Genomic DNA, 115,343 nt, shown 5'->3' with positions numbered 1-115,343 from the left:
TGCCAAGGCACGTTTCCTGCATTAATCGCCTGCGCCCAGCGTTTTGGATGCAAAATATCCCAAGATCTAAGATTGTAAAACTTGCTTGAATCCGCCAAAACAGCACAATCATCCATGCTTTGCTTATTAAGACCACTCGCCGAATTGTAATGCGAATGCGCTCCAGGGCCAATTCCTGCCCAATCAATGTTCTTCCAATATCCAAGATTGTGGCGAGACTCAAAACCAGTGCGCGCCCAATTAGAAATCTCGTACCACTTTAAGCCAGCAGAACTAAAAAGACTATCTGCCAACTCGTATTTTGCTGCTTCATCATCGTCATCTGGCGCTTGAATTGTGCCAGCAGCAATTTGACGACCCATTTTTGTGCGCGGCTCTACTGTTAGCGCATATGCGGAAACGTGATTAACTCCCAGGCTCAAAGCCATTTCTACTGACTTTCGCCAATCGTCTATGCTCTCCCCTGGAGCGCCATAAATCAAATCAACACTAGATTGCAATCCGCAAGCATCCGCCGCTTTAACTCCGCGCTCTACGTTTTCTGGAGTATGTGTGCGGTCAAGCGTTTTTAGCACGTGTGGCACAGCAGATTGCATTCCAAAAGATATTCGCGTAAATCCGCCTTTTGCAAGCGTTTCAATATAAGACTCGTCTGCGGTATCTGGGTTTGCTTCCGTAGTGACTTCCGCACCAGGCATAATGCCCCACAATTCGCTGATTTCACGCAAAATTCGCACTAAATCTTGCGCTTTAAGAACAGTCGGAGTGCCTCCACCAAAGAAAACAGATTGCGCTTTAGGCTCGAAAATCCCGTGGAATTCCTGCCACTTTTTTACAAGACGCATCTCGCGAATTGCAACATCCGCGTATCCGCTTCGACTTGCGCCCTCCCCCAAATCGTGAGCTGTATACGTGTTAAAATCGCAGTAACCGCAGCGTCGCAAACAAAACGGCACATGCACGTACACTTCAAAAGGCATGATTGAACGCGAATCTTCACTAGACTTGTTCGATTCAAAATTCAATATAAGCCTCAGCCTTCGGATTTTTGCGCAGCGCGAATCTTATCTTTAGTATCTCTATCGTTCGCATTATCGTCTGTAGCCAAAGCTGCAACAAATGCTTCTTGAGGAACTTCAACGTGTCCGAGCATCTTCATGCGCTTCTTACCAGCCTTCTGCTTTTCAAGAAGCTTGCGCTTACGCGTAATATCGCCGCCGTAGCACTTAGCGAGCACATCTTTTCTAAGCGCGCTAATCGTTTCGCGCGCAATAATACGCGATCCAATCGCAGCTTGAATTGGAATCTCAAACTGCTGGCGAGGAATAAGGCCACGAAGCTTCTTCGTCATCATAACGCCGTAAGAATAAGCCTTATCGCGGTGAACAATCGCGCTAAAAGCATCAACCTTATCTCCCTGAATAAGAATATCTACCTTAACAAGATCTGCAGCTTGCTCGCCATCTTCGTGGTAATCCAGCGAAGCATAACCCTTTGTGCGGCTTTTAAGCTGATCGAAGAAGTCAAAAACAATTTCCGCAAGAGGAATCCTGTAGTGCATTTCCACTCTGTCGGCACTAATGTATTCCATTGTGCCCATTTCTCCGCGATGATCCTGGCACAAATCCATAATCGCGCCAATAAAATCTTTTGGAGCAATAATATCGGCAGCAACCATTGGCTCAATAATGCGCTTGATTTTGCCTTCTGGGAACTCACTAGGATTAGTCACATGATGCTCGGTACCGTCTTCGCTAGTAACGTCATAAGTTACATTTGGAGCAGTTGAAATAAGATCCAAGCCAAACTCGCGGCTTAAACGCTCAGAAACAATCTCCATATGCAAAAGACCTAAGAATCCGCAACGGAAACCAAAGCCCAATGCAACCGACGTTTCTGGCTCGTAAATAAGAGCAGCATCATTAAGTTTTAGCTTATCTAGCGCGTCTCTAAGCTCTGGGAATTGCGCGTTATCAATTGGGAAAAGACCTGCGTAAACCATAGGCTTAGGGTCTCTGTAGCCCTCCAACGGCTCAGATGCAGGATGCGCAGCACTAGTAATAGTGTCGCCAACTTTAGATTGGCTAACGTCTTTTGCACCCGTAATTACGTAGCCGACTTCGCCAGCGCCAAGCGCCTTAGTCGGAGTCATATCTGGGCTAATAACGCCGATTTCAATAGGATCGTGCGTCATGCCAATGCCCATCATGTGAAGCTTTTCACGCGATTTAAGCTCGCCATCAACCATACGAATATATGTAACAATTCCGCGATACGAATCGTAGACGGAGTCAAAAATAAGCGCGCGAGCAGCACCATTAGGATTTCCACTAGGAGCTGGCACTTCCAGCACGATTTGGTCGAGAAGATCTTTAACGCCTTCGCCAGTTTTTCCAGAAACGCGCAAAACTTCGTTAGGCTTGCATCCAATTAAGCCAGCTATTTCTTCCGCATGCTTATCTGGCTCCGCACTAGGCAAATCGATTTTGTTTAATACAGGAATAATTGTTAGATCGTGTTCGATTGCCATATAAAGATTAGAAAGCGTCTGCGCTTCAATGCCTTGAGTTGCATCCACAAGCAAAACCGCACCTTCGCATGCTGCAAGCGCACGCGAAACTTCGTAAGTAAAATCAACGTGACCAGGAGTATCAATCATTCCTAGTGAGTACTCTTTGCCGTCAAAAGTCCACGGAACTCGAACAGCTTGCGATTTAATAGTGATTCCGCGCTCTTGCTCAATATCCATGCGATCCAAGAATCGGTCTCGCATCTCGCGTTCTGGCACAATTCCCGAAAGCTGCAAAATGCGATCCGCTACAGTAGATTTGCCGTGATCTATATGCGCAATAATGCAGAAGTTGCGTATCAACGATTGATCCGTAAATCCTGGCTGGTTATGCGGTGTAATCAAAGCAAATATCTCCTTTTAAGTCTATACGAGCAAACTATACGAGCAATCAAATATGCGAAAAGTATTGCAACTAACTAATGTTAGCAACTTGACTACCCTAGAAACACTTGACTACCCTAGAAACACTTATCCATAAACCATGCTATGCTTGTTCACTGTATGTCCTTAGTATAGTAAACGTCGTTTGGAGTAATAGTGGCAAACATTAAGTCGCAGAAAAAGCGCGTGCTCACCAATGAAAAGGCACACAAGCGTAACGTGGCAGTAAAGTCTGCTTTGAAGACTGCTATCCGCGCTACTCGCGAAGCCATTTCCGCTGGTGACAAGGCTGCTGCACAGGCTGCTTTTGCAGTAGCTTCTCAGAAGCTCGATAAGGCTGCAGGCCGTGGCGTGATTCACAAGAATCAGGCTGCAAATCGCAAGTCTGGCCTTGCTGTAGCAATCAACGCTCTTTAATAATCGCATAATTGCGAATTAATTAGAGTTTGAAAAATCCCCGCTACCATCTGATTTCATTTGGCAACGGGGATTTTTGTATCGTACAAAACAGCGCAAAGCTTACGAATTAACGTGCATCTTAAATTGAATATCTCCATAATTAGGCGTATGAATACCAACTCCATAGGCGATTATAGAGCCAAAAGAATCTTTAACAATCGACTCAACAGTAAGCGCTGGAGTTTTTGGCTCAACATGTAAGAATTCAGACATATCGTCGCATAATTGTTCAACGCGAATTAATAAATCATTTTCGTAAAGCTTTACAGCATAATCACTTTCCAAGAAATTCACTATTGATTGCTTAGAAAAATCGATATTCAAAACCTTAGGGAATCTAGATGCCGAAAGATAAACAACAATATAACTTGATAAAACGTTATTAACGTATTTTAGTCGCTTTACACAAATCAAGTCTTCCGATTCATCTAAACCAAGCTTATTCGCAGCTGATTCGTCTTTAACAATGCTGTTTTGAATAACCTTAATCATCACGTTTGCATTATCTTCGGAATAATTTTGAAAGAATCCTTGAATCTGATCTGATATAACTTCTCGATCAGAGCTATGAACAATATTATTTGCTCTAAAAGTTCCTTTTCCTTGAATCCTAACAAGCAAACCTTCTAGAATCAAACTATCTACCGCATGCCTAAGTGTTATTCGACTAACATTGTATTGTTTGCATAATTCTAATTCTGGAGGGAGCTGCTCCTGCGGCTTCATTAAGTCAATGCGCTTTCTAAGATTATCGCGCACTGCTATATATTTAGGTACACCTTCAGTCACAATTCACTCTCCAAACAGGATGATTAGAAAAACAATTGTAAGAATTGCCTAAAATCCTACGATTCTTAAGCCTTATGATTCTACGACAATTCTTACAAAAATTCTTTTGAATACATATAGAACTAATAGTATCAGTTTATTAGTCCAATATGTAATTCGACGCGCTAGAAGCAGAATTGTTTGTTGCTAGCGATTTAACTTTTTCTTTTCTAAACGAGTCAATATTATTGACGACGCATAGAAAAGAACGTAGAAAATAGCGATTGCAACAATAATCAAAATTCTTCCGCCCGCAACGTTGGAATAGCCAAGTATTACGCCTGCTACACCGTAGTCGGCGTCGGAATAGGTTGAATTTGCAGAGCCAATATTGCCCAAAACAGGCAAAAGAAGCAAAGGCAAGAATGTAATAACAAGGCCATTAACAAAACCGCCTATAATGCATCCTCTTCTACCAGCCTGACCATTGCTAAACACGCCAGTAACACCGCCAGCCATAAAGTGCGCAACAATTCCTGGAATAACAACAGTTGTTCCAGCCAAGGCCATAATAACCATTCCAACAATTCCTCCAGCAAAGCTTGCAAGGAATCCAATAAGAACGGCGTTTGGAGCAAAGCCAAAGGTCATAGGAGCATCCAATGCTGGCTTAGCGTTTTTAACCAATTTTTCGGATATTCCCTTAAATGCTGGAACAATCTCATCTAAAACAACTTGAACGCCTGCAAGAATAACAAATACGCCTGCAGAGAACATTGCTGCTTTAAGAATAACGAACACAATAAAGTTCTGACCGCCCGAAAGCTTTGACTCAATAAACTCAGGGCCTGCAAAAAGAGCAACCACAATGTAAATAATGGCCATTGAAAGCGCAATTAAAACGGTTGTGTCTTTTAAGAATCCAAGAGCAGATGGGAACTTAATATCTTCGGTAGACTTAGACGGATGCTTTTTAGAGCGCGTGAGCTTTGCAACTAAAGTTCCAATAAGAACACCACTGCTAGCTGGGTGGCCAAGTGCTACGTCATCTTCGCCAGAAGCTTTACGCATAAACGACTGCACCAACGCTGGTGAAATCGTAATAAATAAGCCCTGTGCAAGAGAGCCGAAAATAATAACGGCTAAAGTGTTAAAACCTGCAACATTGAAGATTACTGCAATCATACTAGCCATGTAGAAAGCAACATGACCAGTTAGATAAATGAATTTGAAGCGAGATGTTAGAGAAAGAATAATGTTTACAATCATTCCAAAGAAGAAGATGAGAGCAGATTCCGAACCGTACTTTAAAAGAACGGTTCCAATAATTGCCTCATTGTTTGGAACTACACCTTGAACGTGGAAAGCATATTGGAACATACTTCCAAACGGATCAAGCGCTTGAGTTACAACGCCAGAGCCTGCAGCCAAAACCAAAAATCCAACCATTGTACGAATAGAACCTTGTACAATGTTAGAAATACTTTTGCCTTGAACTGCAAGTCCAATCAAAGAAATCATTGCAACTATTACAGCTGGTTGCCGGAAAACATCGAGCAGTATAGAAAGAATACCGTTCACAGTTCTCTCCTTATTTTGTATGTTAATATTTTTAGACACATTTTGGCATGAAAACGCAAATTACAAGAGAGATAGTGTAATTAGCTAAATCAAACCAGAATATGCCCGAATTTATTTAATTCAAAAGTCATAATAATGGATAAGCCAAGACATAAATTTGTTATAACGTTATATCCATTTATGGCAATTTTTAGGCATATCACAAATAAAATGAAAATTATTATGCACAATCGTGATTTAACAGAAAATAATATAACAAAATCGTATATAATCTGAAAATTAATAGTCTTTAATTCGTCAATAACTTAAAAATATGTGAAAATAATCACAATAATTCTTAAAAAGACACGCCGCATGGCGACAAAAATCGCGCAAAACCAAAAAACGCTACTCAATAATCCAAGATAAGCCAATCAAAACAGCCAAGAAAAGAAGATTCACAATTGTGTACATAAGCAAATAGCGACCCTTATTATGAGGGTACTTATGCGTAATGCTCTTGTACGAAATCAAAGACGCCATAGACGCAATAAGCGTTCCCATACCGCCAAGATTAGTGCCAATAATAAGCATCTTCCACTGGTCGCAGAAGCCAGAAAGCAAAATAGTTGTTGGAACGTTACTAATCATTTGACTAGAAACAACCGAAACTTCCATAGGGTGAGAACCAACCCACATTTGCGCAATCTCGGTAAATCCAGGAACTCTGCGCATATTCCCAATAAAAATGAAGAACATTATAAACGTAAGAGGCAAAGCCCAATCCAAAGCGCGGAACACATGCGAATCACAAATAATAAAGGCAATAACAACTGCCAAAACCATAATCCAGTCTGGAATCCAGCCAGCTACTCCACACAAACACAAAATAAACAAAAGGCTGTAAACAACAACTCGCCATTGAGTAAAGCCAACACCATAGCCCATAACGCGAATCTCGTCTGGCTTAGGCGATTTAGAATGCGGAGCCAAAACGCCTTGCTCAATATCGTCTCCATGCAAGCCTTCAAATTGATCGACTTTTCTAGAACTAAAGAACACAAACGCAAACGCAATCATAAGAATCGCAGCAGTAAGCGTATACGGAGCCATAATGGAAAGAAAATCGCTCGTAGACATTCCAGTAAGCGCTTTAAGATACAAATTATGCGCGTTGCCAATAGGAGTTAGCATACTTCCAACGTTTGCGCCAATCGTCATTAAAGTCACAATAAGAATTGCGTGCTTCTCGGCATTTGCCATCATCAAAACAGAAATCGCAAAAGGCACAAAAGTCACAAGAGCAACATCGTTTGTAATAAGCATTGCCGAGAAAAACGTTAAAGACATAAGAACCAGAACTAATCCGCGCTCAGTTCTAACTCTTCTAAGAAGATTCGCGCCAATACTTCTAAAAACGCCTATTCGCTGGAATCCGCAAACAACCATCATTAAGCAAACAAGCTGAGAAATAGTGTTTACGTGAATGTAGCTAAAATATTGCGCATCGGGTGGAACAAAAAAGCAAGAAATAACAGCTAAAACGGCGGCTACAATAAGGATGGTCTCACATTTGACCAAATTCAGAAGCCAACGCCTCATCATTCCTCCGCAACTAAAATACACAACTTATAAAATTGTATAAGAGACCCAATCCAAAGAGACAAAAATTCCCGACAAAATCGTTGAAATAACAAGGCAAAGGGTGCTAAAAGTGCTTTAGTTTTGCCACAAAGCGAATATGCAAAAATCCGCCCATTTTTGTGACACGCGCAAGCAACACATGTCTTAGATGCCTATATTATAAATGGAAAAGAAGTCGTAAGGCTAACAAGCATATTAAGCACAAAGCGAGAAACGCAATTATGACAAATCAAGAATCGCAAGCTCAAAAACCAGCAAGCCATAAAAGAAACACAGCCGACTTAATCGTAGAATGCCTTGTAAACGAAGGCGTTGAGGTTGTTTTTGGAATTCCAGGAGAAGAAAACATTCCGCTTTTAGAGGCAATTGAGCGAAACGGAAATATACGCTTTGTGCTTACTCGCCACGAGCAAGGCGCTGGATTTATGGCCGCAACTTATGCGCATATTACTGGAAAGCCAGGCGTGTGCTTGGCAACACTGGGGCCTGGAGCGCTAAATCTTACGCTTCCTGTAGCCCAAGCGAATGCAAGCACAACTCCACTTGTTGCAATATGCGCTCAAGGAAACGTTTCTAGACTTTACAAGGAATCTCATCAAATCATTGATTTAGTAGCATTATTCCAGCCAATTACGCAGTGGTCTTCTATGATGCTTGCTCCAAGCACAGCTCCAGAAATGGTTAGAAAAGCTTTCTCAATCGCTCAAAGAAAGCGACCAGGAGCAACATGCCTTGTTATTCCAGAAGACATTAGCGAAATGAGCGTTCCAGAAGACGCAAAGCCACTTCCGCTTCCAAAGCCGTTACATATTCTTCCAGCTCCAGACACAATTTACGAAGCTGCTAAAATAATTAGCCAAGCAAAAAGGCCGATTATTCTTGCAGGAAACGGCGTTGCAAGAAGCCATGCTCAAGATCAGCTTCTCGCTTTTGCAGAACAGCTTAATGTTCCAGTTGCAACAACGTTTGAAGGCAAAGGCGTGTTCCCAGACAACCACCCGAATGCTCTTGGCGTAGTTGGATTTATGCATAGAGATTATGAGAATTTTGCTTTCGACACAGCAGATTTGATTATTGCTGTAGGATTCTCAATTCAGCAATTTGACCCTAAGAAAATTAATCCAAATATTGACAAGACGATTATTCACATAAACACATTTGTTGAAGACACAGACGCTCACTACCCTACTGCACTAAACATTATGGCAGATATTGGCCAGACGCTTAAAGCGCTTACAAGTGTGCTTAAAGATAGAAACGTTACTTTTGACGTAACTCACCCAAAGATTCGTCAAATGATTACAGACGAGTTGCATTCGTTTGAAAACGATAACAGCATTCCTATGAAGCCTCAGCGCGTTGTTTACGATACTCGTCGTGCTGTTGCAGAAGGAACTAAGGTTCTTGTAGATACGGGCGCACTAAAAATGTGGATGGCAAGGCTTTACCCAACAATGCATCCAAATACGTGCATTATAGACAACAGTCTTTCTACAATGGCTTGGACTTTGCCTGGAGCTGTTGGAGCATCGTTTATTAAAGACAATAGCGGAAAAATCAACACAAAGCCTGTTCTTGCTGTTATGGGCGACGGCAGCTTTATGATGAACGTTCAAGAGATTGAAACCGCCGTTCGCGTAGGCTCTAGAATGGTGATTTTGGTTTGGGAAGACAACGCATACGGTTTGATTAAGTGGAAGATGGACTTGCACGCAGGAGAACACGAATACGTTGATTTTACTAATCCAAATGTTCCAAAATTAGCAGAAAGCTTTGGCGCAAGAGGCCATGTTGTACAAAAGCCAGAAGATTTATACAACATGCTTAAAGAGGCTTTGGCTCAAGAAAGCGGTGTTGACGTTATAGCTTGCCCAGTGGATTATAGCGAAAACATGAAGCTTATTGAAAAGCTTGGAGACATTGACTTCGGCAACTAAAGTATATTTATACTGAAAATATACGCATTAATTCATACGCATTAAATATAAATACGACCGAGTTTGTTTGTGAATATCCATAAACAAACTCGGTCGTATTTAAATATTATTTCAATATAGAAAGCATGTTGGTAAAAACAAATTTTGCTAATCTACAACATGCAAAGTACGATAAATGTAATTTTTATATTTTTCGGGATTAAGCCTACTACATATTTCAACATTCGGAGTTTTACCAGAGAAGAAATTAGCATCAACAAGAACTGAGCCATAACTTGGTCCAGGAGTTGCATCAACTTGACAATAATATTTTGTGCACTCGCTTATACATTCAGGATATAACGCAGCTGCAACAGCAGATGGATCAGCCATATCTAGATAAGCATCCCCAAAACGGCTAATATTCATTTCCATTAATTCCCTATTACAATCAATAACAAACTTACCGAGTTCTCCACTTTTGCGAATATTAGCAATTTCTTGTGGATTCAGCATACATTCTCCCAAGCATGCGTCCCATCCAACAAACATAATATTTTTAAGACCAGAATCAACTAATATCTTTGCAGCTTCTGCATCTTGCCAAATATTGAATTCTGCTACAGGAGAAACATTTCCACGACCTAAACCAGCAGATCCCATAACGACTATGCGACCAACTTTTTTCATCGCTTCATAATCAACCTTAATAGCTAGAGCAATGTTAGTTAATGGCCCTAATGCAATAATGTCTATTTCACCATCTTCACTGTTTCTCAAAGTTTCAATCATTTTCAAAACAGCATTACCATTACTTTCTTTCAAACGATGAGGCACTAGACCAATATCACCCATTCCATCTCTACCATGAGTTTCATGAGCATAAGCCAAATCGCGTAAGAGCATGCTTCTGCTTCCTTTATATACAGGTGGCTCATATGAACCAGCATGCTCGATAGTAGTAAGCGTATTAATAGTAGCTTGTTCCATGCACACGTTTCCTGATACAGTGCAAAACATTAATATCTCATATCTAGGATCATTTAAAGCCATGGCAATTGCCATAGCATCATCCGAACCACAATCTGTATCTATTATTATTTTCTTTTTAGAATAAATTCCGTTATTTTCCATAAACTCTCAACATCCTATCAATTAATAGAAACTGTAGTTTCAGATGCAACGTGAATACGCAATGAGCATAGCTGAAAAGGACGTAATTCTATATTTAACTCATCATTATTCTTGTGCAAAGCTATAGGCATACCGTGCAACAATGGCATTCCCATAAGATCTACTTCTTCAACCGAAGCCGAACGCAAGATTTTGTTGAGTTTTATTTGCCCACTTGCACAGCCACCACATGGCTCGTAAATACGCAAGATTATGTCTCCAGAACAATCGTCAGCTAGCTTAACCCAATCTAATGCGATTAGACCTGAGTTTCTATGAATTGTAAACAACGGATCTACATCTGGAAGCTTATCAATGATTGGCGAATTCAAAAGATTAGCCGCACTTAAAACTGAGTCCATATTTGCATCAGCAATAAATGACCAAGTAAATTCGTGCTTACCTTGATCGGTATTCGAATCTGGGTAAAGAGGCGCAGAAAGCAAAGATAATCTGAGCATAGTTCCATAAGATGAAGAATAATCGCCAATAGGAGAAGCATCAGCGCCATAAGTAGATGAATTCGCAACAGCAACAGCATAAGAGGAATCTTCTATGCGAACAAACCTATGCGTGCATGACTCGAATTTTGCATCATCACTACGAGTATTTTTTACTATTGGACGTTCAACTAAACCATATTGACACTCATATTGCGCATTATTTGAACATATAGATGTTGGCATATCTACTTTCAAAAATTGCTCTTTAGCTTTCCAATCAACTTGCGCATGGAAATCAAGTCGTTTAACACACGGCTCTAAAACTATATTTGTTTTAATCTTTATATCTTTTTTACATGCCAAGATTTCAACAGATACACCGCCAGATAGAAGTTCTTTAACACAAACAATTGAAGAATCATCAATCTTACGATTCCTCATAAATGCGTCTCGCTCAATATCCCACGCATCCCACTGAGATGGCTCATCTTTTAGTATCTCGTATTGCGCCATGCGATAACCGGATGGAATTAGCTCACGATTAAATTTAATATCTTTAACGGAAGATACTGTGCCATCGCGTTCAATAATCACGCTTAAAACACTATTATTAAGAATTATTCCACCATCATTTTTGTGTTTTACAGTTGTTTTATTATTTTTACTGCTTTCATTGCATTGATATAAATTCCAAGCAACATCATTTTTACCTGTATAAGTCAATAACTTTACATTTTTACGCATATTAATCGCGCTGCTAGTGCTGCTAGCTTTTACAATCGCATTAGCAAGATCTGAAATAATTTTACGTAAACAAGAAATATCTCTAGCATATTCTTCTCTAGCTTGCCTATGAACCCATGCAATAGCAGAGCCTGGAAGAATATCGTGGAACTGGTTCAATAATAAAGTCTTCCAAATTCTAGTAAGCTCATCATTATTAAAACGGTATTCTGGAGCATAAACTCGAGCTAAAACAACAAGATATTCAGCAACGCGCAACAATGATTCCTCCATGCGACAATAGCGCTTCATATCTTGCTGAGAAGTAAGAGTTTTTCTATGCAACTCTAGATAAAGCTCACCCTTAAACACTGGTGTATCACCATTTGAATCGTCAACAATATCTTTTCGTATTTTTTCAAACAACTCATCAGGAGTGCCGAAATCAACTCTAGGAACACCCTCTAAATTGCAATCGCGCCTAATGCGAGCAGTCATTTCGCGAGTAGGGCCGCCACCGCCGTCGCCAAAACCGTACAACAATATTGCATGATCAGATAAATCTTTATCCAAAAAATTGCGTTGAGAATAAACTAACTCATGCATGCTAACAGATGAAGCATAAGTATTAGATGGAGGGAAATGAGCCAAAATCCTAGAACCATCTATTCCCTCCCAAAGGAAAGAATGATGCGGGAATTTAGTGGTATCATTCCAAGAGAGCTTTTGAGTTAAGAACCAATCAAAACCAGCGCAGCGAGCGATTTGAGGCAATGCGCCTGTGTAGCCGAAACTATCTGGCAGCCAAATACCATGCGGATCGGTGCCAAGATGCTCCTTAAAATAGCGCTTACCAAAAGTCATTTGGCGAATTAAAGATTCACCACATGGCATCATTACATCAGACTCAACCCACATACCTCCAACAGGTATAAAACGTCCTTCCTTAATCCTATTTTTCATACGCTCAAACAAATCGGGATGCTCGTTTTCTAGCCACTCGTATTGTTGAGCAGAACTCATAGCATAAGTAAAATCAGGGTCCTCATCCATAAGAGCTAAAACATTAGATACAGTTCGCGCAACCTTTCTGTGCGTCTCTCGCACAGGCCATTGCCAAGCAGAATCAATATGAGCATGCCCAACAGCAATATGCTTTATAGAGCTTGCTGCAGCAGGCTGACTTAATACATCATGCAACGCTTTACGAGCATTTTGAACAGTAGAAGAATCATGCTCATCATACGCGTTTAAGGAGCGCTGTAAAGATTTAGCTAGTTTCCAATAACGCGGATTATCATCGCTTAACTCGCGCATCAAAGAACTTACAGTCTGAAGATCCATGTAATAATCAAAAATATTACGATTAAAAACAGTAACGTCAATATACTTCAACATATATTGGCATTCAGTTTTTCCAGTAGCACGCTCTCCTAAATCAGTAGGAGAAAACGGAGTAGCTCCTTCAACAAACGGATTGTCTGCAGCTTCCAAATATAAAGTAAAATTACCATTTTCATCAATACTAATCGAACGATTGTTATGTTCATCAATCAATGGAACCCAATGATTACAAGGGTTTACAGCTTTTATAACTCTTCCGTCAACGTTATACACTAATCCTTCGGCTTGAAAACCAGGAAAAAGATTGCTAATCCAACCTAAATCAACATTTAGCTCAACTTTGCGCCCTTTTACCTTTGAAAAATCAATCGACCCTGTAATTTCAAACCACGTTGTGCCCCAAGTTGTTCCCCAAACGCCTGGAACATTAAATGAGTGAAACACAATATTGTTTCTTTTTAACTTAGAGAAAAATTCGCTAGAAGAAATAGGTTCTCCAGCAATCTCATAGGCTCGAATTTTACAGTGCAATAGAACAGTATTTATATACGGGTATAAGCGTTGTTGCATAACTCTTGTACAGCGATTTAATTGCTGCTCAGGTAATAAAAACATTGTTCCTACACTTCTTTCTTACACAACTACGCATTTATACATAAATAACGTATCTCTGTATATAAAGACAAAACAAGTAATTGATAAATCTTATAGAATTTGTGATTGAAGATCTTTTCGAGCAGATTCTAATCTAGTAATCTGACCTAAAAGATTAAGCTTTTCACTCCCATCTTCTAACTTACTCATTCTAAGCTTAATAGCTCCGATTTTTCGCATAAAACCAACGTCTAAAAGCTTAATAAGCAACTCGTTTGCATACTTTTGTTCTTCTTCGCTAGGAATGCGCAAAAGATCGGATGGAGATTCATTTGTAGAAACACCACTCGAATCGTAAGCAGCCGACGAGTTAATAGAAGAAGCACCAATCAAGCCTTTATTAAAAGACAATGGAAGAGGCATTACGGAAAGCTCGTTAATAACACCTTCTAGCATAGGTCCTGCAGCCTTAGTAATAATATGCAACCAAAGACCTTTGCTAACGCTTGTATTAGGCAATCCACCAGAAGCCACAAAAGCCTGGAAAAGTGTTCTAAAAACTGGCGTAATAAAATTATTCAAAGTAAGATGCGCAAAAAGCTGATTGCTAAACGCTAAAGGAGATTGCATAAGAACAGCCATAAACTGCTGTTCGCACATAAACACAGAATCATCAACCTTGTAATAGCTTTGATTCTTGTACGCACTTCTAAGCATGGCTGTTTTTACAGCAGCTTCATTCATGCTTTGAGAACGCTGATCAAACACGCGAGAATCCGCATAAACGTTGGAAGAGTAGCCTTTAGAATAAGCGTCATCATCTACAACGTGTAATCGCCTTCTATTAGACTCCACCTCCTTACGCATAACGTCTAAATCAACACCAATATTTCTAACAGCTTTTCTAGTGTATAAGTCCAGCAAAGACCTGTCTCGAATTTGCGCAACAAGAGGAGCAACAGCCTTAACAGCACCCATCTGCCCTGTTGTAAAAGACGTATCAAAACGGCGAATAACAGTGTCAATTACAAAATCGTAAAGAGGATTAGCGCGCGCAATCAAAGAGCGAACAGCCTCGTCTCCCCTTTGAATACGCAAATCGCAAGGGTCTAAGTTATTATCTGCAACAGCAACAAAAGTCTGTGTTAAAAACGCTGAATCTAAGCCAAAAGCATGCAGAGCAGCTTTTTGACCTGCCGCATCTCCATCAAAAGTAAAAACAATACGCGAACTAACTTTTTGACCTTCTACTTTTACAGGGCCAACAAGCTGAATCGCTCCCAAAGAATCGTCTGCAATAAGACGACGAATAATCTTCGCATGCTCCGCGCCAAAAGCCGTTCCGCAAGTTGCAACAGCAGTATCTACACCAGCTAAATGGCAAGCCATAACATCCGTGTAGCCTTCCACAATCACAACTTGACGCTTTTTAACAATATTCGACTTAGCAATGTCAATTCCGTAAAGAACTTGCGTTTTTCTATACAATACAGTGTCTGGAGTGTTAATGTACTTTGCGCTAATAGAATCGTCGTCGTAAAGCCTTCTAGCGCCAAAGCCCAAAGTGCGGCCTGTAGAATCTCGAATAGGCCACGTTAATCGGCCGCGGAAGTAATCGTAAATTCCGCGCTGACCTTGGCGAGCTAAGCCTGCGTCTAATAATTCTTGACGAGTAAAACCCTTATTAGACAAATAGCGAACAAGATTATCCCACCCGTTTGGCGCGTATCCGCAACCAAAACGCTCGCATTGTGCTTGAGTAAAATTGCGCCCTGCAAGCAAGCTACGCGCTGGAGCCGCTTCTTTAGAGTTGATTTGAGACGAAAAGAAACGTTGAGCTTCCTCATTTGCTTCTATAAGACGAGCGCGCTTGGAGCCAGCATGCGAATTATCTTTAGCATCCTGCGATTTGTCATAATGAACTTCAATGTGGTAGCGGTCTGCTAACAGCTCTACTGCCTCACGAAAATCAATGTTTTCTTTTTGCTCAACATACTTAAAAACATCTCCGCCAGCACCGCAACCAAAGCAATGCCAGACACCCAAGCTTGGACGAACGCTAAAACTAGGCGTTTTTTCATCGTGAAACGGGCAAAGCCCCACAAAAGTACCCGTTCCAGAAGGCTTAAGCGTAACAGTTGCAGACACAATATCGTACAAATCTGCAGCAGCGCGCACACGCTCAACGTCTTCTTTTACAATCATTCCAGCCATAATCTCTAGCTTATCGCAAACCGAAGGCTACAGACACTCTATACTAGAAGTCGTAAAAGCGTTGATTTAGCACAAAGCGGCATGAAGAGCTGTAGCAGATCCATCTGTAAGACTTGCAACTTGATCAATCGCAACTCTTAAACGCTCGTCTTCGCTAGAGCAATTATTCCAATCGCTTATAAACACAGATTCCATAGCATCGTGCGCTCGCGGAGACTTGCTCATAAACACCTCCACCAAATCAGTTAGAATCTTTTGCTCACGCCTATAAAACTCGCGCTCTCTAGGCTGGATTATAAAATGCACAGCCAAACTTTTAAGAACGATTATCTCGTAAGATGTTTCTGGCGGAATCACAACGTTTGCGCGGTAGCGAATTAAAGCGCCGTTGCCGTATTTTTCTCGAGTTGCTCGCTCAACAGAGCTTGCAAACCTGCCAATTAAAGCACTAGTAATATTCTTTAGATGAGCTAGCGACCTTCTAGAGCCGTCATAAGAATCAGGGAACATGTTAAGAGAACGCAAACGCTTAAAAGCCGCCAAAAGACTATCCGCATCCCACTGGCTGCCGTACCAATTATGAGCTTCTTGAACAACTTGATCTGCAACGCTTGAATCCCAAACAAGCTCCGTGTTAAAAGCTCCAGTCACAATTGCATCTTCAATATCGTGAACACTGTATGCAATATCGTCGGAAAGATCCATAATTTGACACTCCATAGGCTTCGATTCACGCGGAGAGCCACTTTTTAGCCAATCAAAAACTTCCCTATCGTCTGGGTAAACGCAGAATTTTAAGTCACGCTCGCCTTTATCGTGCGCTTTTGCTTCATCAAAACCCCAAGGATATTTAACAGCAGCATCCAAGCTTGCACGCGTAAGATTTACGCCTGCGCTAGCGCCATTTTCTCTAAAAACTTTAGGCTCTAAGCGCGTTAAAAGTCTAAGAGTTTGAGCATTTCCTTCAAAGCCACCAATATTGCTTGCGATTTGAGCAAGCGCGCGCTCGCCATTGTGACCAAAAGGAGGATGACCTAAGTCGTGAGCTAAGCAAGCGCAATCTACAACATCTGGATCTGCTCCAAGCATTGCAGCAATCTGGCGACCAATTTGCGCAACTTCCAAAGTGTGAGTTAAACGCGTGCGAGCAAAATCGTCGGAGCCTGCTACAAGCACTTGACTTTTAGCGCCGAGTCTTCTAAGCGCTGAAGAGTGGATTATTCTAGCTCTGTCTCGCTCAAATGGTGTGCGAGCGCGCGTGTGGTGAGGCTCGCTAGCCCAGCGCTCAGTATCGTGCAAGCTGTATTCGCCAACAACTTCATTATCGGAAGCAATCACATCGTTACACATTAAAAACCTCCTCCACTAATCGCAAGTAGCAAATCGCAAATTAGCAAATCGCAATTCAGCTAATCGCAAAATCGCAAGATTGCTATATTAAGCTTTTTTCATCCAACATTTTTATGTCTTTTTCAGGCAAAACTTCGTAAGCATTCTTATACAATCGCGGAACTCTAGGGCCAATCCCAGTCATAATCTCGTAGCTTATTGTTCCTGCAGCTGCTGCCCAATCGTCTGCCGTTGGCTCCGCATATTCTAAGCCTCTGCCTGGTCCAAAAAGCCTTACTGTATCTCCTTCTTTAATTCCAAGCTCTTTAGCGCTGCCTTTTAAGTCAACAATAAATTGATCCATGCAAACGCGCCCCGAAACATACAAAATCCTAGCGCCGCTCTTGGTTTCCACGCGCACTGGTCCTCCAGGCTTATTAACATGACGAGAGCCTTGCATATCGAATCCGCTAGACGCACGCAAAATGCCATCCGCATAGCCAAGTGGAACGATTGCTGTGCTTGTATTGTCTGGCGTTAAATACGTGCGGCCGTACGAAATGCCGTGACCTGCTTCTACAGATTTAACTGTTCCTAATTGCGCTTGTAAAGTCATAGCTGGACGCAAGTCGTAAGCTTGAGGCGCTCCCATAACAGGGTCTGGCTCGTATCCGTACAATCCAATTCCTGGTCGAACAAGCTCAAATCGTATCTCTGGTCTGTTAAGAGTTGCAGCTGTATTAGCTAAATGTCGGATTTTAGGCTCCAACCCAGCTTCGCGCATTCTTTGAGTAAAATCGTGGAATTGCTCAATTTGCCTATCTGTAGATGCAACAAACTCTGGAACGTCTGGGCAATCAGCAACAGCCAAGTGACTCCATTGCCCAATAACTTCGATTAATCCCTGGCTAGAATATTCGCTAAGTTTCTCTAAAGCATCACTAAAGCCTGCAGGCGTAAAACCGTTTCTGCCAAATCCCGTATCTACCTTAACGTGCACGCGTGCAGCAGCGCCAAGCGATTTAGCAGCTAGCGCAACAGCGTCAATTGAATCCAGCGAGCCAACAGAAATATCAATATCTGCTTTTATTAAATCCGCAAAAAGAGACGTTGGAGCGCTAGTAAGCCACGTAAGAATACGGCATCTGCTTGAGTCAATTCCACATTTACGAAGCCGTAAAGCCTCATAAGGCTGAGCTGTACCAAGCCAAGTTGCTCCTCCTGCTAAAGCTGCGAGCGCACTAGGAATAAGCCCATGACCATAAGCGTCTGCTTTAACAACTCCCATAACTGCTGGCGACTTTTGACCAGGCTTCAAATCTTTAGAAACGCGCTCAACCAGCGTTCGCATATTATCTCTTAGCGCTTTTAGATCAACAATTACCTGCCCAGGGTATGTGCTTAAGGCGCGAGCATAGTTTTCTTGCAAAATCGCTTGGATACTCGAATTTTTACACATATCTCACGCCTTTACTTTTCGTTTTAGTTTTACGTTTACTTTTATATCTACTATATATGCCAGTATTTTTGACTTACATGCAAGTATTTTTTGACTTACATTTCAATACTGCAATACTTCTAATACCGTATTACATGATTATGCGAGCGCAACCATTGATACGCGATTCTAGTTGCGCTATGCGCGCGATCTGGAATTACAACAAGACCACACTTGCTAAAGCCTTCTCGCAAAATAACTTTTTGCATAATCAAGTTGTCGGGATGAGTGTCGATTCTAACATTAGAGTAGTTGCGCTTAGCCCATCTTAAACATTCGCTTGCCATTTTTGGCTTAACTCCCGAAGATGCAAGCCTATGGATTGTAACGTATGGCAAAACGTCATCTAGCCACGCTCCATCAATCTTTGCGTAGACTTCATCAAGTCCCTCGCACAGTGCAAATTGTGCCAAAATGCGCTCTTCTCCAAAGTCTGGGTCCGTGTCTACAAGAAGATTAAAACGGTTCAAACGAATATCTTCTATAACACTAGATGTTAGAGGAAAGCGATCTCCCCATTGATGAGGATTTCCATTATTTGCCATGAACACTCTTGCTCTCTCATAAATATTTTCAATATCTTTTAGATCGCTAAGAGTTGCTTTCCTCAATCTTATTTCACACATACACCCCCCTATGCTTAGAATATGGCGATTTTACAGTCTTACACAATCAAACGCAACAAATCACACAATCTTGCGCTCAAAAGGATCGGAGCTAATGCCCTTGTCTAAAATATCTTTGCACCATTGACGCGCTCCAAACAAGCTATGATCGCGGTAGTTTCCGCAAGACTCAATAGTTGTAGCTGGAACATCATCCCAAGTAGCTTTATACGCAATAAATTCAAGCGATTCCTTTAACGCGCGCGCAACATCTTCTGTGCTATGAGTGCCCCAAGTTAAAAGGTGGAATCCTGTACGGCAACCAAATGGAGAGCAATCAATGTAGCCTTCAATGCGCTGGCGCAAAAGAACAGCAATCGTGTGCTCGATCGTATGCAAAGCGCCCGTAGGAATAGCCTCTTGATTAGGCTGAGTTAAGCGAATATCGTAGTTAGAAATAACATCTCCATTCGAGCCTTTTTGAGTGTCAATATAGCGAACATACGGAGCTTTAACTTTAGTGTGGTCAAGCTCAAAGCTTTCTGGACGAGGTGTTGGCTGATTATTTTGATTTTCGCTCATTTTATCTTTCCTAACTTGTAATACATGCGCAAATAACGATTACTAAATAATATTAGACGCTATTCTTGCCAAACACACATTAACGCGAATCTAAAAATATTTTTTATTGACTTATTGACTTATAAGGCTTACAGATACAAACTTGCAAGACTTACAGATACAGACTTACAAAGTAGCAGCATCAATAAGTTCGCGCGTATAACTATGTTTTGGATTAGCCAAAATTTGACTTACACGCCCAGATTCAACAACAACGCCATCTTTTAGAACAACAACGCTAGAAGCTAAATGCTGAATCATACCAAGATCGTGGCTAACGAATATGCACGCCATATTAGGGCGATTTGCGCGAATCACATTAAAAGCATCTAAGATTCTTGTGCGCTCAGCAACATCGATTGCGCTCATTGGCTCATCTGCAACCAAAACTCTAGGATTATTGATTAGCGCGCGCGCAATCGCAACGCATTGAGCTTGCCCGCCAGAAAGCTGGCAAGGGTATCTTTTGCCAAAAACACTAGGATCTAATCCAACTAAATTCAAAACATCATCTACTTTAGAATCAATAACATGTGAATCAACAGTATTTGAATCAACAGTATTTGAATCAACAGTATTTGAATCAGAACTCATGTTTTTACGCCATATTTCAAGCGGCTCAGCAACGCTTTTTCTAACTGTCCAACGCGGGTCTAAAGCTGCAAAAGGATGCTGAAACACAAGCGAACATTGTCTTCTCATATTTACGTAAGCAGAATCTTTTAAACTTGATTTTCTAGCATTTTCAACGGTTTCGACTAGCTTTCCGCAATATTCTATACTCCCCTGGCGTATTTCTTGCAATCCAAGCAAAGAACGAATCAAAGTCGTTTTACCACTTCCAGATCCGCCAATTAGTGCTAAAGATTCGCCAACTTTAAGATTAAAGTCAACGCCTTTTAATGCTTCAACACGAGTCTTTGCACTTCCTAAAACAACATGAACGTTTTTAGCGTTAAAAATGCAATCATCTTTGGAAGAATCATTTTTATTACTAAGACTTAAATCATTCTTATCATCAAGACTTAGATCATTTTTATTACTAAGACTTAGATCATTTTTACTAAGACTTAAAGCGCGCGCCGCAAGAACAAGCTGCTTAGTAGAGCGAACCTTAGGATTTTCTAGCAATTCACCAACACGCGCACTATCGACTAATCGCCCAGAATCCAAAACATAACAACGAGTAGCAGCGCTAGAAAGAACCGAAAAATCGTGAGTAACAAAAAGCATTGAAGCGCCCATATTATCAACTAAAGAAGTGAGCATATTCACAACATCTTTTTGCGTAACAGAATCAAGAGCAGTAGTCGGCTCGTCTGCAAGAATCAACTTAGGGCAAGTTATAAGCGCTGTAGCAATCCCAACTCGCTGCATTTGCCCACCCGAAAGCTCAAAAGTGCGCTTATTCAAAATATTCGCGCCTAAACCAACTTTTTCAAGCATAACTTTAACGCGATTTTGAATATCGTCTTCGTCTAAATTGTAATGAAGCCTAAGAGGTAAGGCGATTTGCTCGCTAACACTCATAATAGGGTTAAGCGCGCGATCCGCTTGCTGAAAAACAACGCCAACATACTTACCGCGAATGTTTGCAAGCGCAGAATCGTTAGCGCCAACAGTTTGGGCATTGCCAACGCGGCAAGAGCCAGTGATTTTGCAATTAGAAGGAACTAGACCAATCGCAGCTCTTAAAAGCATTGATTTACCAGAGCCAGAAGATCCAACCAGTCCAACGCGCTCGCCATCTTTAACGTTAAGCGAAACATCACTTAAAATGCGCGAAGATCCAATGCTAAGCGATAATCCTTTTATATCAAGACTCATTCTTAGACTCCCTATTCGCTGGATTTGTAGCACTTCTTAAAACATCGCCAAAAAGATTAAGAGACAAAACTGTTAATGTAACAACAAGGCCAGGCCATAGAGCCGCAAGCGGATAAACGTGAATCAAAGTAACCGAAGTAGAAAGAACACGACCCCAGCTCGGCACTCCCGAAGGAACACCAACACCTAAATAAGTCAATCCGCTTTCCGCTAAAATAACAGTTCCTGCAGAAAGCGAAAGCTGAACGGAAGCGATAGGCAAAATATTAGGAAAAACATGCTTTAGCAAAACGTAACTTCTGCTAGCACCATTAGAAACAGCACAATCAACATAATTAGACTTAAGAACAAGAACAGCACTTGGTCGCAAAATACGAGCAAGATTTAAGCCATATCCAAATCCGCATGCAAGCATGATTACAAGAACGGATGCTCCAAGAGGTACAGCAAGCATAAGCGCAATCAAAACTGTTGGAATGGAAATTAAAGCGTCTACTGCCATAATGCTTACGGAACGAATTTTTTGAACGCGGCAAATCGTAAAGCTTAAAATCACAAATCCAACAACGCTTGCAATCGCAACTGTTGAAATAACAAGCAAAATCTCTACTCTAGAACCAGCCATAAGCCAGCTAAGCATATCTGCACCCGTTCCATCTGTGCCAAGCCAATGCTTAAGAGAAGGCTTTTGCCATACCTCGTACCCGTTTGTTTCTAGAAGAGAGTAGGGCGTCCAAACAAAAGAAAGCGCAGCTACAAAAATCCACAAGCACAAAATAATGCAAACGAATTTTCCAATAACTCCGCGCCAAATGCGTCTTAAAAACTTAATCATTGCTTGAATTGCCCCCACTTGAATCACTGCTCGAATTATTCACTGCTCGAATCTTGGCTAAGCCTTGAATCCAGCAAACGATGCAACACGTCAATCGCAAACCCAACAAGCAAGAACAATGCAGAGAGCATAAAAAGATTGCCTTGAACAGATATAAGATCTCGCAAACCAACATCGCGCACAAGACCCATGCCCATTCCAGGAAGCGAAAACAGATTTTCAATAACCATTACGCCCATAATCATATGCGCAAAAGTCAAGCCGATTACAGACACAAGTTGCGGCAACGCTAATCGCAAGCCGACTCGCCAAATCATTTGCTTTTTAGTCATTCCACAAGCCATAGCTTGCAAAGCAATGTCGCTATTAGAAATCTGCTCTAATGATGCTGAAGTGTAACGCATAAAACCAGATCCAACAATAACGCCAACTGTTAGAGCTGGAAGAATCAAAGACAAAAATGCGCTACCAAAATCGCGCCAACCGTCTGTTGTAAAACCTTGAGTAGGAAAAATCCCAACCAAACCAATGCCATTGCCAAAAATCATGATTAAAATCATTCCGCCCCAAAGAGCAGGAACAGATCCGCCTGCAATCGCACAAAACCTTAAAAAGCCTTGCAAAGACTTGCCAGAATGCAAAACTTGCAAGCATCCAAGAGGAATACCAATTGCGAGCGCAATTAAAAGTCCAAGAAAAATGAGCGGAAAAGTTATGCTAGCACGCATAGCAATAGTGGATGCAACGGAGCGACCTGTAAGCATTGAAACGCCAAAATCGCCTCTAAAAACGCCAAAAATCCACTCTAAATATTGAACAAAAAGGGGCTTGTTTAATCCTAAATCGCGTCTTAATTGCTCAACTTTTCCATCTGGCGCGTTTAAGCCAGCCATAACTTGAGCAACGTCTCCAGGTAAAACCCTAAGAGCAAGAAATACGATTGCAGAAATAAATAGCAGCGCTACAAAGAACAACGCGATGCGTCGAAGAATCATGCGCCTCATACAAACCCCTTACTTAATTTAATGTTCCCGATTTTGTAGCTTTACGAGCTAGTTTGAGCAACATTTTCGGTAAATCGCTCGCGCGGATAATCGCGCTAGAGCTATTTACGCTTTTTGTTGCTCGACACGCCGATTAAAGCTACAAAATCGGGAAATCTAAAGCAAATCACTTAAGTCGCAAATTGTATAGCGGCAAAAGAACTTGATTAATGTCAAAAGGCATGCCTTCAAGGTTCTTTACCTTAGCTGTAACAACTTTGTAATTAAGCAACCAATCAGCAGGAGCATCTTGGCTAACGATTCGCGCAGCTTTAGCAAGAAGCTTATTAGACTCCTTAGTATTCGCGCAAAGCATTGCCTTAGCATACAAATCCTGAACTTGCTTATTGTTATAACCGTAGTAATACTTAGGATCTGCCCACTGGCCAAAATCGTGGCTTTCGTTGTGATCTACCATAGACAAATCGTAGTTTTTATTGGTATAAACGTCGTGAAGCCAAGTAGTAAATTCAACAACGTTTACTTTTAGATCAATGCCAATTTGCTTTAATTGAGACATCAATTGCTCACCAAGTTGCGTTCCATAAATATTCGGGTAAGTAAGCGAAAGATGCAAAGGATTCGACTCGCTAAAACCAGCTTCCTTCATTAACGACTTAGCACGCTTAACATTATGCGCGTAAATCTTAGTTAAATCCTCATATCCTGGGTCCAAAGTAGGAATTGGTCCGCCAAGCAAAGCATCCGTACCTCCGCGCGAAGCAATAATTTGCTTATGGTCAATCGCATAGCGAATCGCTTGACGCACGCGCTTATCTTTAGTGCGCTCACCATTCATATTCATAGCAAGCACAAATTTATCGGTAGTGTTTCCAGCTTTAACAACATAGTGCTTTGAATCCGCCTTAAAAGTCTTAGCAAGCTGGCCAGAAATAGGCGCCAAAGCTTGAACAGATCCCGAAGAAAGCGCATTTACAGCAGCAACATCGTCTACAAAATAGCGAACAACAACTTTTTGAGTTTTTGCTTTATTAACGCCCTTATAGCGCGGATTTGCTTTTAACACAACTCGGTCGTTTGGCACAAACTTTTCTACCAAATACGGACCAGATCCAACTGCTTGAGTTTTAGCGTCATAATTCGCAAGCTTATCGAAAACTAAGCCAGCTCTAGAGCACAACGCCCACAAAAGCTTTGCATTTGGCTCTTTAAGCTTAATTTCAAACGTGTAATCATCTTTAGCTTTAGCGGATTCAACTTTTCCAACCATGTTTGATCCGCGATACTTCTTTGCAACAAGCTCGTTAAAAGACCACTCAGCATCTTTTGCAGTAAGCTTATGGCCATTAGAAAACACAACGCCTTTACGCATGTGGAAAGTGTACTTTAAGCCATCTTTGCTTATTTTCCAACTTTTTGCAAGGGATGGAACAACCTGATTTTTAGTATTTCTAGCTACAAGACCTTCATACACGTTTCCAATTAACAATTGCTCCAATGATGAGCCAGATTGATTACGAATATCGAGATTTGTAGGAGCAAGTTTTAATCCGATTGACACAGTTTTATTTGAAACTTGCGCAGAAGATGTTTGACTTGCAGGATTTTTTTGTGGACCTGTAAGCGTTGCAATAATAGCGCTAACTACTGCGATTACTACAATTGCTACAGAAACAAGCCAGAATTTTCCTAGACCACGCTTATTGGTTTTATACGCACTTTTAGACGCAGCGTTAAGCGAAGCATCTGTGCTAGAGCCAGCTTGCGATTCTTGGCGCTCTTGCGCGTTTTCTTGCCCATAGAATTTATCGGTCGCATCTTTAGAGTATGCGCCATCTTTGGGTTCTTTGTTATCCATTCAACAAACCTTTCTGGATTGAATTAGATACATTTATTTAATTGTTGTTTATGTTGTTATTTAATTGTTTAAGCTCGTCGCTTTATCTAATTGCAACACTTGCAACACAAAGTCAACGGCGTATATAATCGTAGCTTGCTAGCAAGTCAATCAAAACTAGGGCGAGTCTAAAAACTTCGCTATAAGTCATTGATATTTATGCGTTTTTACAAAAAATTTGACATCATTGTGTAAAAAATTTAACACGATTCTATAAAAATTTGACGTTATTCTAATCACATATCCTATGAATGTGGTTAAATGCCATCAGACGTAAACTTGCAAACCTGCGCAAAAAACAATACGATAGCTTGCATATTTGCAAAAATGTATAACAGACGCATAAAGATGTTACACACAGCATGCATGCAAAATGCGCCAATAAAACGCCAATAAAAAGCGAGGAATAATGGCAGAAAACTTGAATACTACAGTAACAGTAAACGAATCCTCAGATCCGCAAAATAACGGCAGCCAAGACCGCACTGCTCTAAATCGCCAGCTTGCACAAATGCTTAAGGGCGGCGTGATTATGGACGTTACCACTCCAGAGCAGGCGCGAATTGCTGAAGATTCTGGAGCTTGCGCTGTAATGGCGTTGGAGCGTATTCCTGCCGATATTCGCGCAGCTGGTGGCGTTTCTAGAATGAGCGACCCAGCTATGATTCACGGAATCCAAGAGGCTGTGTCTATTCCTGTTATGGCAAAATGCCGTATTGGTCACTTTGTAGAAGCGCAAGTACTTGAGGCTATTGAGATCGATTACATTGACGAAAGCGAGGTGCTTAGCCCAGCAGACGATGTTTACCACATTAACAAGCGCGATTTCGCAGTTCCATTTGTTTGCGGCGCTAAGGATTTGGGCGAGGCTTTGCGCAGGATTAACGAAGGCGCTTCCATGATTCGCACTAAGGGCGAGCCTGGAACTGGAGACGTGATTCAGGCAGTACGCCACATGCGCATGATGAATTCCGCAATTCGTAAGCTTACAAGCATGCGCGAGGATGAGCTTTTTGAAGAAGCTAAGACTTTGCGTGTGCCTTTCGATCTTGTAAAGTATGTTGCGCAAAACGGCAAGCTTCCTGTTGTAAACTTTGCAGCTGGCGGTGTTGCTACCCCTGCAGACGCTGCTTTAATGATGCAACTTGGCGCAGAAGGCGTGTTTGTTGGCTCTGGCATCTTTAAGTCTGGAGACCCAGCAAAGCGCGCTGCTGCAATCGTTAAGGCTGTTACTAATTACAAAGATGCCAAGATGATTGCTAAACTTTCCGAGAATTTGGGCGAAGCTATGGTTGGCATTAACGAGCAAGAAATCAAGCTTTTAATGGCTAACCGCGGCGAGTAATTGAGACGAGTGATTGAGGCGAATTATTTTGGCAAACTCACCTATCAACACAAATAATTGCGCGCACACTGTAGCCGTTCTAGCTGTTCAAGGAGCTTTTCTTGAGCATCGTTTAATGCTAGAAAAGCTTGGCGCGCGCGTTATTGAGCTTCGTCAAGCGCGAGATTTGGAGCAATCTTTTGACCGCCTTGTTTTGCCTGGCGGCGAAAGCACTGTGCAAACTAAGCTTCTTAAAGAGCAAAATATGCTTGAGCCTTTGCGCGAGAAAATTGCAAACGGAATGCCTGTTCTTGGCACTTGCGCAGGGCTGATTTTGCTTGCAAAAAACGTGGAAGGAAACGAAGTTAGCGGATTTGGCACGCTAGACGTTACTGTTAAGCGCAATGCTTACGGCCGCCAGCTTGGAAGCTTCCATTGCAATTCTGATTTTGGCAATCTTGGAGCTGTTCCAATGACGTTTATTCGCGCGCCTTATATTGCGCAAGTTGACTCAAATGCCGAGGCTCTTGCAACTGTAGATGGCAACGTTGTAGCTGCTCGCCAAGGAAATCAAATCGGAACAGCTTTCCACCCAGAGCTTGATGAAGACACAAGAATACACCAGCTTTTCTTGGATTTGTAAATATCTTAGACTTGTAAATAAATGTGGCACTTAAATCACTTGTTTAAGTGCCACTTTTATTATGAAACTCTATTAATGCTCCATTAAAAAACGCTATTAAACCGCTATTTTACCTCAAAAATCGCGTATCCAAAAGCTCCAAGAGAGTGATTTTGAGCATCATAATTGTAGCTAATAATCGGCTTACAATCTGGCAAGCCACTAAACGAATCGTTAGACTCATTAAACGCATTTAAAGCCACTACAACACGCTTAGAGTCGGTTTCTCGCGCAAACACAAATTTTCCGCGCTCATCATAGTCAAGAACTCTAAAATTGCCATGACTAAAGCAATCGTTGCTTCTACGCAAGTTTATAAGTTCGCGGAACAAGTCGCGATTATCCTTTACAGGATTTACCCAAGGCATAGCCGCGCGGTAATCACACTCTTCAAAACCAACTACGCCAAGCTCGTCCCCGTAGAACACGCTTGGAGTTCCAACAGACGTAAGCAAACAAAGCTCAGCCAAACGGAATCGCTTATCCACCGCGGAAGAATCGCCAGAATCCGCGGAATTTTGCGCACACAAGCTCCTAAAGCGACTAACGTCATGACTATCAAGCAAATTCAATTGACCTTGAACAATCGGGAATGGGTATCTTAAAAGCATATCCACAAATCGACTATTAAACTCGCTCGCATTAATCTTACCAAAAGCAAAGAAATCGCGGCAAACTTTGCGGAACTCGTAGTTCATAGTGGAATCAAACATATCTCCTTGGAGCCAACGCTCAGAATTCTCCCAAATCTCCGCAATTAGCACACTATCTTTTTTAGTCTTTTTAGCAACAGCGCGGAAGGCACGCCAAAAGTCTTTATCAACCTCATTAGCAACATCCAAACGCCAACCGTCAACATCAAAATCTTCAAGCCAATAGCGGCAAACGTCCATAAAATAGTCGCGAACTTTTGGATTAGAAGTATTAAGCTTTGGCATTTTACGCTCATACGCAAAACACGTATAGCTTGGACGCCCGCCATCTTCGGGGCGCTTAACAGGGAACTTTAATCCATAGAACCAATCCTTGTATTGCGAATTTTCGCCATTTTTAACAACATCGTCAAACGCAAAGAAATACCAACTAGAATGATTAAAAACGCCGTCAATAATTATGTGCATGCCGCGATTATGAACCTCGCTAACAAGCTCCCTAAAATCGTCGTCGGTTCCTAAATTAGGGCAAACATGGTAATAGTCAAGAAGATCGTAACGGTGGTATTCTGCAGCTTTAAAAATAGGATTTAAATACAGGCAATTAAAGCCCAAATCCTCAATATAATCAAGATTTTCTATTATGCCTCTAATTGTTCCACCCAAACGAGTGTGCAAAGTTTGACCAGTTTTCTCATCAAAATAATCTTTTGCTGTGCAACTTATGCCACGCTTAGAATCTGCAAAACTATCTGGGAAAATGTTGTAAACAACAGCCTCTTTAAGCCAATGCGGAACGTCGCTAATCTCTTCGCGGCGAATAAATGGGAATTGGTATACTTCTGTACGATCTTCTGGAAAATCAGTCGCAATAGTATCGGCGTACAAATACAAGCTCTCATCCGCATCTTGCATCTCAAAGTAATAACAAACTCTATCTAAATCGCTGCTTATATTTGCTTCGTAGTAGTCAAAGTAATCGTCGCTTGCAATCTTTTCCATTTTCAGTGTGCGGAACTGATCTAACGGAGTTAAATCAACGCGATTTCCGTAGCGCAAAATGCATGAACAAAGATTATTCTTTGCCGCGCGCAAGCGAATTGTTAAGCAATACTCTGCCGTAGAATACGCGTATTGAGAAAGTGGCTTATGCAATATTGCATGACGATTTATCATTTACATTTCCTTTCTAGCCTCGCTGCCATTGTTTTCGACTTTATCACCTACTCTTCTACACCGCCACACTTTGATTATGACTCGCCGAGATAGCAAGAAAAATCGAGAATCTCGGTGATTAAAGCTAAGAAAAAGTTCTAGATATTCAGAGGGCTTGATGTATTTCTCTACGAGCAATAAAAGAGGAGCGTAGCGACGGGATTTGCGAGGAGAGAAATACTCAAACCTCGCGCAATACCAAACAAGGAGCGCGCAAAACCAAATAAGGAAAGCTTGCAATTGCACGCAACGACTTAGCATTAATGTAGTATTGCCTAAAGATGCGCATACTTAAGTTTGGCAACACACAAACGCAACGGAGGCGAATATGCTTTTAGCAGTAGACATTGGCAACACAAATATTGTGCTTGGATTCTTAGATAACGGCAAGATTGTTGGCACATATAGAATGACTACAAAAGCAAATCACACTTCCGACGAATACGGCATTATGATTACGCAATTCCTTAATTTAAGCGGTTTTAGCGTAAACGATGTTGAAGATGTTATTGTTGCTTCGGTTGTTCCAAAAGTTATGCACTCGTTCCGCGCAAGCATTGTTAAGTTTTTGCAAATCGACCCTATGATTGTAGGTCCTGGAGTAAAAACTGGCGTAAATATTAGGATTGACGAGCCACGCTCCTTGGGCGCAGACTGCTTAGCAGATTGTGTTGGCGCGTTTTACGAATACGGCGGCCCAGCATTGGTAATTGATTTTGGCACAGCTACAACTTATAACTACGTTGATAAAAGCGGAGCAATTACTTGCGGACTTATTTGCACGGGAATCAGCTCGGCTGCGGCAGCTCTATGGGATAATACTGCTCAGCTTCCAGAAGTTGAGATTTCTCGCCCTAAATCCGTTCTTGCAAAATCAACTCGTCCTGCTATGCAAGCTGGCCTCTACTACAGCTTCCTCGGAGGCATTGAGCGCACAATTGAGCAATTCAAAATAGAGATAAATGAGCCTTTTAAGGTTGTTGCTACAGGAGGCTTGGGGCGACTTTTTGAAAAAGACGTTGATGCGATTGATTACTACGATCCAAATTTGATTTTTAAAGGAATGTACGAGATTTATAGAAGAACAATCGGTTGCTAGCGACTTTTCCTTTGGATTACAAACCTAAAGAGCATAGTCTTAGCGAATAGTCTTAGCGAATAATTATCGCACAACAAAACCTTGATTATACCCGTATTCTTTTAAGTCTTTTTTCCAAAGCGCGATTCCATCTTTAAGTCGAATCTTAGGGCCAGGGTCGTCTGGAAGAACAAAATCTTTTCCGTCATCTTGCTTAATTCCAGCATCAATCATAGCTTTAGTATTTAATCGCGCTTTTGACTTTCGATTCCAATCGTAAGCTAAGCCAACTGTGGAGCGAAAATCACTACGCGAATATACTTCAAATGGCAAATACTTGTACCCCGTATACACATGCTGTGCTGCATCCGCAAAGACGCGATTAAAGCGTTGACCACCAAAGTATGGCACTTTAATTCCTCTAGAATCCAAAACAGTAGTCTTATTCAAAAATGCGCTATCTCTAAGAGTTACAACGTCTGCTGGGAATGCTCCCGAACTAACGCGTTCTTTAATGCCTTGTTGATTGTGGCAAACAAAATCAACAAAACGCATTGCAGCTTCTGGCTTCCTGCTAGATTGCAATACACTTAGCGCAGATCCGCCCATTTGCGCATTATGATTTTTGCCATCCATTGTTGGAACTCTTGCAACACGCCACAGCCCTGCTCCGCCTGGAATATCGTGCATTAAAAGCGAAGTCATCCATGCTCCAGCAAAAACGGAAGCAACATTGCCAGAACCAACAGCGCTCTTCCAAGCTGGAGTCCACGTTGTAAGCCTTGTGTCCACTAAGTCTTCGTCAATCATTAATTGCCAAAAGTTTGTAAAGTCTTTTGTTCCTTTATCTTTACTTAAACGAACAGTAACAGTTTTTCCGTCGTGCGAAGTTATAAACGGATGTCCGCCAGAAAGCCAAATCATAGCGTTGTAAAAGCTAGCATCTCCAGAATCTGCAGCAATATAAACGCCAATATTTTTTAGCTTTCTTGCTGCATGAATGTAGTCTTTCCAAGTGTGAATTTGTGTAGCATCCACACCTGCTTGGCTAAACACATCTTGATTATAAAACCACGCTAAAGGCCCTGAATCCATTGGCAAACCGTATATTCGGCCTCCTAATTGCACAGAAGACCATGATCCTTGCGTGTAAAATGTTTGAGTTCCTTGTACCCTATCTGTAATGTCTAGAAGCTGACCGCTAACAGCGTATTGTGGCAATGCATAGTACTCAATTTGAGCAACGTCTGGCATGCCGTAACCATCTTGAATAGCGCTATTAAGATTGCTATACCCACTTGTGTCTTTAACACTAACGCGAATATCTGGATTTTGCTTCTCAAAATCTGCAGCAATCCGCTTCATGCTTGGCTCCCAAGACCACACCGTGATTTTAGTTCTAGAATCAACAGATCCGCATGACGCACAAAAAACAACAGCAAAAACGCATAAAACAGCAGTTATTATGCGCCTAACAAAATAGTCAGCAATCTGCTTGCGATTTTTGAGCGGTCTTCTTGCACTCATAACACTCATTGTATTGCTATTCCACAGTTACGGATTTTGCAAGATTCCTAGGCTTATCAACGTCGTAGCCTTTAAGCTTTGCCATATTCATAGCAAAAAGTTGCAATGCTACAACATCTACAAGAGGGCTTAGCAATGTTGGGCACTTAGGGCGCCAGAACACAATATCTGCGTAACGCTCAGCGTCTGGATCGCCATCTTCTGCAACCGCAATCGTAAACGCTCCACGAGCCTTAACTTCTTCGATTCCCGATATCACTTTAGCATGTAAAACGTCTCTTCCCCTAGAAGATGGCACTATAACAACAACTGGCTCTCCCTTATCTACAAGAGCAATCGGGCCGTGCTTTAATTCTCCTGCAGCAAAACCTTCTGTAAACGTGTACGCAATCTCTTTTAGCTTTAACGCACCTTCTAGCGCCACTGGGTAACCAACGTGCCTGCCAAGGAACAAGAACGATTTTGCGTCCATTGTTCGCTTTGCAGCTTGCATTATTGAATCCGTTTGAGTGTCTAAAACGTTTTGGATTTTAGATGGCATTTCTTTAAGCTGAGACACGATTTGCTGAATCTCATCCCTGTACATTGTTCCTTTGACTTGAGCCAAATAAAGGCCAAGCATGTATGCAGCTACGATTTGTGCAACAAATGCTTTTGTAGAAGCAACTGCGATTTCCGGTCCCGCATGCGTGTAAAGTACAGCATCCGATTCTCGCGGAATACTCGAACCTTGAGTGTTGCATATTGCCAGCACGCGACTACCCTGCTCACGCGCATGCCTTAACGCCATTAACGTGTCCATTGTTTCGCCAGACTGCGAAATTGCTACAACAAGCGTTCTATGCGTTAAAATCGGGTCTCTGTACCTAAATTCGTGAGCCAGCTCCACTTCTACTGGAATACGCACCCAATGTTCAATCGCATATTTTGCAACTAATCCTGCGTAGCTTGCTGTTCCACAAGCCACAACTATTATTTTGTCGATTGATCGCAAAGCATCTTGACTAATCCTAACTTCGTCAAGAATAATATTCCCTTTTGCGTCAAATCGCCCGCGCAAAGTATCGGCTACAGCATGCGGATCTTCGTGGATTTCCTTATCCATAAAGGAATCCCATCCGCCTTTTTCTACTGCCGAAGCATCCCAGTCTACTGTAAAATAGCTAGGATCTTTAATCTCGTTTCCGTCAAAATCTGTAAGACAAAGCTGCGCTTTTTTGTTTCCTTCTATATCTCCGATTAAAACAGCTTGATCTTGACCAACTTCAAGCACTTTATCTGTGTATTGAACAAAAGCAGCAACATCGGAGCCTAGAAAATACTCGTTATTTGAAACACCTACTACAAGTGGCGAATCATGGCGAACAGCAGCAACAATATTAGGCTGTCTAACGTCCACTGCAAGTAGAGTAAAAGCTCCTTTAAGAATTTTTGCAACTCGTCTTATTGCTTCAAAAAGATCTGGCTTACCAGTTTCTTCAATTATTTGATTCGCGATTTTTCCAAGCGCTTTTGCTGCAATTTCCGTATCTGTTTGAGACGAAAACTCTATGCCTTCTTTTTGCATTTGTTCTTTAAGACTAATAGCGTTTTCAATAATACCGTTGTGAATAAGGGCGATTTTTCCGTCTGCACTAACATGAGGATGCGCGTTTAAGTCGCATGGAGCGCCATTTGTAGCCCAACGCGTGTGGCCTATTGCAACGCTCGCATCTGGCATTGGATTTTCGGCTATATCTTTTCTTAAAACAGCTAAGCGACCAGCTTTTTTGCGAACACATATAGAATCCATTCCTGGAGCAGCAAGAGCCACACCAGACGAATCATAGCCTCTGTACTCTAAGCGTTCTAATCCGTTTAAGCAAACTTCTAAAGGCTTTGCGCAAACTGTGCCAAAACCTGCGTATCCAACAATTCCACACATAATCTTCTATTCTACGTTATAAAACGTGTGTGTTTCTACATGTTTTGCAATTATGTTTTGAATTATGTTTTGCAATTACTGCTATCTGTTGCTATGAATGCTATCTGCTTTTGCTTCAAATCCTTTGCCAAAATGCTTTTCTAACATAACCTGCAAAACCATCAAAACAGACGTAATCACCAAATACCAAACACTAGCAACAATAAGAATGCGAGCTAAAAGAGGATCTGGCCCAACAGCATCGCTGTTCCACAACCACTAGAAAATCCTAGTAAAGATAGCGACCGTAAACGCAGCAACAAATCTTAGCCAACGAGATACACGAACGCCGTTCTTACTATGCGAGTTTGATTCACATGAAGAACATGCATCACTAATACCAATCAAAATAAAAAGGCTGCAGCAAACACTACAGCCATAAATTATTCATAATTTTACACAAAATACTTTAATTTTTACGTATTTACATTTATATGTTAGGCTTACAAAACGTTGTGCAGAAAATCCTTGAACCTTTCAGTTTGAGGATTATCAATAATCCCAGACGTTCCACATTCAACAACTTTTCCACCGTCCATAAACACAACTTGATCTGCAACTTCTCGAGCAAAACCAATCTCGTGAGTTACAACAATCATTGTCATACCATCGTTTGCCAAGTCGCGCATAACATTAAGCACTTCTCCAACAAGCTCTGGGTCTAGCGCAGAAGTAGGCTCATCAAAAAGCATTATTTCTGGCTTCATAGCAAGCGCGCGAGCAATAGCCACTCGCTGCTGCTGACCGCCCGAAAGTTGCGAAGGATAATGATCTACGCGATCTGCCATTCCAACACGCTCAAGCTCTTTAACAGCTAAATCGCGAGCTGCAATTTTATCCATATGCAAAACGTGAACTGGAGCTTCCATAACGTTTTCAATAGCAGTCATATGCGGAAACAGGTTAAAACGCTGGAACACCATTCCAAGCTTTGCGCGCTGCGCTGCGATTTCTTTATCGTTTAACGCTTGCAAAGCTTCTTTTCCATTACGAACAACAGTTTTTACACCAATGCGCTCGCCGTAAATGGTGATTTTTCCAGATGTGATTGTTTCAAGCTGGTTCACTAATCGCAGCAAAGTTGACTTTCCACTTCCCGAAGGACCGAGTATAACTGTTACACTTCCTGGCTTTACAGTCATATCAATTCCCTTAAGAACTTGCAAATTGCCGAAGGACTTGTGTAAATCCTCTATGACTACTGCTGGAGTATCACTTTTAGTAACATTTTGGCTTTGTGTATCAACCGTTAAAATATCAGTCATTTTTCCTCAAATCTAATAAAACTAATGGAATTTTATCATTTATAATGCACTTATTTATGCATGCATTATGCAATCAATACAACTATGCGTTAAATCCAAGCATTGTTGCATTATTGCGACCATTTACTGCATCGCTAGCAGCTTTAATGGCCTTATCTCCACGCTTTGCAGCATTCGAGTTGATTTGCTTATTGTTTACAATGTCTTTTGCTTCAAATCCTTTGCCAAAATGCTTTTCTAACATAACCTGCAAAACCATCAAAACAGACGTAATCACCAAATACCAAACACTAGCAACAATAAGAAGAGGAATCGGCTTATAAATACGATTAGCAACAGCATTAGTAGCAAACTGAAGCTCCAAAGTAAAAGGAACAGCCAAAACCAAAGACGTAGTCTTAAGCATACCAATAGTCTCATTACCCAAAGGCGGAACAATAATACGCATAGCCTGAGGCAAAACAACCCTACGCATAGTCAAAGACCTACCCATACCCAAAGCCTGAGCAGCCTCAACCTGACCAGCATCCACAGCCTCCAAGCCAGCACGAACAATCTCCGACAAATACGCAGCCTCATTAAGAGACAAACCAATAACAGCAGCATTCAAAGAAGTCATAACAACATTAGAATCAATCGAGAAAAACTCAACAGACGTAAACGGAATACCCAAACTCAACTTAGGAACAAGAACCGCAAACATACCCCAAAAAACAAGCTGCGTATAAACAGGCGTACCACGGAAAAACCAAATAAAGAACCAGCTAACACCACGCAAAACAGGATTAACACTCTTACGCATCATAGCCAAACAAACAGCCAAAACAATCGCAATAACCATAGAAAGCAAAGTCAACAACAAAGTCCAACCAATACCAGCAAGAACGTTATTGCTTATAAGATAAATTCCAACAACATCCCACTCAAAGCGCGGATTGGTGACTATAGAATAAAGCAGTGAGCATGCGATTATTGCTACGATTACGCCAGCTACGATTGGTCCAGGATTTTTAACTGGCAGAATGCGCTCGCTTCCTTGCGAATTTTGCAAAGGCTTTTTAGTTAAACTGTTAAACATACTTTCTCCATAAAGACTTTAGGTTGCAACATATGCAAATTACTAACTAGCAATCACTATATATTAAATACAAAAATTGGCGTGCGATTTTACTTATGCAGTAACTGTAAACGCACGCCAACTTTAAGATCATACTTCTGGGTTTACTTGCGCTTCCTTAATGGCAACGTTTTCAACACCCCACTTCTTTAGAATGTCTTTGTAAACGCCATTCTTCATAAGCTTATCAATTGCGGCCTTAATAAGCTTTAGCATCTTAGCATCGCCCTTCTTAACGGCTGCACCCATTGGCTCCGCATCGTTGCTGCTTTCTAGAATCTCTAGCTTTCCACTGTTCTTTATTGCAGCGTATCCAGCAACAGGAGTATCGGCATACATAACGTCTGCACGGCCAGAAAGCAAAGCTGTAGTGGCATCTGTCTGATCCTTAAAGCTTAAGATTTCTAGCGGCTTATTGTTATTCGCCTTGCATTGCTTTTTGGCTTCTTCCATAATCGGCTCGCCAACAGTGCCAGTTTCTAATGTAACTTTTTTGCCGCAAAGATTCTTTGTATCTACTTTAGTTGGGTTTCCTTTACGAACTTCAAAAGATAAGCCAGCGTTTGCGTACGTTACAAAATCAACTGACTTCATACGCTCAGCGTTTACGGTAAAGCCCGAGATTCCAACGTTATACTTGCTTCCGATTGCTGGAATAATGGAATCGAATTGCGCGTGCATAATCTTTGCTTTTAAGCCCATCAACTTTGCTAGCGCTTTAGAAAAGTCGATTTCGTAGCCGACTGGAGTTTTTCCATCTGCAGCAAAGAATTCCGCTGGAGCATAGCTCACATTTACGCCAACAGTTAGCTCGCCAGTTTTTGCAACGCTTTCTGGAACAAGCTTTTCAATCTCTTCGTCTTTTTGAACTTTGCTTACATCGTAGCTGCGTGCCACATCTGGGTCTGCTGCTTTAGAATCAGCAGGGCCGCAAGCGCATGTGCATCCAATCAATGCAAGAGTTGCAATTGCAGCAATTGGCTTAACTAGCATAAAAATCTTATTTGACTTAAGCATTTTCTTCTCCTGTTCAATCCTTCAATCTTAAAGAATAAATAACTTATAATTTACAGTGATATGCATAACTATACACGATATTGCTACTAAATTGCGATTATTAAAATACAAAAACTGAATATTCATAAATTGCCATACACGCGTATGCTGAAAAATAGCGAAAAATAACGAATTACAAATCAAAAAGCCGTATATTATTCGTAAAAATGAATAATATACGGCGTGTCGTACTGCAAAACCCGTCAATCTTTTCCGCATGCTGTAGTGTGTTTGTATCAAAAAACACCGAAATTAGGTACAAACGCACTACGGTTTTGTTTGTTTGTGTAGTGTGTTTGTATCAAAAAACGCTGAAATTCGGTACAATCGCACTACAGTTCTGCGTGTTTATGTAGTGCGTTTGTACTGAATTTGCGTCGTGTTGTGTTGTTCGCGCGCTACGCTCTAAGCGAAAAGGCAGGTCGTCGCGCAATACAGAAAATCACCTAGATTGCATATTCTTGTATCGCATAGCGCGCAACGCCTCACGCTTATCTTGTTCTTCGCGCAAAGCTTGACGCTTATCGTACTCTTTTTTGCCTCGCGCCAAAGCAATCTCAACTTTAGCGTAGCTGCCCTTAAAATAAATCCTCAAAGGCACAATCGTATAACCTTTAGCTTCAATTTGCCTAGAAAGCTTAGCAATTTGAACAGCATGAAGAAGCAGCTTACGCTTGCTTTTTGGCGCATGATTATTCCACGTCCCATTTAAGTATTCGGGAATATTCGCGCCTTCTAGCCAAATCTCACCACGCCTATCAATATTTACAAACGCTTCAGCTAAAGAAGCTCGACCTTCTCGCAAAGACTTAACTTCGGTTCCAGTAAGCGCAATACCTGCTTCGTAGCAATCTTCAATCGCATAGTCGTGATTAGCTTTCTTATTCCTTGCAACAGTTAAAGTACCATCTGAACCAGGTTTCTTATCCAAACTACACCAACCTAAATCGAGTCATACCTAAATCAAATCATAAAAATTAAAAATTAATAGTGAACGTACTCATAGTTTCCAGCATTGCTGATAGTCCTATAAGACGGGAAAGTTGCAAACCCAACACCGCCTTCGGATATAAGCACGGAGCCATCGGAATTTACACGCTCAACAACAGCAACATGGCCGTACGTAGGGTCGGACCCAGCAGCACCTCTAGAAAACACCATAACGGCACCAACGTGTGGAGTGCGATTTACAAGATAACCGAGTCTGCGCCCAGAATTTGCCCACTCTGCGCCGTTTCCCATAAATGATCCAACAGGCAAACCAAGCTGCGACCTACGCAAATATGCCCAAAGCGTGCACTGGCGAGCAGGGTATGCAGAACCTCCAGCAGTATTACCAGTATTATGTCCGTAGCAATTACCAGAACCAGCAGGGCAATTGCCAGGAACTGAGTAATTCATACCACTTGCAGCACCATTAGAAAGAGGCAACGCAGGCAAATAAGGCGCACTCCAGCCACCACCACGCATTTGTTGGCGATTAGCATTTGGATTCATGCGAGCTGCAGCAGACGCAGCCAAAGCCCTAGCTTGAGCGTCGATTTGAGACTTTAACGCAACGATTTCTGCAGCCTCACGAGCAGTACGAGACGTAAGACTGTTCTTTTGACTTTCCAACTGCTTTCTAAGAACACTTCCCTGGTCTCGCAGATTTTGCAAAGAACGCTGCTTATCTACAGCAGCTTTTGCTGCAGCTTGCGCGCTTTGCGCTTGATCTTGAGCCTGTTGCTTTAATTTTTGAATCTCATCTTCTATAGCAGCCAAACGCTGACGCCTATTCATTGAGTTGTTCAAAGTAACAGCAGCATCGTTAGCAGCATTCGCCTCACTACGAACAACAGCAGCTTCCGATTGAAGTTTTCCAACAAATTGCTCGGTAGTTGTTGAATTGGTTACCATAGCCATTACATTAGAAGCGTTTGAACCGTGGAAACTTTTTCGCGCAAGCTGAGCCACAGCAGCCTTTGCGTCGTCAAAATCTTCGCCAGTTTTTTTAATCTTTTCTTCCAAATCGCGCTTATCTTTTTGAGCAGATTGCAAACGTTGATTTGTTGATTCAACAAGACTCATTGCTTGTTGCGCTTGATCTTGAGCCTGTTGAGCTGCTCGAATCTGGTTTGGAATTTGATGCTCGTTAATATCATTAAGCTCTAAAATCTTATCTGCAAGCTGCTTACTAACTCCAGCCAATTGCTTTCTAAGAGCCGCATTACTTTGCACTTTTCTGTTGTAATCTTGCATTGTTACAGCATTCGCACGCAAAGGAGTATACGCAAGTAGAATAGTAAATGCAGAAAGCATAAGAACGCCTAGCGCAATCACGCTAGTAACAACGCGTTTAGAATAGTAAAAATAGCATCCTTTGCTTTCAAACTTTCTACCCAACTTGCTTTCCTTTCAACCTTTACAAGCACTAATGCGAATTATACATTAAAAATCTTATTAACCGTAAGCGTTTCAAACCAATCTTAAGTTTTATATCATTTATATTTATATTTAAGACAATTTACGCTTGCAAATATCGCCTCAAAGCAAACGCAGAGGCGATTATTGAAAGCAAAACAGCTCCAATAACCAACGCTGGAACAGTCATCCAAACAGTTGCTTGATTAACAAACGGCATCCAACGAACGTTTTGTGCGAGCCAATCCGTAATAAACACTTTAACAACAACACTTAGCGCGCAACCCGATAGCAAAGAGCCTATAAGAGAGGCAAACGCTCCCTCTAAAATAAACGGCATGCGAATAGTCCAATTAGAAGCACCAACAAGTCGCATAATCTCCGTCTCTTGCTTTCTAGAAGCCGCAGACATGCGAATCGTAGTGCCTGTAAGCATAATCGCTACAACAACCATAACTGCAGCAAGCACAATAGTCACAGCTGTTGCGTGATTCAAAACACTAAACACGGGGTCAAAAATCTGCCTTTGATCCACAACTTCTTCTACGCCTTCACGCCCAGAAAGAACTTCGGAAACAACTTGATATTTTGTTGGATTTGTAAGCTTTAGTCGCAAGGAATCTTGCATATCTGCAGCTGTTAAAGTGCGGCCTTGATATAAGCCATTAGGATATTGCTTAAGAAAAGTGTTCTTGTAAAACTCACTTCTGCTAACGTAAGTTATGTTTGAAACATCTGAGCCAAGTTCTTGGTTAATAATGTTTTCTAACTTTACGATTTCGCTCTTTGTTGGAGCTTTTCCAGAAGCGCAAGATGCTGACTGACTTGTACCATCTGGGCAAAGCCACGCAACCACTTCTACTTTGTCATACCAATCGCCCTTAGCTTTTGTGATTTGTGCTTGCATAAGAACAGATGCGCCTATAAACAAGAACGATATGAAGGTAACGAGCATTACCGAAATAATCATAGAAACGTTTCTGCGTAAACTAATCCACGTTTCGGAGAATATGAATCGCAATCGCATTACTCGTCTCCTTCGTTCTTAAGATTTTCGCTATTATTCACTTCTGTTTTATTCGCTTCGCTTTTATTTACTTCTGTTTTATTTATTTCTGTTTTATTCGCTTCACTATCGCTAGCTTTGCTATTAGAGCTTGTTTCATTCGACTCGTCAACGCTACTGGCATCACCCTTATCTTCTAACTTTTTTGCAGGAGGAGCAGGCGGAATCGAAAGCCCACGCCCCCAAGTCATAGTTGTTTCTAAAGGCTGAAAAACTTCGCCATATCTACCCGTTCTACCAGAATGAACTGATTGCGCAAGTCGAGCAATGCCCTCATTAGAATCAGACCCATTTTGCAAAGTTTGAGCAACAGCATCCATTGCCTTTTTTGCTTGAACTGCACGCTTTGCACGTTTAGACATAAAACGATAATTTTCTTGCGACTCATCAAAACCATTTGCATTTATAGGCGATTGACTATTAGCATTTGAGCTAGATTCGCCATTTGAACCGCCATTTGATTCGCTCTTAGAATCGCCCTTAGAATCAGCAACAGCCGCACTAATGGAGTCTCCTTCTACAGCTTGTTGAGCTTTCGACTTTTGCTCAACATCTGCGTCTGGGAAGTAAAGCGCAGAATCGTAAGAACCCTCGCGCTCATCTCGCACAATATGACCAGAATGAAGCTCCACAACGCGCTTTCGCATAGAGTTAACAATTTCCTCATTGTGCGTAGCCATAACAATCGTAGTACCCGTGCGATTAATGGCGTCCAAAACTTCCATAATTCCAAGCGAAGTTGTAGGATCCAAGTTTCCAGTAGGCTCGTCTGCAAGAAGAATTTGCGGATGATTAACGTACGCGCGAGCAATCGCAACTCGCTGAGCCTCACCACCCGAAAGCTCGTGCGGATAATTATTCTCCTTGCCAGTTAAACCAACTGTTTCCAAAACTCGCGGAACAAGCGACTTAATCGTAGAGCGGCTCGTGCCAATAACCTCTAGTGCAAAAGCCACATTTTGATACACAGTTTTATTATTAAGCAGCTTATAATCCTGAAAAATAAAGCCGAGAGTGCGTCTATACTGCGGAACCTGGCGATTTACCAGTCGTCTCAAGTCGTTGCCAGCAACGTGAATCTCGCCTTTTGTGGCTTCTTCTTCTCGCAAAAGCAAACTCAAAAGCGTTGTCTTACCAGACCCAGAAGCACCCACAAGAAACACAAAGTCGCCGCGATCAACGTCTAAAGAAATATCGTCCAAAGCAGGACGCGTGCCCTTAGGATAAATCTTCGACACATGTTCTAGCGAAATCAGAGACATATCTGCATTTTCCTTTACGAACTATTGAACGATATTCTTTACTTTTTACTATCTTATAGATTGTTTTTGATTTTAGGCGCTTTACGCTAAGTCAAAACAACCTAGACGCAATTATCCGCGCTTTGCAGCAACTCGCTGCTCGTGCCTCCATCGAATGCCAGCTTCAATGAAACCGTCAATATCTCCGTCAAAAACAGCTTGAGTTTGCGAAGTTTCGTAGCCTGTGCGCAAATCCTTTACCATCTGGTATGGGTGAAGAACGTAGGAGCGCATCTGATCTCCCCAACTTGCCTTAATATCTCCAGCAAGCTCCTTCTTTTTAGCTGCTTCTTCAGCATGCTTTAACACAAGCAAACGCGATTGCAAAACTGCCATTGCAGCGGCACGGTTCTGAATCTGACTGCGCTCATCTTGCATAGAAACAACCAAACCAGTAGGCAAATGGGTAATACGAACAGCAGAATACGTAGTATTTACGCCTTGTCCGCCAGGACCAGACGCTTGGAAAGTATCTACGCGAATGTCTGAATCTGGAATATCAATATGATCCGTAGCTTCAACAAGTGGGATTACTTCCACGGCACTAAAGCCAGTTTGACGCCTGCCTTGATTATCGAATGGAGATATACGAACCATTCTGTGAGTGCCGCCTTCTACGGAAAGACGACCATACGCGTATGGAGCATCCACTTGGAAAGTCGCAGATTTAATACCAGCTTCTTCCGCATAAGACGTGTCCATCATCTTAGTTTTGTAGCCATTTCGCTCTGCCCAGCGCAAGTACATTCTAAGAAGCATTTGCGCAAAATCAGCAGCATCCACGCCACCAGCGCCAGATCTAATAGTAACTACAGCGCTACGCGCGTCGTATTCGCCATCAAGAAGAGTTTGTACTTCCATATCGTCCAACTCGTGAGCAATAGCGCCAAGCTCCTCTTGAGCCTCGCTCATAGAATCGGCATCGCCTTCTTCTTGCCCAAGCTCAATCAAAGTTTTAGCATCTTCAATGCGCTGATCTACAGCTTGCAAACGCTTTAATTGAGACTGAGCTGCCGAAAGCTTACTCGTAACTTGCTGAGCGTGCTCAGAATCGTCCCAAAGTCCAGGCTGTGCAGCTTGCTTTTCTAAATCTGCAATCGTAGACTTAAGCGAATCAATATCTATTGCTTTAGAAATCGAAGAATACTTTGCTTCAACATCATTTAACGCTTGAGCAAAATCAAATTCCGCCATTTACTTAAAGTACCTCTTTATGTTTTATTATGTTCGTTTTACGCAATTACTATTTAACGCTATTTAACGCTTTACACAATTACTATTAAAAGTTTAGCGAACAGTCAAAATCTCTGGACCATTCTCCGTAATTGCAATCGTATGCTCGCTATGAGCGCCACGAGAACCATCAGCAGATCGAAGAGTCCAGCCATCCTTTGGATCTTGATAAATCTCGTCAGTAGTCTTTAAGAACCACGGCTCAATAGCAATAACCAAGCCTGGGCGAAGCTTGTAGCCGTGGTGAGCAGTGCCATCGTTAGGAACGTGCGGATCGCCATGCATAATATGACCAACTCCGTGGCCGCCAAACTCAAGATTTACGCTGTAACCATACTCGTGAGCAACGCATCCAACAGCTGCAGAAATATCCCCAAGACGGTTGCCAGGCTGAGCCATGTTAATGCCAGCTTCCAGCGCTTCCTCCGTGCACTTAATCAAGCGCAAATCTTCTGAATCTGCATGCTTTCCAACAACAAAGCTAATAGCAGAATCTCCAACCCATCCGTCAACGTTAATCGCTAAGTCAAGCGTTAGCAAATCGCCGTCTTTAAGGTTGTAATCAAAAGGAACGCCATGAAGAACAGCATCGTTTACAGAAGTGCAAATGTAGTGCGCAAAAGGACCAGTTCCAAAATCAGGAGCGTAATCAACATAGCAAGAAGATGCACCTTTACGGCTCACAATGCGTTGGCGAACAAAGTCATCAATCTCAAGAAGATTTGTTCCAACTTTTGTCATTGCTTGTAAATCTTTAAGAATACTACCAACGAAGCGACCCGCAGGCTTCATAGCTTCAATCTCGGATGGAGTTTTAAGTTCAATCATGATTTAAGACTAACGCGCAGGCACGAAAATAGCACAAAATATGGCGAAAATACTAGCCAATGATGTCGCTTAATACTTGTAATCTAGGCACATGCCTAATAACAATGAAAATAATAATAAAGAATCGCAGAAGGAAATTTCTGCTGTAAATTTTGACCCAGCTTCCTTCTCTTCAGTTATTCGACCACAAGACGATTTATTCCGCTACGTAAACGGTCCTTGGATTGACACTTACACTCTTCCAGAAGATAAGCCAATGTTTGGTGCTTTCTACAAGCTTGCAGAAGATGCAGAAACGCAAATTCGAGATATTTTAGAAAGCGAAGATTGCCCAGCCAAAAAGTCGCGAATCTTATACCGTAACTATTTAGATACTGCATCTATTGAAAAAGCTGGAATTACGCCAATTAAGAGCGATTTAGACGCTGTTGATGCAGCCAGCAGCAAAGAAGACTTAGTTCGCACTATTGCTTCTCTTACTCCATACGGCGGTCCAAATGCAATGTTTGCTTTTGGCGTATGCGGAGACCCTAAAGACCCTAAGACGAATATTATGCACATTGAGCAGGCTGGATTGGGCTTGCCAGACGAAGCATACTATCGCGAAGATAATTACGCTCCGATTCGCGCTGAATACGTAAAAATGGTAGCAAAGTTGCTGCGATTAGCTGGTTACGGAGATGCCACTACTACAAGCGAGCAATCAGAACGTTTCTTGAAGGTGGAAACACAAATCGCAAGCAACCATTGGGATAATGTAGCAACACGCGATTCTCAAAAAACTTATAATCCTTACGATTATGCGGATTTTGCAAAAACGCTTGAAGCGTTAAATCTTGACGCCTTCTTAGATGCTGCTCAAAAATCTTACGATAACTCGGAAGAAGCAAAGAATCAGCCAATAGATTTTCGTAAAGCTTTTAGCAAAGTAGTAGTTCACGAGCCAAGCTTTATAGAAGGATTGAATAAGATTTGGCAAGAAGCCGACTTAGAAGATCTAAAGCTTTGGGCACGCGTTCATGTGATTTTGTGCTGGGCAAGCATGTTAAGCGAGGACTTTGCTGGAGCTAGATTCGACTTCTACGGCAAAGTGCTTTCTGGCGCCACCAAGCCACGCGACCGCTGGAAGCGCGCAATCGGAGTTGTTGACGATGCTTGCGGCGAAGAAGTTGGCCGCGAATATGTGCGCTTGCACTTCCCTGAGTCTTCTAAAAAGTACATGGAAGGCTTAGTTAGCAATCTTATTAATGCATACCGCGTATCGATTTCTAACAGCAGCTGGCTTGGCGAGGAAACTAAGGCAAAGGCTTTGGAAAAGCTTAGCAAGTTTGAGCCAAATATTGGTTACACAAATCATTGGATTGACTACTCTGCGCTAAATATTAAGGAAGACGCTGGCTTAATTGAGAATATGCGCGAAGTTTCTCGATTTGTGTTTGGTAGGTATACTGCAAAAGCTGGAGAACCTGTAGATCGCGAAGAGTGGCAGATGACTCCGCAAACTGTAAACGCTTACTACGATCCGCTGCTTAACGTAATTGTGTTCCCAGCTGCGATTTTGCAACCTCCATTCTTTAGCCCAAGCGCTCCAGACGCAGCAAATTACGGTGCTATTGGTGCAGTAATTGGCCACGAAATCGGCCATGGTTTTGACGATCAAGGTTGCGAATACGATGGCGACGGCGTGCTTAACAATTGGTGGACTGAAGAAGACAAAACCAACTTCACTGAGCGAACTAAAGCGCTTATTGAGCAATACAATGCTTTTACGCCAACGCAACTTATTGTTAAGTATTCTCACTTAAAGAGCAAAGAAGAGCGCAATGCAATGCCTCACGTAAATGGCGCTTTAACAATCGGCGAAAATATTGGCGATCTAAGCGGCGTAACTATTGCGCTTAAAGCGTACGCTTTTGCTTTGCAAAAGAGCAATGGACAAGAGATTGACGGAAGTGACGATGCAATTCGCGAAACTTTGCTTAACGCTCCTAAGGTAGATGGCTTCACTGCTTTGCAACGATTCTTCTTAAGCTACGCGCTTGTGTGGCGTTCAAAGTCTCGTAACGAGATTGCGGAGCAATACCTTCAAATCGACCCACACTCCCCTGCAGAGTGCCGAACTAACGGCATTGCGCGCAACGTTGACTTGTTCTACAATGCATTCGACGTTAAAGAAGGCGACGAGATGTGGCTCGACCCTGCTAAGCGCGTACACATTTGGTAAATCGCAACATTTTGTAAGTCGCAAATAATATAAACAAATAATATAAACAAAAAGCCTGCAAACGTTTAATGCGTAAGCAGGCTTTTTTGTATTAAGTTAACTATATGCGCTATTTAACATCTGTGCTACTCAACTATCTGGTTTTCCATACTAGCTTTCGCATATTTTGTCAAGACTTTTTAATCAATGTGAATAAAACATAGGCTTTAACCACATTTATAAAAATATATTGCACAACTATTTTCCATAATTCATAGTTGATTCTACTGCGGCGAATTTGCCAAAAGCCACGATAATCAACACGGTTTTGCGCGATGAACTTCGAGACTTAAATTAGTCGCAGTCCAAACTCTTGAAAGGTTGAAAAATATGGCACAGCAACAAGCAACATTAACAATCAGCGGATACGTTGGAAGCGACCCTGTAAACTTTAGTCGAAATGAAAACTCGCCCGCATGCTCACTAAGAATTGGAAGCACATCTTCTTACTATCATAACGAAGAAAAAGCATGGAAGGAGCGTCCAACAACATGGATGACTGTAAAAGCGTACAAGTCGCTAGCATCAAACGTGTTAAAAAGCGTGCATAAGGGAGATGCAATCGTAGTTTGCGGAAATTTAAATACGGAATCTTGGCACAAAGATGGAGAAGACCGATCGCGAGTGGTTCTAGAAGCAACATCAATCGGACACGACCTAAATCGCGGAATCAGTGAATTTACTAAGACTTCGTATGCTAGAAACAGAAACGTTGCAAACGTAGATTCTAAAAACACAGACTATAGCGAAAATGGAGATAGTCGAAATCAAAACTTTGCAATGAAAAATCCAATGTCTTCTAAATCAAATTCTTCTAATTCTCAAGAAAATTCTCAAGAAAATGAAGAGATAAATGATTTTGGAGGCCACTTAGATGAAGAAGAATACAACGATATTGAAGGAGGCGCCAATGATTTTTAGAAAGTTTTAATAGCATTAAACATTAGGCTTTAGTATACCATATTTGGAAAAATTTTGTTGATAATCATAGCAAACTTGCCGCCAAGAATAGTAGTATTCCTGGCGGTAAGTTTCACAAATTTAATATCTATTTATAACTTTCTTTTTATCTATTTTATTTACAACAATATTAGCTATTGAACAAATGATAATTGCTATCGCAAGTATGACGTAAAGATAGTAAGTAATTCCATATGTGTAACTTTCTGAAGGAATAACACCACGACTTACTATGTCGTAATTCATAATAAGCGAATCGCCAAGCATAATGAATGCAAAAACAATATTACCAATAGGCTTATTAAATAGAGTAAATAAGACAATAAAAAGTATAGAAACAGCCAGTATACTAAGAAGAACTAAATTAACAATTACATCAGTTACATCAGTGTTCGTAAAGATCAATTTTTCGGGATTATTTACTACATACAAATAAAACCGAAAATATTTTATCATAGACAAATCGATCATATCTCTATTTTTCATATTCAATTCACTAATGGCAATTACATTAGGATTACTAAGTAAAAATTGTTTTTGTTTAGTAGTAGAAGTTGCATATGGCAACAGAAAACCTAATAAACCAATCAAGATAAAAATAAAATTAACAATCTGTGGAATTTTGAACTTTTTCATATATACCACCCCTATTCAAAATTTTAATATTTATTTCTAATATGTAAGATTTCTCTATCTATACAAATTAAATTTATAGTTAAGAAATAGTAGAAACTAAAACACAGTGGTAACTAATTTCTACTATTTCTTATTACAAAACAGCAATGAGAAACACGGATACTATTTATGCTACTTCAGCTAGTTTCTTTGTGACTCTAGCTTGAACAGCAAGATAATATGACAACTCTGCATTATTGAGATTATTGCTCTCCCAACTTTGGAATTTATTCGCCGTATCAGCATATTTCTGCATATAATCCGCGTATTCCGAGATAAGTTCAGCATCACTTGGATTAGCTTTATACTTTTTCATGAATTCAACATACTCATTCATAGTTGATTCATAGCTATCCATAGCTGCCTTAAAATCACTACGCAAACCATTAGCAGACTTGGCATCATTTTGCTGCGGTTTAGCAGAATTAGATTCTGCGCTATTTGATGAATCTTTTGAATTAATTGACTTCTTATTATCATTACTACCAGAATTATTATCTGGAGCTGAAAGACTTATATTCATTACGCTATTCCCCTCATAGGATAGCGAAAGATGCCACCCTGCATCATTCTTAGCAGAATACCTGTTCTTTGAATTGTCGTATCCAACCTTGAAGCCTCTATCAGTGCAAGCCTTAACGTAATTATTGTAATCTTCTCTACTTGTATTACCAACATACACATTCAGATTATTGTCACTGTCTGAAGTGAAATTACCAATAGTAGACTTTGGAACAGGCAATTGACTAGCAGCTTTGCTAGAAGGCCATACAATAGGCGACATTTCCATCGGCTTATTAAGACTAATACTCAATTCTTTACTTGACTCATAATAGTTCAAATCTAATTCATAACCCTTATTATTGTAGGCTTTATATCCTGAGGAATCAGATTCCGCATCAACTGTAAAACCCTTTTTCTTCTTACAATCTACAGTATAATCGTTATATTGTTTAGCAGAAATGTTTTTAATCTTAACATCAAGCCGATCTGCAGAATTGCTAATAACTTCACCTTTATCAGAAGGAGGCTTGGGCAACTGAGCACTCAAAACCATCTCATCCCAATTAATAGTTTTATCTCTATGCATAGCAATATTACCAATTGAAATGACAGCTGCAATTACAAGTAAATAAAACCACCATCTTCGATAAATCGGTTTTTTGCGCTTCTTATAAGCTGCTACATTGCCTGGATAAGCTGAAGATGCATAATTTTGCGTATAAGACTTAGGGGGGGGGGTAGCAGAGTTCGTTTGTGCCGCAGTAGGAAGTAACTCTATTTTATGAGTTTCGAAATTCATTCCACATTGCTTGCATACCGTACCATAACATTCTGCACCACAATTACTGCATTTCATTATTTTCATCCTTTCAATCTGGGTATAACATTATAATATAACTACTTTCGTATGGAAAACTGATATAGCTACATTACTTCATCTTCAACAGTTTACATTCTATGCTTGTACAACTCTTATAACTGTAAAAAATAATGTAATCAAGCATACTAATACCGAACTCAATCATGAAGTTTTCCATACTTGCAGTATTTAAGAAAAATATAATGCGAAAAAAGTTTTTCTTAATTGTAATTCTTACAAAACTGGCACTTTCACAATATACAATGTAAGTTTTAGATACGCTCGCGGACACAATAACATAATCATATGAAAATCTACTTTTGTACATAAAACACATACAAAAAAACGTGGGATATACAAAGATACACCCACGTTTTTCGTAAAAGCAGATAGCAAATTTTTAAGACAATGAATTAAGCTAAGAGCTCACTGACGCGCTCAACGATTCGAGCAGCAGCCTCGTCAACTGGGACTGCTTCAACATTTGAACCGTTGCGATCACGGATTTCAATCGTGCCATTGTTCACAGTATCTCGGCCAGCTACAGCAATCAAAGGCACACCAACAAGCTCCGCGTCCTTAAACTTTACGCCTGGAGAAACCTTTGGACGATCGTCGAAGATTACTTCGATTCCCTGCTTGCTAAGCTCTTCAACAACCTTTTCAGCAGCATCGAAAGCAACTTGATCTTTGCCAGTAGCAACAACGTGAACTTGAGCTGGAGCAATCGCCATAGGCCATGCAAGGCCAGCATCATCGTGATGTGTTTCTGCAAGGCACGCAATCACGCGGCTAACGCCAATACCGTAGCAGCCCATCCAAACTGGCACAGCTTTGCCGTTTTCGTTAAGAACGCTTAAGCCCAAAGCCTTAGAATACTTTAAGCCAAGCTGGAACACCTGGCCAATTTCCACACCGCGCTCAAAGCTAAGCGGACCAGAACCGTCTGGGCTCATATCGCCATCGCGCACTTGAGCTGCCTCAACAACGCCGTCCGCTTCAAAATCGCGGCCGTATACAGCGTTGTAAACGTGCTTGCCCTCTTCATCCGCTCCTGTAATCCAGGCGCTTCCCTTTGCAACGTGAGCATCCATCAAGTAGCGAACAGGGCAAGCAACCTTGCTACCATCTTTGCGAGCTTGAGGACCTAACACGCCAGCGCCAATATAGCCCTTAACAAACTCAGGATGAGACTTTAAGTCATCCTCGGTTGCTTCTTCGATTTCTGCAGGAGCAAATTGAGCTTCAAGACGCTTCATATCTACCTGGCGATCTCCTGGAACACCAATAGCTACGATTTCGCGCCAAGGCTCCTCGTGCTCGCCGCCGACAGCATCTGCAGGGTGCTTAACGGCAATAATCAAGTTCTTCAAAGTATCGCTTGCTTGCCATTCGCGTCCGTCTTTGCGTGGATGCAAATCGTTAGAAACTTTAACCAAAGCTTCAATCGTCTTAGCATCTGGAGTATCAAGAGCTTCCATTTTAGGAGTTGCCGAGCAGTCAACATCTTGCATTTCTGGTGTGGTCAAAGCCTCAACGTTCCAAGCTTTTCCAGAAGGAGCAAGTGCAAAAGTATCTTCGCCGATTGCCATTGGAGCTAGGAATTCCTCGGAATCCGATCCGCCCATAGGTCCAGAAACAGCGTGAACAATCACGTATTTAATGCCTAAACGGTCGAAAATTCGAGCATAAGCAGCGCGCTCTTCAACATAAGCAGACTTCAAACCATCTTCGTCAATCGAGAACGAGTAAGCGTCTTGCATAATAAACTCGCGTCCGCGAATAAGACCTGCGCGCGGACGGAATTCGTCGCGATACTTCGTTTGAATCTGATACAAAGTAACTGGCAAATCCTTGTACGAAGAATACATATCTTTTACAAGAAGAGTAAAGACTTCTTCGTGCGTTGGAGCAAGAAGATAGTCAGCTTCATGGCGATCTTTAAGGCGGAAGATGTTGTCGCCGTACTCTTCCCAACGGTTTGTAGCCTCGTATGGCTCGCGTGGAAGAAGCGCTGGGAAGTGAACTTCTTGAGCGCCAATACCGTTGATTTCTTCGCGAATAATCGCTTGAACTTTGTTAAGTACCTTTAGACCAAGTGGCAACCACGTCCACACGCCTGGAGCAGATTTACGAATGTAGCCTGCGCGCTGCATAAGTTTTGCGGAAGTCACGTCCGCATCTGCTGGATCTTCGCGCAGCGTACGAAGAAACAGTTTAGACATACGAAGTACATTAGAATCCATGCGTTCCAATCTATTTGCGCATGAGGACATAAACACTTGTTTACACTACTAAACAAACTCACAATACGTAATTTTCAACTAAAACTCGTTATCGAAGGAAAATTCGTCACTATCTGCGTAATCGCTAGAGGCGAAAATATCAAACTCTTGCTGATTGGCAGAATCACCATTTGCGCTATTCGCATTATTTGTAAACGCACAAGTGCCATCGTTTGCAAGACTCTCGCTAGCACGTTTAGAAGCCTCACGCAAAGATCCATCTAGTAGCACAGCATCCGCGCAAACGCTAAACGCGCGGTCATTAATTCCCTCTAAATAAAGCCCGCTCAAATTTTCCACTCTAGAAAGCGCAACATAGCCCATTCCAGGTGCGAAAGTACGGCGCAAATCCATAACAGCACTATCAAGCGTCATTCCTTGCGACTTATGAATCGTAATTCCCCACGCGCATCTAAGTGGCACTTGATTTACGCTAGCAAGAACCGTTTCGCCATCCGTCATCTCCCAAGCAGCAGGCTTAAGAGTAACAATATTGCCGTTTTCAAACTCAACAATCGGCCAGCCACCCTTGGATTCAGGTGCAAATCGCAATACGCGTCCAACAGAACCATTCACATATTGCTTATCTTGGTCATTTCGCAAAGCCATTACAGCAGCACCAGCCTTTAATACAAGACGCTCAGGCGCAAGCATGTTCTTTTTTAAGCGCTCTACAAGATTTTTAGGTCCAGCTTGCGTTGCTACAAATTCGTGAGGCTCAGCATCAATCGCAGCAAGTTGCACATTATTTAAGCCGTCAGCTTGCGAGTTTGTTGGAAAAAGATGAACCGAAACTTCGCTATCTTGAGGATATTCGCCAAGTCGACTAGCAAGAACTTGCTTATCTTCATTACTCACAATGCCACTTCGAATATCCGTTAAAACGCTAAGAAGCTTTCCATCATCTTGCCTGTGTTGCTCTGTTAAATAGCACACGACAGGTTTTAGAGAATCCCACGCAAACGATTCCGTAATATAGCCTTCTGGATTTTTGCCAGCAGCAGCATACTTTTCTCGCGACGCAATAAACTCGGGGCTTGGCTCGAGTACATCGCGATTTCGCATAGACGTGCTAACAGGCGGCAGCTGGAAGAAGTCGCCAGAAACCACCACTTGGAGGCCGCCAAAAGGCAAATCATTTTTGCGCACTTTACGGCATACTTCGTCAACCATGTCGAAAAGCCAAGCGTGAATCATGGAAACTTCATCCAACACAAGCACGTCTGTGGCTTTTATGCGCTTTCCTCGCCGAGCTCTAATGGTTTTAAGAAGCGAATCGGTAAGCGCGTTTGCAACGCCTGTTCCACTCCACGAGTGAATGGTTTGGCCGTTCAAATGCGTTGCTGCAATGCCCGTTGAAGCCGTTACTGCAACGCTTAAACCGTTTTCGCGCATTGAGCGCACAGCACGGTTCAAAACATACGTTTTTCCCGACCCAGGAGCGCCTGTTAAGAACACGCTTGCGCCTGCGTTTATTATTTCTAACGCTTCCGATTGCTTCATTGGCAGCACCTTTTATTTGCGCTATTTGCGCATTTACGTTTAATGCGTTTGATAATCACGCTTTGTTTAATAGTCAGCTTTGTTTAATAATCGCGCTTTTCTGCGGAATTTACGTCTTCTAGAGCTTCGCCTCGGCGCTCGTAGTCGCGAAGCAAACTCGTGCTTTCAACGTGTTGTGCTCCCGCTTTTGCCTGGGATTCGCTTGGTCCTGGAGCTGTAATGAACATCATATCGCGGTAGTAGCGCAACTCGTCAATCGACTCAATAATATCCGCGAGCGCACGGTGCCCGCCGTGTTTTGCTGGCTTATTGCGGTAAACATCTGGGTAAAGTCTGCGCGAAATCTCCTTCAACGTGCTTACGTCGATTACGCGGTAATGCAAATTTGCCATTAAATCTGGCATGTAGCGGTCGAGGAACTTTTTATCGGATCCAACAGAATTTCCAGCAAGATGCGCTTTTCCGCGCTCTGGCAAAAAGCGCTTTACGTACTCAACAACCTGCTTTTGTGCTTCTTCTAGCGGCAAACCGTTTTTATTCCACTCGTCAACAAGACCAGAAGATGTGTGCATATTGCGCACAAAATCGTTCATATGAGCCACAGCAGCATCGCTTGGCTTAATCACTAAATCAATGCCATCGTCTAGAACTTTCAAATTAAAGTCAGTTGGAACTACAGACACTTCGCATAATTCGTCGTGGAAAATATCGAGACCCGTCATCTCGCAATCAATCCAAATTAAACGCGATTCTTCCGGCGTAAACGTAAGATCTTCCTTAGCTTCTGCCATTTTCGTTCCTTTCCTAATATTTTTTTGAACCCATCAGCCTACATCTTCCCAGCGACGACTAACAGCTAAAATCACATCTCTGGCATATCAGAAAGTGAAATTCTAGAATATGATCCATTTTTCTTATCCTCAGGGTGAGGCTCTAAACCGATAATAGTTATTGACATATGATCTGGACCATAAACCCAATACATTCTCATTGCACTACTTGTTTTATTCTCCAAGTAGGATTGCCAAACTCTAACACCATATCTATTTGTCAATTCTTCAATATCATGAGTATGCAATCCTGGATGCCTTGGATTTTCAGATAAAAGTTTCATAGATTTTCCCCATTTCTTATAAAGAGAAAGATCTTTTTTACTTATACTGCCTTCTAGAAACTCTTTCTTCAATCTCTCCCAAATATTAGACATCTCTGGAATACCCATTCTAATATTGAAGTTCATTCACTTACTCCTAGAAGTCAGAAAGATCAACTGGTTCAGAGACTTTGCCAATCTTAAAATTGCGGATTGCTTCATCCATACTTTTAAGAGTTTTAGAAGAGATACTCTTAGGAATAGTAAGCTCACGAGGTTCTAATAAAATACAACCGTTATCACATTCTTTAACATTGTAATAAGGGTATTTAGCTCCGCGCAGAGTTACACGCTTTTTACTATCAAGACGAACGTCATAATCTTTCACTACTTCCACAAAACACCTCATTTTTAGTGGGATATCCCACTAACTATACAATAATTTTATACGAATTGTCAAAACAAAAAACGACGAAAAGTTAGAAAGTAGCAAATAAGACTTAGCTAACTCTTCGCCGTTTAATGCAAAATTACTTGCGATTTATACGCGACTTATACGCAACTCGCGCACAACTTGCGACTTAGTTGTGGAAACCGCTGTAGTTTGGCGCTTCTGCAGTCATCACAATATCGTGAGGATGCGATTCCCTAAGGCCTGCATCCGTAATGCGAATAAAGCGACCGCGCTCCTGAAGCTCCTCAATATTGTGAGCACCAACGTAGAACATAGACTGATGCAAGCCACCGAGAAGCTGGTAAAGCACAGCGTTAAGTGGACCGCGGTATGGCACTTCGCCTTCCACGCCTTCTGGAACCACCTTATCGGAGCTAGTAACATCTGCCTGGAAGTAACGATCCTTAGAATAAGACTTCTTACCGCGAGGAGCCATTGCGCCAAGCGAACCCATGCCACGATAAAGCTTGTATTGCTTGCCGTGAAGCAAAACCTTCTCGCCTGGAGCTTCCTCACATCCAGCCAAAGTGCCGCCGAGCATAACGGTGTTGGCTCCTGCAACCAAAGCCTTAGCAATATCTCCAGAATAGTGAATACCGCCATCAGCAATGCATGGAATTCCAGCAGCCTTGCAAGCTTGAGCAGCGTCATAAACAGCAGTAAGCTGAGGCACACCAACGCCTGCAACCACGCGCGTAGTGCAAATAGAGCCTGGCCCAACGCCAACCTTTACAGCGTCAACGCCAGCGTCAATCATCGCCTGTGCACCCTGGCGAGTTGCAATATTTCCGCCAATAATTTGCACGCCATCAAAAGCCTTATCTGCCTTAATTCTACGAATCATGTCTAGTGCCAAGCGAGCTTCGCCGTTTGCAGTATCAACCACAAGTACGTCAACTCCAGCTTCCATAAGCGCACACGCACGCTGCCAAGCATCTCCAAGGAAACCAATTCCAGCAGCCACACGAAGTCTACCCTGGTCGTCTTTAGTGGCGTCTGGGTACTGCTCAGTCTTAACAAAGTCCTTAACAGTAATCAAACCTGTAAGCTTACCTTCGGCATCAACCAGAGGCAATTTTTCAACCTTGTTTTCTGCAAGCAAACGATGCGCGTCTTCTTTAGAAATATTAGAAGGACCAGTTACAAGATTTTCGCGAGTCATAACGTCTTTGACTTTCAAGCGATCGTAATCCTCGGAAGCAATGAAACGCATATCGCGATTGGTAATAATGCCAACTAAACGATTTTCGCCATCTACTACTGGTAAGCCCGAAATATGGAAACGCCCGCACAATTTATCTAAATCGGCGAGCGTTGCATCTGGGTGAACAGTGAGTGGGTCGGTAATCATGCCAGACTCACTGCGCTTAACAATATCTACTTGCGCAGCTTGATCATCAATGGAAAGATTGCGGTGAAGTACGCCAATTCCGCCATTTCTAGCCATTGCAATAGCCATATCCGACTCAGTTACTGTGTCCATTGCTGCAGAAATTGCAGGAACTTTCATAGTGATTTCGCGAGTTAGATGAGTAGTTGTATCTACTTCGGATGGAATTACATCGGTCTCGTTTGGAAGCAGAAGCACATCGTCATATGCGAGGCCGAGCTTTTCAAAAATTGGAGGAACAGGAGTATACGCAGATTGCATGTTCATATCAGTTGTAACCATAGGGTCACTATACGTTTTTGCTATGACGTTTGCAAAAGCCGCGTTTCATACACAATATTTAGTGGCAATTTTGCGCCGAAGCTACTACAGCGCGATTAAACACGACCAACTTCAATCAGCAGCGATTATCCACCATTTCGCTTTTCACGAATTTCGCAACTCTGGCAAACGTCTGCGCAAATATGGCATCATTGTAAGAATCGTAAGCAACGCCGCCGCAATAATCATGCCAACAAGCACGTAAACTGCTTTAAAGAACAGAATCATTATTGATCCAAAAGATATGAGCGCCGCCCATCCCCACAAAATAAGCACCGCTCCTTGCACCGAGTGCCCAATGCGCAACATTCTGTGATGCAAATGCATTCTGTCTGGATGCATTGGCGACTGCCCTTTTGCAAGCCTTCTGCATATTGCTAAACACATGTCTAGAACTGGCAAAAACAGCACTAAAATCGGAAGTAAAATCGGCATAAATACTGGCAAATAGATGCTTGTGTGCACTGCAGATGGATCTAAGTGACCTGTCATTATAATAGACGCGCAAGTTATTAAATACCCGATTAGCATGGAGCCAGAATCGCCCATAAAAAGCTTTGCTGGATGCCAATTGTGCAAAATAAATCCTACGCACATTCCAACCATTGCAACGTCTATAAGAGTTGCCATTGAAGCGTAGCTCGGAGACGTGCGCGCAAGAATATAAGAGTATGTTGCAAATGCAATTCCGCCAATTGCCACGATTCCAGAAGCAAGCCCATCGAGTCCGTCTACAAAGTTGACTGCATTAATTGAAGCAACTATTAGTATTGCGGTTATTGCGATTGAAAGGCTTGGAGAGGCTGTGACTAGCGACCCGAGTGGCAACGCTACGATTTGCAATCCTCCCCACGCTACAAAAACAGCTATTAGCAATTGACCTGCAAGTTTTAGCATCCAATCTAAATCCCAAATATCGTCGCAAACACCCAAAAGGCATATGAGTACTGCTCCAGCTAAAACCACCCATGGCTGGTGTGTTCCTGCAAAAAGCCCCGAAATAAAAGGCATGGAGCTTGCAAATGCCATCGACACAGCAAAGCCGAATAGCATTCCCACTCCACCCATACGGGGCGTAGGTATTGTGTGCACATCGCGAGCGCGCACTTTTCCAACAGCTCCTATGCGAATCGCAAGATGACGTATAAGCGGCATTATTAGCCACGTTGCGCCTCCTGCGATTGCTGCTATAAACAGGTATACCCTCATTTCTTGCGACTTTCTGCTCTTATCTGTTCTTCACTTATTACACCTTCGCGCAAAATCACAATTCCGTCTTTGTCTCTTGCATCCGCACCAACCACCGTGCTTGCTACGTGCGAGCGCGTTGGGCCAGCGTTTAAGTACAGCGGTATTTCGTCTCCAAAAGCCGCAAACGCTTCTTCTACGCTGTCTGCACTCTCGTTTCCGCTGCGATTCGCGCTAGATGCCGCCAATGGCCCCGTAACGCGCAAAATTTTCATTAGTTCTGGGCAATCTGGAACGCGCACGCCTTGCGTTGCTTGACTTTGCTCACTGCTCTCATCTGCTTTACAAAGCGTAGCAAGCCTTGTAGCTACCGAATCCTTTTTTGCGCGCGCGATTGGTGAATATCCGCCTGGCAGGAATTTTTCCGCAAGCACGTCTAGCGGGTTTGGCAAGTAAAGACCAAGTTTTTCTAAGTCACTTACACTGCTCATAAGTATTTGCAAGGCTTTTGTGCGCGGCCTGCGTTTTAGTTGGTAGATTTTCGCTACTGCCGCCTCGTTAAATGGGTCGCACGCCACTCCGTAAACCGTGTCTGTTGGCACTACGATTACGCCGCCCGCGTTAATTATTTGCGCTGCAAGTTGCAATGATTCTTCGTTAATTGTGCAAATTTTACTCATTTTTAGCCCCTTTTTTGCATACTACAAATCTTGCTCTGTTTGTTAAGTCGTTTTTGACTTTTGCACTGCTAAATCCTATGTTTTTTGCATAATCTGCAAGCGCTTTTCCTTGCGTAATATCGTGTTCCATAATCATTATTCCACCCATACGCAAATATGCAAAACTCGCTTTTACAATTTTTTGCGGTATTAACAATCCGTCTTTAGATCCCCCGTATAGCGCCATTTTTGGGTCGTAGTCGCGAGCTTCAATCTGCTCGACTGGCTTGCTTTCTGGCACGTATGGAGGATTCGTAATTACTACGTCTACTAGTCCTTTAATCGCACTTATTTCAGGCAGATTAGCGTTTGTAGCATCGCCTAATATTGCGTGATATCTGTTTGAAATATCATATTTTTCCGCGATTTTGCGATAGTTTTTTTGCAAATATTCAAAAGCTTCATGCGACTTTTCCACAGCCCACACTTGCGCGTTTGCAACTTCGCTTGCAACAGATAGTCCGATTGCTCCAGACCCTGCGCACAAGTCTAAAACAATAGGATTTTTTAGATTATTTGCGCGAATCCAATCTATTCCCTCTTGAACTACCACTTCTGTCTCGGCCCTTGGCACAAAAACACCTTTACCTACTATTAGGTCTATGTAGCGAAAAGTTGCGCATCCAATAATGTGTTGCAATGGCTCGCGCGAAGCACGTCTAGATATAAAATCGCTATATTTGCTAGCATAATCGGGCAAAAAATCCTTAAAATCGCCAAGTATTAGCGCTTTGTTTAAGTCTGCTAAGCTTATGCCACAAGCGTGCGCTAAAAGTACACGAGCGTCATATTGCGGAGAATCTACGCCTGCTTTACAAAGACACGCAATAGCATTTTGCAAGAGTTCGCGCATAATACAAGCAATTCCTAGATGCTAATTCCTACAATCTAATTTCTACAAGCCAACACAAGCAACGAGTTTAAAGATATTACTACTTACTTGGCTTTAGCTAAGCGATCGGCTTCATCCGCCTGAATATCGCTGTCTATAACCGCTTGCAAATCGCCGTTAAGCACCTGGTCAAGATTGTATGCCTTGTAATTCGTGCGATGGTCCACAATACGATTTTCTGGGAAGTTGTATGTGCGGATTCGCTCAGAACGATCCAACGAGCGCACCTGCGAGTGGCGCATATCTGCTGCCTCCGCTGCCTCCTGCTCGTGCTTCATAGCAAGCAAACGCGACTTTAGCACGCGAAGAGCCGCCGAACGGTTTTGAATCTGCGACTTTTCATCTTGCATACTAACAACAATTCCCGTTGGAATATGCGTCATGCGAACCGCGGAATAAGTAGTGTTCACGGACTGTCCGCCAGGGCCAGAGCTCATGAAAATATCGATTTTAAGGTCTTTTGGATCGATTTCGATTTCGTCGTCGTCTTCGTCTGCTTCTGGGAACACGATTACGCCAGCTGCCGAAGTTTGAATACGCCCTTGCGATTCCGTAACTGGGATTCGCTGCACGCGATGCACGCCGCCCTCGTACTTCATACTTGCCCACACGCCGTCTTCTGGAGCAGGTGTGCCTTTTGCGCGAATCGCAAGCTGCACGTCTTTTACGCCGCCAAGCTCCGTCGCATTTTCGCTTTGGATTACGGTAGTCCATCCGCGCTTTTCTGCGTAACGCATATACATGCGTAATAAATCGCCAGCAAACAGAGCTGCTTCTTCGCCGCCCGTACCAGCTTTGATTTCCATAATCATATCTCGCGCATCGTCTGGGTCTCTAGGAATCAGCGCTGTGCGAAGCTTTTCTTTTGCTGCTGGAATTTGTTCTTCTAAATGTTTTGCTTCTTTTGCTAATTCTTCGTCTTCGCTTGCCATTTCGCTAGCTACTTCGTAGTCTTCGCAAAGCTGCTTGTAATTTAAGTACGCGCTTACTATTGACCCGAGTTCTGCATGCCTACGACCGAGCTTGCGAATTGCATCTGGATTAGACGCTACTTCTGGCTCCCCCATGCGATTTTCAATATCGCGGTATTCGTTTAGAGCTGTAACCGCTGCTGGGAATTGCTCATCTATTGACTCGGCCATTTTGTTCCTTTGTAGTCGCGCATAACGCGGATTTTGAATCGAAAATATTAAATTAAATATTGTAAGATACGCACATGTTTAGCACATAAAACGCCAGCCCCGATTCCGCGAAGTTACACGAAAGCAGGGCTGGCGATTAAAAAGCTACTTAGTCTTCTTACCGTAGCGCTTCTCGAAGCGAGCCACGCGGCCGCCAGTATCGAGAATCTTCTGCTTGCCGGTATAGAATGGGTGGCACTTTGAGCACACGTCAACCGTCATATGATTGCCATCAGCGGTGGAACGAGTTACAAAAGTGTCTCCGCAAGAGCAGGTAACCTGCACTGCGTGATAGTCGGGATGAATACCCTGCTTCATAATGTCTCCTATGGAATTCGGGCGACCCGGGTCGCAAAGCCCCAATAGCTAAGCGTGAACCGGAACCTTCGCTATTTTAGTTACTACCCTCGACTCGCTTAGTTATTCTTACCATCTTCGCGCTTTCTCCTATGCTTTGCAGCGAACCCAGCAAAACCAACAGACGCTAACAAGCTTGCGATTAACGCAGATTGCGAAGCATCAACACCAGTCTGAGGCAGCAAATCTCCCTTAACGCCCGCCTTTTGCTTATCTTGCAAAGGAGCATGCTTAGGCATAGGAGCTGTCTCTGGCGCTGGAACAATATAATCCGAAGGAACCGTTGAATAATCAGGCTCAGGAGTTGGCGTTGGATTAACATCATTTGATGCTGGAAGCACTTCAATATCAACCGTCACCTTAGCTTTGCGACCATACTTATCTACACTCGTGAAAGTAAGCTCAACAACCTTCTTACCATCAACAATCTTCGGTGTTCCAGAAATTGTGCAAGTCATGCCGCTGCAAGAAGGAGAAATTCCAAGCTGGCTCAAACTACTACTAGACAACGCATTAACAGTAAACTGTTTATTATCAACTGAAACAGTTGCGTTTGCATTCGTTGTTCCATCAGCATTAAGAACTCCCCTAGTTAAGTTTGCAAGCGTAAACATTGCAGGAACTCCCTCAACCGCCTTGCCACTAAACTTAAACTCCACAGGATCCATCTGCTCGAAGTTTGCAGTAATAGTGGTTTCGTCAAGATTAAACGTCATGCCGTTTTCATTGCACCCAAGATCAAAAAGATTCTTCAACGCAGCAAACGAAGAATGCTTAGAAGCCCTAATCTGCTTTGCAACAAAGCTTAGACCAGCAAGCTCCGCACGATTAGCCAAGAACTCTTTTTGCTCAGCAGTTGCAGCATTATTCATACTCAAATCCAAAGAATAATCTGTACGAACTGTTGACCAATCCTTAAACACGTAGCCATTATCAGCAAGCACGTCTGGAACTGGCATATGCACATTAGCACCCTTGCGCACCCAGTATGTGAACACAGGAGACTTCATTTCTCCGCCACTACCAGCTATATACGTTACCTTTGTGTAGTTTTGCGCAATATACTTAAATTCCTTAGTATCTTTTGCAGGCAAATCCTGATCCGCAATAACATTCGGCAAAACGCGCACGCGAATTGGAATTTGCGTTGTAAGTTTTTGTCCTTCAACGTCAGTCGGCCTTGTAACGTCTACAACAACAGTTGCAGTTCCAGGGCTATATACGCGATTGACATCGTCTTGCGCCGAAGAATCCTTAGGCTTAACTCCTTGACCGTAAATGTGATTTATATTCACCTTAACATTCTTAGGATCAGTATTGTTCACAAGCTTATCCAAGTCTGGAATAGCATCGCCTGCACTAACGATTGTTTCTGGAATAGTAATGTCGGAAACACCAGTTTGCTCAGCAACAAAAATAAGCGGAGCTGCAATATTCCAGGAATTATCCGCAGCAATATTAAGTTTATCGCCTTGAGCTGTAAACATACGCCACTTGCTAAATCCATAAAGTTCTTTGCCAGTAGAGTCAGCAACCTTCTTCATAAACTTAATATTGTCACTTGATTCCTTAGAAGGACGAATATATAGCAGCTTCGGCTTATATTCACCATTCTTCCAGCGGTGACCAATCTCTGGAAGGAACACTGCAGGAACGTATCCTTCCAATGTTTTCTTCGTCTTAGAAGCGTCGATGACGTTCGGTATTCTATCGTACACCGCTTGATACGTTGTATCCTCGCTATACGTTGCATTACGAATCTGCTCGTTTGTTAGAAGATCATTATTTGTATTTGGCGCATCAACGCTAGTTGCAGATGTTGGCTGATTTACAAATAAAGTTGTTAAAGGAATTGCTGAATAATCAGGCAAGCTACGCCTTGTACGCGCATGCGCAGCGTTATTCGCAGCAGGAGGATTAACCTTTTTCCAGCCTTTGAATACATAATGGTATCCGTTAGCGTCGTAATCTTTGCCAGTAACTTGCGGAGCTTTTACGCCAGAAGCAGAATCTTTACGCGCGTAATACAACGTGCGATCATTTTCGCCAAAGCTTCCTTTACCTTCTTTCGAATACTCGTCATTGTCTGCATTAATAAATCTAACTTTAGCAAAATTCTTATTATTCAATACTTGCTGTGCTTCTGGAGAATTAGTGTCAATATCTCCATTTGCAAGCTTCGGTAAGCTTTCTGGGTACATAAGCTTATGTATTACTTTAAGCAAACCAACGCTCTTATACGTTTCTGCACTAATTCCATCTTTATAATTAACAGTGATCTTCAAAGGAATAGTGTACATAGCAGGCTTATCAAGCATCTTCTGCTTAAATTTCTCTTGCTCGCTCTTCGGCAAATCGTATTCGACTTTTACGTCTGCTACATTATTAGCATCAATTTTAGCTTCATCACAAAGAGCTTTAAGATTAATTACATAATCTTTAAGCTTTGGAAGAGTTGAAGCGTCTCCTTGAACAGCAACAAAGTAGTCTTTCTTAACATCTGGCTCTGTCCAATCCTTTTGATCTGCCACGAACTCTTGGAATGATTCATTGACTTTCCAGCCGTCTTTCCATTTATCGTCAGTTTTAGCAACATCTTTAACTTCAGTAACTTTCTTACCGTCATTAAGCATACTGCTTCGTTTCCAAGTGCCAGTAGCATTGGTTAGGTTTTCTTTAAGCTTCACCAAAGCATTAGTAGGGTCGCTGGAACTGTAAGGAATTTTTGAAATATCAGTGCCCTTCTTTACGTAGAACACCTTAGGGCCACTTGTGCCGTCCTTCCACAATCTACCTGGAGCAGGCTTAAAGATTGCGACTACAGCATCCTTAGGAACTTCACCACCGTCCGATGAACTGGAGAAGTAGTCGATTCGCTTGTAAACAGCGGTGTAAGTAACATCCTTACTGAACGTGTCTTTTTTGTAGCGATCTTCAGACTTAATATCGTAATTAGTTATATTTGCAGTATCGGTTTCAGTGCCAGTAGTCCAACCCTTAAACACGTAGTGATAATGATCGTCCTCGTATTCCTTACCGAAGGCTTGCGGCACGCGAACAGAAATATCCTTCTTACCCTTATATACATATGCAAAAAGCGAAGGTTTACTAGCGCTAGTCTCGCCGTCATACCAAGAATCCTACCCTGCTGTAAATCACCAGTAAAAGTGACTTTAACATATTCGTTATTCTCTACATGGCTCTTACCGTAATCACTTTGGCTAAACTTCTCCCAATCGCTTTCATACACCAAATCTGGCAGCACGCGGTACAGCACTTCAGTTACAGCAGTGTTTCCATCAAGCTTCACTTGCACTTTAATCTTGTGCAAGCCCGGAGTGTTGTCAAACTTTTCGCCTTGCGCAAAACTGAACGTAGCACCATCTGGATACTCATTAGAATTCTTTATAAGATTCTTAGCTGAAGCCTCATCCAGAGTCAAAGCATCTGTTGGCTTCAAAACCTTAGTATCGATTGCAACAGGCGCTTTAAGCTTAAAGTTAGCAGTGTAAACAACCTTTGGATTAGATTGAGATTCAGAAAGAATTGGCAGACGGTCGAAACCACCAGTAACTGTTTGCCCACCATGTCCATCATCTATATAAATCTCAGAAGTCCATTTTTCAAACTCATAGCCTTGCTTTGCAACTGGGTCTTGAGGCAAAGGCATTTGGTATGCCTTCGTTCCGCCAATAACATCGTAGACTAAACCGCCTTCTCCAGCAGTCTTACTATCGTATCCAACAATGCTTCCCATAGTCGACTGACCATCGGCCACTTTGAACACGTAGCGCGTGTAGTTGGTTGGGCGAACTTGAGTATCGTCCTTGCGCTTAAGCACACGAACGTCGTCATATACGAATGTGATTGGAGGAATATCTTTAGTCTGCTTGCCATCTTTGTCAGTTTCATACAAAACATTCTGCTGCGTAGTTCTCGGCATAAAGCCTTCAATCGGCTTGTAGAATGCTACGTCGTACTCTCGGTTTACAGAGCTGACTTCGCTTTCTGGAAGAAGATCCTTGCCGTTTTGATCAATATACTTTACCTTATACTTGCGCGTATTGTACGTTTGGTAAATAAACTCGCCAGTATTCTGCTTCTCATTGCTCGAGGCTTCAAAACTCGTAAAATGCTTATCTGGGAATTGCGTTTCGTCACTGTAGACTGCTTCCGCATTGTAGCGCAAATGCTCGCGCAAGCCAGAAACCGTTTGAGTAGAAACGTGGTCTATCATCGCGGCTTTGTCTGATTCATTAGCATTCTTATAGTCAGCAATAGCGTACCCAGGCTTTAAGAATATGTGCTTAAAAGTGCCATTGTAGCGAGTATCTTGAATCCACACAGCTTTAAGCGTTATATCTTCTACTACTTTGTTGCCAAAAGCGTACGGAGTATGATTCGTTAATGTTTCATTGCCCTTTTTAGCAAGCTCCCAGCCGTAGAAGTCGTAGCCCTTGCGCGTTGGAGTGCCTAATTTATTTTCGTCAATAGGAAGGTAGCGATCGATCTGCTTTTCCTTAACTACGTTTGTGTCAGCTACCTCATTGCCGTTTTTGTCAATTTCAGGCATATTGTAATCAAACGTTACAGTGTGCTTAACGCCTTCTGGCTTACCCCACGCAGCGTAAAGCTTAATGCCGTTAACTGGCATTGTAAAATCTTTAGTTTCGCCTTTAGCTTTGCCGTCACCTTCAGTACCTTCACTATTGTCATTTATCTTGCCATTTATAAGATGAATACCGGCTTGATCAACAGCCCAGCCTTTAAACACGTAGTCTTTTGGCAAATAATCAGGGCGAACGATGGAGTAAGTCTTGCCATTAAGCTTGAAAGTGTACTTTCCATCGAACTGAGTTGCGGTGTCAGTGCCACCGTCTTTAGTTACAGAAGCATCGTAAGACGTATCGTTTCCGTATAAATCTTTGTCTTCGCCCGTCAAATCTTTTTTGCCGCGCTTAGACAAACTATACTCATACGGCAGTTCTTCTTTGGCAACATCGCTACTACCAGTACCAGCACTTATAGCCTTGCCGTCCGCATTATAAAACTGCACATCGTACTTCTTGCGGTTGTATTTAAATACAAGGTAGCCGTTTTCCTCATATTCTTTTGAGTCTTCGCCTCCACCAGCTAAGTGCTTACGGAAGCCTACATGGTACTTTTTCTTAAAAGCTTCTTTAGCATCATCATCTAGATCATCCCAGTCTTTTTTTTCATCATCATTTTCATATTCAATAGAATGTGAATATAAATCTGGTAATAGCTTATCATCATCAAAATCATTACTATCATATTCCTCTATACGACCCTCTTTTTTAACAGAGTTAAAACCAGCTATGGATGAAGACTTATGATCGTATTCCGTGTTACTAGTATCATCTTTGCTATACGAATCCGTTGAAAGCACATAATCATCATCGCCTGGATTATTGCCGCTTTTAGCAGAGGCAATACTTTGCTTTTCAATGATTACCTGAATAGGCATAACCTGAGTATTACTGGTATCAGCTGTAAGCAGACGCTGATTATCTTTTAGCTCGTATGTATTATTTGGATCACTATCAGGATTATCACTAATTTTAAGCTTGTGCTCATTACCCACTACACGGAATTTAGGGTCAGCAAATTCTTTTTTAGTAAAACGATACGGAGGAGTATCACGAAACTCTGTTTCCCCTGCATATCCAATACGCCACCCTAAAGAGCCTTTTCCCTCTTCATTAAAATCTAATTCATTTACATCAGGCCAAATATCAGTAAGACTTTGACCATAACGAACATTTACACGGTAACCTTTGTGGTTAATTGTATTGCCATCTTCGTCATTCTTATCATACTTCTCTGAGCAATTGCCACCGCCAGCATAGCAATAAATAGTTGTTTTGCCGTTTTCGTCAAGTCTTTTTATAGCAGCATTGTTTAAACGCTTAGCACCTTCTGAAGATTTAAGTACAGCAGGCTTAGCAAAAATAAGCTCGTACTCGCTGCGATCGTAGACTAAGTCAAAAGTATTATCTAAGTCGTTAGCAGAAAGCTTAGTGCTTGTATTATTAGGATCTTTTGTGTATCTTTTAGTAAGCTTCTTATTCACATGGAAGTAGCGCGTGAATAAATCCTTGCCCTTGTTTTCAGCGTCACCAGGATTCGTGGTATCATACCCATCTAAGCTTGTTACAGGCGTATCGTTCATCCAATTGAACTTTGCAATTAAGCCGTCTTTGTGATCAGAATTTTTACCTTGCAACTCTTCTTTAGTTAAGCCAAGCTCAGAGTCCAAAATAGGATTATCTTTATTAGTGCCGCTTAATTTATTAGGATCATTAGCAACGCCAGCATCGTTCATGCTTTTAAGATCAACGCTGCTGCCAGTCTTAACGTTCTTGCGCTCAACAAGACCAACAAAGTCGTAGTTTACAAGCGACTTTGGATGCTCTTTATCTACCAAATCCGCTTTTTGTACCCACACGTTCACGCGATAGTTGGTGGTTTTATTCTCTTCCCAAACTGCGCGGAATTGCACATTGTGATCCGGCATCTTAAAATCTTTGTCAGATATAACAGTAGGATCACTATATAACCCAGAACTTGGATCATTTACTGTATTAGGATCTACTAAAGACCATCCTTTAAAAGTGTAACCTCGCCTAGTTGGCTCTGTGACACCTGGCACTGTCTGCTGATAATACACTTTTTGAGCAGTAACATCCGTGCCGCCGTTAGAATCGTAAGTAACTTCATACGCTTTACGGTAGTAGCGAAGGTTCAAAACAAGCTTATCTTTTTCATCTTCCGAATCCGAAAGCGGCGAGCTAATCAAATTGTGCTCTGGCTCGTAGCCTGGAATGTACGTTGAAACAGCTGTTACATCCGAGCCAACTGTGCCCGTAATCTCAGTAACGTGAATATTCTCAGTAGTGCCATCCTTATGCTTTACAGTAATTACTTTACCTATGCCCAAATTCGGAGCATCATGGAACTCATCCTTATTATTGAGATCCTGCACCAAGTGACGCACATAGTACTTAGCTGTTTTAGGAGCGTAGTTGATGTTCAGCTCGCCGTAGTGCTGGATGCCATTGTCTTCTGATTGCGTCTGCGCAGACGATGGATTCTGCGGATTTTGCGGAGCTTGAGCGCCGTTACCTCCTCCAACAACCTGCCTTTGCTTTACAGCGTAATCAGTAATCAGCTTCTTGCTTAAACGCAAGTAGCGAGTAGCATCCGCATCCGTGCCATTGTCAATAACATAATCGCCTTCGCCGTTTTTAATGTAGTACTGGTAATCCCCGGAATGGTATACGGATGGACGGTATCCAGCAGCCTTTGGAAGCTCAATGTACTCGTACTTGTCATCTTTGCCGAGCTTATCGAAGTCTTCTTGATCAATCGTAAGCTCGTACGGCTGCACAAGCTGCTTATTTGCAGCGCCGCCAATCGTATAGCGAATTTGCAAATTATACGTAGCTTTTGGCTTTTTGTCGGTTTGTACCTGTTCGTTGGCAGTTTGCTGGTCACCAGCCGTTGGATTATCTGTATTCGGCTTAATTACCTGGCTGTTTGCATTAGAATTATTATTAGAGCCATTCGCATTCTCATTGCTTCTATCTGTGCTTGAAGCACCTGCATCTGCACCTTCAGGAGTTACACTACTCCCCTTGTTAGAACCGTTTGCACTTTCTTCAACACTCCTACGAGAACGCACTTTTGACTTATTGGAATCATTCTCGGACTTTGCGGCAGGCTGTGTGCTTGCAGTGCTTGCAGACTGTTCGTCTGCAGGTTGTTCAGCTGCAGTCTTAGCATTCTCAGAATCAGCATTAGCGGTAGATGGCGCTGCTTTTTCTTTCTCATTCTTTGCAAGAGGATCTGCGCTTTCAGTGCTTGCAAGATTCGCACTTGCATTCTGTTCACTTCCAGACTGCGCATTTTCTGTGCTTGCAGGCTGAGCTGGCTTCTGATCTGGCTCAGTCTTGGCAGAAGAATCCGTCTTTGCAGCAGGCGCAGAATTTGCAGGTTCTGTCTTCGATGCATCAGCTGTCTTCGCTGCAGGCGTTGGATTCACAACTTCTGTTTTTGCAGGCTCAGTCTTGACAGGCTCTGCCTTCGATGCAGGAGTCTCAGCTGGTTTTGCTTCTGCAGGCTGCTCTTTCTTAACCGCTTTACTCTCTGGTTTTGCTACATCTGAATTATCTTGCTCACCATTAGTCGCAGTCTCAGTTGCACTATCAGTTGCAGCCTCAGAACTAGCATCATTACTAGCCTCAGAACCAGCATCAGAACGCTCGCCAGAATCCTTAACGCCTACAGAAGAGTCGCCAGCAGCCGCTTCCTGATTATCAACGCCTGCCGCACTATTGTTAGAATCCGCATTAGAATCAGCATGCTTAACTAAATATTCTTTAGCAGAACCAACCATCTGTCGCATAGCGCGCTCAGAAGTAGCACCTGTGTTCAGCAATCCATTCTTATATAAGTCGTTTCCATCGCCCTTGCCATTGCCCTTGCCAGCACCCTTGCCAGAAGTCTTAGCAGCACTCTTTACATAAGACGAATCAAAAGAATCAGCGTTAAGAGGAGTCTTAGCTAAAGCCGTTGCACCAGGCAGCAACATAGACAGCGTAGATGCTAAAGCTACAGCAGCAACGCCGATGCGACCAGAAGCATTATTCGCATTCTTCGAAGAAACATTCTTTAAGCTACTAGCGCCTTTATTTTTAGCGCTTTTATGCTTAACTTGCTTACTGCTCGAATTAACCTTGCTAGCAACGTCTTTTGCTTTATCCACGGAAACTCCCAACTCGTAATACTTAACCTTTGCATTTTATCAGATAGCACGGATACCCCCCCCCCATAAGTATTTTTGTTTCAAGGGTTTTTGCTCGAATCGACTTGCATGAGCGCTTAGAGCGTAGCGCGCGAATGCACTTCGATTCGCTGAGCCGCTTAGAGCAGAAGCACTGCTTCTGCGCGGCGAAGACGTTCGCGCGCTTAGACCGCGCGAACAATTTTCCGCTTTTTGTACGTGTTTTAGGCCAAATATGGTACAAAATGCGGAATCGTGTGAGATACAAAAACCGCGCAAGTCAATAAAATCTTGACTTACACGGCTTAAAAAATCTTAGAAAATCTTAAGCAAAAATTCTAAGCAAAACCTTACTCGGCAGCAGGAGCTTCGGCTGCAGGAGCAGTAGCATCGGCAGCAGGAGCGGCAGCTGGCTCTTCTGTAGCAGCATCTTCTGGAACGGTGACGCTAACAACAGACTCTTCGCCATCCATATCGAGCACAACGCCCTCAGGAAGCTTAACGTCTTTAGCAAACACCTTGGCGCCATCGGTTAAGCCGTCAACGTTAACCACCAAGCGCTCTGGCAAGTTGGAAACGTCTGCGCGAACCTTAAGCTCCTGAACGTCTACGAATGCAACAGCAGCACCCTTTGGAGTGCCTTCAACAAACACTGGCACCTCAACGTCAATCTTTTCGCCAGCCTTAACTTCGTAGAAGTCAATGTGCTCAACAATGCGCTTAACGGGGTTGCGCTGAACATCCTTAACAACTGCGATTCGAGATTCCTTGCCAAACTTAATAGTGAACAAAGCGTTTGCGTGACGAAGCGAAAGAGTGGTCTCCCTCATTGGAAGAGTAACGTGTACAGGTTCAGCACCGCCAGCGTAAATGCTTGCTGGAATCAAATTGGCAACACGCAAACGGCGAGCAACGCCCTTACCGAACTCATTGCGCACATTGCCTTCAAGTGTAATCTTTGTAGCCATATCGGTCTCCTTAATTATCTGGATAGATTGATTAATCCAGCTTCAGGCGCACCGACGCGCCGAAAACCATATTGGCATCAGCCCAGTCGATAACGGAACTTACACAACAATCGCAGTGTTATTCCCTCGCCAAAGCAACTTGTCTAGTCTACAAAAACACTTTGACATGCGCTTATCCAAAAAATATCAACACAGAATCAAGGCAATATCAAGGCAAAAAGTGACTTGAGCTATACAAGCTATTATCATATATAAAAGAAGTAAGCGCGCATTAAATTGTGTGCTTAAAAACAAGCTGATTTTGTGACTCAAGTTGTAACACAAATTACATGTTGCAACACAAATTTATGACTCAAGATTAGCGCAATTAAGGAGCAGACGTGTCCGTGCTAAACACACTCCAGAAGCAAGCTTTCAACCTTGCCCGCAAGGCCTTGCAAATCGGCAGCAACTTCGCGCATCCAGTTAGCGACGATCGCTCGGGAAGCCAAGACTACCCGCAAGTCGAAGAAAAACAAGAAGCAGCAAACACGCTACTTGCGCAAAAATCGCGTCTGCCTCGCGTAGAAGAGTGGGGCGCAGAAATGCCAACCACAACGTTCCTAGACCCACAAACTGGCTTGTTGACTACAAAAACCGAGGGAAGCGCTCCGATAGATGAAGGCACAAGCATCTACGACTTGTATGCAGATAGAGCCGCCCGAATGGGAGACGATCCGCTTTACACGTACAAAGAAAACGACGAATGGGTTACAAAAACCGCAAATCAGTTCCTTAAAGAAGTGCGAGATGCCGCAAAAGGCTTAATGCACTACGGTTTGCGCAAGGGCGATGCTGTTGCGTTAATGTGCAAAACCTCGTACGAGTGGGATATTGCGGACGCTGCAGTTATGGCTTGCGGAGGCGTGCTTGCTACGATTTACGACACTGATTCTGCCGAGCAAATTCGCAACATTGTAAACAACTCCGATTCGCGCTTTTTGATTGTTGGAACAACAGATATGAAGGAAAAGGCAGATGGCGCAATCGAAGAGTGCCCAAGCCTTGAGCGCATTATTTGCATAGAAACAGGCGGATTGGCGGAACTTCAGGCTTTTGGATACGCTGTTAGCGATGAAGAGCTGGACGAGCGCATTGACTCGGTTAAAAAAACCGACTTGTGCTCAATCGTGTACACTTCTGGCTCTACGGCTGCGCCAAAAGGCGTGGAAATGACGCATGAGCATTATTGCACAACGGCGTTAAACTTGCCGATTTATTTGCCAGACTTGCTTAGCGAGCCTGATGGATCTGTGCTGTTGTTCTTGCCTCAAGCACATTCGTTTGCGCGCGCAATCAACTATATTGTTGTTGCTAGCACGCTTAGAATCTACATTGCACAAGGCATTACAACGCTTATATCCGATCTTCAAGTTGCAAAACCAACCGTTATGATTGTTGTTCCTCGTGTGCTCGAAAAAGTGTATAACGCGGCTTCGCAAAAGGCAGGTCATGGCGCTAAGGGACTTGCTTTCCAGGGTGCTGTTGTTACAGCTCAGCAATATATGAAGGAAGTACAGGATTCTGGAGATGCTAAGGCGCTAACAAAGGCTCGCCGCGCTGCTTACGATCCGCTAGTTTACCGCCCGATTCGCCAAGCGCTTGGCGGACGCGCGCGCTGGATTGTTGCTGGCGGTGCGCCGCTTGACCCAGAGCTGCTTTCGTTCTTCCGCGGCGCAGGCGTGCCAGTTTACGAAGGCTACGGTCTTACGGAAACCACTGCCCCATGCGCATTTACACCTATTGGCGTTCCATTCCGCGAAGGCTCCGTTGGCATTGCTTTCCCAGCTTTCACTTTGCGAATTGCTAAAGATGGCGAAGTGCAAATTAAGGGCACTTGCGTGTTTAAGAAATATCACAAGAATGAAGAGGCCACCGAGACTTCGTTTACAGAAGACGGATGGTATGCTACTGGCGATTTGGGCAGAATTGACGACGATGGCATGATTTACATTACTGGTCGCAAGAAGGACTTAATTATTACTGCTGGCGGCAAGAATGTGGCTCCTGGCCCTATTGAAGAAGTGATTAAGCGTTGCGATCTTGTGTCTCAAGCTCTTGTTCTTGGAGATAAGAGGCCATTTATATCTGCTCTTGTTACTTTAGACGAGGAGATTTTGCGCAACTGGCTTAAGACCAAGGGCTTGGACGAGACTATGAGCATGGAAGATGCCGCAAATAACGCGGTTGTGCGTGCGGAAGTCCAAAAGTTTGTGGATATTGCAAATGAGGGCGTATCGCGCGCAGAGTCTGTGCGAAAGTTCATTATTTTGCCAGAAGAGTTTACTCAAGAAAACGGCTTGATGACTGCTTCTATGAAGATTATTCGCCCTCGAGTTATTAACCGATACGCTAATTTGCTTAACACGCAAATGTACACGATTCGCAAGAAGTAGCGCTTATGCGCGCGACGACCTGCCTGAGCGCTTAAAGCGTAGCGCGCGAATGCACTTCGATTCGCCGAGCTTGCTCAAAGTTGAAAGCACGGTGTGCTTTCAACGCAAGCGAGGTCTGCTGCGTCTCGATTGACGCAGCAGATGTCACGCTATGTGTGGCTTAGCCTGTGCCAAATCAGCCTCACGGCTACTAATAGCTGTGAGGAATCGAGCGCGCTTAGACCGCGCTAACGATACGCCTCTTTCGCTGCGAAAAATCTCGAATCTCCACATAGTTTGGTGTAATCATGTGTACACTCTGAGCACTCATTTCTTCGCTTACGTTAATCCATAGGTATTTGATAAAATCGCATTGAAAACTTGATACCCCCCCCCGGTAGAAAATATGTTTTCCAAAACAAGACGAACGGCAAGAAATTGCTAAAAATCTTGTTCAAAAACACGAGAACTAACGATTTCCTATTATCAAACATGAGGAGAGGTTTTATGAATGCTAAAATCGCAGCAGCTATATCTTTAGGCGCAAGTTCACTGGCATTATTCGCAATGGCAAATGTGGCAAATGCCGATGTTGTAAATCAAAACTCAGATAATGCAAATGTTGAAATTAATGCTAATCATGAGAATCCTAATCCACAGGAAGCTAAAGCAAATGAACTCGCAAGAGAAGCTGAAAAGCTTGAGCTAGAAACCAAAACAGAAATAGACAAAGCCGATGAAACTGTTAAAAACGCAAATAGCAAGCTTGCAAAAGTAAATGAAAAAGTAGAAGACGCATCCAAAAAAGCAGCCGAAGCTATAGAAGCGAAAAATCAAGCAGAAAAAGATGCAGAGGATGCAAAGAAGCAAGATGCAGAAGCTAAAGAAAAAGTAGATGCAGCTCAAAAGAGAGTTGACGAAGCCGAAAAAAATAAAGAAAATGCACAATTAGTGGCAACTAACGCCGAGGATGCAAAGAAGCAAGCAGAAAACACTGAAGCACAAGCTATAGATGCAAAGAAGCAAGCAGAAACACAACTTGAACAAAATCAAAACGAACTACAAAATGCCCAAAAATCTGTAGATGAAGCAAAAACAAATCTGAATGAAGAAAACAAGAATCTAAACGCAGCTAAAGAAAATCTTGAAAAAGAAAAATCATCTTATACTTCTTTAGTTAAAAGCGCAAAATCTCTTGAAGAAGCAAAGAAGCAAGCAGATAATGAGCTTAAAGACAAAGAAACAGAATTAAAAGAAAAACAAGCACAGTTAGAGCAACTTAAAAAGTCTGATTCTGCTTTAAGTAATGCGGATTTGGGAAAAGTAAAACAAATTGCTAAAGAGAAAGAATCCGTTTATAAGCAAGCTCAAGAAAAAGTAACAAAAATTAAAGAAACGCTTACTGCAAATACCCAGAAAATTAACAAAACAAGTGAAGAACTAGAATCTAAAGAAAAAGAACTAGAAAAAATCGGTGATTACAAAAAGCTAGTTGAATCTTACAAAAACTTAGACAATCTTAGAGGAAAAGCAGATGCAGCAGAAAAGGTCTACAATGCTGAAAGCAAAAATGATTCTAATACAGAGAATTCATTAGAGAAAAAGTCTGACTTCTACAAGTTCTTGCAATATGTGATTAACACTGAAAAAGCTAAGGAAAATAACAAGAACGAATCTCTTATTGCAGACGCTGAGCGCGCTCAGAAAATTCTTAAAGGCGAATCATATGTGATTCCAAGGCAAGATTTCAAAGATGAATCGTATAAAGAAGCACAAACAATAGAAGCTCCAACGTGGTATGAAGATATTGTAAAACCTGGGCTTGGTAGAATTGGCAGCGCTGACTCTTTGCAAAACATGAAGGAAGCCGCTGAGTATTACGATGCTTTAAACGAGTACAGAAGAAACGATAACAACGCGTTGCAAAATGTAAACGTGCGTTTAAGCTTGATTGCCGAAAGCATTGTGCATTCCTTCTACTCGGCTGCCATTAATAATCATGCAGTAAACCATGAAAAGTATGATAACGCTAGCGTTATGGACACTACACCGTACAAAACTGCAGAAAATCTTGCTTGGGGTGATTACGACGGCCATAAAAATGGTCGAATGAAATATTCAAATAACGATTGCAAAGTTCTAGATGACGGTAAAACTTCATGCTTAAAGCAAATTAAAACGCAAAGCACAGAACCTAAACCTACGGACAACAAGTGGAATGCCTTAGACGGCTGGTATACGATTGAAAAGAATCGCTATGAAGAAGCTAGAGATAAAGGAATCTTCTACACATTCAATGGCGATACAACGATTGAAAACAAACTTTCTGAAGCTGGCAAGCAATTCCTTAAGGACAATAAATATGATTTTGGAATGAAATTAAGCCAAAATCCAAACACAAGATTATTCGAAAAAAATGACGAAAATGGCAAGCTAACTAATTTATTTAGTCTTTCCGTAGGTCATTACACTACTTTTGCTAGAAAAGATATAACCGCTGGCGGTTTCGCAGAAGGCGATTTATATATTCAAGAAATTCCTAAGATTTCTGGCGGTAAACAAGAAACTGTTACAAAAAAATGAAGATGTTGCCGTATGGCACGGAAGCAATGAATCTTCGATTAGTGTTTCCGAATACAAGAATCTTCTTAGTAATTATGAGAATAGTCTAAAGCAAGAAAAAGCTGATGAAATCGCATCTGAAAATACAGATGAAATCGCTATATTGCAAAAGTTGAATGCTGAAGCAAATAAAGCAAATGCAAATTTGTTTGAAGCTAAGTACAATCTTCGAAAAGTACAATACGATTTGAATGTGCCAGACAAAAAGAGCGCTAAGGGTCTAAAGGAACAAGAGTTAGAACATGTAAAAGCCGAGAAAGAAAAAGCAAATAGTGAAGCTAAAAAATATGGCGACCCTAGCGCAAACTGGGGAAGCGAAGAAAATGCAGCTATTGCAAAAAAGCTTGCTCAGCAGTGGCAAACAAAGTACACGCATCTAGATGGAAAGGTTAAAACTCTTAGTAGCTCAATCGATGCTGCGAATGCAAAGAACTCAGCAAATAAAACTGTCTTGGATGCTTTTATAAATGCTGTATACGATTTTGATAGCACTAAGAACGAGTTAAAAGAATCTCAAGAAGAATTTGCAAAGCTCACTATTGAAGCAGAGAAATACGAGAATGAGTATAAAGTTGCAAGCAAAAATGTAGAAGAAGCCGAGAAACAATCTCAGTTAACTGGTGAAGCAAAGCAAGCTAAAATCAGCGAGTTTGAAGAATCTGTAAGGAATCTCGAATCTGCTAAAGACGATTTGCAAATCAAAGCTAATGAGACCGCTACTAAATTTGCAGAAGCCAACGAGAAGGTCACGAAACAAGATGAAACTGTTGGTAATGCCACACGGTTGCGTGATTCTGCTCGTAGCAAAGTTAGCAAAGCAGAGAAACAATTAAAACTTGCAAACAAAAATGTAGAAGAAGCTGAACAGAAAGTTGCGAAAGCTAAAAGCCAAGTTAACAAAGCACAGAAGCAAATTGAAGGTGCAAGACAACAAATTGATTCTGCTAACAGAAAAGTTATAGAAGCTCAAAGCCAAGTTAACAAAGCACAGAATGAAGTAGAAAAAGCTAAAGATGAAAAGCAAAAGGCTGATTCCAATAAGGAAAATACAGCTAAGCTAGTATCTGATGCTGCTGCTAAAACCGCTCAAGCGAAGCAAAAAGCTGATGAAGCAAAGTCTGCTATTGAGCAAGCACAACGCATTACAAAAGAAGCTCAAAGCCAATTTGAATCAGCAAAGAAAAAGGCTGAAAACGTTAAAATGCAAGTTTTGCAAGCAAAGCAAAAAATTGCTGAATTGCATGAGAAAGTTAAGACGCTTTTGGCTGGAGCTAAAAATAACGTAATTGAAAGGTACAACGCTACTTTTGCTGCCGTAAATCAAAGCTTCAACGATCTTGAGAATATGTTTATTCTTCGTTTTAATACCCTTAACACAGTGGAACAGTCTCTTAATAAATCTACTTCTACTTTAGATGAATCGTTAAAGAAAGTGAATTCGCTGAATGGGACTTCAGAGAATGGAAATGCTGGTAATGGTGGCAATAATGGTGGTAATAATGAATCTCCAACAGTGCCACAAACAGTGCCGCAAGCAGATCCGTCTCATGATGCAAGTACGGATTCAGCGCTTGCTCCTACCCCATCTAAAGAAGTAGAATCAGGCAACGCTAATCAAAATACTGGTTCAACTAGTGAAACGCAAAATAACACTAGCAACAGTACGAGCAACAATACGAGTTCTAGTGAATCCTTCGAGAACTACTACAACCAGTATCTTGCAGGATACGCAAACAACTTGTTCGGCGGAAAGCAACTTGGATTTAATGCAACGATTCCAGCTGCACAATCGCAGAGCGCAAACGATGCTAACGGTACAAACAGTGCAAATGCTCAAAATGCTAATGGCGTTGCAGCAAATAATGTTGCAGGCGCAGCGCACGCTAACACTCTTAGCGCAAGCAGCGCTAACCGCATAGCAGCTGCTCTTGCATCTGGCGCTAAAGCTGCAGTCAAGGATCTTGCTAAGGATCTTGCTAAAGCACAAGATGCTGCTAAGGATTCTGCTGCTAAGAGCGAGTCCGCAAAGAACGATGCAAAGGATTCCGCAAAGAGCGAATCTAAGGATGATTCTAAGAACGCTCAGGCATCAGGCAACGCACAAAACGGAGCACAAAGCGCATCCAACAGCACTACGCTTAAGGTTGTTGCAGCTATAGCGGCTGTTGTTGCTGGAATCGCAGCAATCGGAGGCGGCACTTACTTCGCTCGCCATCGTCGCGCATAATCAAGACTAAATAAAAAAAAACCGCGGTTGACTGGTCTTATAATCGACTCGTCTTCCGCGGTTTTTTGTATCTATCAACAACAAAACCCGTCAAATCGCTCGCGCGTTACAGCGCGCTATTCCTCGCGGCTATTAGTAGCCGCTCGGCTGATTTGGCATGTAAAGTCCACTGGACTTTACATTTGAGCCAAATCACGCTTTGAAGGAGCTTGAAATGCATTATGCAATTTCAAGCTCAGTCAAAGCGCTTTGCAGCGCAGAAGCAGTGCTTCTGCTCTAAGCGGCTCAGCGAGTCTAGGTGATTTCTCGCGCATTATGCAGCTCGAAATCGTCGATTCGCTAGAAACCCAAGCGCTCAAGCTTCTTAGGGTCGCTCTGCCACCCCTTTGCAACCTTTACGTGCAAATCGAGCACAGCTTTAGCGCCCGTAATACGATTCACCGCAGTACGCAAACGCTTCTTAACGCGCACAAGATGCTCCGCACCGCGCCCAATAATAATCGGCTTTTGCGAATCGCGCTCAACATACACCGACACAATCACATGCGTTTTGTTATCATTATATTGCGCATAGTCCTCATCTTCTGGTCGCACAATACTATCTACAACAACCGCCAGCGAATGTGGCAACTCGTCATCAAGCTCCTCAAGAAAAGCCCCACGAATCAGCTCCGCAATCATGCTAGAAGGACTCTCCTCGCTGAGCTGATCGTCTGGATACATCTTCGGACCTTCTGGAAGATTGTCAATCAAAACCTTCTTAACTTCGTCAACATTGTCGCGTTCCAAAGCGCTAACTGGCACAATATCCGTAAAATCAGCAAACTGTTGAATCTCAATCAAATGAGACACCAACTCATCTCGGCTTAGCGTATCAATTTTTGTTACGATTCCAATAAGCGGAACCTTCCACGCCCAGTTTCCAGCCGCATCTTTTTTAGCAAAGTCGGAGCGAAGTCGGCTTAGAATTCTGCGATCTCCAGGCCCAATCTCTTGATCTGCTGGAAGCAAGAAAGCAATAGCATCAACATCTGCAAGCGACTCGTCTACAATGTCATTCAAACGCTGGCCTAGCAAAGTGCGAGGCCTGTGGATTCCTGGCGTATCAACTAACACCATTTGCGCGTTTGGAGTTGTTAAGATTCCGCGAATCGCCTTGCGCGTTGTTTCTGGACGAGAAGACGCGATTGCGATTTGCGTTCCGATTAGCGCGTTCATAAGCGTTGATTTTCCAACGTTTGGTCTGCCTACTACAGCAACAAATCCCGATTTATAGCCGTTAAAATCAGGCACTTCTACGCTCGCTTTTAGAGAAGGATCTAAATTAGCAAACATTTCGTCATTCATATCGTCCATATAGTCATCGTCCATATCATTACTCATATCGTCAACATCTTTCATACTATTCATAATTCAACACTATTTATTTGCTATTAACTTGCGATAATTCGCTGTCTTTGCCGCTGTCTTTGCCACTATCTTTATCGCCATTCTTGCCATCAGTCTTGCCATCAGTCTTTCTGATATTCTTGCCCCCACTCTTTTCACTATCGTCTTCTTCTTTAAGGCCTTGAATATCTTTAAGGCCTTGAATATCTCGCTCAACGAGAATCGTGGAAACTTTCTTACGCCGCCCAGCAGAATCAACCGCTGTCAACTTAAGGCCGCGAGTCACAGCACTCGACCCAACAATCGGCACGTTTCCAAGCAACTTAGTAAGCAACCCAAACACAGTGTCTACATCGTCTTCGTCTATATGCACTTCAAAAATATCTTCCAAATCGGCAATCGGCGTGCGCGCAGGCATTTTCCACACACCCTTACTCACCTCTTGCGGATCCGCGTGCTGAGTGCGGTCGTGCTCGTCTTCTAGCTCTCCAACAATTTGCTCAATCGCGTCTTCAATCGTCACAAGCCCTGCAATTCCGCCATATTCGTCTACAACAACGGCAACGTGCTGGCGGATTCGTTGCATTTCGTGGAATAAATCATCCACTGGCTTGGACTCTGGAACAAGCATCGGGCTTCTGCTAATCGTAGAAACCGCGCGCTCAGATGCCGCTGGATTAAACACGGTCGCGCGCACAGCATCCTTCAAATACGCAATTCCTTCCAAATCGTCAACCGACTCGCCAATTATAGGCACGCGAGAAAATCCAGATCTTGAGCATAACTTTAGGAAATTTTCCAGCGTTTCGTCGTTTTTAACGCAAATCATATCGGTTCGAGGAACCATGATTTCGCGCGTTAACGTGTCGGAAAGCGTAAGCACATTGCGCATCATCTCCGAAACTTCTGGGTCAAAATCGTTTGCTTCCACAAGCCTATCAATACTCGCTTTAGCTTGGTCTAATTGAATATTCTCCAACTCTTCGTCGTCGGAAAGCGCAACATTTTTCTTATGATTTTGACTTTGACTTTGCGAATCCCCACGGCTTGCGATTTTTGCAAAAGGATTCATAAAAACAGCAATCGAAATTATTCTAGACAAGCGCATTAGCTTAAACACTGGCTGAGCTGCGCCCACTGACCTTGGCCGCACAAGAATTGAAACAATTGCAACAATCATTGCCACTATTAGCCCGATTAATAGCGTTAGCCAAAAAGACGCACCAAGAGCCGCCGCGATTGCTGCAAAAGCCACGCCGTCTAGCACATTACACACGATTCGCACAAACGCACACGCTCCGCTCGTTGCGTACCTATCTGCTATAAGCTTTTTTGCTCTGCGAATTCTAGCAAGCTTTCTCAAGCGAACGACTTGACTTTCGTTATCGTTCGTTTGTTCTTCAATCATAAGATTATTAAGACTAGACCTTGTAACTCTTGGCACAGCCCCTTCCGCCGCCGCCATTGCAAGCGAAAGCCACACAAGCAAAACTGCGACTATTGCAATCGCACCCAAGCAAGCCCACATATGCGCAGGCAAATCGGGAATCGGCGGAATTGTAATGTTATTTAGCATGATTTTTCTCGTATTCTTCCAGCTCATTTACGGCACCTGCTGGCAAAGTGGCGTCGTAAAGCTCGCCAGATCTAGCCGCAAAGAACGTTAGCAAAAGCTGCCTTTGCAAGCCAAACATTTGCTTTTCTTCTTGAGGCGTAGTGTGGTCGTATCCAAGCAAATGCAACATTCCGTGAATCGTAAGCAATAGCATCTCTTCCATTGTGCTATGCCCTGCCGCCGCCGCTTGCTGAGATGCCACCCATGGGCAAATCACAAGGTCTCCAAGCATTCCTTCGCTAACTTTGTCGTCGCTTCCAGGAGTTAGCTCGTCCATTGGAAAGCTCATAACGTCTGTAGGGCCTTCTAAGTTCATCCACTTTTCGTGAAGACTAGCGATTGGCTCTGGGTCTACAAAAGTAATCGACAAATCGGATTGAACGCTTACTCGCATTTGTTGCAAAACCCACATTCCAAGGTCGGAGAATATTTTTGGGTCGATTTGCCAAACGGTTTCGTTCATCACTTCAACACTCATGATTACTTGCTATTCCTCTCAAGATTTTGCGATTCAAGACTTTGCGATTTTTGCGATTCTGCGGTTTCTTGTGATTGCGCGGTTTCTTGCGACTTTCCACGCGCATCCCCAGCCTCGCGCTTTGCACCATCCTTCTCGCGCCTAAAATCAGCCTCGCGCTTTTCCCACGCTTCATACGCTTCTACGATTCGCCCAACAAGCTCCGCTCTAACAACGTCTTGCGCGTTTAAGTGAACAAACACAATACTTTTAACGTCTTTTAGCACGTTCTCAATCGAAGCTAAGCCAGATTTTGGAACCGCTAAATCAACTTGCGTTCTATCTCCCGTAATCACCATTGTGGTGTTAAATCCAAGACGCGTCAAAAACATCTTAAGCTGCTGAACAGTAGCATTTTGCGCTTCGTCTAAAATAACAAAAGCGTCATTAAGCGTGCGACCTCTCATGTACGCAAGCGGAGCCACTTCCACAACGTTCTCGTCCATATACCTCTTAAGTTGCGGCGCGCCCAACATGTCGGAAAGCGCATCGTAAAGCGGCCTTAAATATGGGTCTACTTTGTCGTTTAGCGTTCCAGGCAAGAATCCAAGATTTTCCCCAGCTTCTACAGCAGGGCGCGTCAACACTATTCTTCGCACGCGACCATCTTCTAAAGCTCTAACCGCCTTAGCAACCGCCAAATACGTTTTTCCAGTACCAGCAGGCCCAATACCAAACGTTACGGTATTTGATTCCATTGCTTGCACATAAGCCGTTTGACCCGCGGTTTTTGCGCGAACAGGATTTCCGCCTGCAAAAGTTATAACGCCTTTAGCCATTCGCGCTTTCCGGCTCATTGCGCGCCTTTTAGCATCTTCACTAGATGGCATTAAATCGGCAGAATCTCGAGCAAAATCGCTTTCCATTGCACCAGCACCAAAGCCAGCACCATCTCCAGCTCCAGCACCAAAAGACTTTAATCCGCCAAAAACTCCGCCATTGTGCCCAATCCTATCGATTCGCACATTATGCTCACTACCTTTAAGCACATCTCTTTCTAACATGCGTTTTACAGCATAGGAATCAACAGGAGCTTCGTAAGCGCAGTCAACTATTTTGCGCAACGCGTGTTCAGCTTTGCAAGCGTCTTCCTCACTTCTTGCGCTTCTAGATACGATTTTCACACAATCCGCGTGAACGGAAATATCTACGCTTGGAAAAGCCTTCTCCAACTCTCTTAAGTTTGAATCTGCTGCTCCCAAAACAGCAACTGGGCTTAATTCGCCTGGAATTTGAACAATACGCGTTGTACTATTTGCCACGATTTATAAACTACCTTCTTCAAGTTTTTCGCCTGTTAAAACATGAGCGTGAACATGGAACACGGTTTGACCAGCTCCCAAACCAGTGTTGAAAACAAGGCGATAATCGCCATTATAAAAGTCGTTTGCAATTTTTTGCGCAACGCATGCAATATGAGCCAAAACATCACAATCATTTTGCGCAAGCTCAGCAACATTCTTGTAATGATTGCGCGGAACAATCAAAACATGCACCTTGGCTTGCGGATTAATATCGTTAAAAGCCACTACTGCATCGTCTTCATACACTTTGCTGCTTGGGATTTGCCCATCAATTATCTTGCAAAAAATGCAATCTTTGTCAGTTATGTATGTATTGCATGCTTTATCCATTATTTTGCCCACTTTTCAATAATTCTTATCGCAATTCTTATTACAATTCTTATTGCAAAATACCATTTACCATTTTACACAAAACACGCACAAAGCTTGCAAGAATTAATTGCAAAATTGCTTACTATTCGTACCTGACAAGCGCTCTAGAAAGCAACGATAAGCATACTGGCCCTGCTGTAGACGCTCGTAAAATATTGCTTCCTAAAACGCAACTTTTAGCTCCAGCGTCTATAAAACTTTGCACTTCTTCTTCGCTAATTCCACCTTCTGGCCCTACAATTACGTAAACAGTGCGCGTTTTGCCATCTTTTAAGCATTTTTCTGTTAAGTCGTTTACGTAGTTTTCGATTTGACTAAAAGAATCCGTTGCGTCTTGATGCAAAACAACTACAAGACTTCCGTAAACACATGCACGCCTACAAATCGCTAGAATCTGCTTGCTTGTTATTGGCTCTAAAAGCTCTGGCATCCACGCTCTGCGCGATTGCTCCGTAGCAGCCTCAAGCACCTGATTCCAACGCTTATCTGTGCGCCCTGGCTTCCATTTTGAGATTGACCTATTTGCACACCAAGGAATCACTTCGTCTACTCCTATTTGCGTAGCCATGTCTATTGCTTGCTCGTCGTGGCCCGTTTTTGCAAGCGCTTGAATCAGCGATAATCTGGTTGTTGGCGCTGGCTCTTTTATAAACGAATCTACTCTAACTAAGCCGTTTTCGCTGTCTGTAATCGTTGCGTGAATTCGCACTCCTTTTCCGTCCGAAAGGTCTAACGAATCGCCATCAGAAAGTCGCATTGCGCTTATTGCATGCCTTTTAACGTGTTGAGGCAAGCTAAGAGTCCAGCCCTCTTCAATCCCATTTGCAAGAACGGGCGCATCGTCTTTATTTGTATCCAGCAAAAACAAAGCATCTGTCATAATTTAAGCCTAACGTTAGGCGCAGCCAACATTTTTGCTACTTCTGTGATTCTGGGCAAGTATTTCTACTTCTGCATTTTCGCTCAAGTATTTCTGTGCAAGTATTATGGCAAACTAGAATTATACGAATTGGAGGTATGCGCAAATGGTTGACGATTTTAGACGCAACTTTGCGCATTCCATTAATCAAGATTGCACTACAAGCGATGAAGCTTTTGTGACTTTTCGCGTATCTCGTTTTACGCCAGATGATGATTCTTGCGATTCATCGATTACTGGCGATTCTTGCGATTCTTTCAATTCCGCAGTTGCTTGCGATTCAAGCACAAATTCAAGCACCAATTCAACCGATTCAACACCAAACGCTTCCGCCAGCTCCCCTGGTTTAGTTAGAAGACACCGAGAAAGCCCTTTTGCAAAAAAGCGTAAAAGCAGCCCATTCCAGGCGCAAAATTCTGGCGATTTACAAGCTAAACCATTAAGAGGAAAACATTGGATTCAAGATTATACGATTCGTGCGCGCAAAAACGACACTATTTTAGACTGCTTGCTTAAAATTAAGCGCACACTAGACCCCACTTTGGCATTTAGATACTCTTGCGGTCACGGCGTTTGCGGATCGGATGCTGCAAACGTAAACGGCATGCCAACTTTACTTTGCACAGCTACAATCGCTCAAAACGCTAGGCAAAATACGCAAACTCAAGGCGTTCGATCAAGCGGTTTTAGAAAAACTGGTAGCCTAAAGTCGCAAGCAACCACAACATCAGTCGCCGAAAATCACAATCTGCAGTCACAATCTAAAGAAATATCTTCACTAATCCAAAATGGAAGCTTTGGCATTATTGAGATTGCGCCACTTTCTGGCTTTGCTGTTCAAAGAGACCTTATTTGCGATCTTTCCCCAATGATTGCGCAGCTTAAAAGACTTGAGCCATACTTGCAAGCGCAAAATGTTCAAACAAGAAACAGCAGCGGAAAGCTTGCGATTATTGAGTTTTTGCAACACCCAGAGCAGCTTGCAAAGTTTGAGCTTTTAAGCAATTGCATAATGTGCGGCGTGTGCGAAGGAATTTGCCCAGTCTATGCAGGCGGAGAAGCGTTTATTGGACCTGCAGCGCTTATAAATGCAGCGCGATTTATTAACGATTCTAGAGATAACGCCACTAATCGAAGATTAGAGTTGGCGGATTCTAGCGACGGCATAAGCGCGTGCCAATCCGTGCGCGCATGCTCTAGGCAATGCCCACGCGGAATCGACGTTGGAGAAGAGATTTGGCAACTTACAACGCTTATAAATGAGCGAAAAATAAGCCAAAATAAGCAAGAATAAGATAAGACTTAAGCTAATTATCTCCGCTAGCAATTCGCACAGCTTCTAGAGGATCGTCTGTAATCGCAAGCAAACTAGGGTCAAAAGACGATATAAGTCCTCTTTCTTTAACCGTAGTTTCAATCCAATTCATAAGACCTTTCCAATATTCGCTGCCAAAAAGAACAACAGGAATTTTAGAAACCTTATGCGTTTGAACAAGCGTAAGCGACTCAAAAAGCTCGTCCATTGTGCCAAAACCACCTGGGCACACAATAATTCCCGAGGAATATTTTAGGAACATTGTTTTGCGAACAAAAAAGTAGCGGAATTGCATTCCAAGATTCACCCATTTGTTTAAGCCCTGCTCGTGAGGCAATTCGATTCCAAGCCCAACGCTTGTTCCACCAGCTTCTGCAGCTCCGCGATTTGCTGCTTCCATAATTCCAGGGCCGCCGCCTGTAATCACCGCAAAACCGCGTTTTACAAGCTCTTTGCCCATTATGCGAGCGCTACTGTATTCTGGCTCGTCTGGCTTTATGCGAGCAGAACCAAACACGCTAACAGCTAATCCAAGTTTTGCTAAAGCGTCGAAGCCATCAACGAATTCGGCTTGTATTCTAAGAACTCGCCAAGGGTCAAGGCCTTGCCACGCGTAATTATTATGCAAATCGCTATTAGGCAAATCGTGTTGCAACAGTGTTTCCGTTGTGCTTTCCTTAGGAATCATCGGCCCGCGCATCATTACGGCACCGCTGTAATAAGTGTCTTTCCAAGGTGAGTTCTGTTCGCTTTGCGAGCGCGAATCGCAGGAATTATCTGGATTATCAGATTTACCAGAATTATCTAAATTACCTAAATTATTATTAGAAACCATAAGTCACCTTCTAAAACCTTCTAGTCACTTTCTAGTCGTCTTATAATCGCGATTAAAAAGCGCATTAAAGTCAATCTTAATCACTTTTAATTGCTATTAATCACTCTTCAATATCGTCTAATTCTTCTTCCATATGATTCGATTGCTTTGCAAGCAAGAATCCAGAAACAGCAGCCGCAATAATAGACGCCACTAGTACGCCGAATCGTGCCTCGCCCGAAAGATCCGCGTCGCTATAAGAAAGCGAAGCTATTAACAAAGACACAGTAAAACCAATTCCGCACGCGCATGCTGTAGGAAAAAGATCGCGAACGCGCAAATCGTCTGGAACGCGCAAGCCCATAACTTTCTTAGCAATCCAAGCAGTAATCATAATTCCAAGAGGCTTTCCAACAACTAGCGCAATCGTAATCGCAATTAATATTGGAGACAAGAACAGCTGCCAAGTCAAAGTTTCAAAATGAACTCCAGTTGCAAAAAGTGCAAAAATTGGAAGCGCAAACAAAGAAGACAAAGGCTGAATTTTTTGACGATACCTTTCAGCTCTAAGCGACTTTTCGCCGTGAACAAGATGCGCAGGAGTTAGCAAACCAACCATTACGCCTGCAAGAGTAGGGTGAACGCCAGCTTGATACATCATAACCCACGCAAGCAAGCCAACAAGCGCCACAACAGGCCATGGAACGCGCTTTAATCGCACAAGCATAGTCCACACTAATCCGCATAAAACAACGCCTACAAACCAATACCACGCGTTAAGCGAAGAGAAGAATAATGCGATTAATGCAATTCCAAGAAGATCGTCGACTGTAGCCAAAGTCATTAAAAATGCGCGCAATGCTTTAGGAAGCGTTTTAGCAAAAAGAGCAAGAACCGCTAGCGAGAACGCTATATCTGTTGCTGTAGGAATAGCCCAACCAGAGCGAACCATATCTAAAGACGGAAGCGCTCCAGAAGTAAGTCGCATAATCTCTTGACCAGCGTGCAACTCCGAGAATATTGTAACAGTTCCAACAAAAAGAATCGGCGGAACAATCATGCCGCCAACCGCGCAAATCATTGGCATTGCTGCCGCGCGCGGGTCTCTAAGAGATCCTGCAATAAGCTCGTGCTTTAAGTCTAAACCAACTGTAAGGAAGAAAATAGTTAGCACACCGTCTTGAACCCAGTGGCTAATCGACATGTGAATGTTGGTGTATGGAATTCCGATTTGCGTGTGAGAAACAGCTTCAAAAATAGGCGACGCAAATGGCAAATTTGCAAGCATTAATCCAGCTAAAGCGAATCCGAGCATAATCAACCCAGACGTACGCTCATTATTGGCTATTTTGCATGCCACTTTCCACGCGCGCTTTAACATGCTGAATTATCTCCTATAAGTTCTAAGTTAAGTTTTAAGTTTAGAATGCTTGTGCAAAATACGTTACATGCACTAGGACTTACAAGTATATAAGATACGTATCGAAATATAACAAAAACGCCACTCCGATTAGAAGTGACGTTTCAAATTGTGGAGCTAGGGGGATTCGAACCCCCGACCCCCTCCATGCCATGGAGATGCGCTACCAGCTGCGCCATAGCCCCGTTTTAGTCGTATAGCTCAAACGAACCTTTGATAGAATACAACAGATTTTGCTACCAACCAAACTCGGCGTGTCGTATGCAGCGGTTTTTAGCGCTATTCCTATTCGCTGCCGACTACTCACGCCGCCTATTCTCAACTGCCAGATTGCTGCGAGCCAGATTCGCCTTGTTGCGAAGCAGATCCTCCACTCACTCCGTTAGTCGAAGTCGAAGGCGAAGACGGCGAAGAATCGCCAGAAACCGAGGAATCACCTTTAGACCCGCGCGCACCAGAATACGCTCCAGAAACGCCAGAATCCTCAGAGCTTTGATCGCCAGAATCTGCCTTAGACCCATTTGAATCTAAAGAAGAAGAGGAAGACCCTTCGTGAGTCTTTTTATCTTGCTTTTCGCTAGGATTCTTGCTCGAAGAATTTTCACCGTCTTTACTATCTTTGCTGTCTTTACTATCTTTCTCATTTTGCGCATCTTGAGAGTCTTTTTGCACATCTTTAGAGTTCTTATCTTGATTTTGAACGCCATTATTTTGGCCATTTTGCCGCATTTGATTATTTGGATTCTGGCCATTATTCTGCTCGGTATTCTGGCCAGAATGCACTAAATTATCTGTACCCTTTCCTTGAGTAAACAGAAGCACAATGCCAGCAGTAAGAAGAACAGCCGCGAGCGCGCTCAAAATAGCAATAACAATCGTAAGCTTCTTATACTTCGCTTCACTATTTGCGTAATAGCTACCGCCACCTAATTCGCGTTTAGCATCGTTAAGAGTAAGAATCGAGTCTTCGTCTCCTTCCGAAAGCGCATTATCTTCTTCTTTTAGTTTTCTTAAGGAAGACAATTCCATAACACTCGTGCTTTCGGCACTAAGTGCTGGCGCCTTACCCAATTTTGCGTTTTGTGAGTTTGAAGAATCGCCATCTAGTGAAGAATCGCCAGCAAAATTTGCATTATTTGCATTAGAAGCCATTGCAACAACTCTTCTAGCTTGTTTTTCTTTGCTCGAATCAATCATATTATTGTAAACTTCGTATTCTTTAGGCATATCATCCTCTAATGCAATAAAACGCGCATTATTTACCACTTTAGTGTCATCTTCTTCATAGCGGCTTGAACCTGACTTTAGCGCAGAAGAAGACTGTATCTTTTTAGAAGACGCGTGAATAACATTTTGATAAAGTTGCGATGCTACAGCAGACACAATCGAACCTATTGCAACGCCAATAACAGACCCCGCAATACCAATTTTTGACGAAAGCAAAAACGCCGTCACAGCTGCAAGAGAGCCAGCTAGAACTTGCGTAAATGATATTCCCTTAAAGAAGTTCTTCACAAGCACACCTTAAAAATCGTTATCTACTACTATTCACTAAGCAATATGCACCAATTAGTAATCACCAAAAATATTCGCTAATTAGTATTCAAATTGACTACTACTTAGATTGTAGATGCTGGCGCAGATGCCACTTTTGCTTTAGATTTATAAGCGCTCTGCTTTTTTCTTGCTTTTATAAGCTCAATATGCTCTGCCAAACTTGCAAGCAAAATCGCAGCAAAAATCAACGCAAATCCAACAAAAGCCATGCTTGTTACTCGCTCATTGTAAAGAATGCTAGAAAATAGCAATGTAAACAAGCATTCTGTGCACATAATCACAGAAGCATTAGCTGTAGAAAGATAAATCAGCGTGTAGTTTTGAATAATTTGCGCAAGAACAGTTACTATCACTATAAGATAGAACATGTTTGTAAACGTAATCCAATTATCTTCTGCACTAAAGTTAGGCAAAGGCTCGCTTACTGCAGCTCCAAACAAAAATAGAACTCCAGAAACACTAAACTGGCCGAATGTTAAAGCAACGGGATTGTATTGTCTAGAATAATACGCTAAATATGTTAAGTTAAACGCAAAAACAGCAGCACAAATAAGAGTTAAAATATCTCCGTGAGAAAGCGTAAGAACAAGAGAGCCTGGCTTTAATGCAACGAATCCAACGCCAACAACGCATGTTAAAGCAGCAATAATTCCTAAAAGCGTTGGCTTTTTTCTAATAATCATCCACGCGGAAAATGGCGCTATAACGCAGTAGGCTGCTGTAAGAAAAGCGCTTCTGCCTGGATCAATCCACCTTAATCCTTCTGTTTGCGTAACTAAAGATGCGTAGTACGTAACGCCCGTTAAAAGAGAAGGAATTATTAGCTTTTTAGTAAAATTTTTGCGAATCGTCTTAAAGAAGACTACGCCCATTATTATGCACGCTCCAAGCATGCGAACTCCCATAAGCCATTGCGGTGGGAATACCTCTAGAGCGTATTTAGACGAGACGTAGCTTCCGCCCCAAATCGCGGCACATAAGAGCAACATGATTCGCGCGATGTTTACGTTAATTCGATTATTCTGCCTTGGTTGAACCGCGCTATTTATTTCACTCATGTCACTCCCCTCATTATTGCAAACAACAAGTCTATAGCATTAAATTTTTCTTTAAGTTAGCTAAATTGCCTTATAAACTTTATAGAATAGCCACAAAAACAAGAAAAGTACAACCCATTGGCGTTCCTTCGGAAAATTTACTACTTTATTGCGAAATCAGCACTTGATAGCACGCTATTGCCTTAAGATTTACACCAAAGATTTATGCGCTCCGACCTACCTTTTCGCTTAGAGCTACAAAATCGCGAGTCTTGTAGTGCGATTGTATGACGACACGCCGTATTTTAGGTACAATCGCACTACATATTCGTTAGATTTGTCTCGCTGGTGAGACAAATGTTACGTTTTTTGGCTTAAATCCGTTACATTTGCATCATTGATGAGACATTTGTTACGTTTTTAGCTGTAAAAACGTAACAAATGTATTACGCGCACTACAAATATAACGCAACTACTATTATCCCTGTGTTGAGCAACACAAAGCGGAACTCTTAGCATTATACAATTAGTGATTTATGTCACAAGTTTAGGTGTATTTGCAAAAACTTGCCGATTTTTAAGCCTTTATATGCACGATTGCGCGTAATCTTAAAAGTGATTGAAACATAATCGCATGATTGCGCGATTGCACAATAATCAGTTGAAGAAAGGACTCAACATGGCAACTCTTAGTGAAGATATGAAGACTTTTATTGAAAACAATTTGGCTTGGATTGCAACGATTAGCAAAGATGGCGAGCTTGATCTTGGCCCAAAGATGTCGATGTTTGTTCTAGACGATAATCACCTTGCTTACCACGAGCGCACTGCAGGTCAGCATTTTAAGAACTTGCAAGACGGCAGCCAGCTTGTTGTTGCTGTTGCAAATTTGGCAGAAAAGAAGGGCTATCGCTTCCGCGGAACAGTTACACTTCACACAGATGACGCGATTTACAACGAGCAGGTTCGCGTTGCAGAAGAAAAAGGCACAAAGAAGCCTGCTGCTGTTCCTGTTATGGAAATCACTGAAATTCAGGATTTGACTTCTGGAGCTAATGCTGGAAAGACGATTGCTAAAGATTAGTCAATTGGTCGATTAGCTGATTAGCGAATTGCTAAAGATTAATCAAAATACTAATTTTTAGCAAAAATCTAACAAAACGCCGAATAAATTATGACCATTCTATGACGCGTTTTAGAATAGCGAGTGGCGTTCTTCTTCAAAGGCGAAGATGAACACCACTCACTTTTTATTTGATTATTTTATTTACTTAAATTTTTACTTAAATTATTTAATTGTCACTAATTTACTTGCTTTCTTTACGCAATGCTTGCAATCTAGCGTTCATTTCTTCCGCTTTCTTCTTCTCGAAGTAATAAATTATTGCAGCAATTGCAATCGGGAAAACAACAGTGAACGAAATCCATCCGCAAATCACAGCTGGCTCATCTTTGAATGAAATCCATCCAACAATCACAGACACAATAAATTGAATAGCAATTGGTGGAACTAGTGCAAAAACGAATTTTGCAAGATTTGACATACGCTCATTCGACCAAAAAATAGCGAATACTCCATAGCCTATGCCAATAACAAACGACGCTACAGCATAAGATGCGATTCTGTTTCCAACTGCGGTATTTGCTAACAAGCTTGACACAAAACTAATTGCAGTAAAAATAGTGCACGCTATGCCAATGCCTTTAACAATGTTTTTTACCATTGTTTTGCCTATTGTTGTAACTTGCTTTTCCATAATAATCGTTTCCTTTTTAAGTATTAAAAAATTAGTATTAAAAATTAGTAATAAAAAATACGCTTAAAACTACATTCCTAAGCGCTTTTTGAAGCCTGCTAAGCATCTGCGACTAATCCACTCAACGCTTCCGTCGTCCATTTTTACGCTCATACTTCCGCCGAATCCTGGATCAACTCGAACAATGCGATTTAAGTTCACGATTGCGGATTTAGATATGCGCACAAACGACGCGAATTGCGGATTATCAAAATCCATTAGGCGCTTGTAAGACACGCACTCGCCTTTATCACTGTGAATGATTACACGCGAATTTTCTACGCAAATCATAATCACATCCGGCTCGTGCATAACAATAATCGAATCATTAATATAACCATATATGAATGAATTATTGTTGCTATTTGCCGCATTCGCAGTATTATTTTCGGCAATCGCAGTATTATTTTCAGCATTGCTTGATTTTGCATCTTTAGAATCAATGCTTTGCAAGCTGGCTATAATGCGTTTAAGGTTATCGTCAATATTGTGAACTGACAATTGAGCGCATTGCTCTTCTTCTGGCGGCACAATAGCAATCGTTACTTTCATCAAGCCTCCCTTCCGTATACTACCGTTAGATTTTGCTAGCTTTGCTAACTTTTATTAGCATTTGCTAGCTTTCTGTTTTGTAATTTTGACTATACGGCACTGTAAATAGTCTGTCTTTACAAAATCGCTAAACGGTAGTTTTCGAAATATAAGCGGTAAAAAGGAGAGATTACGCAGATTAAGCTGCTCCCCAAATGCGAATAAGACGCTGGCTTGTAGGGTCTGCTGCAGGACCTTGATCGTAAGCATCCAAACGCCAATGAATCGAGCCATCTGAATTTTGGCTTGGAATTAAGCGCGCCCAACGGCCGTTTCCCATTCCGCCAATCGTCTTATAAGAAGAATCTACCTTGTCTAATCCAAGAAGCTTATGAACAGTTTGAGAAAGGCAAGATCCGTGCGAGAACACTAGTAAATCGCGGTCTGAGCCAGTTTTGCGCGCCCAATCTTCTACAGCTTTCGCCGCGCGCTCGCCAACTTCTTGCTTAGTTTCTGCACCGTGATTAAGCTCTCCACCTTCGCCTTTTACCCAAGCATTAAAATCTTCTGGCCATTTTTCGCTAATTTGCTGGCGATTAAGGCCTTCCCACTCGCCAAAAAAGCGCTCGCGCACGCCATCTTCAACATGAACATTAAGACCAATCTTATCTGCAAAAGCGTGAGCCGTTTGTTGTGCGCGAATAAGCGGCGAAACAATGGCAACAAAACTAGCGTCCGCTTCTTCTGGAGTAATGCGCACGTGCTCCTCGCTATTTGGATTCTTTGGGTCTTCTAAGTCGGAAGCTCCAAAAAGCACTCGCAAAGCCTTGCCAGAGCGAGTCACCTGGTCTATCCCCGACTCATCTAAAGCAATATCAATCATGCCTTGAAGTCTAAATTGTGCATTATAAGGCGTCTGACCATGGCGAACAAGCATTACAGAACGCGCAATGCCCTCGTGAGCGCTGTTTTTATTGGCATTATGCGCAATTTGCGTTGCGCTTTCAACAAAATCCACCATTATCTTGCGCTACCTTTCAGACTCTTGATTATCGCCATTTTGCGCATCATCGACATAATCGCCATCATCTGAATCATCGCCATCATCGCCATCCGCATCGCTCTCGCTATGCTCTGGAAGTTGCAAATCAATTACAGGGCAATCATTCCACAAACGCTCAAGGCGATAAAACTCGCGCGCTTCCTCGTGCATAATATGAATCACAAAGTCGCCAAAATCAAGCAAAACCCACTGTGCTAGTTCCAAGCCTTCTCTAGATATTGGCTTGCGCTTGTTGTCTTTTAAGTACAAGTCTTTTTCGATTTCTTCACTAACAGCTAAGACTTGACGCTCGTTAGATGCAGAAACAATCAGCATGGCGTCTGTAATTCCAAGCAGATTGCTAACGTCAAAAGCCTGGCAATTAGTGGCTTTTAACCTATCGGCTGCAGACGCAGCAATCCTAATCGCGTTAACAGAGCTTTCTAAAGCCGCCATATGTTTCTCCTTAACTATCGAACTAGCAAACTATCGAACTATCGAACTAGCGCCCCCAAGCTGGCTTCCAGCCTTCTACAACGTGCTGCGTATTTTCCGAATACACCATGGAATCCGCTGGAACATCGTGACGCACAACAGATCCTGCACCCGTTGTAACTCCATCTCCAACAGTAACTGGAGCTACAAACAGGTTTCCTGCACCAACATGCGCGTTAGAGCCAATAGTCGTATGGTTTTTATGCACGCCATCGTAGTTTGCTGTAATCGTGCCACCGCCAATATTCGTGTGCTCTCCCAAATCAGCGTCGCCCATATAGCTCAAATGCGGAACCTTAGTGCCGTTTCCAATATGTGCTTTCTTCATTTCCACAAACGCGCCAGCTTTACTCTCCTCGCCAAGCACATTTCCTGGTCGCAAGTACGTCCACGGACCAATGTTTGCAGCGCGGCAAATATGCGATTCTTGCACACGCGAGCGCTCCACAACCGCGTCTTCGTCAACTTGCGCATCAATAAGCGTAGTGTACGGTCCTACAACAGCGCCGCTTTTAACAGTTGTATGCCCTTGCAAGAAGCAGCCTGGAAGAACCGTAACATCTTCTTGCAAAACAACATCGTCTTCAATCCACGTGTTTTCTGGGTCTAGAATCGTTACGCCTTCAAGCATCCACTTTTCGCAAACGCGCTTGTTGTATGCTTTTGCAAGCGCAGCTAACTGAACGCGCGTATTCACGCCTTCTACACTCAACGAATCTGCTGCCGCCATTGCTCCAACTCGTCCCATTGTGCGAGCGTGCTCTAGCGCATCCGTTAAGTAAAACTCGCCTTGAGCGTTCTTGGAGTTAAGGTTGGATATTGCGTCTGTAAGCACTTCCGCATCGAACACGTACACAGACGTATTAACTTCCTTAATCGCAAGCTCTCCTGCATTGGCATCTTTGTGTTCTACAATTCGCAAAACATCACCATTTGCTTCTCGCACAATTCGCCCGTAGTCAGTGGCGTCGTCTAAAACAGCGGTTAAAACAGTTGCCACATTGCCTTGATTATTGTGAAAATCGATTAATGATTGCAATGTTTGCGTGTCTAAAAGTGGCATATCGCTTGCTGCGATTAACACAGCCCCTTTAAGCGCATTACCGCATTCTTGTTTTGAAGCCTCGTTAAGGTCATGCATTGCGCATTGCACAGCCCTACCCGTTCCAGGCTTATCATCCTGGTTCACAATCCGCACAGCATTGTCGTAGCTTTGCGCAGCTGCCGACACTCGTTTCGCTTGAGCGTGCACTACAACAGCAAGCTCCCCTGGGTTTACGCCTGCCATTGCGTTCATTACGCGATTTAGGAATGTTTTTCCAGCAAACTTATGCAATACTTTCGGCGTTGTTGAACGCATGCGCGTCCCATCACCTGCTGCCAGAATTATTGATGCTGCTACACTAGCATTTTCCATTACACTATGATTTTCCACAAGTGCTCCTTATTTTGCATAATACGTGACAAACATTTTTCACATAACACAAGAGCAAAGCAAAGTGCCCCCGACGCGATTCGAACGCGCAACCAACGGATTAGAAGGCCGTTGCTCTATCCATTGAGCTACAGAGGCGCAAGTTGCAATTATACCAAAATTCTTACATCAACACACCCAGTCTTAAAGAATTTGCAAATTAATATTTCTGTTTTTATTCTGTTTTGATTTATATTTATTTATTTTTATTTTACTTTGGGTTTTTGGCGCGCGGTTGCTGGCGATTTTTCCGCGCGGTTGCAACTCGCTTTCTTACGCGCAACACGCGGTATATTTGATTACTCTGCAAAATGTGGTATAGTCATCAAGTCGCGTTAAAACGCGGATAATTTAAGATGCCCCTGTATCCCAATTGGTAGAGGAAACAGCCTCAAAATCTGTGCAGTGTGAGTTCGAGTCTCACCGGGGGCACGTGCACAACGCCGCTTACATGCTAAGCGGCGTTTTTGTTATCTTTCCCCATCACTCTCGCGCGATTTTGCACAACACACCAAACAACACACATAATCCTTGCAGTCGCTTTCATTCCTGCGTTTGTTCCCTTTTTGGCTCAAATGGTAAACAAACGCGGGAATCGACGACTTTGAGTTTAAATCGTAGCGTGAGAAATCACATGATTCGCGCTAAACAAAAACGCGCACCCAAAAGGATGCGCGTTTAGAAAACTAACGATTAGCTAGCAATCAGCTAGCGATTAGCTAGCGATTAATCGCAAGCACCAACGGTGTGAACGTAAATAGAGTCGGTACGACCAGCCTGGCGCTCACCCTGAGCAGTGCTCAAAACAACAATCTTGTCGCCGTCTTCAACCTTACCAGCTTCACGAAGAACCTTGTCTGTAAAGATCATAAGATCATGACGGTTCATATCGTGGTAGTCCTCGCTAATCAAGAAGCCTTCAGTGCCCCAGCTCAAAGCCAACCAGCGATAAGTGTGCTCATTGTTGGTCAAGCCGTAGATTGGAGCAGCTGGACGCTCGCGAGAAATGCGATGAACGGTACGACCAGTTTGCGTGTAAGCAACAATCGCCTTAGCGTTGAGCTTGTCTGCCAAGTCAACAGCTGCAGAAGAAACTGCACCCGTGCTAGACATGTCAAGCTCCACAGATGGAATGCGATCGTAACCGTTTTCAGTAGCGTATTGAGAAATACGAGACATGGTCTGAACGGTAACTGCTGGATACTTGCCGACTGCAGTCTCGTTAGAGGTCATAGTTGCATCAGCGCCGTCAAGAACAGCGTTAGCACAATCAGAAGCCTCTGCACGAGTTGGAACTGGAGAGTTAACCATAGATCCAAGAACTTCGGTAGCAACGATTACCGGCTTTGCATATTGGCGAGAAAGCTCAATGCAGCGCTTGGTAACGAGTGGAACCTGCTCAAGTGGCATCTCCACTGCCATATCTCCACGAGCAACCATAATGCCATCGAAGGTCTTAACAATCTCTTCCAAGTTTGCAACAGCCTGCGGCTTCTCAATCTTTGCAACGATTGGAATGCGGCGGCCTTCTTCGTCCATGATTTCGTGAGCACGATCAATATCGGTAGCAAAACGCACAAACGACATTGCAATAATGTCTGCACCCGTGCGAATAGCCCAACGAAGATCAGACTCATCCTTTTCAGTCAATGCTGGAAGAGAAACGGCAACGCCTGGAAGGTTAATGCCCTTGTGGCTAGAAACTGGGCCAGCAACAACAACCTTAGTGTGTACGTCGTTGCCTTCTACCTTGGTAACCTCAAGACGAACCTTGCCGTCATCAATCAAAATTGGATCGCCTGCGTGGCAATCTCCTGGCAAACCCTTGAAGGTTGTGGAAGTGCGATGCTCATCACCCTCAATATCGTCTGTTGTAATAACGAACTCTTGGCCCTCTTCCAAATAAACCTTGTCTTCGCCGTCAGCGTTCTTCTTGAACCAACCGCAACGAATCTTTGGACCTTGCAAATCAACAAGAGCAGCAACATTACGACCAGTGGTCTTTGAAGCTTCGCGCAAATTGTTGTAAACGCGCAAATGATCTTCAGGAGTGCCATGCGAACGGTTTAAGCGAGCAACATCCATTCCAGCTTCAACAAGCTTGGTAATGCCCTCTAACGATTCGGTAGCTGGTCCAATAGTATCAACAATTTTGGCTTTTCTCATAATGCCTGCCTGTTTCCTTTGTTTATTTTTAAATGGGAAAATACCCACTTTCCGAGTAATAGTGTACCAGCAAATTGTGACCTATAGGCAAAACTCGCACTTATTTATTTACTACGATTAAACATGACTAACTTGTGACAAACTTACGACTAGCTTGCAACTAGCTGCGCTCACTGATTAATCACTCTTAACTTGCGATTAGTCACGCTAACTTATCAATCATTTTCTTTCAGGGCAATCTTTCAGCGCAAGTTCTATAAGCTTATCCGTGTAATCAGCCATAAATAACGGAATATTCAACATATCATCGTCTAGTTTTAGATTATTCAGCGAGAATCGTATACGTAATTTCGCTTGATTAGGGAATAGTTCTTTAAACTTTTTCAAACTTCTACTGTTAATATTTGCTTCAGATTTAACCTCAACAGGGAAAATATCATTTTCTCGTTGAATAAGAAAATCCACTTCATAAGGCGGATTCGTTTGAGACCAGTATCTAGGCATAACTTCAAATTGAGTAAGTAACGCCTGCAAAACATAATTTTCTGTTAAAGCACCCTTAAACTCAGTAAATAGCCTATTGCCTTCCGCAAATGCAGTCGGAGCAAGTTGTGCTAATCGCCTTAACAAACCAACATCTGCCAGATAAATCTTAAAAGCAGATACATCATCATAAGCAGCAATAGGTAAATTCGGCGCAGTATTTCTATAAATTTTATACACCAATTGTGCCGACACCAACCATTGCAAAGCGTCTTCATATTCTCTTGCTCGCGCACCATTTTTAACAACTTTATACAAGAATTTTTTGTTTTCACGCGCCAGTTGAGATGGAATAGAATTCCAAATCATTGATATTTTAGGAAACTCGCTAACATTAGGATGTTTCGCAAAATCTCGTTCATAAGCTGTTATAATCTCAAACAATGTTTCTTGCATTGCGTTTACATCTCGTGCTTTAGCCCACATTAAAACTGACTCAGGCATTCCCCCTGTAACATAATACATTTTTAATTTCTCGTATAGCGGATTAAAAAATGCGTCTGGAATCGGCTCTATTTTATCGATTTGTTCAATAAACTTCGCTAGATTTTCATCTCCATTAGCAAGTAAAAACTCTGTGAAATTCATTGGGTTTATTTGCATAAAATTAACTTTTCCAACTGGGAATGAAGATGGTTTGGCAAGCGTTATTCCAAGCAATGATCCAGCGCAAGCAACATGATATTGCGGAGCGTTTTCACAAAAATATTTCATCGAGTTTATTACTTCTGGGCAGTCCTGAACCTCGTCAAATATGATAAGCGTGTTTTCTGGTTCGATTTTTTGGCCACTTGCAAGCATTAGGTTTTGTAAAATTCGCTCCACATTTTTAGTGGTTTCAAAGAATTGCTTATATTCTTTGTTTTCATCGAAGTTAAAATAAGCAATATTTTTGTAGTAAAGCTTACCAAATTCTTTTAGTATCCAAGTTTTACCAACTTGACGTACTCCTTTTAATATCAATGGTTTACGGTACGGCGAGTTCTTCCATGCTAAAAGTTTGCTCATAATCAGCCTTTTCATGTTTACTCACCTTTCACTTGACGTTACGCTATTAGATATTTCAACCGCATTAGTGCGTTGCTGTTTTTACGCGTGATTGTTCTGCTACGTTATTATTTTGCAACAATTCTGCGGTTATTCTGTTATATTTTGCGTTATCTTTTATCGTGTATCACATTATTATACATAATTTAGTGCATTTAATCACATTATTATACATATTTTGGTGTTTTTTATCACATTATTATACGATTATACGCATTGATACGCATTACGCATTAAGTAGCGCTCGCATAAAACATGAAAATACACACAACAAAAGAATTGCTGCACACACTAAATATTTTGGCCTTTATGACTTGACGACATGTATTTCACACACCGCGCTTTCCAATCGTCCTCACTAAAGCAAACTCAAGCTAGCATTAAAATCAGATTTTTCTAGCAATTCTTGCACATCTTAATATTTTGCAGCCATCTTCACACTCCTTCAGGTTTACCAATACGCCTAATTTCCATCCAACAAAAAATACCTAAACCAACAACGGAAAGCTATAATCTGAATAGTAGTTAAACTTTTGCTTTCATTTGCTTGCATATGCTTGCAACTATTTTGTAAAATAAACGCATAAAGGATGCAAGCACAATGACAAACACGAACGCTGTATATGCAAGAATCGATACAAATCTTAAAGAAAACGCTGAAAGCATATTGAGCCAACTTGTAATAACACCATCTTCAGCAATCCAAATGCTTTACAGCCAGATTGTTTTACAAAAAGGCATGCCATTTGAACTCCGCTTGCCAACTAATAAGCCTACTGCTTTAGGCAGCTTAACAAGAGCCGAGTTGGATAAAGAATTACAAAAAGGCATCGACTCTATTTCAACTGGCAAACAATACAGTGCAGATGAAGTAGACCAATTCTTCGCTAAAGAATACGGAGTATGAGCAAATCATACAGAATCATTTATTCTCCACAAGCGTTCCTTGATCTTACAGAGCTATACGAATACATTCGTTTTACATTATAAGTTCTAAGAATAGCTGAAAAACAAGTCAACCGCATTAAGCATGCTATACGTTCTCTTGAGACTATGCCTATGCGATATACACTTGTTAAGTGGGAGCCGTGGTGTTCTAAAGGAATACACAGAGTTCCCATAGATAACTACACAGTTTTTTACCAAGTAGACGAAAATAAAACTACAGTTACTGTTATCCGTATCTTCTACTCAGGCAGAAATATTGAAAACATTGCTAACGACTCAAACAACTAATGCGCGATTTGCGCAAGAATTGGGGCGAACAAAGTAGCGTAATTTTGAACGTTACGAGATGCACACCCAGCTTTAACCCCTCAACATTAATACAACACTCTCCACGTGGATTGATTGTTCAACGAGTAACCTATAACCCATCTGCTGTATAGGGCAATCATAGAACAGTCATCCCCCTGAAAATCGGTATGTCGAGCCGACACAAGCGTTGGGTTGCCTTATTGCTTGTATAGGAAAATACTATAAAAGAATATCCTTTAATGCATTGCTCATCAATTCCTGACGTTTCTCCATAAACTCTTCAAAATTTGAAAGTTCATAAGAAATATCACACGGAATGTACTTAGCATTTTCACTATTTTCAGTAATCTTCAACCAATCAACGAGTGGTGTCGCATTCTTGGATTCATTCTCTCTACCTTCCAACAATTGAAGGTTTGCTAATGTGTTCCTTCTTCTACGCCAATCTTCTTTAGTATCATCATCAATCACTGTTCCGTCCGGCAATATCAAACCATCAATTTTGCTTTCTTCAAATCCCGTATACGGATGCATATGATCTTGATGAAATCCCTTCTGACTATATTTCAAATTTGGATACAGAAGAGATAACAACATAAATGTATAGGCACCAATCTCATATGTGTCAAACATTGCATCAATCTCATCCGCAGTATATCTAAGAGTTCTGCCACCTGTGAATCTAATCCCATTTAGATTTTTCATACTAAATGAATTAGATGGCGCAGCCTTCAATGCCTCTCTTATGCTTGTCAGCGCAGAGTTTGATGCGGTGCCAAAAATCTGTCTTACCTGTGCGATTACAATATATTTTCTTAATTCAGCTTTACTGCTTGAATCGAAATCACCACCTTTGTATCTGTAGTAAACCATAGGAGAAACAGCCACATAAGAAATCATGTTTTCTGAATTAAATCCGAACTCATTTAACAAATCAACTGTATCCTTGATGGCTTTTCGGATTGCAGCCCAGTTTTGTTTTATTTTTAATACACTGTCTTTTTTGAATGTTTCTACTTTTAATGCTACGGACATATCTAAAAGATACAAACAAGTTCGCATTATAAAGTCATTAGAGAATTTGAATCCTTCGCCTTTCTTATTTATTTCAGAAAGCAACTTATCAATTTCATCCCTTGCCTTATCCCAATGAGAAACAATAGTAGAGAATAACAAGTCACTCTTTGAAAGAACGGTTCCACCAGAATTTACTCTAACGAAAATATCTAATACGCTGTCAATCGAATCTTTTTCTACCTCAAAGTAGTTGATAATTTCATCAGTAACAAGTCTTGTATGTAAAAGCGAAATGTTCTTTGTTGCAACTTTATCTGTTGCCCAGCCATTTGGAATGATAACTTCTGTTAATAAATCTTCAGCTGAATACTTAAGAATATCTTTTACTAAATACCATATCTTATTGTCCTTATTCTTTGCGGCTTCTTCTGCTGTTAAAAATCTGAAATCGTAAGAAATGTCCTCATCATCAGTTTTTTCACTGTGCAAATCAAAGTACAGTTCTTTCTTCGGAAATGCATCATCATTCTTCCATCTTTTGTTTGGAAGTTTTCTGCTCATACTTCCTTGCAAAGCTATGTATAGAGAAGTCAATCTCTGCTGGCCATCCAAAACAGCCCAGATCGTTTCATCTCCACTACCAAACGGGAACGGCTGCGGTGCAGCCGGATTCTTACACATATCTCGCTCATGGTAATCTTTTATAAATTCATACATTGAATACTCTTTTTGGTTCACAATAGTTTTCTTAACTTTCCAAAAAAGAAAAGTTCCAATAGGATATCCAAGCATGATAGAATCCATTAATCTTGTGATCTGTGAATCTCCCCACACATATTTTCTTTGAATAGCAGGAAGATAGAATCTTCTACTATTTACATCATCTATTATTGCTCTAATACTTTTCTTTTCGTATGCCATGATTTCTCTCACTCATTACTTGTTTTTATCATTTCTCCACCCGGGAAGATAAATGATTGCTCAAAGGTAACCTTCATAACATCATCTATCTGTTTCAACTCCTCAAGAGTAACTGTATCTCGTTTCAGTTTCTTACCAAAGTTCTGCGAAGTCTGCCCTATCCGTCTGGCAAGTTCCGAAACGCTTATATTTTTTTATTACATAATTCTTTAATCATATCAAATGTCTTCATCGTTATCCTCTATGTCTAAAACACACCTAAACTTATTACGCTATAAACTATTTGGTTGATAAATTCAATCCTGGCATAATTCCACCATATAAATTTTCTATAAATGACAAAAACACCATGTATTGCTGCAAGGTGTCCGTTCTCATCTTTGGTGTATCCCAAGAACCAGTTGTGATTGACATGAATCTCGCAGTTCTGATATCTGAACTGAATACCCATCTTAACATTCTTTGAAAGCTACTCCGATTCCTGCCATGCAAGAGAGGCCATAATCATAAGCAACACATCACCTTTAGATTCCATCGCATTGATGAGCCGCCACTAATTAAACCTTTTAACGTTTAGCACTTACAACCACATTTCTAAACATAGCCAATCGTCATATCAATATCTCGCCAATCGTCGGAACAAAAACTCGCCAATCGTCGTACTAATATCCCACCAATTCGCAAGGAAAACTATGAAACATCGCACTTACGCTTGCACATTAAACCTTTTATCAATAAAAAAGCTGTAGATTTAAAAATGTGTTATTTTATTTCTTAAACAATTCTGAATGCGTACCAAGCCTATATAACATCAAAACAAGAACTTCATTCTTAATTTCATATACTAAAAGCCAATCTGGTTCAATATGACATTCTCTTGTTCCGCTATATTTTCCAGTCAGAGAATGATCGCAATATTTAGCTTCTAGCACGCCACCATTGGCTAAAACATTAATTACTTCTGAAAGATTATCCGTATTTTTATTTTGTTTCTTAGCTAATTTAAGATCTTTTTTGAATTGATTCGTGAATTTTACTTCGTATTTCATAAATCAAGAGCCGCCTTAAGATCTTCCATATTCCTATAACCCTTTACACTAGGATCAGATGCAATTCGTCTACCCTCCTCAATAGCAGCAATCGTTGTATCATTTGGAACCTCTAATTTAAGAGAAAATGGAATCCCGTTCTCACGAATAGTTGTTCGCAAAAACATGTTAATTGCTGTTGTCATATTGAGACCGAGTTCTGAAAAAATCTTATCAGCTTGTTCTTTAATTCCCTTATCTGTTCTGATATTTAAATTCGTAGTAGTCACAACAATACCTCCATCTTCTTTTACTATACGCAAATATTCGTTTATATTCAACATATTATCATTACATTGTATATAATTCAGACCAACTAAAGTAATATAACTGAATAGGAATTGCAAACGCAAACAACAAAGCGCAAGAAACAATAAGGCAATCTAAAAGAACAAGGCGAGCACCGTTTAACCAGTGCCCGCCTTAATTTATTTATGACTTACACAATAATGCAAACTAGCGCAAATGCTTAGCACTATTGAGATTTATGACAGCGCAAGAAGCCACAAATAAACCAAACACAATAGAGACGAAGGATGCAAGAGTTACTCCAGAGGCATCCGCACCACTATTTGGCAGCACTCCAGAAGAGCGCGTGCCAGCAGTCCGCGACTTAGCAGAACCGCTTCTGTTTGCGAGACCGTTTGACGAGCCATTGGCAGCTGCACCATTTGCAGCACCATCTGCCGAGCCGTTCGCAGCACCGTCTAACGTTCTATTGTTATTTACGCTGCCGCCTCCAACATTCAATTCAGGATTATCGCTTGAATCTGGTTCAACACTTCCGCTGTCATTGTTGTCGTCATTATCGCCACCATCATCGCTGCCTGTATTCTTCGTAAAGATGGCATACACAGTCAAATCACTATCAACAGTCGTTGTGCCAGTAAATGCTTTACCTTTACCATCCGAGCTTGTATTCCACTCTTTGAAAGTATAACCATCCTTCGTTGGATTCTTAGGCATAGACTGGCCAGTCAAGGCATCCGTATCAATAGCCTTACCAGTTTCCACCTTTACCGTTTGAGTCTTATCGCCGTTCTTGAAAGTAACTGTATTGCGAATCTGCTTCCACTCGGCAGTAAACACGGTATTAGCATTCAAAGTATAAGTATCACCTGGATTGTAAGTGTTACCAGCAGCATCCGCCCAGTTTAAGAACTGATAATCTTCGCGCGTAGGCGCAGGCAATATATTAATATTCTTGCCTTGCTGTACTGCTTCACTTTTCTTGGCTGTACCATCACTAAAGGTGCCGCCATTAGCATTAAATGTATATCTTGCATTCCATTGTGCGCGAAGTAAAAATACACCATCATATAATGGGTCTAAAGTAGTATCATTGTATGTCTGCCAATCACGGTTACAATCCGAAAATAGCGAATTATTATCCCAATAGTAGCGTTTGCCTACAATGTTACGCTGTCGGTAAGCTTCAATATCAGGAAGCTCGGTATACCATCCCCCAAATTCCAAATCTTTTTTTGTTGGGTTAGCTGGGAAATCAACCGTATTATCTTTTTTTACAGTTTTTATGATTGTGCCCGACTCACTGCCAATATTTCCGCCCTTAGGATCGAATTTCACATTCATTTTTCCAAACGAAATTCTAACAACCATAGGGTCATTATCTTTGTCGAGGTGATATTTGACTGTGAATTTAGAATAACCGCTTGCTTGAGAAATATATTCATGATCCGCATTATAAGAAAGATTATAACCGTCAAGAATGCTATTAGTATCAATCGTTATTGTTAATTTTTGTCCTATCGCAAAATTGCCAACAAAACGCTGAAAGTTAGATTGCAGCTCTTTCTTGACATCAATTTTATTTCCATTTTCATCTTCGACAGTTATCGGAAGATTTTCCCACATATTTTCAATGTTCTTGGCGACTTGATTTTTAGCACCTGGATGTATGTAACCATCTCCAGATTTTAAAACAATATCCATATCAAGTGAAAGCGGATATTTCTTAACTTCTGTAGTTGTTTTGCTATCAGCTTGTGCATTCACAACCCCTGCAAAAAGTCCAATCGCAGTTATAAAAGCAACTATTAAACTAATAACTTTATTTATTATTTTATTATTCATTTTATTCCCAACCAAATTAATGATTATAGTAATAATAATTTTTTATTAAATTCAAAAATTTATATAGCGCAAATATAGGTTTATAGGCCAAAAATTATGTGCGAATTCAAAATAAATAGTGTATAGAGTGGTGAAAATTGTAAAAAATTATGTTACAAAAAAGACAAAATCACGCTGTCTGTCTGTCTGTCTGTCTGAGCATGCTCTCTCTCAATCCTTTTGTCAAGTATTTTTTCAAAAAAATAAAATAAATTTATTTTTTCACATTAACAAAATTTAGAATATTCCATGGCTGATTCTCTATCAATGCAAAGACATCGCGTGAATCATAGACAATAAATAATCTTTTATTAACATATTCAAATCCAGCACTCACCACATCTAACTAGAATACTCAATATTTGACGCATACATTAGCTTATTTATTATCATCGCTAACTTACAAGATAACTTACAAGCTCACTCATTACGCTCACTTATTAGCCGCATCCATTTGACGCAACTCTTTTTTAAGATCGCGTATCTCGTCGCGCAAACGAGCAGCAAGCTCAAACTGCAACTGTTCTGCAGCAACATGCATTTGCTCGCTCAAATTCTTAATCAAAGACATAATATCGCTTTGCGGCAAGGCGGATATATTCGCCATACGCTTTTCTTTACTTTGCTGCCCAAGATTTGGCTCTTTTGGCACTCCATAATGCGAATTCCCAGCCTTATTAGCATTCCTGTAACCGCCTGCTAGCAAAGTTTGAGTATCAACATCCTCTTTAGCAAGCATGTCGTTAACGTCACTAATCTTCTTTCGCAAAGGCTTAGGGTCAATTCCATGCGCCTTGTTATACGCGATTTGCTTTTCGCGACGCCTCTCCGTCTCGCTAATCGCCTTGCTCATAGCATCAGTAACAGTATCCGCATACATAAGCACAGTTCCCGAAACGTTACGAGCAGCGCGGCCAATCGTCTGAATAAGCGAACGGTAAGATCTTAAGAAGCCTTCCTTATCTGCATCCAAAATCGCAACAAGCGAAACTTCTGGCAAATCCAGGCCCTCACGAAGCAAATTAATGCCAACAATCACATCAATTTTGCCTTCGCGAAGCTCGCGCAAAAGCTCCACTCTGCGCAAAGTATCAACATCCGAATGCAAGTACTCAACTTTAATACCAAGCTCCAAAAAGTAATCAGTTAAGTCTTCCGCCATTTTCTTTGTAAGCGTAGTAACAAGCACGCGCTCATCTTTTGCCACACGCGCCTTGATTTCCGCAAGCAAATCGTCAACCTGCCCTTCCACAGGTCGAACCTCAATCTTAGGGTCCAGCAAGCCAGTTGGGCGAATAATCTGCTCAACTACGCCATCCGAAAGCCCAAGCTCATAGTCTCCAGGCGTTGCAGAAAGATACACAGTTTGACCAACATGCTCCAAAAATTCGTTCCACTTTAACGGGCGATTATCCATTGCAGATGGCAGCCTAAAGCCATGCTCTACAAGCGTTCTTTTGCGCGAAGCATCTCCCTCGTACATAGCTCCGATTTGCGGCACGGTTACATGCGATTCGTCTAAAACAAGCAAAAAGTCGTCTGGGAAAAAGTCAAGAAGCGTATGCGGAGGCGTGCCAGCCGCGCGGCCGTCAAAATGCCTCGAATAATTCTCCACTCCTGTGCACACACCCACTTGGCGAAGCATCTCTAAATCGTACGTAGTTCGCATTTCCAAACGCTGAGCTTCCAGCAATTTATTTTGCTTTTTAAGCTGCGCAACGCGTTCGTCACGCTCTTTCTCAATCGCCTCAAGCGCGCGCTCCATGCGCTCAGGACCCGCAATATAGTGAGACGCTGGGAAAATATGAACGCTACTCTCTTGGCGAATCACTTCCCCAGTAAGCGGATGCAACATTGTAATTCTGTCGATTTCGTCGCCAAAGAACTCAATTCGCACAGCTAATTCTTCGTACACAGGAATAATCTCAACCGTGTCGCCTCGCACTCTAAAAGTTCCGCGCGTAAACGCAATGTCGTTACGCTTGTATTGCATGCTCACAAATTGACGTAATAAATCGTCTCGCTCAAGTTGCTGGCCAACGCTCAGCATAAGCATTCGCTCGGCATACTCCTCTGGGGTACCGAGTCCATAAATGCAAGAAACAGTAGCTACAACAACGCAATCCCTGCGCGTAAGCAAATTCGCTGTAGCAGCGTGACGAAGACGCTCAACATCGTCGTTAATATTCGAGTCTTTTTCAATATACGTGTCTGTTTGCGGAATATACGCTTCTGGCTGATAGTAATCGTAGTAAGACACAAAATAGCTCACAGCATTATCTGGCATAAGCTCGCGAAACTCCGCGCAAAGCTGAGCCGCAAGAGTTTTATTCGGCTCAATAATAAGTGTAGGCCTTTGCAAACGCTCAATAAGCCAAGCGGTTGTAGCAGTTTTACCAGTGCCAGTTGCGCCCATTAAAACAACATCGTTTTCGCCGTTTTCAATGCGATTCGCCAGCTCGTCTATTGCTTGCGGCTGGTCGCCAGAAGGCTTGTATGGCGCTTTTACTACAAAAGGCTTGTTTGTGCGCTGAATTTTATTCGACATTACTTTTCTCCAAGAGCATTTTATTTATTTTACTAAAACCCAACAATCGCGCGGTTGCTGGCGACTTTTCCTTTGGGTCTCTAATGCTCCTCACCCATCCACGTTTTAATTTTTGAATCAACGCTTTTAAGCATAACTTCCATAGGTTTTGTAGAATCAACCACAAAATCCGCGATTTTCCTTCGCACAATCTCTTCAACTTGATTATTTATGCGCTGCTGCGCCTGATTCTGGCTCATTTTGCGCTCGATTATCATTCGCGCAATGCGAACATCTTTAGGCGCTTCAACTGTAATAATATAGTCAAAACTAAATGGAATACTGTCAATTACTTGCGCAAGCAGCGGAATATCGTGCACAATTACAGAGCTTAAAGATGCGCGCTCACAGCAATCTTCTTTAGAAATTTTCCTATCACACTCGTTTCTATATTCGTTTCTATATTCGCTTTCTAAAGTCTTCGCTAAATCATAAATAGCAGGATGAATAAGCGATTCAATCCTGCTTAACGCTTGCTTATGATTTACATCATCACCAAAAATATGCTCCGCAATAAACTCGCGATTCAAAGAGCCATCATTCAAAACGGCATCTTCCCCAAAAATGCCTACGATTTTCCGCAAGACTACGCTTCCTGGTTCCACTACTTTACGCGCTAAAACGTCGTAATCTATAACAAACGCGCCAAGCGAACGCAAATGGTTTACTACTGTAGATTTTCCAGCCGCAATTCCGCCCGTTACAGCAATACGCATCATTGTCATATTTTGATTATAATTAATGCCCCAGTAACTAATTACCGGGGCATTATATGCTAAATAGTAATTGTAAAATTAGTCTTGAAGTTCAGCACCATCGGCATCCTTATGCCACTTAGAACCAGGCTGAGAGCAAAGAATGCAAATTCCTTCAATAAATGCCCAAATTCCAGAAACAAAAGCCAGCAAGCCGAAAGAAAGAATAGAAATAAGAAGCTGGGCAATAGCCTTGCCTTTAAAACCAAGATAGAAATTGTGCACACCCAAAGCGCCCAAGAAAATCGCTAACAGGCCTGCAGCAATCTTGTTACGAGAGCTTCTGTATGTGTTTGATGAATAATTATTAGACCCATAGTTAGAGTAGGAAGACGCTTGATTGTACTGAGGAGCAGACTGAGAGTACTGACCATACTGAGGCTGAGAATACGAATTCTGGCCATACTGAGGCTGACCATACTGTGGCTGAGCATTGTACTGAGGCTGAGCACCATACTGGGATTGGTCGTTATATTGTGGCTGAGCCTGGTTGTACTGCTGAGACTGATCATTGTACTGTGGCTGTCCGTACTGAGTCTGATTGTCAGAGCCTGAGTAATCTCCAGTTTGATTATCCAAATCACTCACAATAATTACACTTTCTCTCGTAAGAAATTTATTTTCTTAAAAACTATATAATAAAAAATTAATAAATCAAAGCGTTATTACTAAAGATATTAAAAGATGCCCCGATGATTACTCACCGAGGGCATCTTGTTTATAAGCTTTTAGTAGAAAACTACTTCTTTTCGCTCAAAAGCTGTTCGCGCAAAGCTGCGAGCTGATCGGAATCAGCTAAAGCACCTTCGTTAGAAGCCTCATTTACGCGCTAAAACATCGTAATCTATAACAAACACGCCAAGCGAACGCAAATGGTTTACTACTGTAGATTTTCCAGCCGCGATTCCGCCCGTTACCGCAATCCGCATCATTGTCATATTTCGATTATAAACGATACATTTCTCACAATAACGTAAGTTTTAATTGACCCCACTAAAACTTCTTATATAGCACGCAGTAAATAGACCCGTAATAAGATTTCCAATTATCGGTTAATAAACTGTATCCAAGCTTATTATAAAAATCTAAAGCAACAACATTATTATCTTTTTCTGTAGATAAAATTATTGTTTTATATAATTTAAGATTTTCGACTTTCTTCATAAGCGCACTGCCAACGCCTATATGCTGAAACTCAGGATCTACAAACAACTCATTTAGCTCTAAGCTTTGATTGTACCAATCATAATTTTCTGATAAAAATGGCTTAATTTGATTCGCATACCAATTATCTTGTAATAATTCTATGCCATATAAAACACCGATAATACGATTATTCATTGTAGCAACAAGTAAAAGCGCACTATTGTTATCCTTCAAACTATCTAATATGCGCTCACGAACATTATCTATACGATCCAGTTCTTTAGGGAATGCTTTTAGATATAAATCTAAAATTATATTCATATTATCTTTGGCTTCTAAATAATCTAATTTTTTAATTTCAATATTCTTCATAAAAATCCTTTATACAAGCTACTATCCATATTACAACACAACATATTTAATCGACATATGCATATTTGATTTTACATAACCATCGTTATATAAGTACTAATTATTATTTTCGAAATATTTTCTCTTATATTCACTTAATCAATATAATTTCTTCTTTTTATCATAAAATTCAACATACGTCACATGTCATATGAATGATTTAGAATCTACAGATACGAGGTAATTGTTCTCGCAAACTATAAAGACAAAGATGTAATTTATAGGTAATTACTTATACGCCTTCAATGAAGAAAGGAATATAATGATTGGAACAGCGCATAAAGTTTGCAAAAATATTTTCTCAGCAATTCTTACATCTGCAACAATTGTGTCACTTAGCATAGGTGTAGCATCAGCAACTACCCCCCCCCATGAACAAACTGAACCAGTAACATTTACGATTACACGTACGGATGATTTAAAAAATGATGTTCGAGTTGGGGATACGCTAAGATATAAGCTGACTTACACAAATAATACTAATCACAATGTGACTGTTTGGCCAACTAACAGTAATCTCACTGCTGTGGCTGTTGAAGGGAATAACGGTAACTGTAGGTGGAGAAATCTACAACCAGGAAAAACTGTATCATGCACGCAAGGATTCCATATAACAGAGGATTCTGATATTAAAGAAAAAGGTTTCACTCCATCAACCGATTGGAAAATTAGCAAAGATGCAAATGGTAATGAAGTTATATCTACTCCAAAATTAATTGGAGACAAAGTTACAAATATTAATCCAGTTCCAAGGCCTAGAAAAGACGGAGATCCCGTTAGATTAGCAACAATAGGTCAAACTGTAGAAGGACTAACTGGAAAACCTTATTATAGAATACCTGCAATAGCTGAAGCTAACAATGGTTGGATTCTTACAGCTTGGGATTATCGACCAAATAGTGCATATGATGCTCCTAATCCAAATTCTATTGTTCAAAGAATATCTAAAGATGGTGGAAAAACTTTTGAAAAAATACAAATCGTAGCAAAAGGAAAAGAAAACCCAAATAAATATGGATTCTCTGACCCTTCATATGTTGTAGACCAAGAAACAGGCAATATTTTCTTATTCTTCGTCAAATCATACGATGGTGGAGTATGGGATTCTACAGCTAGCACTAATCAAAGTGATAGACATATTTTAGATGCTGCTGTTACTTGCTCAAAAGATAACGGTTTAACTTGGAGCGAACCAAAAGTTATAACTAAAGACATAACTAAATATCCAAAAAATGAACGAGCTAGATTTGCTACTTCTGGACATGGCATTCAACTAAAATACGGAAAATATAAAGGTCGTTTAATACAACAATACGCAATAGTAAACAGTTCCAATGGAAGTGTGCAAAGAAACAATGAGAAGTGGCAAGCCGTATCTGTATACTCTGATGACCATGGAGTAACTTGGAAAGCTGGAAATCCAGTTGGACTAGGTAAAGAACAAAGCCATATGGATGAAAATAAGGTTGTAGAGCTTTCTGATGGAAGAATTATGTTAAACTCTAGACCGCATGAAGGTGGTGCAAATAATCATAGAATCATTGCTTTTTCTAATGATGGCGGAGAAACGTATGGTAAAGCATACAAAGATGAGACACTGCCAGATCCAGGTAATAACGCTCAAATAACAAGAGCATTCCCAGATGCTCCAATTGGATCTGATGCAGCTAAAATCCTCTTATATTCATCTTCTTCTGGTTCTGGAAGAGCAAATGGTTTGATACGTGTCTCATATAATGATGGAGAAAGTTGGACAGAAGAAAAGGGATTCAAGAATGGTGCAATGGCTTACTCCACTATTCAAGCTTTAAGCCAAAAAGCAGGAGGCGGTTATGGTCTTCTATATGAGGGCGATAATAATGACATAATGTATACGAGAATTTCTGCTGACTGGTTAAGTATACGTCCTAACATAACCTTAGGTTCCACAACTAAAATCAATCTATCCACCAAAGAGATAAGTCTTCCTGTGGTAAATCCTACGAGTACTAAATATGAAAATATTAAAGTTACATCTATAAACACAAGTGATTTTACTGCATCAAGCGATTCTGTAACAATCGAAGCGAATAAAACTACATACATTCCTTTGAAAATTGAAGTGCCTAAAACAGCAAAAGTTGGAGATAAACTTACTGCAAAAATTCGTATTGCGTCTGCAAATAAAAATCAAGATCGTTCAAACACAGAATTATCATTTGAAACGACTATAACCTTAAATGTTGTAAGTGAAACTAAAAATTCTAGTACTCAAACAGATCCTCTATCTAACGATCAATCACATACTGATATACAAATCAGCAAAGATTCTGAAACAACACAATCTGAAAAGGAGATAAATAAGAATATTAGTCCAAATATAATTCCAAATAAGAATAACAATAAACAGAACAGCAGTACATTTAGCACAGATAAAGAATATTCTCAAAATTACAGAAAGGATTATTCCAATACAGACAATTCCAGAACGAATTATAATTACTCTTCAAAAGCAAAACATGATAATTACAATGTGGATAATAGCAGCATTGATAATGAAAATAATGATAAGCATTATAGTAAATCTGGCAATGCTTTAGCAAAGAATAGAGGAATGATGCAAAAAACTGGAATCAACACAACTATTCCTTATGCTTTAATGATTCTATTAATAGCTATCTCTGCAGCATTAATGAAATTAAAAAATATGCAATATTAAAGAATAAGTGTATTTGCTATATTATTCATTTGTTCTAATGTTTTAGGCATAAAAAATAAAAGATGCGTTTTGGAAATTGAATTCTAAAACGCATCTTTTATTTGTAAAATTACTTATAAATCTTAATACTAAATATTTATTTTTAGTCTTTTAACTCAGCACCATCAGCATCTTTGTGCCACTTACTTCCAGGCTTTGAGCAAAGAATCAAAATACCCTCAACCAATGCCCATATTCCCGTAATAATCAACAGGAAACCAAAAGAAAGAACAGAAATAAGCAGCTGCGCAATCGCCTTTCCTTTAAAACCAAGATAAAAATTGTGAATACCTAAAAATCCTAAGAAAATCGCTAGCAAACCTGCAACAATTTTACTGCGCGAGCTTTCTAAAGTTCCTTTAGCGTTTTCCTCATTATTACCATCATACGAAGGGAACTGAGGATTTTTCTGATTGTTTTCTAAAGTGCTCATATTTTCACCATCCTTTTAGTAAATACGATTAGTAAATATGATTGACGTTTTACATCATATAATCACGATTCTTAAAAGAAAATTGATTGTACCTATATTTAATTACAAAACTTGAGTTATAAAATACTTGTCAAATGTACTCAAAATAGACGTCAAACATAATCAAGATACTCGTAAAACATTATGAACAACAATACGCAAGATGCCCCCGATGATTACTCACCGAGGGCATCTTAGTTTTTATTTACAAGCTTCTAGTAGAAAGTAGAAACTACTTCTTTTCGCTCAAAAGCTGTTCGCGCAAAGCTGCGAGCTGATCGGAATCAGCTAAAGCACCTTCGTTAGCAGCCTCAGAAGAATAGTTGGAAGCAACTTCTTCCTTCTTTTCTTCCTTAGCTGGCTTCTTTTCTTCAGCTTCTTCGCTCTGGCCATCAGCGGCTGCGGATTCTGCTGCAGCTGCGAGTTCCTTAGCGGCGAACACCTTGTGCTGCTCCCACAATTCGTGAGCTGCTGCATACTGTGCTTCCCACTCTTCGCGCTGCTGCTCGTAACCAGCAATCCACTCGTTGGTGTTTGGATCGAAGCCTTCTGGGTACTTGTAGTTTCCTTCTTCGTCATACTCAGCTGGCATGCCGTAGAGAGCTGGATCGAAATCTTCAGAATTTGGATCAACAGCCTCGTTAGCCTGCTTCAAGGAGAGCGAGATCCTGCGACGATCGAGGTCTACGTCAATAACCTTAACGAATACTTCTTCGCCACCCTTAACAACAGTTTCTGGGTTCTCTACATGACGGTTAGCAAGCTCGGAAATGTGAACCAAGCCTTCGATGCCGTCTTCAACGGAGATGAACACACCGAACTGAACAATCTTGGTAACCTTGCCCTTAACAACCTGTCCAGGAACATGGGTGCGAGCGAAGCGCTGCCATGGATCTTCCTGAGTTGCCTTAAGGGAGAGGGAGATGCGTTCGCGATCGAGATCAACGTCGAGAACCTCAACGGTAACCTTATCGCCAACCTTAACAACCTCAGATGGGTGATCGATGTGCTTCCAGGAAAGCTCGGAAACGTGAATGAGGCCGTCAACACCGCCGAGGTCAACAAACGCGCCGAAGTTTACGATAGAAGACACAACGCCTTCGCGAATCTGACCCTTCTTAAGCTGCGAGAGGAAGGTCTCGCGAACTTCGGACTGGGTTTCCTCGAGGAACTGACGACGAGAAAGCACAACATTGTTGCGGTTCTTATCGAGCTCAAGAATCTTAGCCTTAATCTTCTGACCAATGTATGGGGAAAGATCGCGAACGCGACGCATTTCAACGAGGGAAGCTGGCAAGAAGCCGCGCAAACCGATGTCTACAATCAAGCCGCCCTTAACAGCCTCAATAACGGTACCTTCAACAATGCCGTCTGCATCCTTGATCTTCTCAATATCACCCCAAGCACGCTCGTACTGTGCACGCTTCTTGGAGAGAATAAGACGTCCTTCCTTGTCTTCCTTAGTTACAACAAGGGCTTCGATGGTGTCGCCAACTTCAACAACATCATCTGGATCAACGTCTTTCTTGATGGAAAGTTCACGGGAAGGGATTACACCTTCAGTTTTGTAGCCGATATCCAATAATACTTCGTCGTGATCAATCTTTACGACGGTACCTTCAACTAAATCACCATCATCAAAATTCTTGATGGTTGAATCGACTGCC

General features: G+C 41.9%; 82 protein-coding genes, 3 tRNA genes and 5 pseudogenes (2 of these 90 cut by a window edge). 15 read left to right on the top strand and 75 right to left on the bottom strand.

The genetic code is table 11. From position 1 onward, the window contains the following. Together hemW and lepA are read right to left on the bottom strand one after the other, a co-directional pair. On the bottom strand, window positions 1–980 hold the 5' portion of the coding sequence (hemW, locus tag NYP67_RS03855) for a radical SAM family heme chaperone HemW (RefSeq protein ID WP_415695205.1). Its footprint begins 286 nt before the window's first position; 980 of the gene's 1,266 nt are visible here — the first part of the coding sequence; its start codon is at window positions 978–980; its stop codon lies beyond the left edge, outside the window. Window positions 981–1,033: 53 nt separating this feature from the next. Continuing rightward, the gene (lepA, locus tag NYP67_RS03850; protein WP_004133237.1) at window positions 1,034–2,914 is read right to left on the bottom strand and encodes a translation elongation factor 4; all 1,881 of its coding nucleotides are present in this window, start codon (window positions 2,912–2,914) and stop codon (window positions 1,034–1,036) included. 195 nt (window positions 2,915–3,109) lie between these two features. Between lepA and rpsT the strand changes: the two genes are divergently transcribed. Beyond that, a complete protein-coding gene (gene rpsT / locus NYP67_RS03845) occupies window positions 3,110–3,370 on the top strand; it encodes a 30S ribosomal protein S20 (protein ID WP_004130697.1) in 261 nt (86 codons plus the stop codon). A gap of 102 nt (window positions 3,371–3,472) precedes the next feature. On the opposite strand, the gene NYP67_RS03840 is transcribed toward rpsT, so the two are convergent. The 3 genes from NYP67_RS03840 to NYP67_RS03830 form a co-directional block, all read right to left on the bottom strand. Continuing rightward, complete coding sequence (locus NYP67_RS03840; protein ID WP_032835916.1) at window positions 3,473–4,201, bottom strand: GntR family transcriptional regulator; 729 nt, start codon at window positions 4,199–4,201, stop codon at window positions 3,473–3,475. Window positions 4,202–4,387: 186 nt separating this feature from the next. Further along, entirely contained in the window at window positions 4,388–5,761 is a 1,374-nt protein-coding gene (locus NYP67_RS03835; RefSeq protein WP_174191343.1) for a PTS ascorbate transporter subunit IIC, read from the bottom strand. Window positions 5,762–6,148: 387 nt separating this feature from the next. Continuing rightward, window positions 6,149–7,342: an SLC13 family permease gene (locus NYP67_RS03830; protein WP_415695203.1), complete on the bottom strand. Its 1,194-nt coding sequence runs from the start codon at window positions 7,340–7,342 to the stop codon at window positions 6,149–6,151. A 263-nt stretch (window positions 7,343–7,605) separates the two neighbouring features. Between NYP67_RS03830 and NYP67_RS03825 the strand changes: the two genes are divergently transcribed. Further along, window positions 7,606–9,321 (top strand): acetolactate synthase large subunit, encoded by a 1,716-nt coding sequence (locus NYP67_RS03825; protein WP_473411194.1) that lies wholly within the window; start codon window positions 7,606–7,608, stop codon window positions 9,319–9,321. Between the two features lie 147 nt (window positions 9,322–9,468). Here NYP67_RS03825 and NYP67_RS03820 read toward each other — a convergent pair whose 3' ends face one another. From NYP67_RS03820 to NYP67_RS03770, 11 genes are all read right to left on the bottom strand, one after another. After that, complete coding sequence (locus tag NYP67_RS03820) at window positions 9,469–10,434, bottom strand: nucleoside hydrolase (protein WP_020758998.1); 966 nt, start codon at window positions 10,432–10,434, stop codon at window positions 9,469–9,471. A 17-nt stretch (window positions 10,435–10,451) separates the two neighbouring features. After that, window positions 10,452–13,598 (bottom strand): alpha-mannosidase, encoded by a 3,147-nt coding sequence (locus NYP67_RS03815; protein ID WP_473411193.1) that lies wholly within the window; start codon window positions 13,596–13,598, stop codon window positions 10,452–10,454. A 90-nt stretch (window positions 13,599–13,688) separates the two neighbouring features. Continuing rightward, window positions 13,689–15,791: a DNA primase gene (gene dnaG, locus NYP67_RS03810; RefSeq protein WP_473411192.1), complete on the bottom strand. Its 2,103-nt coding sequence runs from the start codon at window positions 15,789–15,791 to the stop codon at window positions 13,689–13,691. A gap of 66 nt (window positions 15,792–15,857) precedes the next feature. Then, a complete protein-coding gene (locus tag NYP67_RS03805; RefSeq protein ID WP_004130678.1) occupies window positions 15,858–17,141 on the bottom strand; it encodes a deoxyguanosinetriphosphate triphosphohydrolase in 1,284 nt (427 codons plus the stop codon). A gap of 82 nt (window positions 17,142–17,223) precedes the next feature. After that, window positions 17,224–18,579, bottom strand: coding sequence for an alanine racemase (alr, locus tag NYP67_RS03800; RefSeq protein WP_102705045.1), 1,356 nt, complete (start codon window positions 18,577–18,579; stop codon window positions 17,224–17,226). Window positions 18,580–18,698: 119 nt separating this feature from the next. Beyond that, a complete protein-coding gene (locus tag NYP67_RS03795) occupies window positions 18,699–19,244 on the bottom strand; it encodes a hypothetical protein (protein WP_016786277.1) in 546 nt (181 codons plus the stop codon). A 60-nt stretch (window positions 19,245–19,304) separates the two neighbouring features. After that, window positions 19,305–19,805 (bottom strand): S-ribosylhomocysteine lyase, encoded by a 501-nt coding sequence (locus NYP67_RS03790; RefSeq protein WP_102705044.1) that lies wholly within the window; start codon window positions 19,803–19,805, stop codon window positions 19,305–19,307. A 165-nt stretch (window positions 19,806–19,970) separates the two neighbouring features. Beyond that, window positions 19,971–21,671, bottom strand: a complete 1,701-nt coding sequence (locus tag NYP67_RS03785) for an ABC transporter ATP-binding protein (protein WP_102705043.1) — start codon at window positions 21,669–21,671, stop codon at window positions 19,971–19,973. After that, entirely contained in the window at window positions 21,661–22,506 is an 846-nt protein-coding gene (locus NYP67_RS03780) for an ABC transporter permease (protein WP_032819335.1), read from the bottom strand. The genes NYP67_RS03785 and NYP67_RS03780 overlap by 11 nt, the downstream gene beginning before the upstream one ends. 35 nt (window positions 22,507–22,541) lie before the next feature. Continuing rightward, window positions 22,542–23,510, bottom strand: coding sequence for an ABC transporter permease (locus NYP67_RS03775; protein ID WP_102705042.1), 969 nt, complete (start codon window positions 23,508–23,510; stop codon window positions 22,542–22,544). Between the two features lie 166 nt (window positions 23,511–23,676). Further along, the gene (locus NYP67_RS03770) at window positions 23,677–25,368 is read right to left on the bottom strand and encodes an ABC transporter substrate-binding protein (RefSeq protein WP_102705041.1); all 1,692 of its coding nucleotides are present in this window, start codon (window positions 25,366–25,368) and stop codon (window positions 23,677–23,679) included. A gap of 448 nt (window positions 25,369–25,816) precedes the next feature. Between NYP67_RS03770 and pdxS the strand changes: the two genes are divergently transcribed. Further along, complete coding sequence (pdxS, locus tag NYP67_RS03765; protein WP_004113518.1) at window positions 25,817–26,752, top strand: pyridoxal 5'-phosphate synthase lyase subunit PdxS; 936 nt, start codon at window positions 25,817–25,819, stop codon at window positions 26,750–26,752. Window positions 26,753–26,774: 22 nt separating this feature from the next. Continuing rightward, complete coding sequence (gene pdxT, locus NYP67_RS03760) at window positions 26,775–27,374, top strand: pyridoxal 5'-phosphate synthase glutaminase subunit PdxT (RefSeq protein ID WP_172539732.1); 600 nt, start codon at window positions 26,775–26,777, stop codon at window positions 27,372–27,374. A 104-nt stretch (window positions 27,375–27,478) separates the two neighbouring features. Here pdxT and NYP67_RS03755 read toward each other — a convergent pair whose 3' ends face one another. After that, entirely contained in the window at window positions 27,479–29,242 is a 1,764-nt protein-coding gene (locus tag NYP67_RS03755) for a glycoside hydrolase family 13 protein (protein WP_102705040.1), read from the bottom strand. Between the two features lie 367 nt (window positions 29,243–29,609). Here NYP67_RS03755 and NYP67_RS03750 point away from each other — a divergent pair, with 367 nt between their 5' ends. Continuing rightward, entirely contained in the window at window positions 29,610–30,380 is a 771-nt protein-coding gene (locus NYP67_RS03750) for a type III pantothenate kinase (protein WP_101889251.1), read from the top strand. Window positions 30,381–30,443: 63 nt separating this feature from the next. On the opposite strand, the gene NYP67_RS03745 is transcribed toward NYP67_RS03750, so the two are convergent. From NYP67_RS03745 to map, 12 genes and pseudogenes are all read right to left on the bottom strand, one after another. Then, window positions 30,444–31,886, bottom strand: a complete 1,443-nt coding sequence (locus tag NYP67_RS03745) for an extracellular solute-binding protein (RefSeq protein WP_102705038.1) — start codon at window positions 31,884–31,886, stop codon at window positions 30,444–30,446. Window positions 31,887–31,902: 16 nt separating this feature from the next. Next, on the bottom strand, window positions 31,903–33,810 hold the full coding sequence (glmS, locus tag NYP67_RS03740; protein WP_473411191.1) for a glutamine--fructose-6-phosphate transaminase (isomerizing): 1,908 nt from the start codon (window positions 33,808–33,810) through the stop codon (window positions 31,903–31,905). Window positions 33,811–33,891: 81 nt separating this feature from the next. Beyond that, a pseudogene (locus NYP67_RS03735) lies at window positions 33,892–34,020 on the bottom strand (amino acid ABC transporter permease); the annotation flags it as partial. 272 nt (window positions 34,021–34,292) lie between these two features. After that, window positions 34,293–35,114, bottom strand: coding sequence for an amino acid ABC transporter ATP-binding protein (locus NYP67_RS03730; RefSeq protein WP_004130647.1), 822 nt, complete (start codon window positions 35,112–35,114; stop codon window positions 34,293–34,295). A gap of 82 nt (window positions 35,115–35,196) precedes the next feature. Next, window positions 35,197–36,192, bottom strand: a complete 996-nt coding sequence (locus tag NYP67_RS03725) for an amino acid ABC transporter permease (RefSeq protein ID WP_473411190.1) — start codon at window positions 36,190–36,192, stop codon at window positions 35,197–35,199. A 129-nt stretch (window positions 36,193–36,321) separates the two neighbouring features. Next, window positions 36,322–37,248, bottom strand: a complete 927-nt coding sequence (locus tag NYP67_RS03720) for an ABC transporter substrate-binding protein (protein WP_020759049.1) — start codon at window positions 37,246–37,248, stop codon at window positions 36,322–36,324. Between the two features lie 481 nt (window positions 37,249–37,729). Continuing rightward, window positions 37,730–38,218, bottom strand: a complete 489-nt coding sequence (gene smpB, locus NYP67_RS03715; RefSeq protein WP_473411189.1) for an SsrA-binding protein SmpB — start codon at window positions 38,216–38,218, stop codon at window positions 37,730–37,732. Between the two features lie 53 nt (window positions 38,219–38,271). Next, complete coding sequence (locus tag NYP67_RS03710) at window positions 38,272–39,588, bottom strand: CHAP domain-containing protein (protein WP_230472057.1); 1,317 nt, start codon at window positions 39,586–39,588, stop codon at window positions 38,272–38,274. Window positions 39,589–39,793: 205 nt separating this feature from the next. After that, window positions 39,794–40,717: a permease-like cell division protein FtsX gene (ftsX, locus tag NYP67_RS03705; protein WP_032839522.1), complete on the bottom strand. Its 924-nt coding sequence runs from the start codon at window positions 40,715–40,717 to the stop codon at window positions 39,794–39,796. Beyond that, window positions 40,717–42,018 (bottom strand): cell division ATP-binding protein FtsE, encoded by a 1,302-nt coding sequence (gene ftsE, locus NYP67_RS03700; protein ID WP_473411188.1) that lies wholly within the window; start codon window positions 42,016–42,018, stop codon window positions 40,717–40,719. Before ftsE ends, ftsX begins: the two co-directional genes overlap by 1 nt. Window positions 42,019–42,129: 111 nt before the next feature. Further along, complete coding sequence (gene prfB / locus NYP67_RS03695) at window positions 42,130–43,251, bottom strand: peptide chain release factor 2 (RefSeq protein WP_115793885.1); 1,122 nt, start codon at window positions 43,249–43,251, stop codon at window positions 42,130–42,132. A 93-nt stretch (window positions 43,252–43,344) separates the two neighbouring features. Next, window positions 43,345–44,118 carry a type I methionyl aminopeptidase gene (gene map, locus NYP67_RS03690; protein WP_101896620.1) on the bottom strand — a complete coding sequence of 258 codons (774 nt, stop codon included), beginning with the start codon at window positions 44,116–44,118 and terminating at the stop codon, window positions 43,345–43,347. A 91-nt stretch (window positions 44,119–44,209) separates the two neighbouring features. Here map and NYP67_RS03685 point away from each other — a divergent pair, with 91 nt between their 5' ends. Then, window positions 44,210–46,342, top strand: coding sequence for a M13 family metallopeptidase (locus tag NYP67_RS03685; RefSeq protein WP_473411187.1), 2,133 nt, complete (start codon window positions 44,210–44,212; stop codon window positions 46,340–46,342). A gap of 369 nt (window positions 46,343–46,711) precedes the next feature. Beyond that, a complete protein-coding gene (locus NYP67_RS03680; protein ID WP_004130628.1) occupies window positions 46,712–47,302 on the top strand; it encodes a single-stranded DNA-binding protein in 591 nt (196 codons plus the stop codon). 120 nt (window positions 47,303–47,422) lie between these two features. On the opposite strand, the gene NYP67_RS03675 is transcribed toward NYP67_RS03680, so the two are convergent. The 15 genes and pseudogenes from NYP67_RS03675 to NYP67_RS03605 all read right to left on the bottom strand — a co-directional run bounded on the left by NYP67_RS03675 (window position 47,423) and on the right by NYP67_RS03605 (window position 70,536). Continuing rightward, on the bottom strand, window positions 47,423–47,977 hold the full coding sequence (locus NYP67_RS03675) for a hypothetical protein (protein WP_004130626.1): 555 nt from the start codon (window positions 47,975–47,977) through the stop codon (window positions 47,423–47,425). A gap of 166 nt (window positions 47,978–48,143) precedes the next feature. Beyond that, complete coding sequence (locus tag NYP67_RS03670) at window positions 48,144–49,376, bottom strand: DUF6591 domain-containing protein (protein ID WP_223293485.1); 1,233 nt, start codon at window positions 49,374–49,376, stop codon at window positions 48,144–48,146. Between the two features lie 416 nt (window positions 49,377–49,792). Then, entirely contained in the window at window positions 49,793–51,625 is a 1,833-nt protein-coding gene (locus tag NYP67_RS03665; RefSeq protein WP_473411186.1) for a proline--tRNA ligase, read from the bottom strand. Between the two features lie 78 nt (window positions 51,626–51,703). Beyond that, window positions 51,704–53,167: a PIF1 family DEAD/DEAH box helicase gene (locus NYP67_RS03660; RefSeq protein WP_115793882.1), complete on the bottom strand. Its 1,464-nt coding sequence runs from the start codon at window positions 53,165–53,167 to the stop codon at window positions 51,704–51,706. A gap of 83 nt (window positions 53,168–53,250) precedes the next feature. Continuing rightward, window positions 53,251–53,958, bottom strand: coding sequence for an oligoribonuclease (gene orn, locus NYP67_RS03655; protein WP_115793881.1), 708 nt, complete (start codon window positions 53,956–53,958; stop codon window positions 53,251–53,253). 71 nt (window positions 53,959–54,029) lie between these two features. Further along, window positions 54,030–54,389: a hypothetical protein gene (locus NYP67_RS03650; protein ID WP_253254054.1), complete on the bottom strand. Its 360-nt coding sequence runs from the start codon at window positions 54,387–54,389 to the stop codon at window positions 54,030–54,032. A 28-nt stretch (window positions 54,390–54,417) separates the two neighbouring features. Continuing rightward, window positions 54,418–54,657, bottom strand: a complete 240-nt coding sequence (locus tag NYP67_RS03645) for a hypothetical protein (protein WP_004120033.1) — start codon at window positions 54,655–54,657, stop codon at window positions 54,418–54,420. 184 nt (window positions 54,658–54,841) lie between these two features. After that, the gene (gene guaB, locus NYP67_RS03640; protein WP_004130610.1) at window positions 54,842–56,386 is read right to left on the bottom strand and encodes an IMP dehydrogenase; all 1,545 of its coding nucleotides are present in this window, start codon (window positions 56,384–56,386) and stop codon (window positions 54,842–54,844) included. 144 nt (window positions 56,387–56,530) lie between these two features. Then, entirely contained in the window at window positions 56,531–57,634 is a 1,104-nt protein-coding gene (locus NYP67_RS03635; RefSeq protein ID WP_004130608.1) for an MraY family glycosyltransferase, read from the bottom strand. Further along, window positions 57,631–58,293, bottom strand: coding sequence for an L-threonylcarbamoyladenylate synthase (locus NYP67_RS03630; RefSeq protein ID WP_004130606.1), 663 nt, complete (start codon window positions 58,291–58,293; stop codon window positions 57,631–57,633). The genes NYP67_RS03635 and NYP67_RS03630 overlap by 4 nt, the downstream gene beginning before the upstream one ends. Beyond that, complete coding sequence (prmC, locus tag NYP67_RS03625; protein WP_018638410.1) at window positions 58,286–59,185, bottom strand: peptide chain release factor N(5)-glutamine methyltransferase; 900 nt, start codon at window positions 59,183–59,185, stop codon at window positions 58,286–58,288. The genes NYP67_RS03630 and prmC overlap by 8 nt, the downstream gene beginning before the upstream one ends. 83 nt (window positions 59,186–59,268) lie before the next feature. Then, complete coding sequence (gene prfA, locus NYP67_RS03620) at window positions 59,269–60,366, bottom strand: peptide chain release factor 1 (protein WP_473411185.1); 1,098 nt, start codon at window positions 60,364–60,366, stop codon at window positions 59,269–59,271. Between the two features lie 144 nt (window positions 60,367–60,510). Then, on the bottom strand, window positions 60,511–60,723 hold the full coding sequence (gene rpmE, locus NYP67_RS03615; protein WP_473411184.1) for a 50S ribosomal protein L31: 213 nt from the start codon (window positions 60,721–60,723) through the stop codon (window positions 60,511–60,513). A 98-nt stretch (window positions 60,724–60,821) separates the two neighbouring features. Then, a pseudogene (locus NYP67_RS03610) lies at window positions 60,822–69,550 on the bottom strand (InlB B-repeat-containing protein). 368 nt (window positions 69,551–69,918) lie between these two features. Further along, window positions 69,919–70,536, bottom strand: a complete 618-nt coding sequence (locus NYP67_RS03605) for a 50S ribosomal protein L25/general stress protein Ctc (protein WP_004130597.1) — start codon at window positions 70,534–70,536, stop codon at window positions 69,919–69,921. Window positions 70,537–70,916: 380 nt separating this feature from the next. Here NYP67_RS03605 and NYP67_RS03600 point away from each other — a divergent pair, with 380 nt between their 5' ends. Next, window positions 70,917–72,971, top strand: coding sequence for an AMP-dependent synthetase/ligase (locus NYP67_RS03600; RefSeq protein ID WP_115757155.1), 2,055 nt, complete (start codon window positions 70,917–70,919; stop codon window positions 72,969–72,971). A 486-nt stretch (window positions 72,972–73,457) separates the two neighbouring features. Further along, window positions 73,458–77,799, top strand: a pseudogene (locus NYP67_RS03595) (Tat pathway signal sequence domain protein). A gap of 339 nt (window positions 77,800–78,138) precedes the next feature. Here the strand turns inward: NYP67_RS03595 and era are convergent. The 6 genes from era to NYP67_RS03565 all read right to left on the bottom strand — a co-directional run bounded on the left by era (window position 78,139) and on the right by NYP67_RS03565 (window position 83,876). Further along, window positions 78,139–79,209: a GTPase Era gene (gene era, locus NYP67_RS03590; RefSeq protein ID WP_473411183.1), complete on the bottom strand. Its 1,071-nt coding sequence runs from the start codon at window positions 79,207–79,209 to the stop codon at window positions 78,139–78,141. Between the two features lie 13 nt (window positions 79,210–79,222). Beyond that, entirely contained in the window at window positions 79,223–80,764 is a 1,542-nt protein-coding gene (locus tag NYP67_RS03585; protein ID WP_115793875.1) for a hemolysin family protein, read from the bottom strand. Next, the gene (ybeY, locus tag NYP67_RS03580) at window positions 80,754–81,281 is read right to left on the bottom strand and encodes an rRNA maturation RNase YbeY (RefSeq protein ID WP_004132890.1); all 528 of its coding nucleotides are present in this window, start codon (window positions 81,279–81,281) and stop codon (window positions 80,754–80,756) included. The genes NYP67_RS03585 and ybeY overlap by 11 nt, the downstream gene beginning before the upstream one ends. A 2-nt stretch (window positions 81,282–81,283) precedes the next feature. Continuing rightward, window positions 81,284–82,582, bottom strand: coding sequence for a PhoH family protein (locus NYP67_RS03575; protein ID WP_473411182.1), 1,299 nt, complete (start codon window positions 82,580–82,582; stop codon window positions 81,284–81,286). 3 nt (window positions 82,583–82,585) lie between these two features. Beyond that, window positions 82,586–82,954, bottom strand: coding sequence for a histidine triad nucleotide-binding protein (locus NYP67_RS03570; RefSeq protein WP_004130581.1), 369 nt, complete (start codon window positions 82,952–82,954; stop codon window positions 82,586–82,588). Between the two features lie 124 nt (window positions 82,955–83,078). Further along, window positions 83,079–83,876 (bottom strand): 16S rRNA (uracil(1498)-N(3))-methyltransferase, encoded by a 798-nt coding sequence (locus tag NYP67_RS03565; RefSeq protein WP_473411181.1) that lies wholly within the window; start codon window positions 83,874–83,876, stop codon window positions 83,079–83,081. A 145-nt stretch (window positions 83,877–84,021) separates the two neighbouring features. Here NYP67_RS03565 and NYP67_RS03560 point away from each other — a divergent pair, with 145 nt between their 5' ends. Beyond that, complete coding sequence (locus NYP67_RS03560) at window positions 84,022–85,209, top strand: succinate dehydrogenase/fumarate reductase iron-sulfur subunit (protein WP_421782233.1); 1,188 nt, start codon at window positions 84,022–84,024, stop codon at window positions 85,207–85,209. 13 nt (window positions 85,210–85,222) lie between these two features. Here the strand turns inward: NYP67_RS03560 and NYP67_RS03555 are convergent, their stop codons facing one another. The 5 genes from NYP67_RS03555 to NYP67_RS03535 form a co-directional block, all read right to left on the bottom strand. After that, window positions 85,223–86,065 (bottom strand): LOG family protein, encoded by an 843-nt coding sequence (locus NYP67_RS03555; protein WP_473411180.1) that lies wholly within the window; start codon window positions 86,063–86,065, stop codon window positions 85,223–85,225. Window positions 86,066–86,165: 100 nt separating this feature from the next. Next, complete coding sequence (locus tag NYP67_RS03550) at window positions 86,166–87,425, bottom strand: Na+/H+ antiporter NhaA (protein ID WP_115761834.1); 1,260 nt, start codon at window positions 87,423–87,425, stop codon at window positions 86,166–86,168. Window positions 87,426–87,576: 151 nt separating this feature from the next. Beyond that, window positions 87,577–87,649, bottom strand: a tRNA-Ala gene (locus NYP67_RS03545). Between the two features lie 133 nt (window positions 87,650–87,782). Continuing rightward, the gene (locus NYP67_RS03540; RefSeq protein WP_115761833.1) at window positions 87,783–88,979 is read right to left on the bottom strand and encodes a hypothetical protein; all 1,197 of its coding nucleotides are present in this window, start codon (window positions 88,977–88,979) and stop codon (window positions 87,783–87,785) included. A gap of 104 nt (window positions 88,980–89,083) precedes the next feature. Beyond that, window positions 89,084–90,079: a DMT family transporter gene (locus NYP67_RS03535; protein WP_018619060.1), complete on the bottom strand. Its 996-nt coding sequence runs from the start codon at window positions 90,077–90,079 to the stop codon at window positions 89,084–89,086. Window positions 90,080–90,737: 658 nt separating this feature from the next. Between NYP67_RS03535 and NYP67_RS03530 the strand changes: the two genes are divergently transcribed. Continuing rightward, window positions 90,738–91,142 carry a pyridoxamine 5'-phosphate oxidase family protein gene (locus NYP67_RS03530; RefSeq protein ID WP_004130565.1) on the top strand — a complete coding sequence of 135 codons (405 nt, stop codon included), beginning with the start codon at window positions 90,738–90,740 and terminating at the stop codon, window positions 91,140–91,142. Between the two features lie 223 nt (window positions 91,143–91,365). On the opposite strand, the gene NYP67_RS03525 is transcribed toward NYP67_RS03530, so the two are convergent. From NYP67_RS03525 to NYP67_RS03500, 6 genes are all read right to left on the bottom strand, one after another. Further along, window positions 91,366–91,815 (bottom strand): DUF3021 family protein, encoded by a 450-nt coding sequence (locus NYP67_RS03525; RefSeq protein WP_060785514.1) that lies wholly within the window; start codon window positions 91,813–91,815, stop codon window positions 91,366–91,368. Between the two features lie 69 nt (window positions 91,816–91,884). After that, window positions 91,885–92,406, bottom strand: a complete 522-nt coding sequence (locus NYP67_RS03520; protein WP_060785515.1) for a LytTR family DNA-binding domain-containing protein — start codon at window positions 92,404–92,406, stop codon at window positions 91,885–91,887. A gap of 178 nt (window positions 92,407–92,584) precedes the next feature. Next, window positions 92,585–93,406 (bottom strand): histidine phosphatase family protein, encoded by an 822-nt coding sequence (locus tag NYP67_RS03515; RefSeq protein ID WP_415694904.1) that lies wholly within the window; start codon window positions 93,404–93,406, stop codon window positions 92,585–92,587. A gap of 9 nt (window positions 93,407–93,415) precedes the next feature. Next, a complete protein-coding gene (gene rsfS, locus NYP67_RS03510; RefSeq protein WP_115757174.1) occupies window positions 93,416–93,883 on the bottom strand; it encodes a ribosome silencing factor in 468 nt (155 codons plus the stop codon). Window positions 93,884–93,929: 46 nt separating this feature from the next. Next, window positions 93,930–95,339 (bottom strand): bifunctional UDP-N-acetylglucosamine diphosphorylase/glucosamine-1-phosphate N-acetyltransferase GlmU, encoded by a 1,410-nt coding sequence (gene glmU, locus NYP67_RS03505; RefSeq protein WP_415694908.1) that lies wholly within the window; start codon window positions 95,337–95,339, stop codon window positions 93,930–93,932. 83 nt (window positions 95,340–95,422) lie between these two features. Further along, window positions 95,423–95,495 (bottom strand) — tRNA-Arg (locus NYP67_RS03500). 259 nt (window positions 95,496–95,754) lie between these two features. Here NYP67_RS03500 and NYP67_RS03495 point away from each other — a divergent pair. Next, a tRNA-Leu gene (locus tag NYP67_RS03495) sits at window positions 95,755–95,828 on the top strand. Between the two features lie 294 nt (window positions 95,829–96,122). On the opposite strand, the gene pyk is transcribed toward NYP67_RS03495, so the two are convergent. After that, a complete protein-coding gene (pyk, locus tag NYP67_RS03490; RefSeq protein WP_032815411.1) occupies window positions 96,123–97,562 on the bottom strand; it encodes a pyruvate kinase in 1,440 nt (479 codons plus the stop codon). Between the two features lie 219 nt (window positions 97,563–97,781). Next, the gene (locus NYP67_RS03485; RefSeq protein WP_115757176.1) at window positions 97,782–99,128 is read right to left on the bottom strand and encodes an ATP-binding protein; all 1,347 of its coding nucleotides are present in this window, start codon (window positions 99,126–99,128) and stop codon (window positions 97,782–97,784) included. 625 nt (window positions 99,129–99,753) lie between these two features. Between NYP67_RS03485 and NYP67_RS03480 the strand changes: the two genes are divergently transcribed. Next, window positions 99,754–100,059 (top strand): type II toxin-antitoxin system RelB/DinJ family antitoxin, encoded by a 306-nt coding sequence (locus NYP67_RS03480; RefSeq protein ID WP_102705022.1) that lies wholly within the window; start codon window positions 99,754–99,756, stop codon window positions 100,057–100,059. Further along, window positions 100,056–100,388: pseudogene (locus NYP67_RS03475) on the top strand (type II toxin-antitoxin system RelE/ParE family toxin). Before NYP67_RS03480 ends, NYP67_RS03475 begins: the two are co-directional and overlap by 4 nt. Window positions 100,389–100,628: 240 nt before the next feature. On the opposite strand, the gene NYP67_RS03470 reads toward NYP67_RS03475, so the two are convergent. The 10 genes and pseudogenes from NYP67_RS03470 to NYP67_RS03425 all read right to left on the bottom strand — a co-directional run bounded on the left by NYP67_RS03470 (window position 100,629) and on the right by NYP67_RS03425 (window position 110,428). Next, window positions 100,629–102,347 carry a DUF262 domain-containing protein gene (locus tag NYP67_RS03470; protein WP_115757178.1) on the bottom strand — a complete coding sequence of 573 codons (1,719 nt, stop codon included), beginning with the start codon at window positions 102,345–102,347 and terminating at the stop codon, window positions 100,629–100,631. Window positions 102,348–102,355: 8 nt separating this feature from the next. After that, window positions 102,356–102,535, bottom strand: a complete 180-nt coding sequence (locus tag NYP67_RS03465; protein WP_430886666.1) for a helix-turn-helix domain-containing protein — start codon at window positions 102,533–102,535, stop codon at window positions 102,356–102,358. Between the two features lie 579 nt (window positions 102,536–103,114). Continuing rightward, window positions 103,115–103,396 carry a type II toxin-antitoxin system YafQ family toxin gene (locus tag NYP67_RS03460; protein WP_004130542.1) on the bottom strand — a complete coding sequence of 94 codons (282 nt, stop codon included), beginning with the start codon at window positions 103,394–103,396 and terminating at the stop codon, window positions 103,115–103,117. Beyond that, window positions 103,393–103,719 carry a type II toxin-antitoxin system RelB/DinJ family antitoxin gene (locus NYP67_RS03455; protein ID WP_004130540.1) on the bottom strand — a complete coding sequence of 109 codons (327 nt, stop codon included), beginning with the start codon at window positions 103,717–103,719 and terminating at the stop codon, window positions 103,393–103,395. Before NYP67_RS03455 ends, NYP67_RS03460 begins: the two co-directional genes overlap by 4 nt. Window positions 103,720–103,891: 172 nt before the next feature. After that, window positions 103,892–105,529, bottom strand: a complete 1,638-nt coding sequence (locus NYP67_RS03450) for an InlB B-repeat-containing protein (RefSeq protein WP_004130538.1) — start codon at window positions 105,527–105,529, stop codon at window positions 103,892–103,894. Window positions 105,530–106,001: 472 nt separating this feature from the next. Continuing rightward, entirely contained in the window at window positions 106,002–108,116 is a 2,115-nt protein-coding gene (gene uvrB / locus NYP67_RS03445) for an excinuclease ABC subunit UvrB (RefSeq protein WP_473411178.1), read from the bottom strand. An 80-nt stretch (window positions 108,117–108,196) separates the two neighbouring features. Then, window positions 108,197–108,880, bottom strand: a complete 684-nt coding sequence (gene coaE, locus NYP67_RS03440; protein WP_473411177.1) for a dephospho-CoA kinase — start codon at window positions 108,878–108,880, stop codon at window positions 108,197–108,199. Between the two features lie 69 nt (window positions 108,881–108,949). After that, complete coding sequence (locus NYP67_RS03435; RefSeq protein WP_004130533.1) at window positions 108,950–109,498, bottom strand: TM2 domain-containing protein; 549 nt, start codon at window positions 109,496–109,498, stop codon at window positions 108,950–108,952. Between the two features lie 233 nt (window positions 109,499–109,731). Next, window positions 109,732–109,848: pseudogene (locus NYP67_RS03430) on the bottom strand (dephospho-CoA kinase); the annotation flags it as partial. 55 nt (window positions 109,849–109,903) lie between these two features. Continuing rightward, window positions 109,904–110,428 (bottom strand): GNAT family N-acetyltransferase, encoded by a 525-nt coding sequence (locus tag NYP67_RS03425; RefSeq protein ID WP_004132908.1) that lies wholly within the window; start codon window positions 110,426–110,428, stop codon window positions 109,904–109,906. A gap of 529 nt (window positions 110,429–110,957) precedes the next feature. Between NYP67_RS03425 and NYP67_RS03420 the strand changes: the two genes are divergently transcribed. Continuing rightward, window positions 110,958–113,165: a sialidase family protein gene (locus NYP67_RS03420; RefSeq protein WP_473411221.1), complete on the top strand. Its 2,208-nt coding sequence runs from the start codon at window positions 110,958–110,960 to the stop codon at window positions 113,163–113,165. A 142-nt stretch (window positions 113,166–113,307) separates the two neighbouring features. On the opposite strand, the gene NYP67_RS03415 is transcribed toward NYP67_RS03420, so the two are convergent. Both NYP67_RS03415 and rpsA read right to left on the bottom strand, forming a co-directional pair. Then, a complete protein-coding gene (locus NYP67_RS03415) occupies window positions 113,308–113,637 on the bottom strand; it encodes a TM2 domain-containing protein (RefSeq protein WP_004130524.1) in 330 nt (109 codons plus the stop codon). 271 nt (window positions 113,638–113,908) lie between these two features. After that, on the bottom strand, window positions 113,909–115,343 hold the 3' portion of the coding sequence (gene rpsA / locus NYP67_RS03410) for a 30S ribosomal protein S1 (RefSeq protein ID WP_004130522.1). It continues 71 nt past the right edge of the window; the window shows 1,435 of its 1,506 coding nt (coding positions 72–1,506); its start codon lies beyond the right edge, outside the window; it ends in the stop codon at window positions 113,909–113,911.

The sequence above is a fragment of the Gardnerella sp. c23Ub_4 genome (assembly GCF_055804115.1).
This window is presented reverse-complemented; position numbering and strand designations above follow the sequence as displayed.

Bases quoted from the DNA above. Each gene is read 5' to 3' on its own strand.
- NYP67_RS03480 (WP_102705022.1), top strand. From the start codon at position 99,754: ATGACAAACACGAACGCTGTATATGCAAGAATCGATACAAATCTTAAA.
- NYP67_RS03550 (WP_115761834.1), bottom strand. From the start codon at position 87,425: ATGTTAAAGCGCGCGTGGAAAGTGGCATGCAAAATAGCCAATAATGAG.
- NYP67_RS03460 (WP_004130542.1), bottom strand. From the start codon at position 103,396: ATGAAATACGAAGTAAAATTCACGAATCAATTCAAAAAAGATCTTAAA.
- NYP67_RS03425 (WP_004132908.1), bottom strand. From the start codon at position 110,428: ATGAAGAATATTGAAATTAAAAAATTAGATTATTTAGAAGCCAAAGAT.
- NYP67_RS03455 (WP_004130540.1), bottom strand. From the start codon at position 103,719: ATGTTGAATATAAACGAATATTTGCGTATAGTAAAAGAAGATGGAGGT.
- dnaG (WP_473411192.1), bottom strand. From the start codon at position 15,791: ATGGCTGGAATGATTGTAAAAGAAGACGTTGAGCGTGTGCGCGCTGCT.
- guaB (WP_004130610.1), bottom strand. From the start codon at position 56,386: ATGGTTACAACTGATATGAACATGCAATCTGCGTATACTCCTGTTCCT.
- pdxS (WP_004113518.1), top strand. From the start codon at position 25,817: ATGGCAGAAAACTTGAATACTACAGTAACAGTAAACGAATCCTCAGAT.
- NYP67_RS03555 (WP_473411180.1), bottom strand. From the start codon at position 86,065: ATGGTTTCTAATAATAATTTAGGTAATTTAGATAATTCTGGTAAATCT.
- NYP67_RS03830 (WP_415695203.1), bottom strand. From the start codon at position 7,342: ATGAGGCGTTGGCTTCTGAATTTGGTCAAATGTGAGACCATCCTTATT.
- prmC (WP_018638410.1), bottom strand. From the start codon at position 59,185: ATGCGCGAACTCTTGCAAAATGCTATTGCGTGTCTTTGTAAAGCAGGC.
- NYP67_RS03820 (WP_020758998.1), bottom strand. From the start codon at position 10,434: ATGGAAAATAACGGAATTTATTCTAAAAAGAAAATAATAATAGATACA.
- NYP67_RS03520 (WP_060785515.1), bottom strand. From the start codon at position 92,406: ATGAAAGTAACGATTGCTATTGTGCCGCCAGAAGAAGAGCAATGCGCT.
- prfB (WP_115793885.1), bottom strand. From the start codon at position 43,251: ATGGCGGAATTTGATTTTGCTCAAGCGTTAAATGATGTTGAAGCAAAG.
- ftsX (WP_032839522.1), bottom strand. From the start codon at position 40,717: ATGCGATTGCGATTCATATTCTCCGAAACGTGGATTAGTTTACGCAGA.
- NYP67_RS03670 (WP_223293485.1), bottom strand. From the start codon at position 49,376: ATGAAATGCAGTAATTGTGGTGCAGAATGTTATGGTACGGTATGCAAG.
- coaE (WP_473411177.1), bottom strand. From the start codon at position 108,880: ATGACAATGATGCGTATTGCTGTAACGGGCGGAATTGCGGCTGGAAAA.
- NYP67_RS03785 (WP_102705043.1), bottom strand. From the start codon at position 21,671: ATGAGTCTTGATATAAAAGGATTATCGCTTAGCATTGGATCTTCGCGC.
- NYP67_RS03585 (WP_115793875.1), bottom strand. From the start codon at position 80,764: ATGCTAAATAACATTACAATTCCGCCGATTCCCGATTTGCCTGCGCAT.
- NYP67_RS03665 (WP_473411186.1), bottom strand. From the start codon at position 51,625: ATGGATTCTAATGTACTTCGTATGTCTAAACTGTTTCTTCGTACGCTG.
- era (WP_473411183.1), bottom strand. From the start codon at position 79,209: ATGAATAGTATGAAAGATGTTGACGATATGAGTAATGATATGGACGAT.
- NYP67_RS03660 (WP_115793882.1), bottom strand. From the start codon at position 53,167: ATGAAGCAATCGGAAGCGTTAGAAATAATAAACGCAGGCGCAAGCGTG.
- NYP67_RS03415 (WP_004130524.1), bottom strand. From the start codon at position 113,637: ATGAGCACTTTAGAAAACAATCAGAAAAATCCTCAGTTCCCTTCGTAT.
- NYP67_RS03720 (WP_020759049.1), bottom strand. From the start codon at position 37,248: ATGCTTAAGTCAAATAAGATTTTTATGCTAGTTAAGCCAATTGCTGCA.
- NYP67_RS03825 (WP_473411194.1), top strand. From the start codon at position 7,606: ATGACAAATCAAGAATCGCAAGCTCAAAAACCAGCAAGCCATAAAAGA.
- rpmE (WP_473411184.1), bottom strand. From the start codon at position 60,723: ATGAAGCAGGGTATTCATCCCGACTATCACGCAGTGCAGGTTACCTGC.
- NYP67_RS03485 (WP_115757176.1), bottom strand. From the start codon at position 99,128: ATGAAAAGGCTGATTATGAGCAAACTTTTAGCATGGAAGAACTCGCCG.
- NYP67_RS03515 (WP_415694904.1), bottom strand. From the start codon at position 93,406: ATGGTGGATTTTGTTGAAAGCGCAACGCAAATTGCGCATAATGCCAAT.
- orn (WP_115793881.1), bottom strand. From the start codon at position 53,958: ATGGCAGAAGCTAAGGAAGATCTTACGTTTACGCCGGAAGAATCGCGT.
- NYP67_RS03795 (WP_016786277.1), bottom strand. From the start codon at position 19,244: ATGTGTGAAATAAGATTGAGGAAAGCAACTCTTAGCGATCTAAAAGAT.
- ftsE (WP_473411188.1), bottom strand. From the start codon at position 42,018: ATGTCTCTGATTTCGCTAGAACATGTGTCGAAGATTTATCCTAAGGGC.
- NYP67_RS03560 (WP_421782233.1), top strand. From the start codon at position 84,022: ATGGTTGACGATTTTAGACGCAACTTTGCGCATTCCATTAATCAAGAT.
- NYP67_RS03570 (WP_004130581.1), bottom strand. From the start codon at position 82,954: ATGGATAAAGCATGCAATACATACATAACTGACAAAGATTGCATTTTT.
- NYP67_RS03525 (WP_060785514.1), bottom strand. From the start codon at position 91,815: ATGGAAAAGCAAGTTACAACAATAGGCAAAACAATGGTAAAAAACATT.
- NYP67_RS03470 (WP_115757178.1), bottom strand. From the start codon at position 102,347: ATGGCATACGAAAAGAAAAGTATTAGAGCAATAATAGATGATGTAAAT.
- NYP67_RS03685 (WP_473411187.1), top strand. From the start codon at position 44,210: ATGCCTAATAACAATGAAAATAATAATAAAGAATCGCAGAAGGAAATT.
- NYP67_RS03805 (WP_004130678.1), bottom strand. From the start codon at position 17,141: ATGTGTAACGATGTGATTGCTTCCGATAATGAAGTTGTTGGCGAATAC.
- NYP67_RS03750 (WP_101889251.1), top strand. From the start codon at position 29,610: ATGCTTTTAGCAGTAGACATTGGCAACACAAATATTGTGCTTGGATTC.
- NYP67_RS03450 (WP_004130538.1), bottom strand. From the start codon at position 105,529: ATGAATAATAAAATAATAAATAAAGTTATTAGTTTAATAGTTGCTTTT.
- pyk (WP_032815411.1), bottom strand. From the start codon at position 97,562: ATGAGAAAAGCCAAAATTGTTGATACTATTGGACCAGCTACCGAATCG.
- NYP67_RS03530 (WP_004130565.1), top strand. From the start codon at position 90,738: ATGGCAACTCTTAGTGAAGATATGAAGACTTTTATTGAAAACAATTTG.
- NYP67_RS03770 (WP_102705041.1), bottom strand. From the start codon at position 25,368: ATGGATAACAAAGAACCCAAAGATGGCGCATACTCTAAAGATGCGACC.
- glmS (WP_473411191.1), bottom strand. From the start codon at position 33,810: ATGTGTGGAATTGTTGGATACGCAGGTTTTGGCACAGTTTGCGCAAAG.
- ybeY (WP_004132890.1), bottom strand. From the start codon at position 81,281: ATGAGTGTTGAAGTGATGAACGAAACCGTTTGGCAAATCGACCCAAAA.
- NYP67_RS03605 (WP_004130597.1), bottom strand. From the start codon at position 70,536: ATGGCTACAAAGATTACACTTGAAGGCAATGTGCGCAATGAGTTCGGT.
- NYP67_RS03725 (WP_473411190.1), bottom strand. From the start codon at position 36,192: ATGTTTAACAGTTTAACTAAAAAGCCTTTGCAAAATTCGCAAGGAAGC.
- glmU (WP_415694908.1), bottom strand. From the start codon at position 95,339: ATGGAAAATGCTAGTGTAGCAGCATCAATAATTCTGGCAGCAGGTGAT.
- NYP67_RS03630 (WP_004130606.1), bottom strand. From the start codon at position 58,293: ATGAGTAAAATTTGCACAATTAACGAAGAATCATTGCAACTTGCAGCG.
- NYP67_RS03635 (WP_004130608.1), bottom strand. From the start codon at position 57,634: ATGAGGGTATACCTGTTTATAGCAGCAATCGCAGGAGGCGCAACGTGG.
- NYP67_RS03755 (WP_102705040.1), bottom strand. From the start codon at position 29,242: ATGATAAATCGTCATGCAATATTGCATAAGCCACTTTCTCAATACGCG.
- alr (WP_102705045.1), bottom strand. From the start codon at position 18,579: ATGTGTAAAAATTCGAGTATCCAAGCGATTTTGCAAGAAAACTATGCT.
- NYP67_RS03535 (WP_018619060.1), bottom strand. From the start codon at position 90,079: ATGAGTGAAATAAATAGCGCGGTTCAACCAAGGCAGAATAATCGAATT.
- NYP67_RS03745 (WP_102705038.1), bottom strand. From the start codon at position 31,886: ATGAGTGCAAGAAGACCGCTCAAAAATCGCAAGCAGATTGCTGACTAT.
- map (WP_101896620.1), bottom strand. From the start codon at position 44,118: ATGATTGAACTTAAAACTCCATCCGAGATTGAAGCTATGAAGCCTGCG.
- NYP67_RS03565 (WP_473411181.1), bottom strand. From the start codon at position 83,876: ATGACAGATGCTTTGTTTTTGCTGGATACAAATAAAGACGATGCGCCC.
- NYP67_RS03780 (WP_032819335.1), bottom strand. From the start codon at position 22,506: ATGATTAAGTTTTTAAGACGCATTTGGCGCGGAGTTATTGGAAAATTC.
- NYP67_RS03680 (WP_004130628.1), top strand. From the start codon at position 46,712: ATGGCACAGCAACAAGCAACATTAACAATCAGCGGATACGTTGGAAGC.
- NYP67_RS03775 (WP_102705042.1), bottom strand. From the start codon at position 23,510: ATGAGGCGCATGATTCTTCGACGCATCGCGTTGTTCTTTGTAGCGCTG.
- NYP67_RS03790 (WP_102705044.1), bottom strand. From the start codon at position 19,805: ATGAGCGAAAATCAAAATAATCAGCCAACACCTCGTCCAGAAAGCTTT.
- NYP67_RS03650 (WP_253254054.1), bottom strand. From the start codon at position 54,389: ATGGGTATTCCAGAGATGTCTAATATTTGGGAGAGATTGAAGAAAGAG.
- NYP67_RS03815 (WP_473411193.1), bottom strand. From the start codon at position 13,598: ATGTTTTTATTACCTGAGCAGCAATTAAATCGCTGTACAAGAGTTATG.
- NYP67_RS03730 (WP_004130647.1), bottom strand. From the start codon at position 35,114: ATGACTGATATTTTAACGGTTGATACACAAAGCCAAAATGTTACTAAA.
- prfA (WP_473411185.1), bottom strand. From the start codon at position 60,366: ATGGCCGAGTCAATAGATGAGCAATTCCCAGCAGCGGTTACAGCTCTA.
- NYP67_RS03710 (WP_230472057.1), bottom strand. From the start codon at position 39,588: ATGCTTTCTGCATTTACTATTCTACTTGCGTATACTCCTTTGCGTGCG.
- NYP67_RS03675 (WP_004130626.1), bottom strand. From the start codon at position 47,977: ATGAAAAAGTTCAAAATTCCACAGATTGTTAATTTTATTTTTATCTTG.
- rsfS (WP_115757174.1), bottom strand. From the start codon at position 93,883: ATGGCGGCTTTAGAAAGCTCTGTTAACGCGATTAGGATTGCTGCGTCT.
- uvrB (WP_473411178.1), bottom strand. From the start codon at position 108,116: ATGTCGAATAAAATTCAGCGCACAAACAAGCCTTTTGTAGTAAAAGCG.